Consider the following 112896-nt stretch of genomic DNA (forward strand, 5'->3'; position numbering starts at 1 on the left):
CACCTCTGGCCTGCCCGATCACTCCCGGCGCGCTGCCCTCCCAGGTCTCCGGGCCGGTCTTGGTCAGGGTCCAGACCCGGCGCTCGGTGCTGGCATCCGCGTAGACGAAATCTTCGGTCAGGGTCAGCACCTCGCCATCCCAGTCGCCCGCCACCTGCACCTCGAAGCGCCGCCGCACCGTGCCGAACCGGTCCTGAAACTGGCCATAGCCCACCACGTGGCCGTCGAAAAACTCTTCCAACTCAAAATCCCGCTGGCTCAGCTTTTCATCCGCCAGATCAGGCCGCCCGGCACAGGCGCTCAGTACCATCAGAGAAAGGGTCAAAAGAACGACGCGCATAAAAAGACCCCCGGGGCGATTGGCTACCCCGGGGGACCTATCGCGAAACCGCCGCCCGGCAAGGCTCAGGCGCGCCGCGCGCCGCTCAGCACGGCGGCGAACCCTACCACCAGAACCGCCACGCAGATCACCAGCAACTGCTCGTATTTGTGGCCCTCGGGCAGGAGCGCCACCGCCCAGTCCGCACTGCGCGCGAAATAGGTCACCGCCCCCGCCATCGCGGCCCCGAACGCCACCAGATAGGACCAGAGCGCGATCTGCCGCCCCATCACCAGCCCCACAACCAGAACCGGCGTCAGGAACATGCTCGCCGTGCCACTGACCGCCACGGCATCAAACAGCGTCTGGTTGCCCCAAAGCGTGAGCAGCGTGCCCAGCCCCATGAAGACCACCATCGCGCCCCGCCCCGCGATCAGCGACCGGGTGCCGATCTTCAACTCATCCACCACCAGCCGCGCCGTACTCGCCAGCGCGGAATCCAGCGTGCTCAGCGCGCTGATCAACAACGACACCAACAGCGCGATGAACAGCCACGCCGGGAACATCCCCGCCCAAGTGCCGATCAGCTCGCCCTCGTATTCCGCCCCGACCAGCCCCGCCTGAATGCCGAAAAACCCGAACCCGATGATGCACAGTGTCGAGATCCAGAACGCATGCAGAAACGATTTCCGCGTCGTCGCCGGATCGGCGAGAAAGCCGCGATCCATCATCACCGGATCATGCGCGGGATAAGAGAATACCTGCAACAGCGCCACCACCAGCAACACCTGCCCGTTCCATGCCCCCGCCGTGCCCGGCGCCGTCAGCACCGCGCCAATCTGAAATCCGGGGCTCAGCACCAGCGCGACAAAGGCGGCGGCAAAGACGCCTAGAAACACCACCATCTGCAACACATCCGTGCGCAGCGCCGCACTCAAGCCACCCCAGGCGCTATAGGCCAGCCCAAGGGCGGCCACGATCACGATTGCCGCCTCGCGCGCCACGCCGATCTCGGGCAGCACGGCGGCAAATATCAGCCCGACCACCAGCAGATTGGCGAACACCTCCGACAGCAGCCGCAGCCCGATCACCAGATTATAGCAAGCATTGCCCATGGCCCCGAACCGCACGCCCAGCCAGTCCTGCACCGATCCCGCACCGCCCGCGCGCAACCGGCCCACGATATAGCCCCCGGTCAGGAACGATCCGTAATAGGCGGCATAGGCCAGCGTGCCCCAGATACCGTAGAAATACCCCAGGATCGCCGAGTTCATCAGCGACCGCGCAAAAATCCACGTCGTGACCTGGCTCAGCACCAGCACCCACAGGCCCGGCGCGCGCCCGTCCACACCCGCGCCGCTGAAAAAGCCGCCAATCGTGGCGCGCCGTGGCGCAACCAGCAGGCTACCCAGAATGATCAGCCCGAAAAGGCCAATGATCGCCAATGCTTGCATCGTGAGAGTTCCCTGATGTGACCGTTCCACCCATCGCTACCAAGCCGCGCAGAACACCGCCACGCCCGGGCGCAGCTTGTGACGCAAACGTGATCGTCGCCCCTGATCCGGCCTTACAGCGTGGCATTCACCCCGCCGCCATCCAGCAGGATGTTCTGCCCCACGATGAATCCGGCATGCTGGCTGCACAGAAACGCACAGGCCGCGCCGAACTCCTCTGCGGTGCCATAGCGCCCCGCCGGAATCCCGGCACAGCGCCGCGCCTTGGCCTCCTCCATGCTGATCCCCTGCGCCTCGGACACCCCCTTATCGAGCGCATTGGCCCGGTCGGTCGCATGAATGCCCGGCAACAGGTTGTTGATGTTCACACCACTGCCCGCCACCTGCCGCGAGGTGCCCGCGACATAGCCGGTCAGCCCCGCGCGCGCCGAATTCGACAGGCCCAGCACCGGGATCGGTGCCTTCACCGATTGCGAGGTGATGTTCACCACCCGGCCCCAGCCGCGCTCCATCATCCCCGGCACCAGCGCCTTGATCAGCGCAATCGGCGTCAGCATGTTGGCGTCGAGCGCCGCGATGAAATCCTCGCGCTCCCAGTCGGTCCACATCCCCGGCGGCGGCCCGCCCGCGTTGTTGACGAGGATATCCACAGCGCCCGCCACATCCAGCACCGCCGCGCGGCCCACGTCATCCGTGATGTCGGCGGCCACGGTCACGACCTCGACGCCAAAGTCCTCGCGAATCGTCGCCGCCGACGCCTCCAGCGCCTCGGCCCCGCGCGCGTTCATCACCAGATCGACGCCAGCCCCGGCCAGCGCCCGCGCACAGCCCAGCCCCAGCCCTTTCGACGACGCACAAACCAGCGCCCGCTTGCCCTTGATGCCAAGATCCATGTCACCCTCCGCTTGTTTCGATATGTTCCGGAGAGTTAACACCCTCGCGCTCGAAATGACCATGCAGCACAGGCCCGCCTCCCGAACACCACCCGCAGCGCCCCCTGTCGTCAGAGACTGTCCTCAGGGCGCGGTGACCACACGCCATCGGCTTCGGCTCTGGCGATGGCGGCCTGCTTTAGCGCATCACAGGCGGCCTCCTGCGTCTCGTGCCGCTGGTAATCCGTTTTGCGGTAATAACGCCCGTCGCGCTTCGAGACATAGGTATAAGGAAAGCCGTCCATGACCTCAAAGCCGGGCGTATCGACACCAAGCCCGCCAAAGGTGAAATGCCTGCCATAGACCGCGCCTCTCTTCTCCAGCCAAAAGCGAAGTTCGAGCGGCATCATGCCGTATCCTTCCAAAGACCGTAATGCCTCGCGCAGGATTCGGCGCTTTCGACGATAAAGGCGACCGCCTCCTCCTCAGTCGGCCATTGGCGATAGCTGTTTTTCGAGCCGCGTTCACTGAAATAAGTGTACCACGCGCCATCAATATACTCGATTCCGTCTATCTCGCCACCTCCAAGCCCGCCAATGGTGTAACACGGTTCCGCACCGTGGGCATCCAGATACGCTTTCATCTCGTCCAGTGTCATGCGTCAGGTCCTCACTCGATTTGCCGCAATTTGCCGCTCCGGATCAGATCAGTCACCCGGTCACTGCTCTTATATTGCGTCGCACCACCATTCGCACGCAGCCCCGACAGAGTGGCCAGCACCCCAACACGCGGGACCCGGCCGGCATGCCAGCCGCCACGTGCATAAGGCACGGCTCTTGCAGGGGCGTATGCGTGGCTCTCGCCGCCAAATCTTGCTCCGATTGACCACATGCTGCCACAATCCTAAACTAGCCCTCTGGTATAGATAGTTATGCCAATCACCTTTTCAGAATGACCGCCCCCCGAATGACCCAAGACGCACCCCGACCAGCCCAATCCATCCCGGTCTTTCAGGCCATGGATTTCCGCGTCGTAAACGGGGCCAACCTCGGCGATGCGCTGTCCTTCGCCACCGAACTCGATCTTGACGACGTGTATGAACTGACCGCACAGGCGCGCCCGGCCCGGCTGTCGCTGGTCATGCATGGCACCGGCCCCTTTAGCATCGGGGCCGAGTCAGAAGTCGGCCTGCCCGGCGCGCATGTGCATCTCGATTGCGCGCTCACGCTGATGTCGGCGACCGGCGGAACCACCGATGTTCTCGTCTTCGTCGAGGTGGATGACGCAGGCCATGTCGCCGATATCTACGCCATGCCGCTGGCACAGATCGCGCCGCGCACCGGTTATGCGCTGGTCGGCGTCGACCGTGACGGTGCGCTGCGCAAATTCGCGCAGGCCGCCTGCGTCTCCTTCACCCGGGGCACCCATATCACCATGGCCCGGGGCGAGCAGACCCCGGTCGAGGATCTGCGCCCCGGCGACATGGTGCTCACCCGCGACGACGGCCCCCGCCCGGTGCGCTGGATCGGCCATTCGACGGCCCGCGCCGTGGGGGATTTCGCCCCCGTCCGGATCACCGCCGGGGCGCTGCACAATGAAAACGACCTGCTGGTCAGCCCCGATCACCGGCTCTTCATCTACCAGCGCTCCGATGCGCTCGGGGCCGGGCGGCACGAGGTGCTGGTCCGCGCCCGCCATCTGGTGAACGGCGACACCGTGCGCCGCGAAACCGGCGGCTTTGTCGATTACTACCAGATCCTGTTCGACGCCCATCAGATCATCTATGCCGAAGGCATCGCGGCCGAGACCCTGCTGGTCGACCCCCGCACCCGCGCGGCCCTGCCCGCCGAACTCGAGGAAAAGCTGCTGGCCGAGGCCGCCGCCCACGGCAACAGCACCCATCTGCAATTCGAGGTCGGCCGTGCGCTCCTCGACCACCCCAACGCCGCCGACCTGCTGAAGCGCGCCTCGACGCGGTAAGGCACGGCGCAGGCCCGCCAAAATCCGCGATCCTGCCCACCGACGCGATACCGACAGAATACCGACGCGATACAGACAGCCCTGATCCAGCCCTCGCTTGCGCCCCTCACGCCGCCCCTCTATATGGCGGGCCATGTTGGACACCCGCACAAATCGCCCCGACCTGCCCGCCGAGATTGCCCGGCGGCGCACCTTTGCCATCATCTCGCATCCCGATGCCGGCAAGACCACGCTGACGGAAAAATTCCTGCTCTACGGTGGTGCCATCCAGATGGCCGGACAGGTCCGCGCCAAGGGCGAGGCGCGGCGCACGCGATCCGATTTCATGCAGATGGAAAAGGACCGGGGAATTTCCGTCTCGGCCTCGGCGATGTCGTTTGATTTCAAGACCTTCCGCTTCAATCTTGTGGACACGCCCGGGCACTCGGATTTCTCCGAAGACACCTATCGCACGCTGACCGCGGTCGATGCCGCCGTGATGGTGATTGACGGCGCCAAGGGCGTCGAGAGCCAGACCCGCAAGCTCTTCGAGGTCTGCCGGTTGCGCGACCTGCCGATCCTGACCTTCTGCAACAAGATGGACCGTGAAAGCCGCGATACGTTTGATATCATTGATGAAATTCAGGAAAATCTGGCCATCGACGTGACCCCGGCCAGTTGGCCCATCGGCCAGGGCCGCGACTTCGTCGGCTGCTATGACATGCTCAACAACCGCCTCGAACTGATGGACCGCGCCGACCGCAACAAGGTCGCGGAATCCATCCAGATCAACGGCTTGGACGATCCGCAACTCGACGAACACGTGCCCGCCGATCTGGTGGCCAAGCTCCGCGAAGAGGTCGAGATGGCGCGCGAACTTCTGCCCGAGTTGAACCCGCAATCGGTGCTCGAAGGGCATATGACGCCCATTTGGTTCGGCTCCGCGATCAACTCCTTCGGGGTCAAGGAACTGATGGACGGCATCGGCACCTACGGCCCCGAACCCCAGGTCCAAAAGGCCACCCCTCGCGAAATCGCCCCCGAAGAGGACAAGGTGTCAGGCTTTGTGTTCAAGGTGCAGGCCAACATGGACCCCAAGCACCGCGACCGCGTGGCCTTCGTCCGCCTCGCCTCGGGCCATTTCAAACGCGGCATGAAGCTCACCCATGTGCGCTCGAAAAAACCGATGACGGTCTCCGCCCCCGTCCTCTTCCTCGCCTCCGACCGGGAATTGGCCGAAGAGGCCTGGGCCGGTGACATCATCGGCATCCCCAACCACGGGCAATTGCGCATCGGCGATACGCTGACCGAGGGCGAGACTCTGAAAGTGACCGGCATTCCCTCCTTCGCGCCGGAACTTCTGCAACAGGCCCGCGCGGGCGATCCGATGAAGGCCAAGCACCTCGAAAAGGCGCTGATGCAATTCGCCGAGGAAGGCGCCGCCAAGGTGTTCAAACCCGCTTTCGGCTCGGGCTTTATCGTGGGTGTGGTGGGCGCGCTGCAATTCGAGGTTCTGGGTAGCCGGATCGAGTTGGAATACGGCCTGCCCGTCCGCTTCGAGGGGTCACAGTTCACCTCTGCCCGTTGGGTGCAGGGCGACAAGCCCGCGGTCGAAAAGTTCACCGCCGCCAACAAGCAGCACATCGCGCATGACAATGACGGCGACGTGGTCTACCTCACACGGATGCAATGGGATATTGACCGGGTGGAACGGGATTACCCCGACATCACCCTGACGGCGACCAAGGAAATGATGGTCTGAAACCGGTCAGAGCGCAGCCGCCCCGGCGCGTCCGAAATAGCCCTCACCCAGCTTCACGCGCTCGACGATTCCCGGGCGCGGCGACCAGAGCGGTGGCGCAAGCGGCACGAGCGCCTTCATGTCTTTGAGTACGGCCATCAATCCACGCTGATCGGCATGGCCGAGCGCGCCGCCCCGGCTTCGGGCATAGCCAAGACCGCGCACCATTATCACGTCCAGATCAGAGGCCCGCTGCACCGCGCCCGCTGCCAGCAACCGCTCCGCCGCATTGACCAGCGCGGCGTGCAGCGCATGGCGGGGGGATACCCCGCCAGGCAAGGTCACCTCGCCCATCTCGGCGAATTCGCGCGGCGTGCGCGGCCCCTCGGGCGGATGATCGTAAAACCCGCGCCCAACGGCACGCCCCGATGCGCCCTTGGCGATCCGCCCGGCCAGCGGGGCGAGCGCGTCAGCGGGCAGGCCCAGCATATCCGCCACGCGACGCAACCGCGCCTCGGCGGGCACCAGCCCCTCGTGATCCATCATCAGAAACGGGCCCGTGCGCAGCCCGAGATGCCGCGCCGCCTGATCGACGCGCTGCGGGGCAAACCCGGCCTGCACCAGCGCCAGACCGGCCAGGCACAGCGCACCACCCAGGACATGACCCAGCCCCGGTCGGGCCTTGGGGCGCGCCGCGCGCACCACCGTCACCCGCAGCGCCGTCAGAAACCGCGCGAGGCTGGCAACCTCATCGGGCGCATGGCCCTCGGGCACGCCGATCTCGGCGCATCGGGCCGTCTCGACCGGCGCGAACAACCGCAGCGCCAGCCCCGGCCCGGCAAAACCAGCGCCCATATCAAGCCGCGCTGCAAGGCCCACGCCCGGCTCGACCGTATCCGTGCTCAGCCACAGGTCAGCCCGGCGGTCGCCGGCGTCACCGCTTAGCCGTGACAACCAGTCATCCTTGGTGCCCGCCTGCATCTGACCGCGCGCGACCCGCGAATCGAGGGTCCGGCGCAACGTGGCGGGCAGGTCCGGATCATCCGACCAGACAGCGCGCCCGGCTGCGAGGCAGAGCACCGCCACCTCCTCCAGCCCACGCCCCGACAGCCCGACGCGCCCGATCTCTCGCACCTGTCCCCGGCGCAATTCCGGCAAGACAGCCGCCCGGCGCTCGGCGGCATAGACATGACGTTGCGCGCGCGCCTCGGCGCTGTTGACGCGTTCCTCAAAGAGCACCTCCTCGAAATCGAGGCCCTGCGCGAAGGGCAACAACTGCGCCGCCTCGACGGCCCGCAGGATATCCGCCGCCGCGCCGCGCTGCGCACCCAGCTTGTCGCGCACCGACGCGATCGCGCGCTGATACCCGGCAGGGTCCGACAGACCCCGTGCCGTGTCGCCGCTCCGCGACCACTGGCCTGCGGCGGCCAGACGTGTGGCCAAGGTGCAGGCCTCGGCCTCGGGCAGTTCCTCGGTGATCTGGTCAAAAAGCCGCTTCAAACGGGCATCGTCGGCCCGCACGGCCTGTCCTGACAGCATCAGTTCCAATGCGGCCTGCGCCCCGACAAGGCGCGGCAGACGCTGCGTCACACCCGCACCCGGCATCATCCCAAGGCTGATTTCCGGCAGCGCGATCCGAGTGCCGACCTGCGCCACCCGACCATGCGCGGCAAGGGCCAGGCCCAGCCCCGCCCCAAGGGCCGAACCGTGCAGCGCCGCGACCACCGGTTTGGAAAACGCATCGATCCGCTTGCAGATATCGCCGACCCTGGGGGCTGTCAGCGGCCCATCATATTCCGTAAGGTCAACCCCCGAGGAAAATCCGGTGCCGGTCCCGGTCAGGACAACCGCGCGACACGCCACATTCGCCTCGGCCGCGTCGAGCGCCGCCATCAAAGCCGCGCGCAGGTCAGGCGCGAGCGCATTGGCCACCGGACGGTCGAGCCGCAGCACGGTGATCCCGTCCTTCTGGTCTGTCTGGATCGTCCCGCTCACACCCGCTCCACTCGCTCTGTATTTCCATTGGAGCAATTACTACGAAGAATCGCCCCATACGCAAGCACAGGCGGGAGTTGGGCTGTGTCTCAGACCGGCATATTGTCGAATTCAGCCTCGATCGCTTCGCTCAGCAAGGTCTCGTGCAATTGCTTGATCCGGGGCGGCACGGCCTGCCCTTCGGCACGCAGATGGGCGATCACCCGGCGCAGCCGGGGCTCATGGCGATATCGGGTATTCAACCCCTCCTGACCGACGAGGGTCTGGATCTGGTCAAGTTCGGCAGTGACGTTGATCATGACATTCCTCCCTGATGGAAGACAACCATAGCGGGTCTTTTCCACGCGACCTATAGGTAGATGCGATGCGCGACAAAATTGTGAATGCTGTCAGGACATTTGCGCGGCACATGCCCGGCAAACAGGCGTTTCCGGAAGAATATCAAGCCGATCAGCGGCAATCTGCTCACCACACGACGTGCAGAGTCCAAAACTGCCATCGCGCAGACGGCCAAGCGCCGCCCTGATCCGTGCGATCTCCAACTCGCCGCTGTGGCCCAGCTGTTCCAGCACCTCATCACCTTCACGCTCGACCGCCAACTCTTCCCAGTCGCGAGATTTTGGCGCGTCCAGCTCGGCCTCGATGGCGTGTAGCCGTGCATCCAGAAGCTTGAGACGCTGCAACAGCGCCTCGCGATATGTCGATTTGTCCAGCATGAAACATCCTCCGCAAGTTGGAATTAACTTAGCAGAACCGCAAGCGGCCGACCTTGACACACATCAACCCTGACCAGAGCGCAGACTCACGCGTCCTGCTTGGCGTGTAACGCGAGCGCCGTGCCGGAGGCTGCGTTGGCCGTGCTTTGCTCCGGTTCGACCTTCATATCGGGCAGAGGCGCGGCGGCAGAGGATACGAGCCGCAGGGCGCGCCAACCGTTAAGTTGCCCCAACCGCGCCTCGGCCACAAGATGCGCGCCCGCTCCGGTCATCTGGATCGCGCCCAGGCTTTCAGGGGTGAGCGGCAGAACCTGCCCTCGCGAAAGCGCGCAAGCGTCGCGCAACGTCAGGGTGATCCGCGCCATCACCGCATCCAGCACCACCGGCGCACCAAGCGCCACATCACTCATCAAGGCGCGCTCAGGTGCGCCCGCGTCGGTCCGGGTGCCGGTCTTGGCGGGGGACGGACGGCGCGCAGGCACCAGCAGATCAAGCCGCCCGGTCCGACCCCCCGGCCCCAGATCAGCGGTCACGCGAAAAAGATCGAAATCCGGCGCGTCGAGCACAAGCGCCAAAGCGCGCCGGTCCTCAACACGGTCGCCAAAGCGAAAGCCGCGCGGCACATATACCTCCACCTCGGACAGCATTTCGGCGTCGATCCCGTCGAGCAGGGCATCGACAAGCGGGGCGACCATCGCCGCATCGGTCCGCGTCGCCCGCCGCGTCGGGGCCGGACCGGGCCGCACCCTGCCAGTCGTCTGCACCTCGATCAGCGCTGCCATCATCTGTGCGTCGAGGGCCAAGGCCCCGCGGGCCCCGCCCGCACCATCCAGTAGCAGGATCAGCCCCTCGTCCAGAACCGTCTCCGTGACCTGCGCAAGACTGACGCGCCGCTGTTCGACCGTCGCCACGGTCAGCGCCAGATCAAGCAGTGTATCGGCGGCCCGCGCCAGCGACAGGCGCAGCGCCTTGGCCGGCGACATCGCCCGCGCGTCCGAGCCGTCCCGCGCCGCGCGGGCCTTGCGGTGGATGACCGAAGCTGTGTGTTGGGCTGTCATGGCGCGCGCTGTCCCTCCGTCGCGCCATCCTAGGTCAGGCGTGGTTACGATTCCCTTACCACCTACCTGCTCATTGCGCCGCCATGCGCCGCGCCTGCGGCAGGCTCACCCGGAACGCCGCGCCGGTTTGCCCCGGCAGATAGCTCACCGACCCATCAAGCCGCGCCATGATCTCGCGGCAGATCGCAAGACCCAGACCCGCGCCCCCGGCCTTGGTCTCGCCGATACGCGAGAATTTCTCGAAGATCACCGCCTGTTTCTCGGGCGGAATGCCCGAGCCGTTATCAGTGAAATCGACAACAACATGCCCGTCAACCACGCTCGCCCGGATGCTCAGCACCGGCGGCGTGCCGTCACAGTACTTGCGCGCGTTGGCGATCAGGTTGATGAAAACCTGCGCCAGCCGGTCCAGATCAGAGGTAAGCTCCACCGCCTCGGACGCCCGGTCGCGCGCGACCGTGAGACCACTATCATTCACCCCCGCCGCCCGCTCGGCGCGGTCGAGCAGGTCCGACAGCAGGCCGGTCTGCGTATTCAGAACCACCTGCCCGTTCTCCAGCACGCTCAGATCCAGCAGGTCGTCGAGCAGCCGCGTGAGCCGGACCGCCTCGTCATGGATGATCGAGGCGTATTTGCTCTGTTCCTCACCGGTCAGATCGCCGGTATCGCGCAGAATCTCCGAGAACGCCCGGATCGAGGTCATCGGGGTGCGCAGCTCGTGGCTGATCTGGCTGAGAAACCCGTCCTTCTGCACCGAAAGCTGGGTCAGTTTCTCGTTGGCCTGCCGCAACTGCCGCGCGGTGCGCGCCAGTTCCTGGCTCTTGGCCTCGAGCTGGCTGGAATATTCCATGATCTGCGCGGTCTCGTCGGCCACCGCCATCAGATCCTCGACCGACACGGCGGCCCCGCCGACAATCTGGCTGATCATCGCATGCGCCGTCGCCGCCCCCACCGAGCCCGAGAGCGCGCGCTCCAGCTCCTGCAGGAAATCGGGGCTGGGTTCGGGCAGATAGCCCGCCACGCCCTGCCGCTGTGCTGCGCGCGCAAAAAGCGCCTGCGCCTCGCGCGCCCCCATGATGCGCTGTGACATGATCAGCAGATCCTCGCTCTGCGCCATGCCCCCGGTCCAGCCACCGGGCGTGCCGGAATGATCGAAGACATTGACGAATTGCGCGCCCTGCAGCCGTTCCAGCGGTTGCGGAAAGCTGAGCAGCGAGCCCAGAACGAAGGCCAGCGCATTGAGCAGCATCGACCACATCAGCGCGTGCAGCACCGGGTCCATCCCCTCGGCCCCGAAGAGCGCGTAGGGCCGCAGCCAGGCCAATCCCCAGAGCCCGTTATCGAACACCCCCTGCGGCAGAAGGAGCGACGGACCAAAGCTGGGCAGGAAGAGACAATAGAGCCAAAGCGTGGCCCCTACGCTCAGCCCCAGCAGCGCACCCGTCCGCGTGGCCCCGCGCCAGAAGAGCCCGCCCATCAGTGCAGGCAGGAACTGCGCCACACCGACAAAGGCGATAAGCCCGATCGCCGCCAGCGCCGTGCCACCCCCCGACAGGCGAAAATAGAGATAGCCCAGAAAGACCACCCCCGCGATGCTCAGCCGCCGTGCCAGGAGTGCCACGTTGCGCACGTCGCCCGACACCATCGCCGCGCCGCCCGAGAAATGCAGCCATATCGGCATCACCACATGGTTCGACACCATGGTCGACAGCGCGATGGCCGCCACGATCACCATCGAGGTGGCGCTTGAGAACCCGCCCAGAAACGACAGGATCGCCAGCCCGTCACGCCCGTCCATCAGCGGCAGGGTCAGCACGAAGAGATCCGGATTGGCGCCCTCGGGCATCATGTCGAGCCCGACGGCGGCAATCGGCACCACGAAGAGGCTCCTCAGCATCAGATAGGCCGGAAAGGCCCAGGCGGCGGTGCGCAGGTGGTCCTCGTCCTCGTTCTCGACGACCATGACCTGAAACATCCGTGGCAGGCACAGGAAGGCCGCCGCCGACAGCGCGGTCAGCCCGACCCAGCGTCCGCCCGAGACCTCGAACCTCGAAATCGCCGACGCCTCTATTCGTGCGAGCGTGCCCTCGATGCCGCCCGCCAGCCCCCAGACCACGAAAATGCCCACTGCCAGCAGCGCACACAGCTTGACCACCGCCTCCATCGCGATGGCCATGACCACCCCGTGATGACGCTCGTTTGCATCGAGGTTGCGGGTGCCGAAGAGGATCGTGAACAGCGCCAGCCCCATCGCCACCCAGAGCGCGGTGGATTGCATGTCGGGCAAGGTGGTGGCGGCAAGATCGGTCTCGGCGAAGGCGGCAAACGAGAGCGTCACCGATTGCAGTTGCAGCGCGATATAGGGCGTGGTGCCCACCACCGCGAGCACCGTCACCAGCACCGCCAGCAGGTTCGACTTGCCATAGCGCGACGAGATCAGATCGGCGATCGAGGTGATGCGCTGACTGCGCCCGACCCGCACGAGACGCCGCAGCGTCCACCACCAGCCGATCATCACCAGCGTCGGGCCCAGGTAGATGGTCACGAATTCGAGCCCCGACCGCGCGGCAAACCCGACCGCGCCGTAAAACGTCCAGGCGGTGCAGTAGATCGACAGCGACAGCGTGTAGACGATGGGCGAGCGCAGCCAACTGCCGCGCCCCTGCGCCGCCGCCCGATCCGCGCCAAAGGCGACCACGAACAGCAGCACCACATAAAGCACGCAAACCAGAACCAGGACGTTGAGGATCGCCATCAGCCCTCCTCGCCCTCCGCGACACCTTCTTCTGCGTCACTGGCGCGCAGATGTCGCGAGATCACCCCCGAGATCACCACCAGAACGGCCCAGAGCCCGAAGATATAGAACATCGTCTCGGCCGTGCCCGGCGCGTGCGCGCCGCCCTTCCACAACAGCGGTACGCAAAACAGAACACCGCCCAGCACCGGCAGAAGCCGCGCCCCGTCGGCGAGGCGGCGACGGCGATAGGTGCGCCGCGCCAGAAAGACCGGGCCGCGCTCGGGGCTCATGCCCCCACCAGATCGCGCACCGCGGCCAGCACATCGGCATTGGAAAACGGCTTGGTCATGTATTGGCTGGCCCCCGCCTTCTCGGCCATCTCGCGATCCTTCATCTGGCCACGTGCCGTCAGCATCAGCACCGGCGTTGCCGCGAGTTCCGCATCGCCCCGAATCTCGGCCAATATATCAAACCCGCTCTTGCCCGGCAGCATCACGTCGAGAATGATCAGGTCCGGCGTGCGCAGGCGCACCGCCTCCATCGCGTCATGCCCGTTGGAATGGGTCTTCACCTCCCAGCCATCCCGCGACAGGATAAAGCTCACCGCCTCGATTATATTCGGCTCATCCTCGATCAGCAGAACCTTTTTCCCCATGCAACCGGCCTCCCCTCCGATGCGCGCGCGGTCAGACGCCCTGCGCAACTATTCCCAATCTCGCGCCGCAAGTCAAAAGCCCTCTGCGATGATCGACGGCTCGCGCCGCGCCACGCAGTCCTTTATCGGACAAATCCGGCAACTCACGCCCAATTCATGCACCCCCCCCGCAGCCTCTCCGGGATCGGGCAAGAGCAGCATATGCGCCTGCATCAATGCGGGCCGGTCAAAGCCCGCAGGTGCCGCCAGACCGGCCACGGCGAGCGCGCCCACGACCTCGCCGCCGCGCCCCACCTGTCGCACCCGGGCGCGCAGCGGCACCGGCGGCTGCGCCATCACCTGATAAAGCGGCCAGAGCGCACAGGCCCCGGCAAGGCGCGGCATATCGAACCCGTCAATCGGCTTGCGAAACACCAGCGTGCCTGAGGCGTCGCAGATCACCAGCCCGACCGGCCCCACCTCGGCCTCGGGCAGAGTGGCAAGCCTGCGAAAAACCTGCGCCATCTCTGCGCCGGTCGCCTCGGCCAGCCGGTCGGGCTGCAATCCCATGGTGCCGATTTGCGCCAGAAACGAGCGCAGCGGCAGGGCGCGCGCATCCTCTAGATAGCGCAGCAGCACCTCCCGCGTAAGGCTCTGCGCCGGGCTCGACATCGCCTGCCCGGCCTCACCCGCCAACAGCCGCGTCACATCGCGCGGCCCGGCGATATCGCGCTCCAGCTCCTCGAAGTGATAGCCGCGCGCGGCGAGATACGCGTGCATCTCGTCCTGCGGCGATTGCACCTCGGCATCGCGGTTGGGCGCGCCTTCCAGATACTTGACCAGCGCCTGCGCGCCCTCGGTCAGCCGCGCGCTGTCCTCGTTGATATTACGGTGAAACCGCGCCTGCCACTCGGGCTCCAGCGCCTCGGTCTCCACCAGGATCGACGAGGTCGAGCGAATGGCCGTGACAGACGAGATCACCTCATGCAGCGAATCCGCCAGAAAGGGATCATGCGCCAGCCGGTCGGTCAGCGTCTCGACCGTGCGCTCCAGACCTTGCGTGCGCCGGTACAGGTTCGTGAGCAACCCCGCCCAGCCCGGAAAGCGCCCGGCAAACTCCTCGATCCGGCTCAGTTCGGGGCCATCGGTGCCCGGCTCTCCGGCGGCCTCGCGCAGGGCGGAAATCAGCGTGGCCTCGGCCCCTTCTGACAAAACCTGCGGCTCCACCTCCAGCGCCTGCGCCAGTTTGAGCAAGGTCTTGCCGCCGATTCTGCGGCGGTTATGTTCGATCAGGTTGAGGTAGGACGGCGAAATCCCCGCCTGTTTCGCAAGCTCCGACTGCCGTATACCGCTGAGCACCCGCCGCTCGCGGATTCGTGTTCCGATCATAAGCCGTTCCGGCATCTGAATTTTCCCTGCCTTGAACTGGACTTGCCGCAACTGCGCGAGAATTTCTTTACAACATGATCGCAGGATCTGTCTATAAATTTACAAAAAAATTGTTTCACGAAAACCAGTTGTTGCGTAATTTTCTGCGCCTCCCGCATACTTGAGAAGCACACTTGTGCTTAGGGGAGGCGCAAGAGGAGGCCCTTCCCGCGATTTTCATAATGGGAGGAATCCATGTCCAAATCGAACCTGACGCGTCGGGGTCTGATCAAGACCAGCGCCATCGCCGGTGCCGGCGTCGCGCTGCCGACGATCTTCACCGCGTCGAGCGCCGCAGCCTTCACCAACGAACCCACCGGCGGCTCGGTGACGCTCGGCTTCAACGTGCCGCAGACCGGTCCCTATGCCGATGAGGGCGCGGACGAGCTGCGCGCCTACGAGCTTGCGGTCGAGCACCTGAACGGTGGCGGCGACGGTGGCATGATGAACACCTTCAGCTCCAAGGCGCTGCAAGGCAACGGCATCATGGGCAAGAAGGTCGAGTATGTGACCGGCGACACCCAGACCAAATCCGACGCCGCGCGCGCATCGGCCAAGTCGATGATCGAAAAAGACGGCGCGATCATGATCACTGGCGGCTCGTCTTCGGGCGTGGCCGTGGCCGTGCAGGGCCTCTGCCAAGAGGCGGGCGTGATCTTCATGGCGGGTCTGACGCACTCCAACGACACCACCGGCAAGGACAAGAAGGCCAACGGCTTCCGCCACTTCTTCAACGCCTACATGTCGGGTGCCGCTCTGGCACCGGTGCTCCAGAGCCTCTACGGCTCGGACCGCAAGGCCTATCACCTGACCGCCGACTACACCTGGGGCTGGACGCAGGAAGAGTCGATCGTCGCCTCGACCGAGTCGCTGGGCTGGGAGACCGTCAACACGGTCAAGACCCCGCTCGCCGCGACCGATTTCTCGTCCTACATCGCGCCGGTTCTGAACTCGGGTGCCGATGTTCTGGTCCTGAACCACTACGGCGGGAACATGGTCAACTCGCTGACCAACGCGGTCCAGTTCGGCCTGCGCGAAAAGCAGGTGAACGGCAAGAACTTCGAGATCGTCGTGCCGCTCTACTCGCGCCTGATGGCACGTGGTGCGGGCGAGAACGTGAAGGGCATTCACGGCTCGACAAACTGGCACTGGTCGCTGACCGATGATGCCTCCAAGGCATTCGTCAAATCCTTCGGTGAAAAGTACGGCTTCCCGCCCAGCCAGGCGGCGCATACCTGCTATTGCCAGACCCTGCTCTATGCAGATGCCGTCACCCGCGCCGGCAGCTTCAACCCCTGCGCCGTGGCCGAAGCCCTCGAAGGCTTCGAATTCGACGGTCTGGGCAACGGCAAGACGCTCTATCGTGCCGAAGACCACCAGTGCTTCAAGGACGTGCTCGTTGTGCGCGGGAAAGAAAACCCGACCAGCGAATTCGACCTTCTCGAAGTGGTCGAAGTCACACCTGCCGCACAGGTCACCTACGAACCCGATCACCCGATGTTCGCCGGTGGCGAGCTTGGGGCCTGCAACCCGGGCGCATGATCTGACGTGACTGACCGGTCGCGCGCACGCCGCGCGCGGCCGGCTCTCCTGGCGGTTCACTCTCTCGCAAAAGACCACCATCGCCTCTAACCCATGGGTGGGAACAATGGACGCAATCATTCTTCAAATTCTCAACGGGCTCGACAAGGGCTCGGCCTATGCGCTCATCGCGCTTGGCCTGACGCTGATTTTCGGCACGCTCGGGGTCGTCAATTTCGCCCATGGCGCACTGTTCATGATCGGCGCATTCTGCGCCGTCACGCTGTCACGTATCCTCAATCTCAGCTACGAGACCATCGACCCGAACAAGACCGACTTTCTCGGCAACCCTGCCAAGGTCAAGACCACCTATGTCGAGGACTGGCTTGGCCCCGAGATGGGAGGTGCCATCATCGACTGGGCTGTGCCGCTCGCGATCCTGTTCTCGATCCCGGTCATGGTCGCCATCGGTTTTGTCATGGAGCGCGGGCTGATCAAGCATTTCTACAAGCGTCCGCATGCCGATCAGATCCTCGTCACCTTCGGCCTTGCCATCGTGCTTCAGGAAATCATCAAGTATTTCTACGGGGCCAACCCGATCCCCACCGGCGCACCCGAAGTCTTCCGCGGCTCGTTCGATTTCGGGGTGATGCTGGGCTTTGATCCCAATGCGATCATCTACCCCTACTGGCGTCTGGTCTATTTCGCCTTTGCCGCACTGATCATCGGTGGCGTCTTCGCCTTCCTGCAATTCACCACCTTCGGGATGGTGGTCCGCGCCGGCATGGCCGACCGCGAGACGGTGCAGCTTCTGGGCATCAATATCGACAAGCGCTTCACCATCATGTTCGGCATCGCCGCCGCCGTGGCCGGGCTCGCCGGGGTGATGTACGCGCCGATCAACTCTCCGAATTATCACATGGGCATGGATTTCCTGGTGCTGAGCTTTGTGGTCGTCGTCGTCGGCGGCATGGGCTCGCTGCCGGGTGCGGTGCTGGCGGGCTTCCTGCTGGGCGTGCTCGAAAGCTTTGCCTCGATGAACGAAGTCAAGTCGATCCTGCCCGGTATCGACCAGATCATCATCTACCTCGTGGCCATCATCATTCTACTGACCCGTCCGCGGGGCCTGATGGGCCGCAAAGGCGTGATGGAGGAATAAGACAATGCTCGGACTGAACAAGAAAGACTTCTCGCTGCTGCTCATCGTTGCCGTTCTGGCATTGGGCGCGCCCTTCATCCTCAACCCGTTCCCCGCCGACAGCGCCATGGCGCAGTTCAACGCGGGTTACCCGGACCTGATGCAGCGCTTCGCGATCTACGGGATCTTCGCGATCGGCTTCAACATCCTCTTTGGCCTGACCGGTTATCTCAGCTTCGGTCACGCGGCCTTTCTCGGGGTGGGCAGCTATTCGGCGGTGTGGATGTTCAAACTGCTCAGCATGAACGTCATCCCCGCGATCCTGCTCAGCGTGATCGTCGCCGGGCTGTTCGCGCTGCTCATCGGCTTTATTTCGCTGCGCCGCTCGGGCATCTATTTTGCGATCCTCACGCTCGCTTTCGCTCAGATGAGCTTCAACCTCGCCTATTCGGTCCTGACCCCGATCACCAATGGCGAGACCGGCCTGCAACTGACCCTTGACGATCCGCGCATCCTGGGTGTCAGCCGCACCGAGGACGGCTCCATCCCGGTCACCAATCTCTTCGGTATGGAGATGCGCGAGTTCTCGACGCTGAACGTGGGCCATTGGTCGTTCGATTTCTCGGTCGGCTACTATGTCTGCGCGATCCTGATGCTGCTCAGCTTCTATATCGCGATCCGCATCTTCCGCTCGCCGTTCGGCATGATGCTGCGGGCGATCAAGTCGAACAACACGCGGATGACCTATACCGGCCTGAACGCGCGGCCCTATGCGCTCGCGGCCTTCGTGATCTCGGGCATGTATGCCGGGCTTGCAGGCGGGCTTCTGGCCTCGATGGACCCGCTGGCAGGCGCCGAGCGGATGCAGTGGACAGCGTCAGGCGAGGTCGTGCTGATGACCATCCTCGGCGGTGCTGGTACGCTGATCGGCCCGGTTCTGGGCGCGGGGTTCATCAAGTATTTCGAGAACATCTTCTCGAAGATCAACGACGGTGTCCTGCATAGCTGGTTCAGCTTCATGCCCGACGGGATCGAGAACCTGATGGTCACGCTCGTGCATCCCTTCGTCGGCAAGGGCTGGCACCTCACGCTCGGGCTGCTGTTCATGCTCGTAGTGATCTTCCTGCCCGGTGGCCTTGTCGAGGGTGGTCAGCGCATCGCGCGGCTCTTCCGCCGCAAAAAGCCCGATGACGCCAAGAAATCCACTCAATCCACCCCCGCAGAATAAGGAGCGCAGGACATGGGCATTCTCGAAGTCAAGAACGTCAACAAGCGCTTCGGCGGGTTGCAGGCCCTGGGGGACGTGAACCTCAGCGTTGCGGAAAATACCGTGCATGCGATCATCGGGCCGAACGGGGCGGGCAAATCCACCCTGCTCAACTGCCTGATCGGCAAGCTGATCCCAGACACCGGCTCGGTCATGTTCCAGGGCCAGTCGGTGCTGGGGCGCAAGCCCTACGAGATCAACCAGATGGGCATCTCCCGCGTGTTCCAGACGCCGGAAATCTTCGGTGACCTCACGGTGCTGGAAAACATGATGATTCCGATCTTCGCCAAGCGCGACGGCGTGTTCCGGATGCATGCGCTCGAAAGCTCGCACAATGAGAACGAGATCATTGATCAGGCCGAGGCGATGCTTGAAGACCTCAACCTTCAGGATCAGCGGCACATGCATTCCGCCTCGATGTCGCGCGGCAACAAGCGGCGTCTGGAAATCGGCATGTGCCTCGCGCAGACCCCGAAGCTACTGCTTCTGGACGAGCCGACGGCAGGCATGGCGCGCGCCGATACCAACAATACCATCGACCTCTTGAAACAGATCAAGGACGAGCGCGACCTCACCATCGCGATCATCGAGCACGACATGCATGTCGTGTTCTCCCTCGCCGAACGGATCACCGTGCTGGCGCAGGGCAGCCCGCTGGTCGAGGACACCCCCGAAAACATCAAGGGCCATCCCAAGGTGCGCGAAGCGTATCTTGGCGAGACGGCGGCCTGACAGGAGCGCGGATAATGAACGTCAAACCCGACTTTTCCAAAGGCAGGAACTACGCCGAAACCGCCCCCGCCTTCCTCTCGGTGTGGAACATGGAGAGCTATTACGGCGAGAGCTACATCGTCCAGAACATCTCGTTCAACGTCCACGAGGGCGAAATTCTCGCGCTTCTTGGCCGCAACGGTGCTGGCAAGACCACGACCCTGCGCTCGATTGCCCGGATGGACAGCCCGCAGGTCACGCATGGCGAGATCTGGCTCGACCACCAGCCGCTGCACAACATGAAAAGCCACGAGGCGGCGGCGGCGGGCATAGGCCTTGTCCCCGAGGATCGCTGTATCATCTCCGGTCTCACGGTCGAGGAAAACCTGCAACTGGCGCAGATCGCCCCGCCAATCGGCTGGTCCATCGACCGCCTCTACGAACTCTTCCCTCGCCTCGCCGAGCGCCGCAAGCAAGAGGGCACGACGCTTTCGGGCGGCGAACAGCAGATGCTCGCAGTGGCCCGCGCCCTGGCGCGCGACATTAAGGTCTTGTTGCTGGACGAGCCCTATGAAGGCCTCGCCCCGGTGATCGTCGACGAGATCGAGAAAACCCTGCGCATCATCAAGGAGCAGGGCATCACCACCATCCTCGTCGAACAGAACGCCGTGCGCGCACTGGAGCTTGCCGACCGTGCCGTGATCCTTGACACCGGCGGGATCGTGTTTGACGGTACGGCAGCGGAAGTGCTCGATAACGAGGAACTCCGCTCCGAATATCTGGCCATCTGAGGCCGGATCGCCCGCCCTTGGCTGTTTCTCCCTGTAACGAACGGGGCGGGCGCGAATTTCTATCGATCGCAGACAGCAAGGGTTTGTTCAAATGTCCGACACCACCTATCCCCCCTCCGCAGAGTTCGCGGCGAACGCCCATGTGGACGCCGCGAAATACAAGGAAATGTATGCCGCCTCGATCAAGGACCCGGTGGCATTCTGGGGCGAGCATGGCAAGCGGATCGACTGGATCAAGCCCTACACCCGCGTCAAGGACGTGAATTACGACTTCGGCAATGTCTCGATCAAGTGGTTCGAGGACGGCACGCTCAATGTCGCCGCCAACTGCATCGACCGCCATCTTGAGGCGCGCGGCGACAGCACCGCCATCATCTGGGAGCCGGACAACCCCGAGGATGCGGCGCAGCACATCAGCTACCGCGAGCTGTACGAGAACACCTGCCGCATGGCCAATGTCCTCAAGGACATGGGCGTGGGACGCGGCGACCGCGTCGTGCTCTACCTGCCGATGATCCCCGAGGCGGCCTATGCGATGCTCGCCTGCGCCCGGATCGGCGCGATCCATTCCATCGTCTTCGCGGGCTTCTCGCCCGACGCGCTCTCGGCGCGGATCAACGGCTGTCAGGCCAAGGTCGTCATCACCGCCGACGAGGCCCCGCGCGGCGGGCGCAAGACGGCGCTCAAATCCAACACCGACGCGGCCCTCCTGCATTGCTCGGACAAGGTGAAATGCCTTGTCGTCAAGCATACCGGCGGCCAGACCACGTGGATCGAGGGGCGCCACCACGACTAAACCGCGCTGGCCAGCGCCGCCGCCACCGATTGCCCGCCCGAGGAAATGAACGCCGAAGACCCGCTTTTCATCCTTTACACCTCCGGCTCGACCGGCCAGCCCAAGGGCGTGGTGCACACCTCCGGCGGCTATCTCGTCTATGCCGCGATGACGCAGGAACTGGTGTTCGACTACCACGAGGGCGACGTGTTCTGGTGCACCGCAGATGTCGGCTGGGTCACCGGCCACAGCTATATCGTCTACGGGCCCTTGGCCAACGGCGCGACCACCCTGATGTTCGAGGGCGTGCCCACCTACCCCGACGCAAGCCGCTTCTGGCAGGTCTGCGAGAAACACAAGGTCAACCAGTTCTACACCGCCCCCACCGCGATCCGCGCGCTGATGGGCCAAGGCACCGAATATGTCAGCCGCTGTGACCTCTCGTCGCTCAAGGTGCTGGGCACCGTGGGCGAACCGATCAATCCCGAGGCGTGGAACTGGTACAACGACAACGTCGGCCAGGGCCGCTGCCCCATCGTCGACACCTGGTGGCAGACCGAAACCGGCGGTCACCTGCTGACCCCCCTGCCCGGCGCCATCCCGACAAAACCCGGCAGCGCCACGCTGCCCTTCTTCGGGATCGAGCCGGTGGTGCTGGAGCCCGAATCCGGCAAGGAAATCACCGACACCGAAGCCTCAGGCGTGCTGGCCCTCAAGGATAGCTGGCCCGGTCAGATGCGCACCGTTTGGGGCGATCATGAACGGTTCGAGGCGACCTATTTCCAGCAATACAAGGGCTATTACTTCTCCGGCGACGGCTGCAAGCGTGACGCCGATGGCTATTACTGGATCACCGGCCGTGTCGATGACGTGATCAACGTGTCGGGCCACCGGATGGGCACGGCAGAGGTCGAGAGCGCCCTCGTCGCGCATGCCAAGGTCGCCGAGGCGGCGGTGGTGGGCTATCCGCACAACATCAAGGGTCAGGGCATCTACGCCTATGTCACCCTGATGAATGACGTGGAACCGACCGAAGAGTTGCGCAAGGAACTGGAGACCTGGGTCCGCACCGAGATCGGCCCAATCGCCAAGCCCGACCTCATCCAATGGGCCCCCGGCCTGCCGAAAACCCGCTCCGGCAAGATCATGCGCCGCATCCTGCGCAAGATCGCCGAGGATGATTACGGCGCGCTCGGCGACACCTCGACCCTGGCCGACCCCGGCGTCGTGGACGAGTTGATCGAGAACCGGATGAATCGCGGCTGAGCCACATTTCCACGTCATCCTCGGACTTGATCCGAGGATCTCTCACAACATCAGATCGCCCGGTCAAGCCGGGCGATGACGTGTATATGGCCCCCGCCTGCGGGGTTTTTCGTCCTTTTGTCGCTATCGGACATGAAAGTCGCAATCGGCTCCTGTAGCCGGAACACAGTGGCCACCGCGCCCACCCCCGACAGACCTGTGAAAGACCGCTTATGGCGATGTTGTCCGCGCATCCCGCCCCGGTGCCGTCCCGTGCGCTTCAGGGCATTCTCTGTGTCGAGATCGGCATGCTTCTCTTTGTCGGGCAGGATGCGATGATGAAATCGCTGCTTGCCATCTACCCGGTCTGGATGCTGATCTTCGTGCGTTCCGTGGTGACGGTGCTGGTGCTGACGCCGCTGATCCTCTGGCTCGGCGGGCCGCACCGGCTACTGACCCCGCTCTGGCCACTGCACATGGCGCGCGCCTTCCTCTTTGCCTCGGGCTTCTCGATGTTCTATGCGGCCTTTCCGTTCATGGGGCTGGCCGAGGTCTCGACCATCTTCTTCTCGGCCCCGCTGATCACCGCGCTATTCGCGGCGCTCTTTCTGGGGGAAACCATCGGCCTGCACCGGACGGCGGCGCTGGTGGTAGGCTTTGTCGGCGTGCTCATCGCAATGAACCCTGCGGGCGAAAACTTCTCATGGGTCGCGATCCTGCCGTTTTTCTGCGCGGTCACCTACGCGCTGTCGCAGATCATCGCGCGCCGCATCGGCGAGCGGGAAAGCACGCTCACGGTCGGGCTCTACACGCTCAGCTTTGCCGGGCTGATGATCCTGCCGATGGGCTGGGCCGTGTCGCATCTGATCCCCCTCGGCCCCGAGACGCATCACCTGCGGTGGGACATGTCGGTGGCCAGCGCGGACGCGCTGCCGCAACTGGCGCTGTTGGGGCTGGTTGGCATGGCGGGCTACATGCTGTTGTCGCGCGCCTATCAGATCGCCAATGCCTCGCTGATCGCCCCTTTCGACTATACCTACCTGCCCTTCGCCGCCGTGCTGGCCTATCTGCTCTGGGATGAACGCCCGGCGCTCAGCACGCTGGCGGGCATGACGCTGATTATCGGGTCAGGGCTCTATCTCGGCTGGCGCGAGTTGCGCGCGGCGCGCCGCAGCGACGACACGCCCTACACCGCCGAGGCAATCTTTGTCCCCGGCAGCCCGCTGCCCGCGCAGGTCCCCGAGGATGAGGCCCTCAAGTGACCCTCGCCGTCTCCCTGCCCGAGCGCGACCTGCGCGGCTATGCGCTGGTATTCTTCGCAGGCGTGCTGTGGTCCACCGTGGGCCTCGGCATCCGCCTGATCGACGAGGCGCAAGTCTGGCAGATCCTCTTCTACCGCTCGATCTCGATGAGCCTGCTGCTCTTCATCGTGATCCGCCTGCGCACCGGCAGGAACCCGATCACCCTTGCTCTGAGCATGGGCTGGCCGGGCGTGATCGGCGGGCTGTCGCTGGTCGCGGCCTATACAGGCGGCATCTATTCGGTCCAGACCACCTCCGTGGCCAACGCGATGATGCTCTTTGCCTCGGCCCCGCTGATGGCCGCCATCCTCGGCCGCCTGATCCTGCGCGAAAGCGTCCGGCCCGCCACATGGGTCGCCATCGCCGTGGCCAGCATCGGCATCGCGATCATGGTCTGGGACAAATCCTCGGGCGCGGCGCTCAAGGGCAATCTCGCCGCCATCGGCTCGGCCCTTGGCTTTGCCAGCTTCACCATCACGCTACGCTGGGGCAAGGCCACCGAGATGATGCCGGCGGTGTTTCTCTCGGGTCTTTTCGCGATTGTCATCATGGGATCGATTTGCGCGGCACTCGGGCTCGGCTTCGCGCTCTCGCCCAATGATACCGGGATTTCCCTGGGCATGGGGGTGTTTCAGGTCGGCGCGGGCCTCATCCTCTACACCATCGGCTCGAAAACCGTGCCCGCCGCCGAATTGACGCTGCTGTCATTGGCCGAGGTGGTGCTCGGCCCGGTCTGGGTCTGGCTGGTACTGGGCGAAACCGCGACGCCGAACACGCTGATCGGCGGCGCGGTGTTGCTGACGGCCATCGCGGGCAACGCACTCTCAGGCGCACGGCGCAGACCGCCGCCGCCGATGGTCTGACCGCTCGCACTCGGCAATCCCCTGCCGAGGCGCATTTTTCCTCGGGAATAAATCGTCCTATCCTGCGTCATCATACATGACGCGCAACCACGGAAAGGAGCCCATCATGAAACGCAGCCTGATCTTCGCCAGCATCGCCAGCCTGACCCTTGCTGGCTGTATTGACACCACGGACAATCGCGAAGTCACCGGTGCCGCACTTGGTGCAGGCGCGGGGCTGATCGGGGCGGCGGTGTTCGACGCCAATGCCGGCTGGACCGTGCTCTCGACCCTCGCAGGGGCTGCCGCCGGCACGCTGATCGCGCGCAACACCCGCACCAACCAATGCGCCTATTCCAACGGCGACGGCACCTATCGGACGGTGCCTTGCTGATCGGGTCCGGTTCGGGGTGGCGCATGCGCGCGATGCCCGGCTTACGTCAACATTCGCGTCCCGCGCCCATCCACACTGCCCCGGTATAGCGGGGCAATGCAGCACTGGACCTTTGCCGCCAAATCCGCCATATCGGGTGAGGATAACGCCGGAGGGTCTGATGGGTATTCTCAACACGCTTTTGCGCGCCGTGACATGGTGGCACGGGCAGACGCTCAACACGCAGTTCTATACCTGGCGCAAGGGCGTGAAGGTGGGTGAGGACGCGCAGGGCAACACCTTTTATCGCACCCATGACGGCAAGCGTCGCTGGGTGATCTTCAACGGCGAGGCCGAGGCGAGCCGCGTTGATCCCGACTGGCACGGCTGGCTGCACCACACCTACAAGGAACCCCCGACCGAGCGCCCGCTCAAACACAAGTCGTGGGAAAAACCGCATAGCGAGAACCTGACCGGCACACCGCTGGCCTATGCGCCCGCGGGCTCAATCCGCCGTCCCGAACCGGTCGAACGGCGCGATTACGAAGCCTGGACCCCGGAATAAAGGCGGCTCTCATGTCCGAAAGCAAAACCGAAGTTCTGGTTGGCGGGATCGTCCTGGCCGTGGCCATCGGATTTCTCGTCTATGCAGGCAAGACCACCGGCATGACACGGGCGGGTGACGAATACACGCTCAATGCCAGTTTCCGCAGTGCCGACGGTGTCAGCATCGGCACCGATGTGCGCCTCGCAGGCGTCAAAGTGGGGCGCGTGTCGAACATCACGCTCGACCCCGGAACCTATCGCGCCAAGGCCATCTTTACCGTGCAGGAAGGCATCGAGGTGCCCGATGACAGCGCGGTTGCGATTTCCTCCGAGGGGCTCTTGGGCGGCAACTACGTCGAGATCATGCCCGGCGGCTCGCCGTTCTTTTTCGAACCCGGCGACGAGATCGAATTCACCCAAGGGTCGGTCAGTCTGGTATCGCTCCTGATGAAATTCGTCTCGGGCAGCAGCGAGGATGGGGCAACGCAATGATCCGTGCCCTGGCCGTCGCGATCACGCTTGCCTCTGCCAGCTCTGCACAAGAGGCGGCGGTGCAGGGTCAGGGGGCGATCCTGCGCGGTCTCGACAAGGTCAACGGACAGGCCAGCGACCTCGACCTGAACAACGACTCAGCGACCGAATTCGGCAGTCTCACCGTGGAGTTGGCTGAATGCCGCTACCCGGTGGAAAATCCCGACGGCGATGCCTATGCGTTTCTCACGATTCGCGAGACCGAACGCAATCGCGAGATCTTCTCAGGCTGGATGCTGGCCTCCTCGCCTGCGCTCAACCCGCTGGAACACGCCCGCTACGACATCTGGGTCCTGCGCTGCAAGATCTGAGCCGGGTCACTTGAAAACGGTTCTGCATGGATATGCACGTCCAGTCCAAGCGCCTGCCGCAATAACCCGCGATACTCCGCACGCGGAATTTCGACCGCACCGAGCCGTACCAGATGCGGCGTGATGAACTGCGTATCGAACAGGATGAACCCGCAGCGCCACAGGTGGTCCGTCAGATGCGCCAGTGCCAGTTTCGAGGCATCCGTGCAGCGCGAGAACATGCTCTCACCAAAAAACGCGCCACCAAGCGCCACGCCATAGACCCCACCCATCAGCACGCCCTCCTGCCAGACTTCCAGCGAATGCGCCTGCCCCGACCGGTGCAGCGCCATATAGGCCGCATGAATAGGCGCGCTGATCCAAGTATCATCGCGATCGGCACAGCCGCGCAGCACCCCCTCGAAATCCGCGTCGAGCGTCGCCTCATAGCCGCCCCGCCGCATCCGCCGCGCCAGACTGCGCGAAATGTGAAACCCGTCGAGCGGCAGTATCCCGCGCATATGCGGATCGACCCAGAACACCTCGGGGTCGTCGCGATGCTCGGCCATCGGAAAGACCCCCGCCGCATAGGCCTGAAGCAACAGCGCGGGGGTCAGGACCTGTGACATGGTCAGGCTTGCAGGTTGGTTTCCAGCCAGTGTTCCAGCCAGTGGATGTTGTAATTGCCGGTCTGGATGTCCTCTTCCTGCAACAGCGCATGAAAGAGCGGCACGGTGGTATCGACCCCATCTACGATGAGCTCCCCAAGCGCCCGCGCCAGACGGTTCAGCGCGCTTGGCCGGTCCTTGCCGTGGACGATCAGCTTGGCGATCAGGCTGTCGTAATAGGGCGGGATCTTGTAGCCGTCATAAAGCGCGCTGTCCATCCGCACGCCCAGACCGCCCGGCGCGTGAAACTGCGTGATCGTGCCGGGGCGCGGCGCGAAATCGGGCAGTTTCTCGGCGGTGATGCGCACCTCGATGGCATGACCGTTGATCAGCAGATCCTCTTGGGTGAAGGACATCGGAAGCCCCTCGGCCACGCGGATCTGCTCCTGCACCAGATCGACGCCGAAAATCGCCTCGGTGACGGGATGCTCCACCTGCAAACGGGTGTTCATCTCGATAAAGAAGAACTCGCCGTTCTCGTAGAGAAACTCGATGGTGCCTGCGCCGCGATAATTGATATTGGCACAGGCATCAGCACAGATCTTGCCGATCCGCGCACGTTCTTCCTCGGTGATGCAGGGGCCGGGCGCCTCTTCCAGCACCTTCTGGTGACGACGCTGGAGCGAGCAGTCGCGCTCGCCCAGATGCACCGCGCGGCCCTTGCCGTCGCCAAAGACCTGGATCTCGATATGGCGCGGCGTGGTCAGGTACTTCTCGATATAGACCTCGTCATTGCCAAAGGCCGCCTTGGCCTCGGACCGCGCGGTCAGGAACGCGCGCTCAAGCTCATCGGCGTTGCGCGCCACCTTCATGCCGCGCCCGCCGCCGCCCGCCGTGGCCTTGACGATCACCGGAAAGCCGATCTCGGCGCAAAGCGCCTTGGCGGCGGCCACATCGGCGATGCCGCCCTCCGATCCGGGCACACAAGGCACGCCAAGCGCCTTCATCGTGTCCTTGGCGGTGATCTTGTCGCCCATGATGCGGATATGCTCGGCCGAGGGGCCGATAAATGTCAGGTCATGATCCTCGACGATCTGCACGAAATTGGCGTTCTCGCTTAGAAAGCCATAGCCGGGATGAATCGCCTGCGCGCCGGTCACCTCGCAAGCGGCGATGATCGCCGGGATCGACAGGTAGCTCTCGGACGACGAGGGCGGGCCGATACAGACCGACTCATCAGCCATGCGCACATGCATTGCATCCGCGTCGGCGGTGGAATGCACCGCCACCGTCGCGATCCCCATCTCGCGCGCGGCGCGGATGACGCGAAGGGCGATCTCGCCCCGGTTGGCGATCAGGATTTTGTCGAACATGCGCCCGCGCCCTTATTCGATGATCATCAGCGGCGCGCCATATTCCACCGCCGCGCCGTCCTCGATCAGGATGCGCATGACGGTCCCGGCGCGCGGCGCGGGAATGTGGTTCATCGTCTTCATCGCCTCGATGATCAGCAGCGTATCGCCCTCGGCCACCTGCTGGCCGACGCTGACAAAGGACGGCGCGCCCGGCTCGGCCTGCATGTAGACGGTGCCCACCATCGGTGAGGTCACGGCACCGGGGTGGCTGGCGGGGTCCTCGGCGGGCTCGGAGGGCGCGGCGGCAGCAGGGGCGGCTGCGGGCGCGGCATAGGCGGGGGCCGGGGCTGCGCTCATCTGCGTGGTCACGGTCTCACCGCGTCGGCTCACCCGCACGTTGAGGGTGTCGTCTTCGCCGTATTCGCGCTTGACCGACAGCTCCGTCAGATCGTTCTCGTTCAAGAGTTCCGCAAGTGCCTTGATGAAGGCCACGTCCGATTCATGAGATTTGTTCGACATTGGATTCCTCGACCACAGCGATGATGCCCGCGCACGGGCCCATGGCGTTTGTTTTCGCCGCTTATAGGGCAAGCCAAAGCCTGAGAAAAGCGGCCATTGCCCTGCAACTTGGGGTTTGGCGGGCAAATTTGCGAGGGTGGCGCGGCTCAGAGCGGCATGCCCGACAGTTTCGCCACCAGTTCCGCGAGCTTGCGGGCGTGGAATTTCTCCAGCAGGCGCGCGCGATAGACCTCGACGGTGCGGTAGCTCAGCCCCAGTTCCAGCCCGATTTCCTTGGAGGTCAGCCCCCGGCAGGTCAGGATCGCCACCTCGCGCTCACGCTGTGTCAATGCCACCAGCGGGCGCTCCTCCGAGAGATCGGAAAACGACCAGATGCCGCGCTGAAACGGGGCCTCGGGGGTCAGCGACTGCCCGCGCACCCGGCACCAGAACAGCGTGCCGTCCCGTCGCTTCATCACCCGCTCGTCCGAATACCGCCCGGTCTTGCGCATCACCGCCAGCGCGTCGGCCCCGATGCGGCGATAATCCTCGATCGAAGGGTAATAGCGCGCCAGCGGAATATCGGTGTAATCGGCGGGGGTGTCGCCGAAGATGGCGGCGAAGTGCAGATTGCAGGCCCGGATGATGCGATGCTCCAGCAGCGCCAGCCCCACGGGCGCATGATCAAAGGCGAGGTGTGCGATCTCCATGCCCGACCTTATGCCGCGCCGCCCGCGCCGCGCCAAGCGCTTTGCGTAGATATACGGAATTGTGCGCCGGGCCCACAGGTGCTTTTCTGCGCGTCGGGAGGACCGCCAATGAATATCGGTATCTGGCTCGAACGCACCGCACAGGCCATGCCCGACCGCGCGGCGCTCTTTCTGGGCCGCGATCAGGTGATGGATTACGCAGGTTTCGATCACTCCGCGCGCGAGGTCGCGGGCGCACTCGTGGAACAAGGCGTCAAGCCGGGCGACCGGGTCGCGCTCTTCATGGGCAACGCGCCCGACTATCTGCTGGCGCTCTATGGCATCTGGTATGCCGGGGCCGCCGCCGTGCCGATCAACGCCAAGCTGCACGGCGCAGAGGCCGCCTGGATCATCGACAATGCCGTTGCGCGCCTGACCCTCGCCGACAGCACCGGGCAGGCGGCCCTTGCCGCGCAGGGCGTCGCGGCGCAGCCCGTGTCGCGCGGCCCCGCCGTGGCACGCCTCACCGACCGCGCGCCCGACGATCTGGCGTGGCTCTTCTACACCTCCGGCACCACCGGGCGCCCCAAGGGCGTGCGCATCACCCACCGCATGCTGATCGCCATGTCGCTCAGCTATCTGGCCGATGTGGACGAGGTCAGCGCCGAGAACGCCACGCTCTACGCCGCCCCGATGAGCCACGGTGCGGGGCTTTACGCGATGGTCCATGTGCTGCGCGGCGCGCGCCATGTCTGCCCGGCCTCGGGCGGGTTCGAGCCGGGCGAAATCCTCGATCTGGCGCAGCATCACGACCGGCTGCACATGTTCGCCGCGCCCACCATGGTCAAGCGCCTGACCGCCCATGCCCGCGCCACCGGCGCGCCCGGCACCGGGCTGCGCAGCGTGGTCTATGCGGGCGGGCCGATGTACCTGGCGGATATCATCGCGGCGGTCGAGACCTTCGGCCCGGTCTTTCTGCAGATCTACGGGCAGGGCGAATGCCCGATGGCGATCACGGCCCTGCCGCGCGCCGATGTGGCCGACCGCAGCCACCCGGACTGGCGCGCGCGCCTCGCGTCCGTGGGCCGCGCGCAGTCCGTGGTCGAGGTACAAATCGCCGATGAGACCGGCGCGGTACTGCCCCCGGGAACGATCGGCGAAGTACTCGTGCGCGGCGATGCGGTGATGCCGGGCTATTGGCAGAACGACGCCGCCAGCGAGGCCGCGCTGCGCGGCGGCTGGCTCTGGACCGGCGATCTGGGCCGGATGGACGCGCAGGGCTATGTCACGCTGCAGGACCGCTCCAAGGATATGATCATCTCGGGCGGCTCCAACATCTATCCGCGTGAGGTCGAGGAAGTGCTGCTCACCCACCCCTCGGTCATCGAAGTGGCCGTGGTCGGCGCGCCTGACCCGGAGTGGGGCGAGGTGGTGGTGGCCTTCGTGGTCTGCGACGGCCCGCTCGACGAGGCCGCCCTCGACGCCCATTGCCGCGCTCATATCGCCCGGTTCAAACGCCCGAAACGCTATATAGCCGCCGACAGCCTGCCCAAGAACAATTACGGCAAGGTGCTCAAGACCGATCTGCGCGCCCACCTCGACGCCTGACCGCAATCGTTTTGCAAAACGATTGCAAGGCGTTTCCAAACGCCTTGCCACGCGCCTTGCAAGGGCCTTGCCCACCGATCCGCACTTGTTCTCGCCGCCCAAAGGCGTTAGATGCCCGGCGTCAAGCGGTCGCAGCCTACCCGCTTTAAAAAACAAGGATGACAGCATGAAGACGATCGTTATCTGCTCGGGCGGGCTCGATTCCGTGTCGCTCGCCCACAAGACCGCCGCCGAGCATGAGCTCGCGGGGCTGGTGAGCTTCGATTACGGACAGCGCCACGTCAAGGAGGTGGAATTCGCCGCCGCCTGTGCGCGCCGCTTGTCCGTGCCGCACCGGGTGGTGGATATCCGCCAGATCGGGGCCGCGCTCTCGGGCTCGGCGCTGACGGATGACGTGGACGTGCCCGACGGCCATTACGCCGAGGACACGATGAAGATCACCATCGTGCCAAACCGCAACGCCATCATGCTGACCATCGCCTTCGGCATGGCCGCGGCGGAAAAGGCCGACGCGGTCGCCACCGCCGTGCATGGCGGCGATCACTTCATATACCCTGACTGCCGCCCCGGCTTCATCGACGCGTTCCAGACGATGCAGGATGCCGCACTCGAAGGCTATGCCGACATCACCCTCTACACCCCCTACCTGCACGGCTCCAAGGCCGATATCGTTGCCGACGGCGCACGCCACGGCACGCCCTTTGCCGAGACGTGGTCTTGCTACAAGGGCGGTGACCGGCAATGCGGGCGCTGCGGCACCTGCGTGGAGCGGCGCGAGGCGTTTCATCTGGCGGGGATTGATGATCCAACCGACTACGCCGATCCCGACTACTGGCGGGCCGCCATCGCCAAAGGAGGCGCATGATGTACCGGATCACCAAGGAATTCCATTTCTCCGCCTCGCATCAATTGCATGGCCTGCCGCCGGAGCATCAATGCGCCCGGCTGCACGGGCATAATTACATCGTCGTGGTCGAACTCACCGCCGCCGATCTCAACCCGCATGGCTTCGTGCGCGACTATCTCGATCTGGCCGAGTTGAAGCGCTATATCGACGATGAAGTGGACCACCGGCATCTGAATGACGTGCTGGGCGACGACTGCGTGACTGCCGAGCGCATGGCAAAACATTTCTTCGACTGGTGCCACGCCCGCTGGCCCGAAGTGACGGCGGTCAAGGTCAGCGAGACGCCCAAGACATGGGCGGAATACCGACCGTGAGCGAGGCGATCCGCATCTCCGAGATCTTCGGCCCCACCATTCAGGGCGAGGGCGCGCTGATCGGCGAGCCGACGGTCTTCGTGCGCACCGGCGGTTGCGATTACCGCTGCTCGTGGTGCGACAGCCTGCATGCGGTCGATGCGGAGTATCGCGCCACATGGGCACCGATGCCACCCGGCGAGGTGATGGCAGACGTGGCGCGCCTCTCGGGCGACCGGCCCCTGATGGTCACGCTCTCGGGTGGCAATCCGGCGATACAGCCGCTTGGGCCAGTCATCGAGATGGGCAAGGCAAAGGGCTATCGCTTCGCGATGGAAACACAGGGCTCTGTCGCGCGGGACTGGTTCGCGGCGCTCGACATGCTGGTGCTCAGCCCCAAGCCGCCGTCGTCGGGCATGACCGTCGATTGGGCCGTGTTCGAGGACTGTCTGACCGCCGCGCAAAACGCGCCGACCGTGCTCAAGATCGTGATTTTCGACGAGACTGATTACCTCTGGGCCCGTGACGTGGCAGCACGCTACCCGGCGCTGCAGCTCTATCTGCAACCGGGCAACCACACCCCGCCGCCACCCGAGGATGACAGCGCGGTCGTGGATCAAGACGGCATAGATGCCCGCATGCGCTGGCTGGTGGATCGCGTGGTGGCTGACGGATGGTTCGCGGCGAAGGTGCTGCCGCAATTGCATGTCATGCTCTGGGGCAACAAGCGCGGGGTTTGAAGGAGACAGGACGATGAGCGACGATATCTACAAAGACCTCAAGCAGCTGGGCGGCAGCACACAGGTGCCGCAACACCCCGAAGAGGCCGAGCTTGAGCGGGTTCCCAATCCGCAGGCCGATGTCACCTATAACGTGCGCTTCACCGCGCCGGAATTCACCTCGCTCTGCCCGATGACCGGCCAGCCCGATTTCGCCCATCTGGTGATCGACTATGTGCCAGGCGACTGGCTGGTGGAGAGCAAATCGCTCAAGCTCTACCTCACCTCGTTCCGCAATCACGGCGCCTTCCACGAGGATTGCACGCTCACCATTGCCCGGCGTCTGGCCGAGTTCCTCGAGCCCCGATGGTTGCGCATCGGTGGCTACTGGTATCCGCGCGGTGGCATCCCGATCGACGTGTTCTGGCAGACCGGGGCGATGCCCGAGGGCGTCTGGATCCCCGATCAAGGCGTGCCGCCCTATCGCGGGCGGGGATAAGGGCGGACTTCCGGCCTGGGGCGGAGATGGATTGACACACTTGCGCGATACGCGGCTCAGGCCAACTGTCGCAACAGGTCAAACCCAAGGCAACTGCCCACAAAAAAGGCCCGCGCATGACACGCGGGCCTCATTCAGACTGGGCGGTGCCACGCTTTACCCCGCGCTCGCGCCCTCTTTCTTCTTGCCCTTGGTGTCCGCGTAGATGATCAGCGGTGCCGCGTCCGAGTTCACCGCCTCCTCGTTGACGACCACCTCTTCAACATTCTCTAGACTCGGCAGATCGAACATCGTGTCGAGCAGGATATCCTCGAGGATCGAGCGCAGGCCCCGCGCACCGGTCTTGCGCGCAATCGCTCGTTTCGCGATCGCGGTCAGCGCATCATCGGTAAAGCTGAGCTGAGCCCCCTCAAGTTCGAACAAACGCTGATACTGCTTCACCAGCGCGTTCTTCGGCTGCGTCAGGATCGTCACCAGCGCATCCTCGTCGAGATCCTCCAGCGTCGCCAGAACCGGCAGACGCCCGACAAACTCCGGAATCAGACCGAACTTGAGCAGGTCTTCCGGCTCCAGATCAGTAAAGATTTCACCGACACCACGCTCGTCATTCCCGCGCACGTCGGCACCAAAGCCCATGGCGCTACCCTTGCCACGCTGCGCAATGATCTTGTCGAGCCCGGCGAAGGCCCCGCCGCAGATGAACAGGATATTGGTGGTGTCCACCTGCAGGAATTCCTGCTGCGGATGCTTGCGGCCGCCCTGCGGTGGCACCGCGGCGACGGTGCCCTCCATAAGCTTGAGCAGAGCCTGCTGCACCCCCTCGCCCGACACGTCGCGGGTGATCGACGGATTCTCACTCTTGCGGGTGATCTTGTCGACCTCGTCGATATAAACGATGCCGCGCTGCGCGCGCTCGACATTGTACTCGGAGGACTGCAACAGCTTGAGAATGATGTTCTCCACATCCTCGCCCACATAGCCCGCCTCGGTCAGGGTGGTCGCATCTGCCATGGTGAAGGGCACGTCGAGGATGCGCGCCAGCGTCTGCGCCAGCAGCGTCTTGCCACAGCCGGTAGGACCGATCAGCAGGATATTCGACTTCGACAGCTCGATATCGCTCTTGCCGGAATTGTTGAGACGCTTGTAGTGGTTATGCACCGCGACCGACAGCACCCGCTTGGCCATCGCCTGCCCGATCACATAGTCATCAAGCACCTGACAGATGTCATGCGGTGTCGGTACGCCCTCGCTCGATTTCAGCCCCGCGCTCTTGGTTTCCTCGCGGATGATGTCCATGCAAAGCTCAACGCATTCATCGCAGATGAATACAGTCGGCCCGGCGATGAGCTTGCGCACCTCGTGCTGGCTCTTGCCGCAAAAGCTGCAATAAAGCGTGTTTTTGCTGTCGCCGCCGGAATTCGTTGCCATCACGTACCTTTCAGACCCTGCGCCGCTATGCGTCATGCGGCCCGGTCAGGGCCTTTGCTCTGTCTTTCATGTCTCCCACCAGCTTAAGACAGGCGGAAAAGCACCACAATCCGAAAATCACGGCACCCCGGTCCGGATGCCGTGATCGCCTTATTTTTCCTCGTCGTCGCCCGTGGCGCGGCTCTCGACGATTTCGTCAATCAGGCCCCAGTCCTTGGCCTCCTCCGGCGACATGAAATTGTCACGCTCCAGCGCATCCACCACCTTCTTCATGGTCTGGCCGGTATGCTTGACGTAGATCTCGTTCAGCCGGTCCTTGAGCTTCTGGGTCTCCTTGGCGTGGATCATGATATCCGTCGCCTGCCCCTGATAGCCGCCCGAAGGCTGATGCACCATCACCCGGCTGTTCGGCAGCGAGAACCGCATGCCCGGCGCGCCCGCAGTCAGCAAGAGCGAGCCCATGCTCGCCGCCTGCCCCACGACGAGCGTGCTGACCTTGGGCTTGATGTATTGCATCGTATCGTAGATCGACAGACCGCTCGTCACCACACCGCCGGGGCTGTTGATATACATGCTGATCTCCTTCGACGGGTTCTCCGCCTCCAGATGCAACAACTGCGCCACGATCAGGCTCGACATGCCGTCATGCACCGGGCCGCTCAGAAAGATGATCCGCTCCTTGAGAAGGCGCGAGAAAATGTCATAGGCGCGTTCCCCCCGGCTGGTCTGCTCGACGACCATCGGCACGAGGGTGTTCATGTAGGTTTCCATAGGGTCGTTCATCGGGGCCCGCCTGCTGTTTTGCCCGGGCCTGCCTGCCCGGGTAGATGGGATTTGCCGACCGTAGCCGGTCAGTTGCTAAAGGAGTCTTAGTGTCGCGCCCAAGGGGCTGCAAGGGCGTCGCTTTAATTTGTGGCACGCCACAGCCCATCGGTCGCTTTCCCCGCCACAGCCGCTCACTTTTTCGCGCAGAGGTCCGCACATGTTTTGCAGAATGCGGAAAAACGCCCTAAATACCACTCCAACGCCCTCAATGGATGCACACGTCATGCCCCTGCCCGTTCTCGATGACCAGATCTCCCCGGAAGAAATGGACCGCATGGTCGAAAATGCGACCACAGCGGCCAATTTCCTCAAGGCGATCAGCCATGAGGGGCGGCTGATGATTCTGTGTCATCTGGTCTCCGGTGAAAAATCTGTGACCGAATTGGAGGAATTGCTGTCGGCCCGGCAGGCGGCCGTTTCGCAACAGCTGTCCCGCCTGCGCCTGGAAGGGCTGGTGAGCACCCGGCGCGAGGGCAAGGCCATCTATTACAGCCTTGCCGACGAACGCCCGCGCCGCGTGCTCGAAGTCGTCTATGACCTGTTTTGCGCCCCCGACGCGCAGGGGCGCGACGCCTGATCAGGCGGCTTTCACGGTCTTGTCCACCGCATAGGGGGCAAACGCGTCATCCACATCCGTGTGGTTCACATGGTTGGAATAGTTGCTGATCGTCTTGACGGCCATCGCCAGGATGACCTCCAGCACGTGAATATCCGAATACCCCGCAGCCTTGAACGCCTCGGCCTCGGCCTTGGTCGGCAGGCCGCGCGTCTCCCACATGTGGTGTGTAAAGCGGCGCAACGCCTCCAGCTTGTCATCGTTCAGCGATTTACCGTCGCGCAGCGCCTGCGTATACGCTTCCGACAGCTTCGAGACATTGATCGCCAGCATCGAATGCGCGGCGGTGCAATAGTCGCAGCCATTCGCCAGCGAGATGGTCAGGAACACGACCTCCTGCTCCGGCGGGGTGAAATTGGCCTGTTCGCGGAAATGCGAATAACCGTGCAGATAGGTGCTTAGCAGGCCCGGATTGACGGCCATGCCGCGATACATGTTCGGCACGAAACCCAGCTTTTCGCGGGCCCCGTCCAACAACTCCTTGGCCAGACCATCAGCCGTCTCATCACTCACGGGGGTGGCGTCCACCTTGAATTCAGCAGTCATTTGACCCTCCTTTGTTTGCGGTCACGATCAAGGTAATCTGCGCCCGTGTTGGATGAAACCGCCGCGCCGTTCACCTAAGCGTGAGGCCGGTGCGCGGGCGCAGACCGGCCTGTGCGGCGCAACACCACTGCCGCACAGGCCACGCCATGCGTCGCATTCCCCCATTTCCCGCGCGGCCCCCACATGCTACCCAAGCGCCGATATCGGAAAGGACCCCGTGATGAGCCACGAAATCCGCCTCGCCTTCGAGCATCCCGCCGCGCGCGCCTCGGCGACGGCCCCCGACGGGCCGCTCGATCGCATTTCTGTGCGTGATCACACCGTCGAAGTTGAGATCGGGGCATTCCAGGCGGAACGCGGCACCACACAGCGCATCTGCTTCAACGTGGTGGTCGAGGTGCGCCCGATGACCGACGCGCTTGATGACGATGTCGACCGCATCCTGTCCTATGACAAGGTGACCGAGGCGATCACCGCCGAGTTGGCCGAAGAACGGCTCAACCTCCTGGAAACGCTGGCTGAACGCATCGCCGAACGCATCCTGTGGGAGCCGCAGGCGGTCCGCACCTTCGTGCGCATCGAAAAGCTTGACCGCGGCCCCGGCGCGCTTGGCGTGGAAATCGTCCGCTCGGTCGATGATCTGGCCACCAAACCGGCCAGCCCGCATCACGACACAGCACCGCATCCGCATGTGGTGTTCCTCACCAACACGGCAGTGCGCTCGCCCAACCTGCCGCGCTGGCTCGACCAACTCGAGGCGCGGGCAGAGCCGGTGATCCTCTGCGTCGGCCGCCCCGACGTGGACAGCCCAAAGACCGGCCACCGCATGACACAGCGCCGGGTCGATCTTCTGGCGATGGAACAGAACGCTTGGGTTCTGGCCGGGCGCGATGACCGCTGCGTCGTGGTCGCCACCCGCACCGAACTCGACTGGGCGATGAAGAACGGTCAGATCAGCGTCTGGGCCCCCTCCAAGATCGTGCTTGACGCGGTGGACGGGCCCACCGTCGGCCCCGACAAGCCGGTTGATCTTGCCGCCTGGTTCGCAGCCCATATTGAGGCGTCCGACCTGCTGCTCATCGGCGAGGCCCCGCCATCCTCCTGCGACGTGCCGGTGCTCATTCAGGACATCGCCCGCTCCGGCCTGTGATGCGCTATTACCGCCCCATCCCCCGCACCGACCCCGCCCGCCCCGAAGGTGCCCTCACGCTTGCAGGCGGCTGGTGCTGGTTCGATACGGTCGAGGTGCTGGCGCGCGACGCCGCCCCGCAGCTGATGCCCGCCCGCGACCTGCCCGACGACGCGATGACCCGTCTTACGGCACCCCGCGCGCCTATAGCCTCGCTCGACATGACCGCGCCGCAGATCATGGGCATCCTCAACGTCACCCCCGACAGCTTTTCCGACGGCGGCCAGCATTTCGATCCCACCCAGGCGCTCGCCCATGCCCATGCCATGACGCACGCCGGGGCTGCGATCCTTGATGTGGGTGGCGAATCCACCCGTCCTGGGGCCGCCCCGGTCCAGATCGACGACGAAATTCGTCGCACCGCGCCGGTGATCGCCGCCATCCGCGCCGAGATCGCGACGCCCATCTCCATCGACACCCGCAAGACCCCCGTGGCGCAAGAGGCCGCGCGCGTCGGTGCTAACCTCATCAATGACGTGGCGGGCTTCACCTACGATCCCGGCCTCGCCCCCTTTGCCTCCGAACACGCCCTGCCCGTCTGCGTCATGCACGCGCAAGGCAGCCCCGAGACCATGCAGCGTGATCCGCGCTATGCCGACGTGGCGCTCGATGTCTATGACTGGCTCGGGCAGCGGGTCGAGGCGCTCATCGCCCTCGGGGTCCCGCGCGGGCGCATCGTCGTCGATCCCGGCATCGGCTTCGGCAAGACGCAGGCGCACAACCTGCGCCTGCTGCAAAACCTCTCGCTCTTTCACGGGTTCGGCTGCCCGGTCCTTCTTGGGGCCTCGCGCAAACGCTTCATTGGCGACATCAGCCACACGCCGCAAGCCTCCGACCGGATTCCAGGCTCGCTCGCCGTGGCACTTGGCGGCGTTGCGCAAGGCGTGCAGATTCTGCGTGTCCATGACGTCCCTGAAACCCGCGCGGCCCTCGACCTATGGCAGGCGGTCACCTTTGCACCCCGCTGATCACCTGTTTCGATCTCGATCTGAACACAGAAATTATCCACAGGTATTGCCGGGTTGCTTTAGAAAACCCGACAGCAACGGGGCGCTATCCCCACGCATGTGACATTCATGCTTTGCCCGGCTCATCCCCGCGCAAACACCCGCCGCAAGGCGCGCCATTGGCTGATCGCAACGCCCGCCAGAATGAGGCTCATCGCCACCAGCAGGCTCGGCGGCAACGGCTCGAACAACACTGCCGCCCCAAGGATCACCGACCAGACCGGCACCATGTAATTGACCAGTCCGAAAAAGCTTGGCCCCGCCTCGCGATTGACTTGCACAAGCAGCAATTGCGCCACGCCGGTGGGCAAAATTCCAAGGTAGAGCAAAGCCAGAAAACTCTTCATACTCAATGTAGTTGGCAGCCCTTCTTGAAGCAGTGCATAGGGCAGGATAATCACCGCCCCGATCAGCAGCACAGTGGCTGCCAGGGCCAACCGGTCCACCTCGGGGCAGAGCCGCGTGGCGATAGTGCCCGTGGCATAACAACCCGCCGCCCCAAGGCAGGCCAGTCTTGCCAATGATTCCATATCTTTGCCCGTCGAAACGAATGCATCGGGGCCAATCAGGACCACCACCCCGACCGTCCCCAGGACGAAGCCCACAAGCTTGCGCAGGCTCATCCGTTCACCCGGCACCAGAAAATGCGCCAGAGGCAGGATCAACAGCGGCACCGCCGCCATGCAGACCCCGGCAAAGCCAGACGCCACCGATAGCTGCGCCCAGGCCAGAAGTGAAAACGGGATAGCGTTCGAAAACAACGCCATGAAGAACGCAAATGCCCAGATCATGCGGCCTTTGGGCTGGCGCGGATCAGGCAGCGACCGCCCCTTCAACCGCACCAGCACCAGCAGGAATACCGCGCCCAACGTGATCCGCACCGCCGCGATCATGAGCGGGCCCGTGTCACGCAGCGCCACCGAGATGAACATGAAGGAAGCCCCCCAAATCAGCCCGAGCGCCCCGATCCGGAGGAAGTTTATGGGAGCGATTTCAATAATTTGACCAATCCTCGACTGATGGCAGACAGCCCTGTGACCGGATGCCTCGGTTGACGGGGCGGTAGGGCGATGCAGGTGGGGCGGTCGTGTAACGAAAGGAGGACCATCATGGATATCTATCTGCTACCCGGGTTGGCCCTGATCACACTGGTACTGGTGCTGATACTGGCCCTGCGCAGCAAGCGCAAAACGGAAGAGAGGCTGCAGTCTCGGGAGGCCCCCAAGAGCGCATTGGCGGAGGACGGCGACGCCCACAAGGAGGACGAGTAAACAAACAGAAATCCGGCCCCGTACAGGGGCCGGATCCGGAAACGACGGTCAAGCCTCAGTTCTTCTCGCGATCGACCATCTTGCCCGCGCTGATCCACGGCATCATGCCGCGCAGCTTCTCGCCGACTTCCTCGATCTGATGCGCGTCGTTCATCCGGCGCGTGCCCTTGAAGAACGGCTGCCCAACGGCGTTTTCGGTCATGAAATCACGCACGAACTTGCCGGACTGGATGTCGTGCAAGATCGCCTTCATCTCTTTCTTGGTCTGCTCATAGGGCAGCACGCGCGGCCCGCTGACATATTCGCCATACTCGGCCGTGTTCGAGATCGAGTAGTTCATGTTGGCAATGCCGCCCTCATAGATCAGGTCGACGATCAGCTTCACCTCATGCAGGCACTCGAAATATGCCATTTCCGGCGCATAGCCTGCCTCGACCAGCGTCTCGAAGCCCATGCGGATGAGTTCCACCAGACCACCGCAGAGCACCGCCTGCTCGCCGAAGAGGTCGGTTTCGCATTCCTCGCGGAAGTTGGTCTCGATGATCCCCGAGCGCCCGCCGCCGATGGCCGAACAGTAGGAAAGGCCGATTTCCAATGCCTTGCCAGACGCATCGTTGTTCACCGCCACAAGGCAGGGCACGCCGCCGCCCTTGACGTACTCGCCGCGCACCGTGTGACCGGGGCCCTTGGGCGCCATCATGATCACGTCAACGCCCTCTTTCGGCTCGATCAGGCCGAAATGGATGTTGAGGCCGTGGGCAAAGGCAATCGCCGCGCCGGGCTTGATGTTGTCATGCACATATTTGCGATAGGTCTCGCCCTGCAGCTCGTCGGGCATAGTGAACATCATCAGGTCGCACCAGGCCGCCGCCTCGGCGATGCCCATGACCTGCAGGCCCTCGCCTTCGGCCTTCTTCGCCGATGCCGAGCCTTCGCGCAGCGCCACGACAAGGTTTTTCGCGCCCGAATCCCGCAGGTTCAGAGCATGGGCATGGCCCTGGCTGCCATAGCCCAGAATGGCGACCTTCTTGTCCTTGATCAGGTTGATGTCACAGTCACGATCATAATAGACGCGCATAGCGTTCTCCTCTTTGCTTGACTGGCGTCAGGATAGGCCAGTGCGGCAGATTAGGGGATCAAATGCGATTTATTTTCCTTCATTCTCGTGATAATCATTCATCATAATCTGAATTGGATAAAATTTCATGCTTGACGACACTGATCGGCGTATCCTGCGCCACTATCAGCACGCCCCCCATCTTGGCCCGGCGGAACTGGCAGACCTTGCGGGCGTGACTCCCGCAACCTGCGCGCGTCGGCTGGACCGGATGCAGGCTGCGGGCGTGATCCGCGCCAATCGTGCGGTGATCGACTGGCGCGCGCTCGGCTACGAGGTGGAGGTTTCCTTGCGCATCACCCTCGACAAGACGCAGGTCCGCGCCTTTGACGAGTTTCTGGAGGCTGCGAGGAACGTGCCGGAAGTCATTGAAATACAGACATTCCTTGGTCGCGTCGATCTGCGCCTCTCGGTCATCGCCCGCGACATGGCACATTATCAGGATCTCTACCGCCGCGCCATCCTGACCCTGCCGCATATCGCCGATATCGAGGCGCTGATGCATGTGGCACGGATCAAATCCGACGAGGTGTTGCCGGTATGATCGAGCTCGACACCACCGACCGGCTGATCCTGCGCGCGCTCACCGAAGACGCCACCCAATCGGCAAGCGCCATCGGCCGCCGCCTCGGCCTGTCGCAGCCCGCCGCCTGGCGGCGTATCCGCAAGCTGCACGACAGCGGCGTCATCAAGGCTCAACGGCTTGATCTCGATCACGAAAAGCTGGGCTTTGGCGTGACCGTCTTTCTCGGCGTCAAGCTTGCCACCAAGGGCCGAGTCAGCCTTGACGATTTCGAACGCGCGGTCTCGGCCATCCCCGAGGTGCAGACGGTCGAGCATATCCTCGGGCTTTACGATTATCGCCTGCGCGTCGTGGCGCGCGATATTTCCGATTTCGAGCGGGTGCTGCGCCGCCGGATCATGACCCTGCCGGGTGTTGGCAATGTCGAGGCGAATGTGCTCTTGTCCGAGGAGCGCCGCCCCGGCCCGATCGGCTAGGTGCAAGGCTGGACATCCCCGGGCCTGCGCTGCATCCTGCGCGCAACCCAACAGGAGACGCCCCATGACTGCCCTTCTCGACACGGTCGATCCAGACGGCCTCTTGGAATATTCGGTCGTGTTCACCGACCGCTCGCTCAACCATATGAGCCAGTCTTTCCAAACGGTTATGCGCGACATTTCATCCATGCTGAAAGAGGTCTATGCCGCCGATGCGGTGGCGCTCGTGCCCGGTGGCGGCTCTTACGCGATGGAATCCGTGGCGCGGCAATTCGGGCGCGGCGCGCATGCCCTGATCGTGCGCAACGGTTGGTTCTCCTTCCGCTGGAGCCAGATTTTTGACGCAGGGCAATTCAGCTCTGACACCACCGTCTGCATGGCGCGCCAGACCGGCAATGGTGCTGCCACGCCCTTTGCTCCGGCCCCCATCGAGGAGGTCACCGCCAAGATCCGCGAGACGAAACCGGACGTGGTCTTTGCCCCGCATGTGGAAACCTCCGCCGGGCTGATCCTGCCCGACGACTACGTGACCGCGCTGGCCGAGGCCGCGCATGAGGTGGGCGCGCTGATGGTGCTCGACTGTATCGCAAGCGGCTGCGCCTGGGTGGACATGAAGGCGACCGGTGTCGATGTGCTGATCTCGGCCCCGCAAAAGGGCTGGTCGGCATCGCCCTCGGCCGGTCTGGTGATGCTCTCGGCGCGTGCCTTGGCGCGGCTGGAAGAAACCACCTCGGACAGCTTCGCGCTCGATCTCAAGAAATGGCGCGCGATCATGCAGACCTATGAGGACGGTGGCCACGCCTATCACGCCACCATGCCCACCGATGCGCTACGCGCTTTCCGCGACACGATGATCGAGACGCGCGATTACGGTTTCGAGAAGCTACGCGACGCGCAGTGGGAACTGGGCGACGGCGTGCGCAAGATGCTGACCGCGCGCGGCGTGACCTCGGTCGCCGCCGACGGCTTTGGCGCGCCCGGTGTGGTCGTCAGCTATACCGACGACCCCGACATCCAGAACGGCAAGAAATTCGCCGCCGAAGGCATGCAGATCGCTGCCGGTGTACCCTTGCAGGTCGGCGAGCCCGAGGGCTTCCGCACCTTCCGGCTGGGCCTCTTCGGACTGGACAAGCTGTACGATGTGCCCGCCGCGTTGAACCGGTTGGAGACGGTGCTCGACCGGGTGCTCTAGGGCTCAGCCCCGCGCGCCGAGCCCCATCTGCATCAGCGTCTTGCGCACAGGGGCCAATGAATAGATCGCATCAAGCGCCTGCGCACGCGCGTCGCGCAGGGGCTGCGCGCGCATCATCGAGGCGCGGTTGAGCAGGTCGATGCCAGAGACCCGTGCGCGCACCTCGAGATGCCGACGCCGATGATAGGTCTCGAGCATCGCGCGGTCGCCCAACCGCTCCGGTGCCGCCTCTGCCAGCTCCAGCAGCACGCGCATATCACCAAGCGACATGTTCAGCCCCTGCGCCCCGATGGGCGGCACCACATGCGCGGCCTCGGCGACCAGCGCCACGCGCTCGGCAGACATGCGCTCTGCGACCTGGCTGATGATCGGCCAGACCGTGCGGCGCGAGGCCAGCGTCAGCGGCCCGAAGAGGTGACAGGAGCGAATGTTCATCTCCGCCTCGAATTCCTCCACCGGCAGGGCGGCAAGCCGCGCCACCTCCGGCCCCTCCTCCATCCACACGATGGCCGAGGACGGCACGCCGCCGTAATCTGGCAAAGGGATGAGCGTGAACGGCCCGCCCGAGCGGTGGATTTCGGTCGAGACATTCTCATGCGGGATCGGGTGGGTCACCGCAAAGGCCAGCGCCTTCTGCCCGTAGCGCGTGGTCTTGACCTCGACCCCCGCCGCCTCGCGGATGGGCGAATTGCGCCCGTCGGCGGCGATCACCAGCCGACACCGCACCCGGCTACCATCGCTCAGGCCGACGCGCGCCTCGCTTTCCCGCGTGAAGAGCGTGGTCGTGCCGGTGCCCGGGCGGAAGGTGACCGAGGGCAGGCTTTCCAGATTCGCCACCATCTCGCGCCGCAACAGCCAGTTGGGCAGGTTCCAGCCGAACGGCCTGTCGGAAATGTCCGAGGCGTCGAATTCGCGCGTGACGCGCGGCTCCGGCACCTCGCCGCCCGCATCGACGATGCGCATCACCTGCAGGTCAGCGGCATGGGGCGCGAGCCGCGCCCAGAGCCCGGCCCGGTCCAAGAGCGCCTGTGCCGGTTGCAGAAATGCCGTGGTGCGCAGGTCCGACCCTTCGGCATCGCGCACGATGATCGGCGGCGCGGGATCGACGCAGAGCACGGAAAACCCCGCGCTGCCAAAGACGCAAGCCGCGGCAAGACCTGCCACGCCCCCGCCCGAGAAAACGATGTCATACTCCGCCTGCGGCATCTCGGCCTCCCTCGGCGCGCGACCGGCCTCAGCCGCGCGAAATGATCAGCAGCACCACCCACATCACCGGGACCAGCGCCAGCGCGGGGATATAAAGCCCCGGAATGCCCCAGAGCGCAATACTTGTGGCCCAGCCGGCGATGAAAACCGCGAGGCTCAGCAGGATCGGGCCGACGGCAGCCGCGTCCGCGTCGTCATGGCCGTGATGCGCCTCGTGCGCGGTGGTGGTATCGGTCAGGGTCATATGAGCAGCCTCGTCTGTAAAAAGTTAGTGCATTTCTACCCTAATTATGGCCGCGGCCCCGCACCGCAAAGGGGCGTTTCGCCGCAGCGCCGCATCACTCAGACAAGCCGCGCGAGAAACCCGCCGAGATCATCTGTGTGGTGATGGATATGCGCGGCCTCGATGCGCTCGGCGGCCACATGCACCGTGCGCATCCCCATGGCATGCGGGGCCGAGAGATTGCGCGGATCATCCTCGAACATCGCCGCCCGTGCCGCCGCACTGCCGTCGCGACTCAGCACGGTCTCGAACGCCTGCGCCTCGGGCTTGGGGCGATATTCCGCATGTTCGACGCCATAGACCGCATCGAACGCGCCCGACAGCCCGCGCCGCGCGATCACCCGCTCGGCATAGGGCGCGGAGCCGTTGGTATAGACAATCCGCCGCCCCGGCAGCGCGCGAATGGCCGCGCCCAGATCGGCATCCGGCTCCAGATGATCGAGCGAGATGTCGTGCACCGCATGCAGATAGGGGCCGGGATCGAGATCATGCAGCCGCATCAACCCGGCCAGCGTGGTGCCGTGATCGCGCCAATAGGCATGGCGCAGCCGGTCTGCCTCAGCGTGGCTCACGCGTAGCGTCTCCATCACGAACTGCGTCATCCGCGCCTCGATCTGATCAAACAGCCTGGCGGAGGGCGGGTAGAGCGTATTATCGAGGTCGAAAACCCATGTCTCGACATGGGTGAAATCCTGTTTCGGCATGGCGCGATCATAGGCGGGCGCGACACCACGCGCAATCGGCCAAGGCTTGATCCCGCGCACAATCCGCGTAAGGTCTTGCCTCAACGCAGGAAACGAAACGGAACCGCCCATGAAACCGCCCAGCACCGATGCCTATTCCCTGATCCTCGAGGCAATCGACATCGGCGTGTTCAAGCCAGGAGACCGACTGGTCGAAAGCGATCTGGCCGAGCGCTTCGGCGTATCACGCACCCCGATCCGCGAGGCGCTGCAACGTCTCGAGACACAATCCATGCTGACACGCGACGGGCGCAGCCTGATCGTCGCCTCGCTCGATTACAATCAGTTGGCAGAGCTTTACGTGGTGCGCGCCGAACTCGAAGGGCTGGCCGCGGCGCTCGCCGCACGCCACGCCACGCCCGAGGAGGTGCGCGTGCTGCGCGACATGGTCGAGGATGATCGCGCACTTCTGGGCAAACCCTCTGATATGGCGCGGGCCAACCGTCGCTTTCACAAGCAGATACACCTGTCCTCGCACAACCGCTTTCTGGTGCAGCAGCTCGATCTCGTGCATCGTTCCATGGCGCTTCTGGCGACCACGTCGCTCGCCGCCGTGGGTCGTGACGAGGATGCGCTCCGGGAACATGACGCCATTGTCACCGCGATCGAGGCGCATGACGGCGAGGCGGCGGCACAGGCGCTGCGCGATCACATCTCAAAGGCCTTCGTGACCCGGCTCAAGCTTGATTCCGGCGAGGTCCAGTCGGCCGTCTGAGCCACGCAGCCCGCGTGCCGCCACCGACAGACCATGCGTCGTCTTGTCCCAAAAGAACGGCTTGCACACCAATTCATAGAGCGCCTTGTAGGCCGCGACCGCGCCAAGCGGGGCATAGAAATGCATCGTCGGCACCCAGGCAATCAGATGCCGATGCTTTGGCCGTGCGACAGACACCGCGTGAATACAGGCATTCAACACCTCAACTGTCAGGAAAAGACTGCCAAGGGCGGTGAGCACCAAACGCGGCAGGACTGGGTCAAGCGGGTGCGGCAGACCGAACAGCACCAGCCAGAACGACCACAGCACCGGCGCAAGCAGGACCTGCGACACGGCGCTCACGAAATGCGCCTGAAAGCCCCAGAACTTCCACGGCCCCAGTTGCGCATGCAGTCGCCGAGGCGCGCGCATATGCACCAGGTAGGTTGTCATGTAGCCCTTGAGCCAGCGCGAGCGGTGCTTGATCCAGGGCCAGGCGCGGCAATTGGCCTCTTCCTCGGTCACTGTCTCGATCATCTCGGTGCGGTAGCCGTGGCGCGCCAGCCGAAAGCCCAGATCAGCATCCTCGGTCACGTTATGCGCGTCCCACCCGCCCAGCTCCTCCAGCACATCGCGCCGGAAGTAGAGCGAGGTGCCGCCGAGCGGGATCGCGAATCCGAGCCGCGCCATGCCCGGCAGCATGGTCCGGAACCAGGTCGCGTATTCGATTGTGAAACAGCGCGCGAGCCAGTTTTGCGTCGGGTTGTAGTAGTCGAGAATACCCTGCAGACAGGCCACCTCGCGCGGGACTTGCTGAAAACGGCGGGCGACCTGGGTGATCTGATCGGGGTCAGGCGCGTCCTCTGCGTCGAAAATCCCGATAATATCCCCCTGGCAGAAATCGAGCGCGTAATTCATTGCGCGCGGCTTGGTGCGCGGCTGCCCGTCCGGCACGACCACGGGCCGCACCCAGGGCGGCAGGTCGATGCCCGCAAGCGTCTGCTGGGTCAGTTGATCCTCTTCCTCCAGCACAAGAATCACGTCGAGCAGGCATTTGGGATAGGTGAGCCGGCTTAGACGCGCGATCAGCGCATGGGCGATCTCAGTCTCACGAAAGAGCGGCACGAGGATCGACACGCGCGGCAGGGCCAGATTCGGGCGCGGTACGGGCGCCAATCGCGCGCCCGTCAGATGCGCCGTGAACGCGGCCGTCTTGAGCCCCGCCGCGACCACCAAAGTCAGCACCGCCCAGCCTGCCAACAGCCCGAACAATGTGACCGGAAAGGTCAGGCAAAGCACCACGAGACACAAAAGCGCGGCGAGGGTCAGGTGCAGGCGTCGCGCAGCCGTGCCGCCCCATGTGCGGCAGCTTTCACTTTCGGGCACGCGCGCGGTGGCCAATGCGCGCAAATCCTCGCTATACTCCCGCGCGAGCCGCGCCTGCACATCCGCACGCGGGGCCAAGAGCGCACGCGCATGCGCCAGTTCCGACGGCAGAGCATGGCGCAGGGCGACAAGGCTGTCTCCGCCATCCGCCACAATGCGCGGCGCGCCCTGCCCATCCCGGATCGTCAATGCCCCATGCTTCAAGAGCACGCGAGGATCGAGACCGCTGTCAATGGCAGGGGCCGTGTCGAGAGCCTCGGGTGTGATCCGTCGGGTGGCAAGATGGCGGGCATGCGCGGCCAGCAGATCATCGTCGCTGACCAGCCCCTCGGCGCGCAGGATACGGTCGAGCGAGGTGTCGCAATGCCGCCGCATCAACTCTGCAAGCGCCATATCCGACGTGCTGACCGTGCCTGCCCGGACCAGTTCGCGCCCCAGTGCGCCTGTCCGGTGTGGCGACGCGGTTCCGGCACCGATACCCGGCCCCAGCTGGCGCAACTCAGAAATCCCCATGCGGCAACCTTCCCTCTCTGCCTTGAGGAAACGCTAGCGCGCGGATGGTTAACGATCTTTTAACGAGTGGTTAACACGAGGCGATATACGCAGGATTTATCGCACCATTGAGGCCGCGAACCGCTCGAACAGATAAAAACTGTCCTGCGGCCCGGGGCTTGCCTCGGGGTGATGCTGCACCGAAAACACCGGGCGATCTTTGATCCGGATGCCGCAATTGGAGCCATCGAACAACGAAACATGGGTCTCGGCCACGCCCTCGGGCAGGCTCTGGCCATCGACCGCAAAGCCGTGGTTCATCGAGGTGATCTCGACCTTGCCGGTCTCCAGATCCTTGACCGGATGGTTGGCGCCGTGATGGCCGTGGTTCATTTTCACGGTCTTGCCGCCCAATGCCAACGCCAGCATCTGATGCCCCAGACAGATGCCGAAGAGCGGCAGGCCACGATCCAGCACACCACGGATCATCGGCACCGCGTATTCCCCGGTCGCCGCCGGATCGCCCGGGCCGTTCGACAGGAACACACCGTCGGGCGAATGCGCCAGCACATCCTCGGCGGTGGCCGTCGCGGGCAGCACCGTCACCTCGCAGCCCGCACTTGCCAGGCAGCGCAGGATATTGCGCTTGGCCCCGTAATCGACCGCCACGACCTTGTGCCGCGCATCCGTCTGCCGGGTATAGCCGTCGGGCCAGGCCCACCGCATCTCGTCCCAGCGATAGGATTGCGTGCAGGTCACGTCGCGCGCCAGATCCATGCCCTCCAGCCCGGCAAAGCCGCGCGCCTTGGCAACGAGCGCCTCGGCGTTGAAATTCCCCTCCGGATCATGCGCCAGAGCGACATGCGGCGCACCCTGCTGCCGGATCGCACGGGTCAGTCGGCGGGTATCGACCCCACCTATGGCAATCCGCCCGCGCCGCGCGAGCCAGGTGGCCAGATGCTCCTGCGCGCGCCAGTTCGACGGATCGGTCGGGTCCCATTTGACGACCATGCCCGCGGCCACCGGATCGACGGTCTCGTCATCCTCCGTGTTCACGCCGGTATTGCCGATATGCGGAAAGGTGAAGGTCACGATCTGCCCGGCATAGCTCGGGTCGGTCATGATCTCCTGATAGCCGGTCATCGCGGTGTTGAAGCACAGTTCCGCCACCGTCTCGCCCACCGCGCCAAAACCCTGACCGTAGAACAGCGAGCCATCTGCAAGCGCCAGGCAGGCAGTCGGGCGGGGGCGTGTCGCATGGGCCATCGGGGCAGATCTCCGGTCTGAGCAAATTGGCGCATACCTACGGCTGTGCCCGGGTAGCGTCAAGGGCCGGATCACCCATCCGCGCAGTCCTCTGACGGTTGCCATGGCCGTGGCTTTTCAGTAGCCTTGGCTTCTTGTGTAGAGACCATGGGGATGGAACGAATGGAATTGCGCGACCGGGTCAATCAGGCCCTGAAACAGGCGATGCGGGACAAGGATGCCAGCCGTCTGGCCACCCTGCGCCTGATCAACGCCGCGATCAAGGATCAGGAAATCGCCGGGCGCAGCGCCGATGGCGCGACCACGGTGGGCGATCCCGAGATCATGGCCATCCTCGGCAAGATGACCAAGCAGCGCAACGAGAGCGTGCGCGCCTATGAGGAAGGTGGGCGTCTCGACCTGGCCGAGCGTGAGCGCGCGGAGATCGAGGTGATCGAGGAATTCCTGCCACGGCAGCTCAACGAGGACGAGGTCACCGCCGCCATCGACAAGGCGATCACCGATGTCGGCGCGAACTCGATTCGCGACATGGGCAAGATCATGGGCAAGCTGAAAGAGCGCCATGCCGGGCAGATGGATTTCGGCGCGGTCGGCCCGCAGGTCAAGGCCCGGCTGGCCTGAAGGCGCCTTAGCCGATCCGCTCACCAAGCGCAGCGAGGGCCTCGGACAGAATGACCTCGGGATCATGTCGGCTGACCGGCACCCCCTGCGCCTCCAGCGCTGCGGCATGGCCCGAACCGCACCCGCCGCCGTCGATCAGGGCCACGCTCTGGCCCAGCCAATAGGGCCGCGCCGCAGCCAGTTCCGCACCGATCAGAAAGCCCGAAATCGCATCTGCCCGGCCCGTCACCTCGGCGCTGCGCAGATGCGTGGCGAGGCGTTCAGGGCGGCTCAGGCTGTCGCCAAGCGCACCCGTGTCGGCAGGCAGCGTGCCGCCCAAGGCCGCGATCAGGCGCGGGGTCAGGAAACTCTGGCAACTGACCGCCTCGCGCGCGCTCAGGTGCACCCAATGGCTGAGTTGCTCCGTGAGCACGAGCGCCACACCGTCCCAGTCGGGCCGCGCCTCGGCAAAACCCAGGAGCAGCAGGCGCACCCAGCCATCCAGCACATCGGCAGGGCTGTCCTGCGTGAGACCGGGCAAGCCACGGGCTGGATTGCCGGGCAGGACAGCGGCCGGCAGGCTATCGGGCGCGCCCTCGCCGATGTGAAAAACCCGGTCAGGCCTGGCGCTCAACGCGGCAAGTGCCGCCTCACGGTCCGGACCATCGGCGCTGTCGACCACCCTGCCACCGCGCAGCAAAAAGGCTCGCGCGCGGTGTCCGTCATGGCCGACAATCGCCCAATCGGTCATGCCCGGCGGTCAAGCTGCGCCACGAGGCCCGACATGTCATAGCCCGCATGGGAGGTGGCGCGCAACACCTCGTCGGCCCCCAGATCGTCGTATTTCACAAGGCTCCAGATCATGGTGCAGCGGGTGCCGGTGCGGCAATAGGCCAGCACCGGGCGGGGCATCTCGGCCAGAGCAGCCTGAAACTCCTCCACCACGCCTTGCGTCAATTGACCCGAGGAAAACGGCACACAGCGCACCTCGAGCCCCGACGCACGGGCCGCATCGGCCACTGCATCATAGGGCGTCTGGCCGAATTCCTCGCCATCGGGCCGGTTGCACAGGATCGTGCGAAACCCGGCCTCGGCGATAGCTGGCACATCCTCGGGCGTGATCTGGGGCGAGACGGAGAAATCTTCGGTGATCTTGCGCAGGTCCATGTGGCCCTCCCTGAAAGCGTTGCCAACATATGCGCGAGAATCGCCCGCAAGATCAATGCCGCGCGCGTCTTGCCGCGCCTGCGCCTGCGCGCTATGCATCCCGAAACGCCAGACAAGGGAGCGGTCAGCGATGAGCGAATTGCCGGGTATCGTGATCACCGGGGCCTCGGGGCGGATGGGGCAGATGCTGATCCGCACAGTCAGCGACAGCCCGCGCGCGCGTCTGATCGGGGCCGTCGAGCGGCCCGGTCATGGCTGGATAGGGCAGGATGTGGGCGCGGCCATGGGCGGCGCCGAGCTAGGTGTCACGGTCAGCGACGACCCGTTGGAACTGGTGGCGGGTGCGCATGCGGTGATCGACTTTACCGCACCCGACGCGACGGTCGAGATGGCGACCCTGACCGCGCAGGCCCGGGTGGTGCATGTCATCGGCACCACAGGGTTCGACGACAGCCACCTGAAAAAGCTCGAGGCCGCCGCGCGTCATGCGGTGATCGTGCGGGCGGGCAACATGTCGCTCGGCGTAAATCTGCTGACGCAACTGACGAAAAAGGTGGCACAGGCGCTGGATGAGGATTTCGACATCGAGATCGTCGAGGCGCATCACAATCAGAAGGTCGATGCGCCCTCGGGCACCGCTCTCATGCTGGGCGAGGCGGCGGCCGACGGGCGCGGCGTGCTGCTCGATCATGTCACCGACCGCGCCCGCGACGGCATCACCGGCAAGCGCGAGCGCGGCCATATCGGGTTTTCCGCCATTCGTGGCGGCGATATCGTGGGCGAGCATGACGTGATCTTTGCCGCCGCCGGAGAGCGCATCGTGCTGCGCCATATCGCCACCGACCGCGCGGTCTTCGCACGCGGCGCGCTCAAGGCTGCGCTCTGGGGCCAGGGGCGCAAGCCGGGGCAATACGACATGATCGACGTGCTCGGCCTGAACGACAACTGATCCAGATCCGGTTCTCAAACGTAATTCGCTACAAATTACCTAGTGTGAGGGTTTGTGATATGCGTGCCGTACTAATTTCCATTTTGTGTCTAGGCCTTGCCGGCCCGACGGTCGCAGAGGGCTTTAACAACATCACAGACCGCGCGCGGTTTGTATCGCTGATCAAGGATCGCGACCTGACGCGCTTTGGCATTTCGCTCAACGTCACTCCCGAGGGCGAGATCAAGGGGCGCGCCTTTGGCCGCGACGTGACCGGGGCATGGAAATGGAACGGCGATTATTTCTGCCGCGATCTCTACTGGGGCAGCACCAATCTCGGCCCAAACTGCCAAGCCGTGCGCCTGCAAGGCAACAAGCTGCGTTTCATCTCCGATCAAGGCAGCGGCCGATACGCCGATCTCTATCTGGAGTGACGCGGTCTCAGACCAGACCGCGCCCCTGAGAACATGTGCCGAGCTGTGCGCGGTAACGCGTCGCGCGCTCACCAACCTCGCCCGAGACCCGCAACAGCCACGGCTTGCCATTATAGCTACCGCGCGAAAAGCCGGTGCGCCCTTCGTGATAAGCTAGATACTGATTGCGCGCATCCAGCGGCGAAATCCCCAGACTTTCTGTGGATTTTGCCATGTACCAGCCGATGAAATCCGCCGCGTCATGAATATCGCTGCGCCGTGCGGCAAAGCGGTTGGTCTCGCGCTTATACTCGTCCCAAGTGCCGTCGAGTGCCTGACTATAGCCATAGGCCGAACTGACCCGCCCGGTCGGGATCACGCCGAGCGACCAGCGAAACGGCGTGCGCGCGTCGCTGATGAATTTGCTTTCCTGGTAGATCGTTGCCATCTGCACATGCGCGGGCACGCCCCATCGACGCGCCGACGCGTTGAACGCGCGCACGTATTCGGGCCGCTCCGCGAGGATCGCACAGGCGTTATCGAGATTGCGCGGGGCCGTACCGTAACCCGTTCCACCGCCACAGGAGGACAGCAGCAAGAATACGACCAAAGCGCGAAGACTTCTGCTCATTTGCCTCTCGCTTTCTTCTTTTTTGCCAAGTTTAGCGGAAACGCGGGCCGGGGGGAATCACGAATTCACGCATCGCGCCGCGGCGGTCTGTCCCGGTGCGGTTCACAGACTGTTTCCCCCATGTTTCAGCCGATGATTGGACAAACCGGCCTTGCACCGTCTAGTATGTGTGATAGGGGCACACTCGTTATGATTAAAACACGCGCGAAATATCACTTGGGCCAGGTGGTCCGTCACAAGAAACACCCGTTTCGCGGTGTGATCTTTGACGTTGACCCCCAGTTCTCGAATACCGAGGAGTGGTATGCCTCGATACCCGAGGACAGCCGCCCCTCGAAGGAACAGCCGTTCTATCACCTGCTGGCCGAGAACGAGCAAAGCTATTACGTCGCCTATGTGAGCGAACAAAACCTCGTGGCCGACTATTCGGGCGAGCCTGTGGATCACCCGGACATCCCCGATCTGTTCGGACCGTTCGAGGACGGGCATTACCCGCTGCATTTCCAGTTGAACTAAAGCCGGGGTGGTGGGTTTGCGCCCACCAGACACCGACCCTGCACCCTCAATACCCCAGAGCGCAGCCATCCTTGCGCGGGTCGCTGCCACCCTCCAGCACGCCATTGTCGTGAATATAGATCGCCTGCGCGCCACCGATCGCCTCGGGCGGATCATAAACCTTGTGGCCCAGATCGGTCAGCGCCTGCGCCACCTCCGGCGCGAAACCGCGCTCGACCTTCAGCCCGGTGTGATCAGCAAAGGCGCGCGGTGCGTCGATGGCCGTCTGCACATCCATCCCGAAATCGCGCAGGTTCGACACCATGCGCGCATGTCCCGTCGACTGATAAGAGCCGCCCATCACGCCGAAGGGCATGGTCACGCGTCCACCTTCGGTCAACATCCCCGGAATGATCGTGTGCATCGGGCGCTTGCCAGCTCCCAATTCATTGGGGTGGCCCTCCTCCAGCGTAAAACCCGCACCCCGGTTTTGCAGCAGGACGCCAAATTTTTCCGATGCGATGCCCGAGCCGAAGCCGTGGAAGATCGAGTAGATCAGTGAAACGGCCATGCGGTCCTTGTCCACCACGGTGATGTAGACGGTATCGCGATGCACCTGCTCGCTCAGCGGGGCCGCGGCCTCCATCGCGCGCTTTGGGTCGATCAGCGCGGCCAGCTGCTTTGCGGTCTCCGCTGACAGCATGTGATCCAGCCGCGCGGTATGGTCCGGATCAGCGATAAACCGGTTGCGCGCGTCATAGGCCAGCTTGGTCGCCTCGGCCTCGATATGCAAGCGCTCGGCGCCCATCGGGTCCATCCCAGCGATGTCGAAATGCTTGAGGATATTGAGCAGCAGGATCGCCGTGGCCCCCTGCCCGTTGGGCGGATGTTCGACCAGATTGGCACCCTTGTAATCGCCGCTCACCGGCGTGGTATAGTCGCAACGCTGCGCGGCGAAATCCTGCGCCTGATGCACACCGCCAAGCGCGTTGAGCGCAGCCAGAATATCCTCGGCCACCTCGCCGTCGTAGAACGCGGCGCGGCCATCGCGGGCCACGCGGCGCAGCACCTCGGCCTGACCGGGCGCGCGGAACATGTCGCCCACCCGTGGCGCGCTGCCCGTCGGCATGAAATGCGCGCGCCCATGCGCCTGAAGCGCCTGACCTGCCGTCGGCCAGTCGAACGCCACGCGCGGGGCCACCGGCACGCCCTCTTCGGCATAGCGGATCGCAGGGTCAAGCAGCGCATCCAGCCCCAGCGTGCCGTGATCGGCGCTCAACTGGCAAAAGGCATCGATGGCCCCGGGAACGGTGACAGCATGCGTGCTGCGGAGCGGGATGACATTATGGCCTTCGGCGCGCAGGGCCGCAGCCGAGGCACCGGCAGGCGCGCGGCCCGAGCCGTTGAGCGCATTCACAGCCTGGTCACCGGGGGTGTTGAACAACACAAAACAATCGCCGCCGATGCCGGTCATCTGCGGCTCGCAAATGCCCAGCAGAACCGCACCGGCAATCGCGGCGTCCATGGCGTTGCCACCACGTTCGAGGATGTCGATGGCGGTCTTGGCCGCGAGCGGATGAGACGTGGCGCACATCCCGTTCGTGGCATAGGTGGCCGAGCGGCCCGGCAGGTGAAAGTCGCGCATGTCGTTGCCTCATCTTTTGAATGGGGCAGACATTAGGACCTATCGCGCGCTTTGCCAATCGTCCGAACTGAAGAAGGGGGAAAGACCTCGACGCCGCGCACTGGGTGGGGGCAATTACGCACGACGTCGAGGGAAGCCATATGCAGCTACAAGGCTTGTTATGGCGGGGCCGTGCGGCACCAGTTTGCCCGGATTGAGGTGATAATGCGGCATGCGCCCCTATAGATTGAATCAGGCCGGGTTAAGGTTGAATTCCAGCGTCAGACGGTTCTCGCCGTTGCGGCGCTCATAGCTCAGACGGCTGGTCAGGGTGCGAATCAGTGACCAGCCAAATCCCCCTTCCGGCAGGCTTTCGCGCGGGCCGTCGATAGGCGGCAGGCCGCTATCGGGCGGAACAAGGCCCGGCAACGCCGCCCCCTGATCGCGCAACTCACAGCGCAGGCAGGCGTCAGTCAGCGCAAGATCGAGCGCGATATCGCCCGGCATATCCGCCGGGTAGGCATGTTCCACGACATTGTTCAGCGCCTCGGCAAGGGCGATCTCGACCGTGCCGCAGTTTTCCTCCGACAGGTTCGCGGCCCGCAGCCACGTCCGAAGGCCGACCAGCAGATCGCGCACGGCGCTCTGGGTGGCGATACACTCGACGCGGATGGTCTCTGCCATGATCTGGGTACGTCTCCGGGTCCTGTAGTGGTCGATATGGCCACGCGTCATCACCCGGTCGCGCGGGGGATCAGCCGGTCGAGATCGGGATGAATGGTAAAGATGGTGTCCATCCGGGTCAGCCGGAACACCTTGGCCACGTCCGGGGTCAGCCCTGCAAGGTCTAGCCTGCGCCCCGCCTCAAGATGCTTCATCGCCGCGACAATCGCCCCGAGCCCGCTCGAGTCCACAAAGGTGACATGCGACAGGTCAAGCACGACACGCGCAGGCCCATCCGCCACGGCAGCCCGCATCGCGTCCTTGAAAGCGATGGCGGCGGCGGCATCTATACGCCCGGCGTTGACCGTGATGATCGTCATGTCAGGATAAGGGGTGGTCGCGAGATCCATACTGCCTCCGGGATGATACGTAGTAATACAGGGCACGCTAGACCTGATTCGTTACCATCCGGTATTCAGGCACAGGAATTCAGTGGGAGGATGCGAAATGAAAGAGGTTGTGATCGCCGGGGCGGCGCGCACCCCGATGGGCGGATTTCAGGGCGATTTCGATGGCGTCGCGGCCCCGGTTCTGGGCGGTGCTGCGATTGCGGCGGCGCTCAATGATGCGCGCGCGGCAACGGTCGACGAGGTGCTGATGGGCTGCGTGTTGCCCGCAGGACAGGGCCAGGCCCCGGCACGACAGGCCGGGTTTCTGGGCGGCCTCGGCGAAGAGGTGCCCGCCACCACGCTCAACAAGATGTGCGGGTCGGGCATGAAGGCCGCGATGATGGGCTTTGACCAGATCGCGCTTGGCCATGCCGAGACGATGATCACAGGCGGCATGGAATCGATGTCCTGCGCGCCTTACTTGCTGCCCGCGATGCGCGGCGGCGCACGGCTGGGGCATGGCCGCACGGTCGATCACATGTTCCTCGACGGGCTCGAGGATGCCTATGACAAGGGCCGCCTGATGGGCACCTTCGCCGAAGATTGCGCCGAGAAGTATCAGTTCACCCGCGAGGCGCAGGACGACTACGCCATCGGCTCGCTGCAGGGCGCGCTCGACGCGCAGACATCCGGGGCGTTCGAGGGCGAGATCGCGCCGGTCACGCTGAAAACCCGCAAGGGCGAGGTGGTGATCTCCGCCGATGAGCAGCCCGCCAAGGCACGGCCCGAAAAGATCCCGCAGCTCAAGCCCGCCTTTCGCGAGGGCGGTACCGTGACGGCGGCCAATTCAAGCTCGATCAGCGACGGGGCGGCCGCATTGGTGCTGGCCTCGCGCGAGGCGGCGCAGGCGCAAGGGCTCAACATCCGCGCCCGCATTCTGGGTCATGCCAGCCACGCGCAAGCGCCCGGCTGGTTCACCACCGCGCCCGTGCCTGCTGCGCAAAAGCTGCTCAAGCGGCTGGGCTGGGGGATCGAGGATGTCGATCTGTGGGAGGTCAACGAGGCCTTCGCCGTGGTGCCCATGGCCTTCATGCACGAGATGGGTCTGCCGCGCGAGCGCGTGAACGTGAACGGCGGGGCCTGCGCGCTCGGGCATCCGATCGGGGCGTCCGGCGCGCGGATCATGGTGACGCTGCTCAATGCGCTGGAAAGGCGCGATCTCACGCGCGGCATCGCCGCCATCTGCATCGGCGGCGGCGAGGGCACGGCCATCGCCATCGAGCGGGTCTGAGAGCGTCTAGCCGTCCAGATCGCGCCGCATCGTGGCCATGCCGCCACGGCGCGAGAGTTCCTCGTACCCCGCCTTGCGGTAGAGGTTGAGGGCAGGCTCGTTGTCGAGTTCGACCTTGAGCGTGATCGAGAGCGCGCCGAGATCGCGGGCGGCAGTCTCGGCCAGCCGCGCCAGTTCCTCGCCTGTGCCGCCGCGCATGCGTTCCTCGACGAAGACATAGGTGAGGTGGCGCACCTCCGGCCCGATGCCGACGCGCAGCGCGAAAAAGCCCACCTCGCGGCCCTCGTGGTCGAGCAGGTAGAAGGTCTCGTCGTCACGCTCGCCCACCCATTTCATCGCCCATTCACCGGGGTCGAAGGGCTGCGCGGCATGCGGATTGACGAGCGCCAGATCGTCAGGGTCAGCCAGCAGGCGGGCCAGTGGGGACAGATCGCGCGTGTGATTGCGGTGCAGGGTGAGCCGGGACATTGGGTCTCTCCTTGGAGCGGGATTCGGTGTCGGGACAGGGGACTGCCACGAGAGGCGAGAGAGATGCAAGCGGGGCGCACCCTTGCGAAGCTTTGGAGGTCATGGCCTTGAGCAGCCGTTGACGCATCCCGCGCGAAACGCACCGAAGGTGCCGCGCGATCGCCGGGCCGTCCCGCGGCCTGGCGATTTGAGGGCTTGCGCAACGTGTTGGGGCTGTACGGATTTTGCCGGGATAAAGTGCCCGCCACGACCGTTGCATCGCCAGTCCCCGGCCCTGCGATCGCGCGGCACCTTCTGACGGGGTACTAAGTCCGCTCCAGGCCAACACTTCCAATCCTCTCCTGGCACGCGACGCCCTCCACTCCCACCGCAACCCACCGGGACGCACCGGGCACACCGCAAGGGGTCTGGCCTCCGCCTGCGCACCGTGGCATATCGCGGCCATGACGATTGATTACGACAGCATCACCAGGACCATCGCCGCCCTGACCGAGGGCGAGACCGACACCGTCGCGCTGATGGCGACCGTGGTCTGCGAATTGCACCACGCCGATGACCGCTTCGACTGGACCGGATTCTACCGCGTCACCGCGCCCGGGATGCTTAAGATCGGGCCCTATCAGGGCGGCCATGGCTGCCTGACGATCCCGTTCGCGCGCGGCGTTTGCGGGGCAGCGGCGCGCACCGGCGAGGTGCAGATCGTCGATGACGTCGACGCCTTTCCCGGCCATATCGCCTGCGCCTCCTCGACCCGGTCAGAGATCGTGCTGCCGGTGCGCGACGGCGCGGGCGCGCTGATCGCGGTGCTCGATATCGACAGTGATCAGCCCGGCGCCTTCACGCAACAGGATGCGGACCATTTGGCCCGCATCCTGTCACAGGTCTTTTGCAGCGTGTGAGAGGCCCCTGACCGGCCCCGCCGGATCGCCTCAGCCGTTGGCGGCGACGTTCCGGTTGGCAGGCTTCGGCGCGGATTTGCGCGTGCCTTTCTTGCGCCCGGCATTCGCGTCGATGAAATCGAGCACCAGCGGGCGGATGTTGTTGCGCCAGGACCGACCGGCAAAAATACCGTAATGGCCCGCCTCAGGCTCCAGGTAGCTGGCCTTCATGCTGTCGGGCAGCCCGGTGCAGAGATCCAGCGCGGCGACGCATTGCCCGGGCGCGGAAATATCATCCTTGCCGCCTTCGACGGTCTTGACCGCGACATCGGTGATCTTGCCCAGATCGACCGGATGACCATCGACGACAAAGCGGTTCTGCGCGATCTCAAGCCCCTTGAAGATCCGCTCCACGGTCGAGAGATAGAACTCGGCCGGCATGTCCATGACCGCGAGATATTCGTCGTAGAACCGGTTATGCGCGTCATGATCGCTGGCATCGCCCTGGCTTACGCGAAGGATCTGGTCGGTAAAGGCCTTGGCGTGCCGTTCTGCGTTCATCGACATGAAAGAGGCCAGTTGCAGCAGGCCGGGATAGACCTGACGGCCCACCCCCTTGTACTTGAAGCCGACGCGCTGGATCATCGTCTCTTCCAGCTGGCCCATGGTCACACGGCGCCCGAAATCGGTCACATCGGTGGGCGTCGCATCAGGGTCGATGGGGCCGCCGATCAGCGTCAGCGTGCGCGGCTGCGCCTCGGGGTCGAGTTCGGCGAGATAGGCGGTCGCGGCCAGCGTCAGCGGCGCGGGCTGACAGACGGCGATGACGTTGATATCGGGGCCCAGTTCCTTCATGAAATCGACAAGATAGAGGGTGTAATCCTCGATATCGAACTTGCCCTCAGACACGGGAATGTCGCGCGCATTATGCCAATCGGTGACGTAGACCTCGCAATTGACCATCAGCGACTTCACGGTCGAGCGCAGCAGCGTCGCATAATGGCCCGACATCGGTGCCACGAGCAGCACCTTGCGCGCCTGTTCCTCGCGCCCCGACACGTTGAAATGGATCAGATCACCAAACGGCCGCGAGACCACGGTTTCGATCGTCACAAGGTGATCGCGCCCGTCCTCGTGGGTAAAGGTTCGAATACCCCAGTCGGGCTTGGCAGTCATCCGTTGAAAGCTGCGTTCCGTCACCTCGCCCCAGGCCGCCATCCATTGCAACGCAGGGTTTGGCACCATGCTGAACATCGGATAGGATGCCATGGAGAGGGCGGAGGCTCCCAGCCATTGGTTGGCATTGCGGAGGGATTCCATCAGATCGTAGGTGGCCATGTAGCGCATATTCGTCTCCTGTTTCGGGTGGGCACCCGGTTCCATTCGCCGCACTGCCCCTCCGGCCTTGGCGACGATATGCTGCATAGCAGAAAATGTTAAGGGGAAATGATTGAAATGACAACGCATGACGATGTCGCAGGCGAGAACGTTGAAAAGCTGAATGAAAATCTCGCCAAGGTCGAGCAGTTGTCACAGCGACTCGTACAGGCACTCGCGGCGCGCAAGCCCGCCAATCCGACATTGAACGCCCCCTCGCAAGAGCTGTTTTCCAAGGCGGCCTCGTCCTATTGGACCGAAATGTTCGAAAACCCCGGCAAGATCTACGAGCAGCAACTTGAGTACTGGGGGAAATCCGTGCGCCACTTCATGGAGGCGCAACAGATGCTGGTGCGCGGCGAGGTGGCCGAGACGGATGACGAGCCCGATCCGCTGGCGGGCGACAAGCGCTTCGCCAACCCGTTATGGACCTCGCACCCCTATTTCAAATACATCAAGCGTCAATACGCCCTGAACGCACAGGCGATCGAGCAAGCGCTGGAAGATATCGACGAGGACCTCCCCGCCAAGGACCGCCGCAGGCTGGACTACTTCGCGCATCAGATCATCGACATGATGTCACCCACCAATTTCCTCGGCACCAACCCCGATGCGCTGGAACGCGCGATCGAGACCGAGGGCGAAAGCCTCGTGAAGGGGATGGAGAACCTGATTGCCGATCTGGAGGCCAATAATGGCGAGCTGGTCGTGCGTCTGGCCGATGACAAGGCATTCGAGCTGGGCACCAACATCGCCACCACCCCCGGCGAGGTGGTCTACCGCAATCGCATGATGGAGCTTATTCAATACAGCCCCACCACCGAACAGGTACACGCCATCCCGCTGGTGATCTTTCCGCCCTGGATCAACAAGTTCGACATTCTCGACCTCAAGGCGCAGAACAGCATGATCAAATGGATCACCGATCAGGGCTATACCCTGTTCGTGGTCAGCTGGGTCAATGCCGATGCCAGCCATGCCGATGTCGGCATGGAGGACTATATCGACGAGGGCTTTCTGACCGCGATCCGCGAGGCCAAGGCGATCACCGGCCAAAAGCAGGTCAACGCCGTGGGCTATTGCATCGCGGGCACCACGCTGCACCTGACGCTGTCGCTGATGGCCAAACGCGGCGACAAGTCGGTCAAATCGGCCACCTTCTTTACCGCCCTTACCGATTTTGCCGAACAGGGCGAATTCACCCCCTTCCTGCAGGACGATTTCATCGACGGGATCGAGGAGGAAGTGGCCGCACAAGGCATGCTGCGCTCCTTCATCATGGGGCGCACCATGTCGTTCCTGCGCTCGCGCGATCTGATCTATCAGCCCGCCGTGCGCAGCTACATGATGGGCGAGGCACCACCCGCCTTCGACCTGCTCTACTGGAACGGCGACGGCGCCAACCTTCCCGGACGGATGACCGTGCAATACCTGCGCGGGCTGTGTCAGAGCAACGATTTCGTGACCGGCGGCTTTGATCTCTGCGGTGAGCGGTTGCATATCAGCGACGTCAAGATCCCGCTGATGTCGGTGACCTGCGAAAGCGACCATATCGCCGCCTGGAAGGACTGCTATCGCGGTTTTCAGCAGACCGGCTCCAAGGATCGGACCTTCATCGTGTCCGAATCCGGCCATATCGCCGGTATTGTCAATCCGCCCTCGAAAAAGAAATACGGCCATTACACCAATGACGATCTGAGCGGCACTGCGGATGAATGGATGGCGAACGCCACCTATAACGAAGGCTCGTGGTGGCCGCGTTGGGAGGCATGGCTCGCCAAGCGCTCCGGCAAGATGGTCGCGGCCCGTGAACCCGGCGATTCGGAGCATCCCGCCCTTGCCCCGGCCCCCGGCACCTATGTGCAAAAAAAGGCAACCACCTGATTTTCATGGGTTCCTGACCTTGGGTCACTCAAAAATGCTGCAATGCAGAAAAACATCTTGAAATGCTGCACTGCAGCACGTATATTCCTCTCAGTTGCAGAGAACAGCGGATCACCCCGCTAAACCCGAGAGGACTTTACCAATGGCCAAGACCCAAGATTTCACCGCGATGTTCAAAGACGTCATGGGCGCATTCCCCGTCGACACCAAGGCGATGGAAGACGCGTTCAAGAACCAGGCAACCCTCAACGAGAAGCTGTCCGGCGTCGCCCTGACCGCGGCCGAGCAGTCGGCTGAAATCTCGAACAAATGGGCCAAGGAAACTCTGGCCAAGATGTCCGAGATGGCGAAAGCCAAGGCAGAGCCCGCCGACTACGCCAAGTCGATGACCGATTTCGCATCGGCCAACGCCGAAGTGGCTGCCGAGAACATGGCCGCCTTCGCCGAAATCGCGAAGAAGGTTCAGATGGAAACCGTCGAACTGATGATGGCTGCAGGCAAGACCATGCAGGAAGACGCCACCAAGGTTGTCAAGAAAGCATCCGACGACGTGACCGCAGCGACGCAGAAAGCGACCGCCGCAGCCAAGTGATAGCAGCATACATGCCCCGTCCCCTCCCTAGGGGCATGGACTGCCAAGGGCGAGCCGAAAGGCTCGCCCTTTCTTTTTTCTGCACATGCGTCTACTCTGTGCTGCAGCCGCATTCCTCGGGAGGGACATCCTTTGGCCGACACCCAGAAACCGTTGCTTATCAAACGCTACGCCAGTCGCAGGCTCTATAACACCGAGACCTCCGATTACGTCACGCTGGAGGATATCGCCGAATTCATCCGCGACGGCCGCGAGGTTCAGATCATCGACCTGAAATCCGGCGATGACCTGACCCGGCAATACCTGCTCCAGATCATCGCCGAGCATGAAAGTCGCGGCGAAAGCGTATTGCCGATCAACGTGCTCAACGACCTCGTGCGCAGCTACACCACGCAGGCCACCAGCGTGGTGCCGGAATTCCTCGCCGCCAGTTTTGAGATGCTGCGCGACGGGCAATCCAAGATGCTGGAGAACATGACCAAGGCCAATCCGCTCGCCGCAATGCCCGGCATGGAGGCGATGCGCGCCCAGCAAGAGGCGTTCATGAAGGCGATGACCGGCGGAATGCCCCGCATGGGCAGCACGACGCCCCAGTCCGACGGCGATGCGCAGCAGGACGACGAAGACCTCGACGAAATCAAGAAACAGCTTGCGGAGTTGCAGAGCAAGCTGTCGAAGATGGGCAAGTAACGTCCATGGTCGAAAGCCCGGGCCGGATCACCCTCTGGGGCATAGAGGTGTTCATGGCCGCCGCCGACGAACGCTCGATTTCCGCCGCCGCCCGGCGTCTCGGGGCCAGCCCCTCGGCGGTCAGCCAGCAACTCACCAACCTCGAAGGCGCGGTCGGGGCCACCCTGCTGCAACGCAACGCGCGGCCCATCCGCCTGACCCCTGCCGGCGAGATCATGCACCGCCGGGCGCAGGTCATTCTCAACGAGGCCGCACAGGCGCGCGCCGAACTCGCGATGTCGCATCTCTCGACGCTGACCCGCTTTCGCCTCGGCATGATCGAGGATCTCGAGGCGGATGTGACGCCGCAACTCCTCACCCACATGGCCGGAGAATTGAAGGGCTGCCAGTTCCTGCTGGAAACCGGGGCGAGCCATCATCTCTACGATCAGCTTGACGCCCGCTCGCTCGATATCATCGTCGCCGCCGAACTGGGCGACGCTGCCGACTGGACCGAGGTGCACCCGGTGCTGCGCGAAGGCTTCGCCGTGGTCGCCCCGCGCGGCGTGATCAAGCCCGACCGCGACGTGCTGCGGCAACTCAAACGCCTGCCGCTCATCCAATACACGCAGCGCCATTACATGGGGCGGCTGATCTCGTCGCATCTCGCGCGGGAAAATCTCAGCCTGCCACACCGGTTCGAGCTGGACAGCTATCATTCCATCCTCGCCCTCGTCGGACAGGGCACCGGCTGGTCGATCCTGACGCCCCTGGCCCTGATGCGCGCGCGCCGCTTCGCCGATCAGATCGACGTGCTGGAACTGCCCATGGCCCCGCTCACCCGCACCATCAGCGTGATCGCGCGCAAGGGCATATTGCAGGACATGCCCGAAACGCTGGCCGCAAAACTCAAGCCGATCCTGCAGGAGACGATCGTCGATCCGGCGATCCGGCAGCACCCGTTTCTGGCCAAGGGCATCACCCTATTCTGACCCGCGCCGCGCGGCAAAGAACGCCCTGAGCAGCGCCTCGGCCTCGCGCCCGCCGATACCGTCATAGACCTCCGGCACATGGTGGCATTGCGGATGCGCAAAGACCCGCGCGCCCTGCGCCACGCCACCCGATTTCGGATCATCCGCACCATAATAGAGCCGCTTGATCCGCGCCGCGGCGATGGCGCTCGCGCACATCGCGCAAGGCTCCAGCGTAACGTAGAGATCGTGCCCCACCAGCCGCTCCGAGCCGAGCGCGGCACAGGCGGCGCGGATCGCGAGGATCTCCGCATGCGCCGTGGGATCGCTGAGCTCGCGCGTGCGATTGCCCGCCCGGGACACGATTGCACCCGACGGGTCCACCACCACCGCGCCCACCGGCACCTCGCCCCGCGCGGCGGCGGCGCGGGCCTCGGTCAGGGCGGTGTCCATGTGGCTGCGGAATGTCATGACCTGTCTCTGCCCCGCGATCCGCGCTTTCGCAAGCCCCCGCTTTGCGCTATGCGCGTGATCCATGAGCACCAACACCCCTCCCGGCGACCGCATCGCCAAGGTCATCGCCCGCGCAGGCCGCGCCAGCCGCCGCGAGGCCGAGCGCCTGATCGAGGCCGGCCGCGTCACCGTGAACGGGCAAAAGATCACCTCGCCCGCGCTCAACGTCACGCCAACGGACAAGATCGTGGTCGATGGCCGCGCCCTTGCGGCCCCTGAACCTGCGCGCCTCTGGCTCTATCACAAGCCTGTGGGCCGCGTGACCACCACCCGCGACGAGCAGGGCCGCCCCACGATCTACGACGATCTGCCCGAGGACATGCCGCGGGTGATGAGCATCGGGCGGCTCGATCTCAATTCCGAGGGTCTGTTGTTGCTGACCAATGACGGCGAGTTGAAGCGCAAGCTGGAATTGCCCTCGACCGGCTGGCTGCGCCGCTACCGCACCCGCGTCAACGGGCGGCCCACCGATGCCACCTTCGATCCGCTGCGCAAGGGGCTGGTGATCGAGGGCGAGAAATTCCAGCCGATGACGGTAACGCTCGACCGCCAGCAGGGGGCCAATGCCTGGGTCTCCGTATCGATCCGCGAGGGCAAGAACCGCGAGGTGCGCCGCGCGATGGAGGCGGTGGGCCTCGTCGTCAACCGCCTGATCCGCCTGTCCTACGGGCCGTTCCAGCTGGGTCAGCTGAAACCCGGCGCGGTCGAGGAAATCCGCCCCCGCGTGCTGCGCGACCAGTTGGGAATGAAGGATGAGGACGCGCCGCAGGAGGCCAAGCCAAAGCCCAAACCGCAGCGTCGCCGCCGCTGACGGCTTCATCTTGCCGAAAGTATTCCGGGGGCGTGGGGGCAGCGCCCCCATTCCGCACTCAGATACTGATCGCCGTCATCACTTCGGGCTCGATCACATCGACACCGGGCAATGCCTTGACCAGCTCCTCCGCCGATTGCTCCAAGATCGGGAAAGTCTTGTAGTGACACGGGATCACGGTCTTGAAGTCGAAGAATTTCTTCGCCGCATAGCCCGCTCGGCGCATATCCATGGTGAAATGCCCGCCCGCGCATAAGATCCCAATATCGGGCTGATGCAGGTCGTGGAACACGCCCATATCGGCCATCACGTCGGTATCGCCCGAGACATAGATCACATGCCCTTCGCCCGCGATCATGAAGCCACATTCGCTGCCCGGCACATGCGGCCCCGCATCGGTCCCAAAGCTGGTCGAGTGGGTGGCATGCACCATTGTCACCTTGACGCCCTCCAGATCGACCGTGCCGCCCTTGTTGAAGCCGACCGTCTCGATCTGCTCGGCCTGCTCCCAATGCGCCATCAGGTCGAACTGGCCGACCACCGGCACGCCCAGCTTTTTCGCCAGCGGCAAAACGTCGGTCACGTGATCGAAATGGGCATGCGTCAACAGGATATGCGTGGCCCCCCTGGTTGCGTCCTCGTGGCTGTCCTCGGGCAGCATCGGGTTGCCGTTCAGCCACGGGTCAAGCAGCAGCACCTGACCGCCGATCTCGATCCGGAAAGAGCTGTGTCCGAGCCAGATGATATTCATGCGTCGTCTCCCCTCTTGCGATTTGACGCGACTGTAGCAAGCCTGCGTCCAGAATAAAGGGGGTGCGGGCCACGCCTCCGTCTTGCACCCATATCGCGCGGGCGCTAAACGCGGGGGCAACCGGACAAGAGGAGTGGCTCATGTCGATCGATCTGGAAACCGCGGCCAAGGTGGCCAAGCTGGCGCGCATCCGCGTGGACGAGGACGCGCTGCCTGCGCTGGCAGAGGAATTCAACACCATCCTCGGCTTTATCGAGCAATTGGGCGAGGTGGATGTGACGGGTGTCGAGCCGATGACCTCCGTCACTCCGCAGCGCCTGAAGCGCCGCGAGGACGTGGTGACCGAGGGCGATCAGCAGGACAAGATCCTGTCGAACGCGCCCGATGCGCGCGAGGGCTTCTTTGCCGTGCCGAAGGTGGTTGAATAATGACCGATCTCAACAAACTGACCATTTCTGATGCCCGCGATGCGCTGCGCAAGGGCGATGTGACCAGCGTGGAATTGACCGAAGCGTGCTTGACGGCGGTGCAGGGGGCTGGCGCGCTCAACGCCTTTGTCCATGACACACCGGACCTGGCGCGCGCACAGGCGCAGGCGGCGGATGCGCGGATCGCGCAGGGCGATGCCCCCGCGATGTGCGGCATTCCTCTGGGCATCAAGGATCTCTTCTGCACGCGCGGCGTGCCCTCACAGGCCGCGAGCCGCATTCTGGACGGCTTCAAGCCGGAATACGAATCGACCGTCACGCAGAACCTCTTTGACGCCGGTGCGGTCATGCTGGGCAAGCTCAACATGGACGAATTCGCCATGGGCTCGTCCAACGAGACCTCCTGCTACGGCAACGTCGTCAACCCGTGGCGGCGCGGCAATGACGAGGCACAGCTGACCCCCGGCGGCTCCTCCGGTGGCTCGGCCAGCGCCGTGGCGGCAGACCTCTGCCTTGCCGCGACCGGCACCGATACCGGCGGCTCAATCCGCCAGCCTGCGGCCTTCACCGGCATCACCGGCATCAAACCCACCTACGGGCGCTGCTCGCGCTGGGGGATCGTGGCCTTTGCCTCGTCGCTCGATCAGGCCGGGCCGATGACCAAGACGGTGCGCGACAGCGCCATCATGCTGGGCGCGATGTGCGGCCATGACCCCAAAGACAGCACCTCGGCCGATATCCCCGTGCCTGATTTCGAGTCGATGCTGACCGGCGACATCAAGGGCAAGGTGATCGGTATCCCCAAGGAATACCGCATGGACGGTATGCCCGACGAGATCGAGAAACTCTGGGCCGAGGGCACCGCGATGCTCAAGGACGCAGGGGCCGAGATCCGCGACATTTCCCTGCCGCATACCAAATACGCCCTGCCTGCCTATTACGTGATCGCCCCCGCCGAGGCATCCTCGAACCTCGCGCGCTATGACGGGGTGCGCTATGGCCACCGGGCAAAATTGGCGCAGGGCGATGGCATCACCGAGATGTACGAAAAAACCCGCGCCGAGGGCTTCGGCCACGAGGTGCAGCGCCGGGTCATGGTCGGTACCTACGTGCTGTCGGCCGGGTTCTACGACGCCTATTACAACCGCGCCCGCAAGGTCCGCACCCTGATCAAGCGCGACTTTGAAGAGGTCTTCGCCGCAGGCATCGACGCCATCCTGACACCGGCCACGCCAAGCGCGGCCTTCGGTCTGGGCGAGATGACCGATGCCGACCCGGTGCAGATGTATCTCAACGACGTCTTTACAGTGACCGTCAACCTTGCCGGTCTGCCGGGCATCGCGGTGCCTGCGGGCACCGACAAGCAGGGCCTGCCGCTCGGGCTGCAACTGATCGGGCGGCCCTGGGAAGAGGGCGATCTGCTCAACACCGCCTATGCGCTGGAACAGTCGGCGGGCTTTGTGGCCAAGCCCGCGAAATGGTGGTAAACGCCCCGACAAAAGGGCACATGGCAGGATAACAATGATGCGGATCGCATTTGCAGTGGTGACGATGGCGATGCTTGGGGCCTGTGCCCCGGCGGTCCCTGACAGCGGCGCGGGCGTCGGCTTCAAGGATTACAACGACTATCAGCGCGAGAAAGAGGCGCGCGAGGCGGCGCTCGCGGGCAATGCCCTGCCCGCGCCCGATGCGGTCTCGTCCGAGCCGCTCGACGCCACCGGGCAGGCGACCGGGGACAGCGAGGCAGAGCGTCTCGCGGCGGAAACCGAAGCCGCACTTGCCGCGTCCAATTCCGGCGAGGCGCCGCTTCAGGCCAGCCCGTCGAACCCGCCACCGGTGCTCAATTCGGCCGGTATCTCGCAGGAAAACGATTTCGACGCCGTCGGCTCGGAGCGGTCGATCGAGGAAGATGCGGCCCGTATCGCACGCAACCGCGAGCAATATCAGGTCATTCAGCCCGAAGCGATCGGCACTCGCCCCGGCGATGTCGGCCCCAATATCGTGGCCTACGCACTGGCCAACAGCCACCCCGTGGGCACGCAGATCTACAGTCGGGGTGGCTTCAACGCCGAAAGCAAGTTCCGCCGCAACTGCGCCCAGTACCCGTCCTCGGATCAGGCACAGATCGACTTTCTGCGCCGGGGCGGGCCAGAGCGTGACCGCCTCGGCCTTGACCCCGATGGCGACGGCTATGCCTGCGACTGGGACCCGAGCCCGTTCCAGACCGCGGTCGGCGGCTGAGACGCAGCTTGCGGTGATCCCCCACCCCTCACCCAATGTCGGGCCGCGCCGGAATGGCGCAACGGCTGACATGATCGTTCTGCATTACACCGCGATGGCGACGCCAGAGGCGGCGCTGCAACGGCTATGTGACGCGCAGACAGAGGTCTCCGCGCACTATCTGATCTGCGAGCGGGGCCGCATCTGGCACATGGTCGATGAAGAAATGCGCGCCTGGCACGCGGGGGTCGGTCAATGGGGCGATGTCAGCGACGTCAATTCCCGCTCCATCGGGATCGAGCTGGCCAATACCGGCGCGCACCCGTTCCCTGCCCCGCAGATGGCGGCGCTGGAACGGCTCATGACGGACATCATGCAGCGCTGGCAGATCGTGCCCGCGCGGGTGATCGCCCATTCCGACATGGCCCCGGCCCGCAAGTCCGATCCGGGGCCGCGTTTTGACTGGCGCGGGCTGGCGCGGTCGGGGCTCTCGGTCTGGCCCGGGACGTCTGCACCGGGCGGCGTCTCGGAGGCGGATTTCCTGCGCGACGCCGAACGCTTCGGCTACGCCTTGCGCGACGACGTAACGGCCGACGACATCCTGCGCGCCTTCCGCCTGCGCTTTCGCCCCCACGCCACCGGGCCGCTTGGCGCCGAGGATTGCGCGATGATCGCCGATCTCGCCCGTCGCTTCCCCGTTGACCGGAACCCCGCGACCGCCTAAGTCGAACCTCGCGCGGAGGGCCGGATGGCCGCGGTGCCCCGCAAGGGGTGTCGAGGAAAGTCCGGACTCCACAAGACAACGGTGCCGGGTAACGCCCGGCCGGGGAAACCCGAGGGAAAGCGCCACAGAAAACAGACTGCCCCGGAGCGATCCGTGGTCAAGGTGAAACGGTGGGGTAAGAGCCCACCGCGGGACGGGCAACCGGACCGGCACGGCAAGCCCCACCGGGAGCAATGCCAAATAGGGACCGCACGCGGGGACCGGTCGGGCAACCGAAACCGCCCGCAGGCACGTCTTGGCCCGGCGGTCCGGGTTGGCAGCTTGAGGCGCGCGGGTAATCGCGCGTCCAGATGAATGGTCATCCAAGGGGGCAACCCCTGGACAGAATCCGGCTTACAGGCCCTCCGCGCACCCTTTTCATTTTCCGCCCAAGGGCTACAAACGAGGCATGCCTTATGAATGGAGCACCCCGCCACGCGGGGCAGACCCAGATATCAGCCTTTCGCTCTGGCCGCACCGGTCCCTGCCGCGCCGGGGCTTTGCCGCGTTCGTGCTGGGCACCTTCACACTGATCACCATCCCGCTTTATCCGCTTCTGGGAACGGTGGTGCTCTGGGGGCTGTTGCCCTTCATGCTGGCGGCTGTGGGCGGCATCTGGTGGGCGCTGGAGCACAGCTATCGCAGCGCGCGGGTGACCGAGGAATTGGTCATCTCCCCGGACGAGGTGCACCTCACCCGCACCAATCCGCGCGGCGACGTGCAGGAATGGGACTGCAACCGCTACTGGGCACGGGTGCAGATGCACCCCAAGGGCGGCCCGGTCGAGCATTACATCACCCTCAAGGGCAGCGACCGCGAGGTCGAGATCGGCGCGTTCCTGTCCGAGGACGAGCGCAAGGCGCTTTACGGCGAGTTGAGCGACGCGCTACGCCCACCATCGCCGATGGCGGGATAGACGCGCCACGCCTTGTCGCTCAGAACGCAGGGCGCAGCACGTGCCCGGCATAGATCTGCGCCAGCTTCTCCACCGCCTGTTCAGGCGGCAATTCCTCGCTTTCACCGGTGCGACGGCTGGTCAGTTCTACCACCCCGTTCTTGAGGCCGCGCGGCCCCACCGTGATCCGCCACGGCAGCCCGATCAGGTCCATCGTCGCGAACTTGCCGCCTGCCCGCTCGTCGCGGTCGTCGTAAAGCGGCTCCAGCCCCAGCGCCGTGAGCGATGCGTAAAGCGCTTCACAGGCGGCATCCGCCTCGGCGTCGCCCTGCTTGAGATTGACGATCCCGGCATGGAACGGCGTCACGCCCTCGGGCCAAATGATGCCGCGCTCGTCATGGCTCGCCTCGATGATCGCACCCACGAGGCGGCTCACCCCGATACCGTGGCTGCCCATATGCACCGGCACGGACTTGCCGTCCGGGCCCTGCACCGTGGCGCCCATCGGCTCGGAATACTTGGTGCCGAAGTAAAAGATCTGCCCCACCTCGATGCCCCGGCTCGACCGGCGACGCGCCTCGGGGATGGCGTTGAATTTCGCCTCGTCATGGGTCTCGTCGGTGCGGGCATAGGGCGTCGTCCATTCGGTGACGATGGCCTCGCATTCGGCGCGGCTGTCGTAATCGACCACGCGCTCGCCCAGCTTCAGATCGGTGATCGCACTGTCATAGAACACCTCCGACTCGCCGGTTTCGGCCAGCACCAGAAATTCATGCGTGTCGTCGCCGCCAATGGGGCCGCTATCGGCGCGCATCGGGATCGCCTGCAGCCCCATCCGCTCATAGGTGCGCAGGTAGCTGACCATGTGGCGGTTATAGGCGTGCAGCGCGTCCTCTTTCGTCAGGTCGAAATTATATCCGTCCTTCATGAAGAACTCGCGCCCGCGCATCACGCCAAAGCGTGGCCGCACCTCGTCGCGGAATTTCCACTGGATATGGTAGAGCGTCAGCGGCAGGTCCTTGTAGCTGCCCACATGGGCGCGGAAAATATCGGTGATCAGCTCTTCGTTGGTGGGGCCATAGAGCATGTCGCGCCCGTGCCGGTCGGTGATGCGCAGCATCTCGGCCCCGTAATCGTCATAGCGCCCGCTCTCGCGCCACAGGTCGGCCGATTGCAGGGTCGGCATCAGCATCGGCACATGACCCGCGCGCACCTGCTCTTCGTGGACGATGTTTTCCAGCTTGCGCAACACCTTGAAGCCCAAGGGCAGCCAGGAATAAATCCCGGCGGTCGCCTGCTTGATCATCCCGGCGCGCAACATCAGCCGGTGGCTGGCGATCTGCGCCTCCGAAGGCGTTTCCTTGAGGACGGGCAGAAAATATCGGCTGAGACGCATGTTTGGAGTTCCTCGGTCAAACGGTGTCAAGGCGCGGTCTAAGGCATTAATCCGGAACGGGCAACCGACCGGTTTGTGGCGCGAATTCGGCGGCCATCGGCGCGCTATGAGTGACGAAAAGGATACCCGGCCCCGCCTCAGTCAAGAGTATTGCTTCAATACGGGCGTGGGTCATGTTCGGCTCAGTCTCCCTGCGATGCCTCGGAGAGTTTCCGCAACCCTCTTTTCCCTACGGTGGCCTCGAGCCCATCGGGCCCTGCTTTAACAGATGCAGACATGCCGAGAAGGGCAGCAAGCGCTTGAGATGCTTCATCAACCCCATGTCGTCCTCGGTCGCCTTGAAACATGCCTTCGGTTACATTTCGCATCCAGCTTTCAGGAACATTTTCGACACCGTGTTCCTTGGTCATTTCTAAGTAGGCCTCCATAATCCAAGAAGCCCGGGTCATGTCGTGCCCGAAGCGTTGTATCTCGATGGCATCCCTCAAGTCCTGAGTGTAGAAATGACGCAGCCACTGCACGGCAGCCGCAAATGAACCCAGTGCCAGAATCGAGAGGCCAATAGGCTTCAAGATAACTGTCCATATCTGGAACGACGTCGCGCCCTCTGGCAATGTATCAGGCGTCATGGACTCAAGTGCGAACGCTGCTGCGACAATGCCGCCCATGCCGAGGGTCAAGAAAATCATCCACCGCATGGCAATAATAGACATTGATGCCGAAGGAGCCTTGGTTCGATCTTTAAGGTCCTCCAGCAGCTTATTGAATATTTGCCGACGCGCGTCCTTGTAGCTCTTAATTAAGAGCTCTGCCTCCCGGTCAGCCAGTTCCTTTTCGCGCTCATCAAGCATTGTGGACTTGTCCTCAATTTCGCCCTGTGCAGCTTCAAGAAGACGCTTTCTTTCTCCCTCGTTTTCTTTGCGAAGTCGCTCTCGTTCTTTATCGTTGTGCTCCTGCTCCTTTGCACGTTGGTCCGCCAAGGTTTGAAAAGCCGTCTCAAGTCCTTGAGTGAAGCTGCGGAACGACGTATCGATGTTTGCCACGAAGTTAGTCAGTTGACCTACCTCTGCTCCCGGATCATTGGCTGCTGGTGCAAGAGCATCCGTCAAAACCCCATGTGCGCCTAAAAGAGCAGCACGCCCTCTTCCGTCCCGCCATGATGCTTCGGCAGCGCCAGTTGACTCCTGAGGAATCTCAAAGATGTCCAACTCACCTTCATCACCCCGACGGATTAAAAACGGCTTTCTTGATTCCTGTCTTTTCTCATCGTGTGTTTGTAGCGTAAGCGTTGCCCTTACTATGGTATACTTGCCGGATTCCGGCTCACCTTCCTCAAAGGACAAGGCTCCTACCAATGGAGGCCCGGCAAAGGAAAGCGTGGCGGAGACTTCATTTCCTTTCAGACCGTCTGCCCGAGCCGCTTGCTCTGCGCGCTCCTTTCCCCGAATTAGGAGATCATAAAGCGCACGATCATCTAATCTGCGTATTCTGTATGTGTTCGCCGCCATAGAAATTCCTCGCAAGCTCGTCGGGATCTATCCAATCCCAATTGGATTGTTCCCCGCAAACAGGTTTGCGCGCTTCTTGCTGTAACTCAAGCGCTTTACAGAACGAGCAGCGAGCATGCACTTTCCTTTATCCCCGTTGGAGCCCTCTGGGACCACTCAGCCAAGGGCGCAGGTGGCAAGCCGATCCCGAGGGGTATGTGCCGCCGCCCGCGCCGGTGGACTGACCGCCCCCTATGCACATCATCCCCGCCAAGGCGGGTTTCTCCTTGATCCAAGGGATCCTCGGGTCGGGGCCCGAAGATGACGGACGCCAAGTGTTACACGCACCAGCGTGTGGCGAGATTGGAGAGCACTTGAAACCCACCGGACAAACGGCGATGTAAGTGCTGGAATATGCGAGAGGCGCATCATGGCATTGCCAGTCAGGGAACAGGCGAAATACTGGGGCATCGCCACGGCGGTGTTCATCCTGCTGCTGTGGTTTCTGGGCAATGTGATCCTGCCCTTCGTGATCGGCGGGGCGCTGGCCTATTTCCTCGATCCCGTCGCCGACCGGCTGGAGCGGATGGGGCTGAGCCGTATGGCGGCGGTCGTGGTGATCACGCTGGTGGCCATTCTGCTCTTTACCCTCGCCCTGCTGCTGGTGATCCCGACGCTGGTCAACCAGGCCATTGCCCTCTTCGAGACCGCGCCGCAACTGGCCCGCGACCTTCGGGATTTCCTGAGCACGCATGTCCCGTCGCTGTTCGATCCCGGCTCGGCCGCGCATCAGACGCTCACGTCCTTTGGCGAGACGATCCGCGACCGGGGCGGAGAGGTGTTGCAAACCGCACTTAGCTCCGCCGCCTCGCTGCTCAATATCGTGGTGCTGCTGGTGGTGGCCCCGGTGGTCGCGGTCTATCTGCTCTATGACTGGGACCGCATGATCGCGAAAATCGACGACCTGCTGCCGCGCGATCATGCCCCGGTGATCCGCCGCCTTGCCGGTCAGATCGACGACACGCTGGCCAGCTTCATCCGCGGCATGGGCACGGTCTGCCTGATCCTCGGCACCTATTACGCGGTGGCGCTGATGCTGGTGGGGCTGCAATTCGGCCTCGTGGTGGGGGCGCTGGCAGGGCTGGTGACGTTCATTCCTTACGTCGGGGCGATCCTCGGCGGCGCGCTGGCGCTCGGCCTCGCGCTCTTCCAGTTCTGGGGCGACTGGGTCAGCATCGGGCTGGTCGCCGCGATCTTCGTCTCCGGTCAGGTGATCGAGGGCAATTTCCTCACGCCCAAGCTGGTCGGCTCCTCGGTCGGGCTGCACCCGGTCTGGCTGATCTTTGCACTGTCGGCCTTCGGCACGCTCTTCGGCTTTGTCGGCATGCTGGTGGCGGTGCCGGTGGCGGCGGCACTCGGGGTGATCACCCGCTTCGTGCTTGACCAGTACAAGGTGAGCCGCCTCTATCGCGGCCTCGACAGCCAAGGCGACGAGTGATGGCCCAACAGTTGAGCTTTGATCTGCCCGTGCGCCCGGCACTGGGGCGCGAGGATTTCTTCGTCTCGCCCGCCAATGCCGAGGCCGTCGCGATGATTGAGGGCTGGCAGGGCTGGCCCTCGCGCAAGCTGATCCTCGCCGGGCCTACAGGCGCGGGCAAGACCCACCTCACCCATGTCTGGGCGGCGCTCTCGGGCGGGCGCATCATCGGCGCGCATGACCTGCCCGCGGCCGATATCCCCACCCTCGCCCAAGGCCCCGTCGCGGTCGAGGACGCCCATCTGATCGCCGGTGACCGCGCCGCCGAAGACGCGCTCTTTCACCTGCACAACCTGACCCTCGCCGAAGGGCATGCGCTGCTTGTCACGGCGCGCACCGCGCCGCATCTGTGGGGCCTCACCCTGCCCGACCTTGCCAGCCGCATGCAGGGCACGCTCCTGACCGAGTTGCGCGCACCCGACGATGCGCTGCTCTCGGCGGTGCTGATGAAGCTCTTTGCCGACCGTCAGCTCAGCCCCAGCCCCGACACCATCCCCTATCTCGCCCGCCGCATCGAGCGATCCTTCGAGGCAGCCCGCGACATCGTCGAGGCGCTGGACGCGCAGGCACTTGCCGACGCCCGGCCCATCACCCGCAGTCTTGCCGCACGGGTGCTGGACAATCCCGGTGAATAGCGCCACCTTGCGTCACCCAACCGTTACATGCCAACGCCATAAGGCCGCCATGACAAACGCAGATTTTCTCAAATCCCCCGCTCCCGAGCCGGTCGACCTGCCCGATCTCGACGTCACCGGCCCCGGTCGGTTCTTCAACCGCGAACTCAGCTGGCTGGGCTTCAACTGGCGCGTTCTGGAAGAGGCGCAGAACCCCCGTGTGCCGCTGCTGGAGCGCCTGCGCTTCCTGTCGATTTCCGCGACCAACCTTGACGAATTCTACAATGTGCGCGTCGCCGGTCTGCGCGAACTGGCCAAGGCGGGCAACACGACGCCCGCCGCCGACGGGCTGACCCCCGCAGAGCAACTCGTGCTGATCAACGACAACGCACGCGGCCTGCTGGAGGCGCAGCAAGACACCTACGAGGCGCTGCGCGTCGAGATGGAGGCCGAGAACATCGCGATTCTCGATCACACCTCGCTCAGCGACGCCGACAAGGACGTGCTGGCCGACGTGTTCCTGCACAAGGTCTTTCCGGTGCTCTCGCCGCTTGCCATCGACCCGGCCCATCCGTTCCCGTTCATCCCCAATCTGGGCTATAGCCTGGCATTGCAACTTGAACGCAAATCCGACAAGCGCCCGTTGCAGGCGCTGCTGCCGATCCCGCAGCAGATTGACCGATTCGTCGCCCTGCCCGCCCCCGAGGGAGAATTCCGCGTCCTGCCGCTCGAGGAATTGCTGCTCCTGCATCTCTCCAGCCTCTTTCCGGGCTACAAGTACAAGGGGCACTGCGCCTTCCGCGTATTGCGCGACAGCGATCTCGAAGTCGAGGACGAAGCCGAAGACCTGGTGCGCGAATTCGAGGTGGCGCTGAAGCGCCGCCGCCGGGGCGAGGTTGTTCGCATGAAGATCTCCGCCGGGGCACCCGAAGCCCTGCGCGCGGTCATCATGGAGGAATTGCACGTCATCCCCGACGAGGTGGTCGAGGTCGAGGGCATGATCGGTCTCGCCGATCTCAAGGAACTGGTGCTCGACGCCCGCCCCGACCTGCTGTGGCCCTCGTTCACGCCGCGCGTGCCCGAACGGGTGCAGGACCATGACGGCGACATGTTCGCCGCGATCCGGCAAAAGGACATGCTGCTGCATCACCCCTACGAAACCTTCGACATGGTGGTGCGCTTCCTGCAACAGGCGGCGCGCGACCCGGACGTGGTGGCGATCAAGCAGACGCTCTACCGCACCTCGCGCAACTCGCCCATCGTCGAGGCGCTGTGCGAGGCCGCCGAGGACGGCAAATCCGTCACCGCGCTGGTGGAACTCAAGGCCCGCTTCGACGAGGCCGCGAATATCCGGCAATCCCGGCGGCTGGAACGGGCGGGTGCGCATGTGGTCTACGGCTTTCTCGACCTCAAGACTCATGCCAAGATTTCAACCGTGGTCCGCCGCGAGGGCGACAACCTCGTCACCTACACGCATTACGGCACCGGCAACTATCACCCGATCACCGCGCGCATCTATACCGATCTGAGCTTTTTCACCTGCGACGCCACCCTCGGACGGGATGCCACCAAGGTGTTCAACTACCTTTCGGGCTACGCGCAGCCCGACAGCCTCGAAAATCTGGCGATCTCGCCCACCACGCTCAAACCCCGCCTGATCGACCTGATCGGCAAGGAAGCCGAGCACGCCCGCGCCGGGCGTCCGGCAGCGATCTGGGCCAAGATGAATTCGCTGATCGAACCGGATGTGATCGACGCGCTCTATGCCGCCTCCGAGGCGGGGGTCAAGATCGACCTCGTGGTGCGCGGCATCTGCGGGCTGCGCCCCGGCATCAAGGGCCTGTCCTCGAACATCCGCGTCAAATCCATTGTCGGGCGTTTTCTGGAGCATTCGCGCATCGTTTGCTATGGCAACGGCGCAGGGCTGCCCTCCAAGAAAGCGCGGGTCTTCATCTCGTCCGCCGACTGGATGGGGCGCAACCTCAACCGCCGCGTGGAAACGCTGGTCGAAATCGAAAACCCCACCGTCAAGGCACAGATCGTCAGTCAGGTGATGGCCGCCAACATGGCCGATGTCGCCCAAAGCTGGGTGATGGCACCAGACGGCACGTTTTCACGCATGGTCAAGCCCGAAGGCGAATTCGCCTTCAACTGCCACCGCTTCTTCATGGAGAACCCGTCCCTGTCGGGCCGTGGCTCGGCGGGCGCGTCGGATGTGCCGAAACTCACCCATACCGGTGATTGACCCGCGCGCGCCCCTGTCGCATAGAGGGGGCGCACGAGACTGGGATTGAAATGGACGGCACCAACGATCCTGCGGAACCCGATGGCGGGCCCTTTGGCCGCCCGCTCTTCGACAGCGACACAGCCCGCGCGCTCAGCCGGGTGGGCGTGGTCGATGTAGGCTCCAACTCCGTCCGCCTCGTGGTGTTTGACGGCGCGGCGCGCAGCCCGGCCTATTTCTACAACGAAAAGATCATGTGCGCCCTCGGCTCCGGCATGTCCGAAACCGGGCGGCTCAACCCCGAGGGGCGCAAGCGCGCACTCGAGGCGCTGCGCCGGTTCCAGATGCTGGGCGAGGGGATGGATACCGGCCCGCTCGTCGCCGTCGCCACGGCGGCGGTGCGCGACGCCGAGGACGGGGCGGAGTTCTGCGCCGAGGTCGAACGCGAAACCGGCCTGAAACTCTGGGTCATCGACGGGCGCGAAGAGGCCCGGCTTTCGGCGCAGGGCGTGCTTCTGGGCTGGCCCGGCTCTTACGGTCTGGTGTGCGATATCGGCGGCTCGTCGATGGAACTTGCGGCGATCGACGGCGGCACGGTCGGCGCGCGCATCTCCTCGCCGCTTGGGCCGTTCAAGCTGGCCGATCTCAAAGGCGGCAAGAAGGCCCGCAAGACACACATCCAGAAGACGCTCGCCGCCATGCAGAAGGAACTGGGCGAACAGCGCAACCGCCTGTTTCTGGTCGGCGGCTCCTGGCGCGCGATTGCCAAGATCGACATGGCCCGGCGCGGCTATCCGCTCCACGTGCTGCACGAATACCGCATGCGCCCCGCCGATCTGCGCGCCACAATCAAGCATATCGAGAAAACCGATCTCGACATGCTGCGCAATGCGTCCGGCGTCTCATCAAGCCGTATCGCGCTGGTGCCGCTGGCCGCAGAGGTGCTGCGCGAGGTGCTCAAGACCTTCAAGCCGCGCGACATCGCCGTCTCCAGCTACGGCATCCGCGAGGGCCTGCTCTACGAGCAGATGCCGCAACTCCTGCGCGACCGCGACCCGCTGATCGAGGCCTGCCGCTTCGCCGAGCACAAGGACGCCCGCCTGCCGGGCTTCGGCAAGGTGATCTATCACTTCCTGCTGCCGCTCTTCAAATCCGCCAGCCCCGAACGCCGCCGCCTGATCCGCGCCGCCTGCCTCTTGCACGATGTCAGCTGGCGCGCCCATCCCGATTACCGCGGCGAGGTCTGTTTCGACAACGCCACCCGCGCCAACCTCGGCGGGCTCAAGCATTCCGAGCGCGTGTTCCTCGGCCTTGCCCTGCTGCACCGCTATTCCAACAAGCGCGAGAACAGCCGCTTTTCCGATCTCGACAGCCTGATTTCCGAGAAGGACAAGAATGACGCCGAAATCGTCGGCAAGGCGATGCGCTTCGCCGCGATGCTCTGGCTGAAAAAGAACGCGCGCTTGGGCGAGTTGCGCTGGTTCCCCAAGAAGAAGATGCTCGAACTGCACCTCTCCGACGAGGCCGCGCCGCTTTATGGCGAGGTGGCACGGTCGCGCTTCGCCGCACTTGCCTCGGCCCTCGGGGCCGAGGCCGTGGTGCGTTGACCGCGCACGCCCCTGCGTCACCTGCCCTCTTGCGCCGCCTCGCGCCGCCGCGTAAACCCCGCCCGGTAAAAACGGCTCAGGACAGTGCGCATGCCCGTTCTCGTGATGAAATTCGGCGGCACGTCCGTCGCCAATATCGACCGCATCCGCCGCGCCGCCAAACGCGTCGGCGTCGAGGTCGCCAAGGGCTATGACGTCATTGTCATCGTCTCGGCCATGTCCGGCAAGACCAACGAACTGGTCAACTGGGTGGGCGAGATTTCACCGCTCTACGATGCGCGCGAATACGACGCCGTGGTCAGCTCCGGCGAGAACGTGACCGCCGGGCTGATGGCGCTGACCTTGCAGGAAATGGACGTGCCCGCGCGCAGCTGGCAGGGCTGGCAGGTGCCGCTGAAAACCAACTCGTCGCATTCTTCCGCCCGGATCGAGGATATCCCGCCCGAGAACATCACCGCCAAGTTCAATGAGGGCATGCGCGTGGCCGTGGTTGCGGGCTTTCAGGGGATCAGCCCCGAGGGCCGCATCACCACGCTGGGGCGCGGCGGCTCCGACACCACCGCCGTGGCCTTTGCCGCGGCCTTCAACGCCGAACGCTGCGACATCTACACGGATGTCGACGGGGTCTACACCACCGACCCGCGCATCGCCTCCAAGGCCCGCAAACTCGACCGGATCGCCTTCGAGGAAATGCTGGAACTGGCCTCGCTCGGGGCCAAGGTGCTGCAAACCCGCTCGGTCGAACTGGCGATGCGCTATAACGTGAAACTGCGCGTGCTCAGCAGTTTCGAGGAACAAACGGATGAGGCCGGCACGCTTGTCTGCGCCGAGGAGGAAATCATGGAATCGAACGTCGTAAGCGGCATCGCCTATTCCCGGGACGAGGCAAAAATGACCCTCATCTCCGTGGCCGACCGGCCCGGCATCGCGGCGGCCATCTTCGGCCCGCTATCCGAGGCGGGGATCAACGTGGACATGATCGTGCAGAACATCTCGGAGGAGGGGCGCACCGACATGACCTTCTCCTGCCCCACCGATCAGGTCAAACGCGCCGAAAAGGCGCTGCACGCGGCCAAGGAGGCGGGCCAGATCAACTATCACGACCTGATCGCCGACACCGATGTCGCCAAGGTCTCGGCGGTGGGCATCGGCATGCGCAGCCAGTCGGGCGTCGCGGCGCGGATGTTCAAGACGCTGAGTGACGAAGGTGTGAACATCAAGGTCATTGCAACCTCCGAGATCAAGATTTCCGTTCTGATCGACCGGAAATACATGGAACTCGCGGTTCAGGCACTGCATGATGCCTTCGAGTTGGACAAATCGGCCTGAGTCTGCGCGCGGGTGATCGGCGCACCGGGCGGGCCAGCCCTGAAACGACCCCGGGGGACCGCCACCCATGAGCGACAGCTTCAAGACCGACAGCCGCCAGATGCTGGGCCGCCTGCGCGCGGTCATGGCCGAGGATGCGGGCGGGCAGACGCGGCTCGACCAGATCACCCGGCTGATCGCCGAGGAGATGCACACCGAGGTGTGCTCGATCTACCTTTTTCGCGACGAGGACACGCTTGAACTCTGCGCCACCGAAGGGCTCAAGGCCGAGGCGGTGCACCAGACCCGAATGAAGCTGGGCGAAGGTCTGGTCGGGCGCGTTGCGCGCGCGGGCGAGGTGATCAACACCGACAACGCCCCCGCCGCCAAGGGCTTTCGCTACATGCCCGAAACCGGGGAAGAGGCCTATTCCTCGTTCGCCGGGGTGCCGGTGCAACGGCTCGGCGAGAAACTGGGCGTTCTGGTGGTGCAGTCGAAACAGGCGCGGCTGTTCTCCGATGAAGAGATCTACGCGCTCGAAGTGGTGGCCATGGTGCTGGCGGAAATGGCCGAACTCGGGGCCTTCGTCGGCGAAGGTGCGGCAATGTCGGCACGCCACCAGCAGGCGGTGCTTTTTCGCGGCAGCTGCGGACAGGAAGGCGCGGCGCAGGGTCATGTCTGGCTGCATGAGCCGCGCGTCGTCGTGACCAACCCGATCGCCGAAGACCCCGCCCGCGAGCTCGAACGCCTGCACGAGGCGGTGGAGGCACTGCGCGTCGGCGTCGACCGGATGCTCAGTTCCGCCAGGGGCGGCGAGAAAGAACATCTCGACGTGCTCGAAGCCTATCGCATGTTTGCCAATTCCAAGGGCTGGATGCGCCGGATGGAGGGCAATATCGACAGTGGCCTGTCGGCCGAGGCAGCCGTGGAGAAGGAACAATCCGCCGCCCGTGCCCGGATGAGCCAGGTCAGCGACGCCTATCTGCGCGAGCGCCTCCACGATCTCGATGATCTCAGCAATCGCCTGCTGCGCATCCTCACCGGACAGGGCCACGAGACCGGCGCGGAAATGCCCGCCGATCCGATCCTCGTGGCACGCAATATCGGCCCCGCCGAACTTCTGGATTACGGGCGCGCGCTCAAGGGGATCGTGCTGGAGGACGGCGCGGTCGGCAGCCATGCCGCCATCGTCGCCCGCGCCCTTGCCATTCCGCTGATCATTCATGCCGCCCGCGTCACCACCGAGGCGCTCAACGGCGATCTGATCCTGGTCGACGGCGATCAGGGCATCGCCCATCTGCGCCCCGACGATTCGGTCGTCTCGGCGTTTCGCGACAAGATGGCGATGCAGGCACAGGCGCAGGAGCGCTACGCCTCGATCCGCGACAAGCCCGCCGAGACGCTCTGCGGCGCGCGTGTCAAGCTCAAGATGAATGCCGGTCTGATGGCCGATCTGCCCAGCCTCGAAAGCTCGGGGGCCGAGGGGGTGGGCCTCTTTCGGACCGAATTGCAATTCCTCATTCGCAACCATATGCCCAAGCGCGCCGAACTGTCGGAGCTGTACGCCCGCGTGATGGACGCGGCCAAGGACCAGCGCGTGGTGTTTCGCACGCTCGATATCGGCTCCGACAAGGTGCTGCCCTACATGAAGGCCACCGACGAGCCGAACCCCGCGATGGGCTGGCGCGCGATCCGGGTGGGTCTGGACAAACCCGGCGTCATGCGCATGCAGCTTCAGGCGCTCATCCGCGCCGCGCGGGGACGGCCGCTGACGATCATGTTCCCCTTCGTGGCGCAGCGCGACGAATTCACCGCCGCCCGCGCCGAGATGGAAAAGGCGCTGGAGCGCGAGCGCATTCTCGGCCATCCGATCCCCGAACTGATCGAAGTGGGCGCGATGCTGGAGACGCCTTCGCTCGCCTTTGCGCCCGACAGCTTTTACTCCGAGGTTGATTTCCTCTCGGTGGGCGGCAACGACCTCAAGCAGTTCTTCTTCGCCGCCGATCGCGAGAACGAGCGCGTGCGCCGCCGCTATGACACGCTCAACGTCAGCTTTCTCAACTTCCTCGAAGGCATCGTCTATCGCTGCGCCACGCTCGACACTCCGCTCAGTTTCTGCGGCGAGGACGCAGGCCGCCCGGTCGAGGCCGCCTGCCTCGCTGCCATAGGCTTTCGCACGCTTTCCATGCGTCCGGCCTCCATCGGCCCGGTCAAGAGCGTGCTGCGCCGCATCGACCTTGGCGAATTGCGCGACGTGATCCACGCCGAACGCAGCGCCGGCGCGCAAAGCGTGCGCCCCGCCGTAATGGAGTATCTGCGCGGGAAGTTGTGATGGGGGGTTGGTGCCTGCTGGATCGTGATGTGCGGTGGGAGTGGCCTGAAGCTGCCGTTGCCATCTAGTACCAATGCGCGGAATCAAGGTGCCGCAGGCACCGCCGCGCAGCGCCCGACCGCCCCCTCGGGCGGGCGCTTTTGCAACGTCTCAAGCTATTGAAAACGCGGACGTGTTTGGCTGGCATAAAGTGCGGTCCACCGAGGTTGCTGCGCCCACCCGGCGGTCGGGCACCGCGCGGCTCATCTCGTTAACACCAAAGGTCCCCTCAAGGCGCACCCCCGACCAAATCCCCCCTGTGCACCCCTGCACGCCCCCTGCGCGGTGCTATGGCTTATCCCTGCCGTCCTAGCACCCTACCTTCCGACCAAAGAAGGAGACCATCATCATGGGCCAACTGGTCAACGGCATCTGGCACGACACCTGGTACGACACCAAATCGACTGGCGGCAAATTCGTCCGCTCGACCGCAAAGTTCCGCAACTGGATCACCCCGGATGGCAGCCCCGGCCCCTCGGGCGAGGGCGGCTTCAAGGCGCAAAGCGGGCGCTACCACCTCTACGTCGCCTATGCCTGCCCCTGGGCCCATCGCACCCTGATCTTTCGCAGCCTCAACGGTCTGGAGGATCACATAGGCGTGTCGGTCGTGCATCCCGACATGCTGTCCGAAGGCTGGGAATTCCGCACCGACTTTGCCGGCGCCACCGGCGACCGGCTCTACGGGTTGCCCTATGCCCGCGACATCTATCTCAAGGCCGATCCCGAGATTTCCGGCCGCGTGACGGTGCCGATCCTCTGGGATACCGAGCGCGAGACCATCGTCTCGAATGAGTCGTCCGAGATCATCCGCATGTTCAACTCGGCCTTTGACGGGATCACCGGCAATACCGATGACTATTGGCCCAAGGACCTGCGCGACGCCATCGAGCCGGTCAACGAGCGCATCTACGACACCGTCAACAACGGCGTTTACAAATCCGGCTTCGCCACCTCACAAGAGGCCTACGAGGCCGCCGTCTATCCGCTCTTCGACAGCCTCGACTGGCTGGAAGAGCACCTGTCGCAGAACCGCTACCTGATGGGCGAGAGGCTGACCGAGGCGGACTGGCGGCTCTTTACGACCCTCATCCGGTTCGATCCCGTCTATCATCTGCATTTCAAGTGCAACCGCCACCGGATCGTCGATTACCCCAATCTCTGGGGCTATGTCCGCGAACTTTACCAATGGCCCGGCGTGCGCGAGACGGTGGATTTCGACCACATCGTGCGGCACTACCATTACAGCCATGACACCATCAATCCGAACCGGATCATCCCGATCAACCCGCGCCCCGATTACGACGCACCGCACGGGCGCGGCTGATCGCGGGCTCGCGTGCCGCGTTTGCAAAACCGGGAAAACTTGCTAAGGCACCTGCAACGCAATTTGGTCCAAGGATTCCCGCCCATGAGCAGTATCATCGACATCCATGCCCGCGAAATTCTCGACAGCCGGGGCAACCCCACGGTCGAGGTGGACGTCACGCTCGAAGATGGCACCATGGGCCGTGCGGCGGTGCCCTCGGGGGCCTCGACCGGCGCGCATGAGGCGGTGGAGCGGCGCGACGGCGACGCCGCCCGCTACCTCGGCAAGGGCGTGCTGGAGGCTTGCGCCTCGGTCAATGGCGAGATTGCCGAGGAACTTCTCGGCATGGACGCCACCGAGCAGGTCGCCGTCGACATGACGATGATCGAACTCGACGGCACCCCCAACAAGGGCCGTCTGGGCGCCAACGCGATCCTCGGCGTCAGCCTCGCGGTCGCCAAGGCGGCGGCGGATTATTCCGGCCAACCGCTCTATCGCTATGTCGGCGGCACCTCGGCGCGCACCCTGCCGGTGCCGATGATGAACATCATCAATGGCGGCGAACATGCCGACAACCCGATCGACATTCAGGAATTCATGATCATGCCGGTCAGCGCCTCCGACATCCGCGACGCGGTGCGCATGGGCGCCGAGGTGTTCCACACCCTGAAAAAGGAACTGTCGGCGGCGGGCCTCGCCACCGGCGTGGGCGACGAGGGCGGCTTTGCCCCGGCCTTGTCCTCGACCCGCGACGCGCTCGACTTCATCCTGAAATCCATCGAAAAGGCGGGCTACACACCGGGCGACGACATCTGCCTCGCCCTCGATTGCGCCGCGACCGAGTATTACAAGGGCGGCAAATACGAGTTTTCCGGCGAGGGGCTGAGCCTCTCGAGCGACGAGAATGTCGCCTACCTGCAAAGCCTGGTGAACGACTACCCGATCATCTCGATCGAGGACGGCTGTTCCGAGGATGACTGGGACGGCTGGGTGGCCCTCACGCAGGCCATCGGCGACCGGGTGCAACTGGTCGGCGACGATCTTTTCGTCACCAACCCCACGCGCCTCGCCATGGGCATCGAGAGGGGCGCGGCCAACTCTATGCTGGTCAAGGTCAATCAGATCGGCTCGCTCACCGAAACGCTTCAGGCGGTCGAGATGGCGCATCGCGCGCGCATGACCAACGTCATGTCGCACCGCTCGGGCGAGACCGAAGATGCCACCATCGCCGATCTGGCCGTCGCCACCAATTGCGGGCAGATCAAGACCGGCTCGCTCGCCCGCTCGGACCGGCTGGCGAAATACAATCAACTGATCCGGATCGAGGAAATGCTCGGTGAGACCGCAATATACGCGGGCCGCTCGATCCTGCGTTAACCAACGTCGCTGCTAGCCAAACGGGCCGGGCTCTCTCAAAGCCCGGCCCGTTTTCTTCGTCAATCCAGATATCAGCGGCAGGGCGCCGTGTAATAGGTGCCATCACCGCGCGCATAGGCGCAATTGCCGTTCTGCCTGTTTTGCGCCACGACCGTCCCGGCAGCCGCCCCACCAAGCGCGGAGATCACTCGCCAATCGTCATCGGCGTCAAGCACCTCGGCGGCGATCAGGCCAGCAGCGGCCCCGCCTGCGGCCCCGGCAACGGTGCGCCCCTCGGTTGACATGTTCGCGCAGGCCCCGAGTGCGAGCGTGGTCAGACCTGCGGCGAGAAGCATCCAAAGTTTCATTCCGATCTCCTTTCTCTGGTACACGGCAGGCCCTTGCGGCACCCGCCGGGGCGGCACATTGGGCCACCTCACGACGCTGCAACGCGCAACCCCGCGCACATGTTCCATCGCCGCCCAAAAGGCTTCGGCAATAATCGGCTGGTCATGCAGCACGGTGCCAAGCGAGCGGGAGAAGGGCGTGGCCTGAAGCTTCGATTTGACTTTGCCCCCGCGCGGAACCAAGGCGTGCTTGCACGCCGCCGCTTATGGCCACCCTCACCCCACACTCCATCATGGGGCCTTCACGCATAACGGCCCAAAAAATCTCCGCTGTCCTGAAACTCTCCCCCGCGCCAGACGTGACTCCTGATGTGCGCCGCCGAATGGGCTGCGGTGCCGGCCTCGCGCGGCATCCCGAATGACGCGCTTGAACGGGGCCAAGACCTGTGCGGTGCGCGCATGTGTGACCCAGTGGCGTGTACGTTTCCGAGTTCCGATGGTTCAGATACACGCCAATCCCCCGGAGGGTATCAATGCCCCCACTCCCGGGGGGAGGCGGCTCAGCCCGTGTATGATTTGCAGAAGTGGACCAGTTGACGGGTTGAGCCGTCCTTGCGGGTGGTGTCGCTCCCCTCCAGCAGCGGCACCATCTCGCCCGCCAGAACCTTGCCCAGTTCCACCCCCCATTGATCGAAGGAATTGATCCCCAGGATCACCCCCTCGACAAAGACGCGATGTTCATAAAGCGCGATGATCTGCCCCAGCCGCCGGGGCGTCAGCCGGTCATAGATCAGCGTGACCGAGGGCCGATTGCCCGGAAACACCCGGTGTGCGGCCTGCCGTTCCAATTCGGCCCCGGAAAACCCGGCCTCGCGCATCAGGGCGCGGGCCTCGTCGATCCCGCGCCCGCGCATCAGCGCCTCGGATTGCGCCAGGCAATTGGCCACCAGCAGCCGGTGATGCTGCGCCAGTTCAGGCTCATGCCCCTCGACCGCAACGAGGAATTCGCAGGGCACCACGGCCGTGCCCTGATGGATCAGCTGATAGAAGGCGTGCTGCCCATTGGTGCCCGGCTCGCCCCAGACCACGGGGCCCGCGGGGCGCGTGAGCGGCGCGCCGTCCATGCGCATCCGCTTGCCATTACTCTCCATCTCCAGCTGTTGCAGATAGGCGGGCAGCCGCGCCAGACGCTGATCATAGGGCAACACCGCGCGGGTGGCGTATCCCATGCCCTGATGATGCCACAGCCCGACCAGCGCCAGCATCACTGCCATGTTCTCCAGCGGCGCGGCATCGCGGAAATGCCGATCCATTGCCTCGGCCCCGGTCAGGAATTCCTCGAACCGCTCCGCCCCGATGGCGATCATAAGCGGCAGGCCAATCGGCCCCCAGACCGAATAGCGCCCGCCCACGTAATCGCCAAAGCCAAAGACACGAGCCGGGTCGATACCCCAGTCGGCGGTCTTGTCCAGCGCCGAGGAGACGGCGGCGAATTGCCGCCCCGGATCGACGCCCGCGCGCTCCATCCACGCCCGCGCGGTGGCGGCATTGGTCATGGTCTCGATGGTGGTAAAGGTCTTGGAGGCGACGATCACCAAGGTGGTCGCCGGATCGAGCGCGCGCAGCGCGTCGGCGATATCCGCCCCGTCCACGTTCGAGACGAAATGACAGCGCGGCCCGTCGTGATAAGGCTTGAGCGCGCGCACCGCCATCTCGGGGCCGAGATGGGAGCCGCCGATGCCGATATTGATCACATCGGTGATCGGCCCCTGCCGGATCTCCTCGGCAAACGCGGCCATCCGGGCGCGGGTGGCGTGGATGCCGGGCATGATGTCTTCACCGTCCACGGTAACAGCCCCGCCCGAAAGATTGCGCAGCGCGGTATGCAGCACGGCGCGCCCCTCGGTCTCGTTGATCGGCTGCCCGTCGAACATCGCCGCGCGGCGCTCCGCAACGCCCGCCGCCCCGGCCAGACGCAACAGCGCATCGCGCGCCGCCTCATCGAGTGCGGTCTTGGAATAATCCAGCAGCATCCCGTCAAAGCGCACGGAAAACGCCTCGGCGCGACCTGCCGTCTCGAACAAATCGGCAATACTGCTCCCTGCCGCAGCCTCAGCCGCACGCTCCACCTCTGCCCACATGCCAGCCGCCTCCGTCACGGTGCCCAATGCACGGTCATGTCGTCCAGCACGGCGGCGACCGGGGCCTCCACGGGCCGCGTATGCTGCGCGCGTTCCACCGCGCGGCGCTTCTTGTCGCCAGTGATCACCAGATGCTTGGCCACCGCCCCGTTCAGCACCCGTGCCGACAGCGTCACGCGCGGCTCCTCTTCCCCGTCGACGCGCATCGGCACAAGGATCGGCGCGCGCCGCTCAAGCGCCGCCTCCAGATTGTCGGCCCCGGGAAAGAGCGACGCGGTATGCATGTCCTCGCCCATCCCCAACAGGCAGACATCAATCGGCAACGCGGGCGAGATATTGGCCTCCAGTTCCGCCAGCACCTCTTCGGGGTCTTGCGCCTTGGCATAAAGCGGCAGGTAACGCGCCGCCGCCGCACGCCCGGTCAGCAGCCGCTCGCGGATCAGCCGTGTGTTGGAGCGCACATGCACCTCGGGCCGCCAGCGCTCGTCGCTCAAGAGCACATCCACCCGGTCCCAATCGAGCCCGGTCTCACACAGCGCATCGAAGACCGGGCCCGGCGTCGTGCCGCCGGGCACCACGAAAAGCACGCGCTCCTCATTGGCAAGCGCGGTGCGCAGGGCGCTTGCCAGTTCATCGGCAAGGCCAATGGCCAGCATTTCGGCATCCGGATAATCGATGATGTTCATGGTCGTATCTCCCGCCAGCGCCGCCCGTCGCGATGCATCAGCATGAGCGCGTCATCCGGCCCCGAAGAGCCGCTCGCATAGGGCAATGGCGCATCTGATTGCTCGTCCCACTCGGCGATGACCGGATCGGTCCAGGCCCAGGCCGCCTCGACCTCGTCACCGCGCATGAAGAGCGTCTGATTGCCCCGGATCACATCCATGATCAGCCGCTCATAGGCATCCGGGAAATCCGCCTCCTCGGGTCCCAATGCTTCTGCAAAGGTCATATCGAGCGGCACGTCGATCAAACGCATGCCGCCCGGCCCCGGTTCCTTGATCGTGACACCCAGTTCGATCCCCTCATTGGGCTGCAACCGGATCGTCAGGATGTTGTGATGCCGCCCAGCATCGGCGCCGAAGATCGAATGCGGCGCGTCCTTGAACATCACCGCGATCTCGCTCGCGCGCTCCTTGAGGCGCTTTCCGGTGCGCAGGTAAAACGGCGTGCCCGCCCAGCGCCAGTTGCTGATATGCACCTTCAGCGCCACGAAACTCTCGGTCAGGCTGTCGGCATTGCCGATCTGCGCGCGGTAACCCGGTTGCGCGTCATCGCCCTCATATTGGCCCCGCACGACGCTCTCCGGCTCCACCGGGTCGAGCGCGCGAATGACCTTGAGCTTTTCGTCGCGCACGGCATCGGGCTCAAACTTGGCGGGCGGCTCCATCGCGATGAGACACAACAGCTGCATCATGTGATTTTGCACCATGTCGCGCATCGCGCCCGAACTGTCATAGTAATCGCCGCGCCCGCCGACGCCCACGCTCTCGGCCACGGTGATCTGGATATGATCCACATACTGACTGTTCCACAGCGGCTCAAAGAGGACATTGCCAAACCGGATCGCCATCAGGTTCTGCACGGTTTCCTTGCCGAGATAATGGTCGATCCGGTAAATCTGCCCCTCATGAAAATGCCGCGCCAGCGTCCGGTTGAGGGCGCGGGCGGTCTCCAGGTCGCGGCCAAAGGGTTTTTCCACCACGATGCGGCTCTCGTCATCGGCCATGCCGTGCTTGTGCAACCGCTTGGCCAGATCGCCGAAGAGCGACGGGCCGACCGAGAAATAGAACGCGCGGATGCGATCGGCGCGCATCTTGGCCGCCAGATCGGCCCAGCCCTGCGTGCCCTTGGCATCAAGGGTCACGTAATCCAGCATCTTGAGAAACCCCGCGAGATCGGTCTTGCGGCCCGCCTCCTCGCCACCGAATTCAAGGATCGCCTCGCGCACCATCTCGCGATACGCCTTTGCATCCATCTCGCTGCGCGCGGCCCCGATCAGGCGCACATCGCCCTCGATCTGACCGGCGACATAGCGGCGAAAGAGCGCCGGCAATATCTTGCGCCGCGCCAGATCGCCCGTACCGCCGAACACCACCAGATCGAACGGATCGACCGGGATCACCCGAGACGCCATGCCTGTCTCCTCAGATTGCCGCGCGCCCATCTCTTGGGCGGTGCGCGTATCGGCACGACTGTAACATGTCGCTGCGGCTTCACAATGGCGTCAGCGCCCTTCCCTTGCCAGATCGTGAGAGATAGCTCACACATATCCGGAAAGGAGCGATCCAACGCATGAAAGACAGCCTCAATATCCCCGCCAATCAAGGCAAGTTTCAGGATGCCGCACGCACCGCTGATGGTCAGCCGCGCGCTACTGTGCCGCTCAGCCATCCTGAAACGCTGTGGTTCAACACCGGGACCTTGTGCAACATCGAATGCCGGAATTGCTATATCCTGTCCTCACCGACGAATGACGCGCTCGTCTACATCACCGAATCGGAGGTGCGCGATTATCTCGACCAGATCCGCGCGCGCGACTGGCCGGTGACAGAGGTCGGCTTCACCGGCGGCGAGCCGTTCATGAACCCGCAGATGATCGGCATGGCACGGGCGGCTCTGGAAGCGGGCTATGAGGTGCTGATCCTCACCAACGCGATGCGCCCGATGATGCGCAAGACGATGCGCGCGGGCCTGCTCGATCTGGCGCAGACATGGCGCGACAGGCTGACCCTGCGCATCTCGGTCGATCACTGGTCCGAGGCCTGCCATGACGAGGAACGCGGGCCGGGCACCTTTGCCCGGACCATCGACGGGATGTGCTGGCTGCGCGACAACGGCATCCGCATGACCGTGGCCGGCCGCACCGTCTGGGGCGAGACCGAGACAGAATCGCGTGCGGGCTATGCCCGGCTCTATGCCGAACACGGGTTCGAGATCGACGCCCATGATCCCGCCGCGACCGTGCTCTTTCCCGAGATGGACGAGAGCGCCGAGGTCCCCGAGATCACCACCGCCTGCTGGGATATCCTGGGCAAGTCACCGCGCGACGTGATGTGCGCCTCCTCGCGCATGGTCGTGAAACGTAAGGGGGCCGAGAAACCGGCGGTGCTGGCCTGCACGCTGCTGCCCTATGCGCCGGAATTCGAGATGGGCGAGAGCCTCGAAGAGGCCGAGCGCGATGTCGCCCTCAACCACCCGCATTGCGCCAAGTTCTGCGTCCTCGGCGGGGCCAGCTGCTCGGGCTAACCCGGCCCAACCAACGCACAAGGCGTTTGCAAACACCTTGCCACGCGCTTTGCAAAGCGCGTGTCGCACCACACCCCCACGGCTCGCACCACAAGGCGTTTCCAAACGCCTTGGACGCGCTTTGCAAAGCGCGTCCCGCCCGGCTCAGGTCTCGCCCAGAAAGCGCAGCACTTCCGCCCCGGTCTGCCGGGGATGGGTCATCGGCCCCATATGCCCGGCCCCGGCGATCACCGCGCGCCCGGCCTGCGGCAGGCGCGCCGCCAGCCCTTCGTTGATCGCCGTGATGATCGCAGGCGACGCGCTGCCCTCCAACAGTAGCACCGGTGCTGCGACCCGGGCCAGCGCCCCGCTGGCCAGCATACCGCCCGCATCCTCGTAGAGCGCCGGGCCCGCCGCCTCGATCAGCGGCATCTGCGCCGCCAGCCCCGCGCGCACCGCGCCAGGCAGATCGTCCCAGGCGCGCCCGTCGCCCCAGACCCGCAGAAAGGCTTGCGCCGCCGCCGCCATGTCCCCCGCGGCGATCCCCTTGTCATAGCCCGACATCTCGAGCGCGTGGCGCGCCCGCATCTGCGGATGATCGGCCAGCGCCACGGCAAAGAACACCGGCTCGTAGAGGATCAGGGACCGCACCAGCCCGGGATGCTCGACCGCCAGCCGCAGCGCCACCGTCGCGCCAAAGGAATGACCGATGATATCGGTGGGCCCGGTCAGGAACTCCGCCGCGATCGCGGTGCTCAGCGCCTGTATCTCCTGCGCGCCATCCCACGGCGCGCTCTGCCCGTGTCCCGGCAGATCGGGCGCGGTCAGATGCAGCACCCCGCCGAGGCCGCGCATGATCCCGCTCCAGCTGCCCGAATGCGACAGCGAGCAATGCAGCCCCAGCGCCGCGCGCCGTCCGCGTCCGAATTCGGTCCAGTAGGTCGGATGGCCCGCGCGGCTCGCCTTCGGCATGACCTCAGAGCTTGCCCGCCAGATGCAGGTCGAGATCCTCCAGCCGGTCCTGCCCCCAGAACGACTGACCGCTATCGACCACGTAGAACGGCGCGCCGAACACGCCCGCATTCACCGCCTCTTCGAGATTGGTGGCATAGGTCTCGGCCCCGCTCAGCAGGCCCGTATCCGCGAGCGCCGGATCGAACCCCGCCTGTTGCAGGCACTCGCGCACCACCGCATCCTCTGCGATATCTCGCTCCTCGGCCCAGCAGGCGCGCAGCACCGATTGCACCAGCGCGCCGACATCGCCGCCGCCCGCGTTCTGCGCGGCGATGATCGCATAGGATGACGGTGCCGGGTTGGTTGGCCAATGTGCCGGTTTGAGATTGAGCGGCAGGCCGCGTTTTCTGGCCTGTCGCGGCAACTCCTGCGCGCGATAGGCATTGCGCGACGGGTGGCGCTCGGCGGGGGCCGTGCCGCCGGTACGCGCAAACAGCGCCATGATGTCGAGCGGCTTGTAGGTCACGCTGGCACCGTGCCGGGCCGCGATTTCTTCCAGCCCCGCGCCCGCCAGATAGGCAAAGGGCGACAAGGTCGAGAAATAATAATCTATATGGGCCATTTCACCGTGCTCCCCGTTCGCATCGCTTTGCGTGACGTTAGGCGCATGCTAAGCGGTGTGCAACATCACGAATCTGTCACATGGATCATTCCGGGGACCACATCATGCCTTCCACACCGCAACCCAAGCTGATTTCCGGCAATGCCAACATGCCACTCGCCAAGGCCATCGCGCGGCGCATGTCGATGCATCGGGGGGTCGATGTCGGGCTCTGCGATGCGCGGATCGAACGGTTCAACGATCAGGAAATCTTTGTCGAGGTCTACGAGAACGTGCGCGGCGAGGACATGTTCATCATCCAGCCGACCTCGAACCCGGCCAATGACAACCTGATGGAACTGCTGATCATGGCCGACGCGCTGCGCCGCTCCTCGGCCAAGCGCATCACCGCCGTGATCCCCTATTTCGGCTATGCCCGGCAGGATCGCCGCTCCAAGGCGCGCACCCCGATTTCAGCCAAGCTTGTCGCCAACATGATCGTAGAGGCGGGGATCGAGCGGGTGCTGACCATGGACCTGCACGCCGCCCAAATCCAGGGCTTCTTCGATATCCCGGTGGACAACCTCTATGCCTCGCCGATCTTCGCGCTCGACATCATGACCCAGTTCAAGGGCACGATGGATGATGTGATGATCGTCTCGCCCGATGTGGGTGGCGTGGCGCGGGCGCGCGAGTTGGCCAAGCGGATCGAGGCACCGCTCTCGATCGTCGACAAGCGTCGCGAAAAGGCCGGTGAAGTGGCGGACATGACGGTGATCGGCGACGTGACCGACAAGATCTGCATCATCGTCGACGACATGTGCGACACCGCCGGCACCATGTGCAAGGCGGCGCAACTCTTGATCGACAGCGGCGCACGCGAGGTGCATGCCTATACCACACATGGCGTCATGTCCGGCCCGGCGGTGGAGCGGATCACCAATTCGGTGATGAAATCCATGGTCATCACTGACACGATCCAGCCCACCGAGGCGGTCAAGGCCACGCCCAATATCCGCATCATCCCGACCGCCCCGGTCTTTGCGCAGGCGATCCTCAATATCTGGAACGGCACCTCGGTCTCGTCACTGTTCGAGACCCCGACGCTGGAGCCCGTCTATGAGGGCCAATTCGCGGGCTGAAGACGGGGGCTTGGGCCGTCGCGCATCGCCGTAGAGGGCTAAGGCTCGCGCAGCGCTTCCTGGCTTTTGTAAAGCGGCTTGAGCAGGTATTGCAGCACCGTCTTCTCGCCGGTGTGCAACTCCACATCCGCCTGCATGCCGGGGCGGATCTCGATTCCCGCCTGCCGCGCGGTCAGCGCCCCCATGTCCACCATCAGCGTCACCTTGTAATGCGGGTTGCCGTCGGGGTCGCGGGCGCGCTCGTCCTTGAACGTATCGGCGGAAATGAAATCCACCCGGCCCTTGAGGGTGCCGTAGATCGTGTAGTCATAGGCCGTCAGCTTGATCGTCGCCTCCTGCCCGCGCCGGATATTGGCGATGTCGCGCGGCTCGACCCGCGCCTCGACATGCAGCGCCTCATCCAGCGGGATGATCTCGAGGATCTCCTCGCCGGGGCGCACCACGCCGCCAATGGTGGTCACGCTGAGATTGTTGACCACCCCGCGCATCGGGCTGCGCAGCACGGTGCGGTTCAGCTGATCCTGCCTGGCCTTGAGGGTCTGGCGCAGCGTCGCCAGTTCCTTAAGCACCTCGGAATAGGCCTCGGCGCGTTCCAGTTCGGCCTGCGTGACGATCTCGTCATAGCGCTTTTCGGCATCGGCATGGGCCTTGCGCGCGCGCGTGACCTCGATCAGCGCGACGATCTTCTGCGCCAGCAGGTTCTCCAGCAGGCGCTTTTCCTCAGCGGCCTGCGCCATCACCCGCGCCGCCCCCTCGCTGCGCTTGACGTAATCCTCCTGCCGCGCCCGCAGCAGCGCCCGCTCCGACGCGACCATCTCGGGCGCGCGCCCGGCCAGCGCCTCGGGCACCTCGAAATCGAATTGCCCGGCCAGTTCCGCCTCCAGCCGCAATTGCCGCACCTCCAGCGCCGCGATCTGGTCGCGCATATCGGCGACCTCGCTCTGGAACCGGGTGTCGTGCAACCGCGCCAGCACATCGCCGCGCTCGACCACGTCACCCTCCTGCACCTGCAACTCCGCAAGGATACCGCCTTCGAGGTTCTGGATGATCTGCGGGCGCGAATTGGAAATGAACTCTCCCGGCGCGCGCACGATCTCGTCGATCCAGGCCAGCGACGCCCACAGGACAAAGGCCCAGACCGTCAGCGCACAAAGCCAGATCATCAGGCTCGGCCCGCCCATCCGCGCATTGAGATCGGCGATCACATGGGCCGCGCTGCGATCGGTGGTGTCGCTCATCTCATGCCCCTCCCGTCGTGGCACCGACCTGCGCCAGATGCGCCAGCACCTGATCGCGCGGGCCATCGACGGCCATCCGCCCGGCCTGCAGGATCAGTGTGCGGTCGGTCAGGCTCAGGATCGGCATGCGGTGCGTGGCGATCACCGCCGTGCGCCCCGATAGCCATGTCTCCAACCGGCTGACCAGCGTGCGTTCCAGCGTCTGATCCAGCGCCGCCGTCGGCTCGTCCAGCAGGCAGATGGCCGGGTCCTGCAACCACAGCCGCGCCCAGCCGATGCTCTGCCGCTGGCCCTGGCTCAACCCCTGCCCGCCATCCAGAATTTCAAGGTCGAGGCCCTTGGGATGGCCCTTCACGAACGGCCCCAACCCGGCGAAATCCAGCGCCTGCATCAGCCGCGCGTCGTCACGCTCCAGCAGCGTCAGGTTCAGGTTCTCGCGCAGGCTGCCGGTGAACAGCCGCACATCCTGCCCCAGATAGCCGACCAGCCGCCGCAGGTCGCGCGGCGCGATCTGCCCCATATCGGTGCCGTCCAGCATCACCCGGCCAGAGGACGGCGCATAAAGCCCGGCCAACAGCTTGAGAAAGGTCGACTTGCCCGACCCGTTGGTGCCCAGCACCGCGATCCTCTGCCCCGGCTGAATGGCCAGCGCGGGGATATCCAGCACCGGCGCGGCCTCGGCGTCATAAGTGAATTTCACCTCGCGCAGCTCATAGCCCCCGCTCAGCCGCTCGCGCCGCAGATAGCTGCGTCCGGGTGCTGCGTCCTGCTCGGCATGGGCGATCGAATCGAGCCCCTCCAGCGCCGATTTGACGTTGCTCCAGCGCGACAGCGTGCCCGAAAGTTGTGTCAGCGGGGCCAGCGTGCGGCTGGTGAGAATACCCACCGCGATGATCGACCCGACCGTGAACTCCCCGGCAAAGACCAGATAGGTGCCCATGATCACCGCCGCGATATAGGTCGCCTGCTGCACGCCCTGCGCCCAGAAGGTCAGCACCGATCCCAGCCGCCGCTGCTCGCTCGATTTCAGCGCCTGCAGCGCGGTCAGATCGCCCCAGATACGGCGAAACCGGTCCTCGGCGCGCTGCGTCTTGAGCGTATCAAGCTCGAAGATCGCCTCGTGCAAGAGCCGCGCGCCGCGCGCGCCCGCGCCCTGCATCTCTTGCGTCAGCCGCATCATCCGGCGCTGCACCAGCAATCCGGGGATCACCATCACGATCCCCCCGGCGATCAGCACCCAGACCACATTGCCCGCAATCGAGGCGACCAGCGCCAGAAACACCACGACAAAGGGCAGGTCGGTCAGCGTGCCGATGGTCGACGCGGTGAAGAACTCGCGCACCGACCCAAATTCCCGCATTGCCGAGAAAATCTGCGACGGGCTGCGCCCCGCCAGTTCCGAGCGCATGCCCAGCACCCGGTCCATCAGCAGGCGCTGCACATTGAGCTCGATCTGCCGCCCCGCGCCATCCATCAACTGCGCCCGCGCGATCTTGAGCCCCGCCTCCAGCAACAGCGCCAGCCCCGCCCCCGCCGCCAGCACCCACAGCGTCGCCTCCGACTGATGCGGAATCACCCGGTCATAGACCTGCAACGCAAAGAGCGCGACCGCCACCGCCAGCAGGTTCGCCACGAACGACCCAACGGCGACCTCGGCGATATGCCGTTGGAAATTCCTGAACTGTCCCCAGAACCAATGCGCCTCGGTTGCCGGAAGGTCATGCGCCCGGCTGAGGCTTTGGGCGGGCATCTCGGCGCGTATCAGCGTGCCGCTGAAATAGGGCGTGAACTCGGCCAGCGGCACCTCGGCGCGCTGATCGGCACAGCTTGTGTCATGCAGAATGAGGGTCCCGCCCTCCTGCGTCAGAACCAGCACCAGCTTGCCCCGCGCCATCTGCGCGATGGCGGGCCAGCATGCCGGGTCGGGTGCGCGCACCTCCTCGACCCGCGCGCTCAGCCCGGCGGCGCGCAACCCCTGCGCCAGCGCAGCAGGGCGCGGCGGCTCACCCTCGGCGCGGTCGGCGTCACCCGCTACCATCGCCTCGAGGATGTCGCGCTCGACCGCGTCAAACCCCAGCGCCGCGGCATAGGCCGCGCCCAGCCGCGCGCGCGCCTCGGCGCGCGGTCCGAACCGCGCGGAGGGGGCCTGCGGCGCGGCTTGGGCGGTCTTGACGGTCAGGGCAACGGGGGCTTGGTTCAAATCCGGCTCCCCTCGGCCAGCACGCCCAGATGATCGGCCAGTTCCAGCCGCGTGCGCGCCAGATCGTATTTCAGCGCCAGCGCCCGCACCTGCCGTACGGCAAAGGTCTCGTAGACGCCGACCACATCCATAACCTGCCGCTGCCCGGCATCGTATTGCCGCTGAAACAGGTCGAGATTGGCTTGGGCCGCGTCGCGCAGCGTGCTTGCCTCGCCGACCTGCCGCGCCAGCGCATCCAGCCGCGCCTCCAGCCGCTGCACCACCCGGTCGCTGTCCTCGCGCGCCTGGCTCAGCCGTCGCGCGGCGGCTTCTTTCTCGGCCTCCACGGCCTTGAGTTCGGCACCGGTGCCCAGCCCCAGCAACTGGTCTGAGCGGATGTTGACCCCCAGATCACCACCATCGCCCAGCGTTCCGCCCGCCGTGACATTGGGCAGCAGCCCGCCGCGCGCCACCATCGCGCCCGCGATGTCGCGCATGCTCTCGGCCTCGGCCCGCAGCACGTCGAGCGCGGGCACAACCCCCGCGCTCACCGGCACTTCGCTCAGCCCCGCAACCCCGCTCAGCGGGCGCGCGGCCATGGCGTTCAATTCTGCCAGCGCCGTGCGCTCGGCCTCGGATTGCTGCGCGATCACCTCACGGATTTCCGCCAACCGGCTGCGCAGCACGTTGAGGTCCGACATATCTGAAACACCGCCCTTGACGCGCTCCGACATGATCCACTCGAAATGTTCCAAATCGCTCAGCGTGCCCGCCTCCAGGCTGCGCCGCTCGCGCGCCTGTGCGGCATCGAGATAGAGCGTAAGCCCGGTCAGAACCCGGTCATTCACATCCTCGGCCAGCGTCACGGCGGCGACCTCGACATCGGCGGCGGCCATCGCGCGCTCGGCCTTCTTGCGGCCATTGTCGAACAGCACCTGCTCGACGATCAGTTGCGAGACGATGTCGCTCAGACTGCTCAGGCTGATATTTGGGCCGATCTTCGGCAGCCAGTTCTTCGACGCCGCCTCGGCCCGCAGCCGCGCCGCCAGAAGGTCCGACTCGGCGCTGCGGCTATAGGCGGCCAGCACTGCCTGCGCCACCTGATCGAAACTGCCCCCCTCGGGCAGCACCGACCGGCGCGCCTGCAACTCTCCGATGATCTTCGAATGCGCCTCGGCCTTGCTGCGCGCCACAGTGTCGGGCCGCGCGGTGTCGGGGCCCGCACCAAGGCGTGACACCTCGCCGCCCCCGGCACCGCCCAGACAGCCCGCCAGCATCAGGCTCATGCCGCCCGCCAGAAACGCCCTTGCCGCGTGTCCCATTATCCTGCCCCTCGACCTTTTTGCGGTCTTGTGATTGGGGGCGCGCGCCATCTCGTACCCGCGCCCCGGTCTTTCCGGCTCAGGTGATGGTGTTGATGTCTTCGTCCACCACGACCGTCGCGTCGTTCCCCAGCGTGTAGACGTCAAAGGTCTGACCGTCGATCTGGGTCTGCCCCGCCGCCTGCGCGCCGGTGATCGTCACCTGATCGTCGGCCCCGCCCTGCACGACCACCTGATCGCTGTTGCCCGACAGGCCGCGCAGCTGCGCCTCGGTCAGGGTCAGGTCCGCCTGATCGCCGAACCGCAGGTCGATGGTCTCGATGTTGAAGCCCGCAAGGTTGGGGTTGGTCACATCGACCACCTGCGTGTTGGTCTCATCAAGAACCACATAGGTGCTCGACGCGTTGCCACCGGGATCGGTCCCACTGACCACCAGTTGCGAGCCGTCGGGCACCGAGGCAGGCCGCCCCGCCCCATCAAGAAAGAAGTAATCCGTCTCGCCGGTAAAGCTGTTCTCCTGCACACCGAGGTCCAGTTCGCGCACATTGCCACCGGCATCGACCTGATGAATGGCGATCTCGTCCTCGCTGGTCTCCACCGTTGCGTTTCGATAACCGTCGCCCTGCCGGAAATAGCCGACGATCCCGGGGGTATCGGGGGCGACGGTGTCGATGGCAAAGCTCTCGGTGATCCGGTCGGTATTGCCAGCCCAGTCGGTGGCGATGACGACCATGTCGACCGTGCCTTCCTGCGCGGGCACATCGCGCCCCGGCACCTCGACCGACCACACGCCGTTCGGGGCCACCACGGCATCATAACTGCGGCCAAAGACCTCGACCTGCACCGACGATCCCGCCTCGACCTGACCGGTCAGGGTAACGCCCGCACCGGCCTCGGCGATGTTGACCACGTTATCGGCGGTCACCGGTCCGGCATGATCCAGTGCGTTGACAAAGGTATCGACCCGCACGGTGTCCTCGATAAAGGCGGTATTGCCCGCCGGATCGGTCACATCCACGCGAATATCGGCATCCCGCTCGCCGGGCGCGATCTCGTTCGGGCCAAAGCTTGCGGTCCAGTTGCCATTGCCATCGACATCCGCCTCGTGGCGCACCCCGTCGATGGTGACAAAGACCTGACTGCCAGCCTCGATCGTGCCTGTCACCACGAACCCGCCGGTGGCCACGTCATTGTTGATGACGTCGCGCCCATCGGCCCCGATGGCAAGGTTGAGATCCTCCAGCGACAGATTGTCCACCTGCGTGTCGACCTGCACGGTGCCCGCAACCTGCGTCTCGTTGCCAGCGGCATCGACGGTGCGCGCGGTCACATCGGCCTCATGCACCCCGCGCGTGATCTCGCCGGAATTATAGCGGCTGCGCCACTGCCCGGTCTGATCGGCGCGCACGCTATGCTCCACCCCGTCAAGGCTGACGATCACCGTCGCCCCGGGATCGGCCTGCCCGGTGACCAGAACACCGGCATCCGCCTCGGCGGCGTTGATCACCCCGTCACCGCCAATCGCGGCGGCGTTCAGCGTCAGATGCCCGGCCTCGGTATCCACCGCCACGGCCTGCCGCAATTCAGAGATGTTGCCCGCCGCATCGGTCGCTGTCGCCACCACATCGGCACTGTAGGTGCCGCCCGGCACCTGCGCGCCGCTGAAGGTCGCGGTCCAGCTGCCATCCGCCGCCACCACGGCATTGACCGTGCTGCCCGCGAACTCCACCACGACGGAGGAGCCCGGCTCGACCTGCCCGGTCATGCCAAAGCCACCGCCCTGCTCGGCGGCGTTGATCACGCCATCCGCGCCACCGGGATTGCCCTGCATGTCGAAGTCACTCACCTCGGTGTCGATCCGCACGGTTGCACTGGTCTGGCTGGCATTGCCCGCGGCATCCACCGTGCTGGCACTCACCGTGGCGTCATATTCACCGCCCGGCAGGCTGCCCGCCTCATAGACCGCGCGCCAGGTGCCATCGGCCCCGGTCACGACCTCGCGGCTGACGCCATCGACGGTCACGATCACCGTCGCCCCGGCTGTCGAGGTGCCGGTGATTTCCACACCGCCCGCCGCCTCGTCGAAATTGACCACACCGTCGCCACCCACGGCCCCGGCATTGATCGAAATCGGATGCGGCACGGTGTCGATCTCCACAACATCCGTCACCACGGTGGTGTTGCCGAACCCGTCGGTCGCGGTGATCGTCACCTGCGCTTCGCGCTCGCCGCCGGGCAGATCGGCGGGATCGAACAGCACCTGCCACGCCCCGGCATCATCGACCACGGTCTGCGCCTCGACACCATCGACCACCACCAAGATCCCGGCCCCGGGCTCGCCCGTGCCGCTGATCTCGACGCCATCCTCGTGATCGACAAGGTTCACCACATGGCCCACCGCCTGCGTGCCCTCTTCGACCGCGATATCGGGCGGCGTCAGATCGATCACCACATCCGGCCCGGCCAGCGTGGTCTCGGTCCCGTCAGGCTCGGTCACCACGACAACGACCGGATGTGTGCCATCACCGGGGAACGTGTCATCCTCGAACGTCACCTCCCAGTCGCCCTGATCGTCGGCCTCGGTGGCGATCTCCTCGTCCCCGATGGTGACCACGACCTCAGACCCCGGCTCGGCCCGTCCGGTGATCGAGATCGACGGATCGTCGACATCATCCCCGGCCACCGTGACCACACCGTCCTCGTTGACCACCGGCTCGATCCGCGCGCGACCACCACTGCCGCCGCTGTCGCCACCACCAACGGCCGCTGCCGCGGCCAGACCCGCCGCACCGGCACCGCCGACCCCCAAAAGCCCGCCACCGGCCAGCAGACCGGCACCCAGCATCGACACTTCCTCGTCGGCGGCGGCCGCAACCACCTCGTTGCCACCAAGGAAGATGAGATCGTCATCCGGGCTCCACTTGCCCCACTGCTCGGTCGGGCCGTATTGCGCATAGACCGCGCCATCCGCCCCGTCGATCAGCGTCACCTCGTTGAGATACCCGTCCGCCGAGATGAACAGACGGCTCTGCGCGCCGCCCTCCTCCGCGAAATACCCGTCGAGCACCACCACCCGGCCATCCGCCAGGTTGATGATCAGGTTCGACCCGTCGCGCGCATAGCCCGCGATTTCCGTCTGCCTTAAATTTAGAGAAATTTCCTGTCCGTGCGTTGCCGGTATGACTGTGACACCATCCCCAACTGACACCGAACCACGCTGTGAAATACCCGCATCTGTGCGGGTGACAAAATCAATCACCTTCATGACACCACCACTCTGACCTCAGACTACAGACGCTTGTTTTTTATGCGCCCTTTTTATGTGGCCACAATTTAGCCTTTTTTCGGTGCCATCGCTAGATGTTTTTCAAATGCAACCCACAAATTATGCGTTTTTCCAATATATCTTGATGTTCAGGCCTATATTCGGCCTACCCCGCCACACGCCTGAGTCGATTATGCAACAGGCAGCACAATTATCACCCGCCTCGCCGGGCAAATTTCCCCGGACAAGGACTTGACGGGGCCGCACAGGATCAACAAGGTCATACAGTTTTCAAACCGCACCACTGACCAAGGACATCGATGTGAGCACGCAACTCTCCGATACCGTAGCACTCCTGCGCGATCTCATCGCCTTTCCGACGATCTCCGAGGTCAGCAACCTCGACATGATCGCCTATCTCGCCCACCGGCTTGAATCGCACGGCGCGCGCGTCGACATCTTCCATGACGAGATCGGCCACAAGGCCAATCTCTTCGCCACCATCGGCCCCGATGACGTGGATGGCGGCATCGTGCTCTCAGGCCATTCCGACGTGGTGCCGGTGGCCGAACAGGACTGGGCCAGCGACCCGTTCGAGCTGATCGAACATGACGGCCATCTCTACGGGCGCGGCACCTGCGACATGAAGGGCTTTATCGCCGCCGCCTGCGCAATGGCCCCGATCTTTGCCGAAAAGGTCCGCGACCGCCCCGTTCATTTCGCCTTCACCTATGACGAAGAGGTCGGCTGCTTTGGCGCACAGGCGCTGGTCGACAGCCTGAAAAAGCGCGGTATCCGACCCGGCGTCGCGATCATCGGCGAACCCACCTCGATGCGCATCATCGAGGGCCACAAGGGCTGCTACGAATACACCACCCATTTCTGCGGCCTCGCCGGTCACGGCTCGCATCCCGCGCGCGGCGTCAACGCGGTCGAATACGCGGTGCGCTACGTCAACCGACTGCTGGAACTCAAGGAATCACTGCGCTTCCGCGCGCCCGCCGACAGCCGCTTCGAGCCGCCCTGGACCACGATCAACACCGGCTCGATCAGGGGCGGCGTGGCGCATAACGTGATCGCCTCGAACGCCACCATCGAATGGGAAATGCGCCCCGTCACCCTTGCCGATGCGGAATTCGTCAAGGAGGACATGCGCCGCTATTGCGAAGAGGTGCTGCTGCCGCGCATGTGCGGCGTCCACCCCGAGGCCAGCATCACCACCGAGGTGATCGGCGAGGTCGACGGGCTGGAACCCGCAGAGATCAACGAGGCCAAGGACATCATGATGGAACTCACCGGCCGCAACGGCGCGGAACTCGTGCCGTTCGGCACCGAGGCGGGGATATTCCAGCAATACGGCATGTCGGCGGTGGTCTGCGGCCCCGGCTCCATCGACCAGGCGCACAAGCCCGACGAATACGTCGCTCTCGACCAGTTGCAGCAATGCCTCGACATGCTCGGACGCCTCGGCGACAAGCTCGCGGCCTGACGCGATTCCGTTAGGGAATTCGGTCGATCCAAGTCATACTTCACCCCATCCGCTCAGCCACCGCAGCGTGGCGGGCGTCGCATATGGGGGGACGGTATGACACTCAAGGTTATCGGCTCGGGTTTCGGGCGCACCGGCACCATGTCCACCAAACTGGCTCTGGAAGAGTTAGGCTTCGGCCCCTGTCATCACATGCTGGAGGTCATGCAACGCCCCGACCAGCCGGCGCATTGGGCCGCTATCGCCGCCGGTCGCCCGATTGACTGGCGCAACGTCTTCGATGGCTTCAACGCTCAGGTCGACTGGCCCGGCGCTGCCGTCTGGCAGCAGACGATGCACGCCTTCCCGGAGGCCAAGGTGATCCATACTGAACGCCCCGAAGAGGATTGGTGGCGCAGCTTCAGCACCACCATCAGCAAGTTTTTCACCAATGCCCCCGGCATGGACCTGCCGCCGCATATTCAGGACATCTTCCGCACCATGTCGGGATGGTTCCTGAAGGACACCTTCGAAGACCATACCGACCGCGACTGCGCCATCGCCGCCTATCGCAGGAACAACGCCGCCGTTCGCGAACAGGTTCCCGCTGACCGCCTGCTAGTCTTTCGGGTGACTGACGGATGGGAGCCGCTTTGCGATTTTCTCGACGTGCCGGTGCCAGACACGCCGTTTCCGCGCAGCAATCCGCGTGACGAGTTCTGGGCGCATTTCGGCGGCGAGCCTGCCTGAACGCCTGACGCCTCAGACCCGCCGGAAGGTCAGGTAATGCGGCACCCGGCCCTCGCGCAGGGCCTTTTGCTCGTATCGCGTCGATATCCAGTCATCCCACGGCTCCCGCCAGTCGGCAGGCCGCTCCGCCAGCCACTCGAACTCGTGGCGCGGCACCTCTTCCAATGTCTGGCGCACGTAATCCGGAATGTCCGTCGCGACCCGGAAAACGGCACCGGGCTTCAGGCATCTGGCAAGCGGAGTTAAATGCTGCTCGGTCACGAAGCGCCGCTTGTGATGGCGTTTCTTCGGCCATGGATCAGGATACAGCAGAAACGCCCGCGAGATGGACTGCTCCGGCAGCACGTCAAACATGTTGCGGACATCGCCGGGATAAACCGCGACATTCTGCGCGTCGGCATCGCGGATCTTGCCCAAGAGCATCGCCACGCCGTTGATATAGGGCTCACAGCCGATGATCCCCACGCCCGGATTCTCGACGGCCTGATGCACCATATGCTCGCCCCCGCCGAACCCGATTTCCAGCCAGACCTCCCGATCCCCGAAAAGCGCTTTCAGATCAATCGGTTTCCGCTCGGGGTTCACGTCCCAATCCACCGGTCCGGGCGACAGCTTGCCCAGGTCCTCGGCCAGATATTCCTCTTGCTTGGGGCGCAGGGCCTTGCCCTTGAACCGGCCGTGAAAATTGCGCCACGGCGCGCCGGTCGGGTGCTTGTCCTGGCTCATGCGGCTTCAACCGGCGCGTGACGATCACGCACCGGCCCCTTGATCAAACGGATTTTTTCAGCGCCTCGACCAGATCGGTGCGCTCCCAGCTGAACCCGCCATCATCGTCGGGCGCGCGCCCGAAATGACCATAGGCCGCCGTGCGCGCATAGATCGGACGGGTCAGCGACAGATGCTCGCGAATACCGCGCGGCGTCAGATCCATGTTCTGCGCAACCGCTTTCTCGATCTCCGCCTCATGCACCTGACCGGTGCCATGCGTATCGACATAGATCGACAGCGGCCGCGCCACGCCGATCGCATAGCTCAGTTGCAGCGTGCATTTCTGCGCCAGACCTGCCGCCACAATGTTCTTGGCCAGATACCGCGCCGCATAGGCCGCCGACCGGTCCACCTTGGTCGGGTCCTTGCCCGAGAACGCGCCGCCGCCATGCGGGGCCGCCCCGCCATAGGTATCCACGATGATCTTGCGCCCGGTCAGGCCCGCATCGCCGTCAGGCCCCCCGATCACGAAGGTGCCCGTGGGGTTCACATGCCATTCGGTATTGCCGGTGATCCACTCTTTCGGAAGCACGTCCGTGATATAGGGCTCGACGATCGCACGAATATCATCGCTGGTCTGCGCCTCGTCGGTATGCTGCGTCGACAGCACAAGCTGCGTCACCTCGACCGGCTTGCCATCCTCGTAACGCAGGGTCAGCTGCGACTTGGCATCAGGCCCGAGCGTCGGCTCGGTGCCGGATTTGCGGACCTCTGCCAGGCGCTTCAGGATCGCATGCGAGAACAGGATCGGCGCCGGCATGAGGGCATCGGTCTCATCGACGGCAAAACCGAACATGATGCCCTGATCGCCCGCACCATCGCGGTCCACGCCTTGCGCGATATGCGCCGACTGCGGATGCAGCATGTTGTGCAACTGCAAGGTATTCCAGTGAAATTCGTCCTGCTCGTACCCAATATCACGCACGCAGTCGCGCACGATCCCGTCGATCCGGCCCATGAAATCCGCAAGCCGGGACTTGTCCGACAGCCCCACCTCACCGCCGACGACCACGCAATTGGTGGTGGCAAAGGTCTCGCAGGCGACACGCGCGTTTTCTTCCTCGGCGAGAAACGCATCGAGGATCGCGTCGGAAATCCGGTCACAGACCTTATCCGGGTGCCCCTCCGAAACGGATTCGGAGGTGAAAAGGTAATTCTGTCTTGCCATGAAAGTGCTCCATTGTGTTTCACCGCCACGCCAGGAAGCCGTTGTGACGGTTGTGGCGTGTCGTTACGCCCCCCACCCCGTGGCGTCAATGCAGAACTGCACCGGTTGCCCGTGCCCTGTGTCGCAGCCGCGACAACCCCAGCAGAACCAGAAACACAAGGATCATCGGCGCATCGCCCAGCCGCGCGTATAGCGTCGGCGGCAAGGGCGGCGGCAGGGCCGCGTCGCGCCAGCCCGCCTCGCCCATCGGGATACGCGCCGTGACGCGCCCGGTGGCGTCGATCATCGCCGACACGCCGGTATTGGCGACCCGGATCATCGGCAGCCCCATCTCGGCGCTGCGCAGCCGCGCCTGCGCCAGATGCTGATAGGGGCCGGAAATCTTGCCGAACCACGCATCATTGGTAATGAGCAGCAGGAAATCCGCGCGCTCGGGGGCCGCCCGCAGATCGCGCGAAAATACACCCTCGTAACAGATCAGCGGCAGCGCCCGCCCCAATCCCCCGAGGTCGAGCACCTGCGCGCCCGGCCCGGCGGAATAGCCCTGCCCGGCATTCGAGGCGAGGCCGTGAATCCCCCACTGCGCCAGCAGATCGCCGAACGGCATGTATTCCCCGAAGGGCACAAGGTGATGCTTGTCATAGACCGCCGCGACCGTGCCGCCCGCCTCCACATAGGCCAGTGAATTATAGAGGCGCGGGCCGTCAAAGCGCTGAATACCAAGCACCACCGGCACGTCCCCCGCCGCGCCGGAAATGCTTTCCAATGTGCGCCCCGCGTGGTTCAGCAGCACCGGCGCCGCCGTCTCGGGCCATACGATCAGATCAGGCCGCGCCCCCTCGCCCGCCGCCGAGAACTGCAACTGCCGGTCATAAAATCCCTGAATCTTGTCGGGGTCCCATTTCTCGTGCTGTGGCGCATTGGGTTGCACAAGGCGCACCGTGGCGGCCTCGGGCCCGGCACCCGCATCGGGCGTGCGCCACGCCCCCAGCGGCCAAAGCGCCACCAGCGCAAGCAGCCCCAGCATCGACGGCACATGCCGCGCCGTCCCCGCCTGCCAGATCAGCGCCGAGGCAAGCAGCACCAGCGTCAGCAACCCCGGCGCACCCAGCCATGCCGCCCAGTGCAAAAACCCTGTGTCGATCAGCACATGCCCCGGCTGCGCCCACGGAAACCCGGTGAAAAGAAACCCCCGCGCCAGTTCGGCAAGGCCCATGCCGCCAATGAACCCGGGCAAACCACCGCCCATGGCCCGCCCTAAACCCAGGCCCAGCGCCCAGAACAGCGCCAGCCCCGCGCCCAGCGCCATCAGCGCAAAGGGCGCCATCCAGCCATGCCGCGCCACGTCCACCAGGAACGGCTCGACAATCCAGTTCAGCGCCATCAGGAAATAGCCGGTGCCGATCAGCCAGCCCAGCCAGGCCGCCTGCCGCCATCCCTCAGTCATCCGAAACAGACCGAACACCACGGCCAGCGCCAGCAGCGTCACCGGCCACGCCCCGACCGGGGCCTGCCCGAGCGCCGCCAGCGCCCCGATCAGCAACAACAGCGCAACGCGCCGCCCGCGCGGCATCAAGGGGATCTGCGCGGCCATTCCGGCCACGCGCCCCTGCTCAGCCATGCGCCGCCTCGACCAGCCGCACCCGCACCCGCTTGATCCGGCGCGGATCGGCCTCCATCACCTCGATCACCGGGCCCGCGGGATGCTCGATCACCTCACCGCGCACCGGCACCCGGCCCAGCAGCATGAAGACCAGCCCGCCGATGGTGTCGATCTCTTCCTCGTCCACCTCGTCCACATCGGTCAGCGATTGGCCAATCTCGGCCTCGAACTCCTCCAGCGGGGTCTTGGCGAGGGCGATGTAACAGCCGGGCTTTTCCTCGGTCCAGTATTGGCCCTCGTCGATATCATGCTCGTCCTCGATCTCGCCCACCACCTGCTCGATCAGGTCTTCGATGGTGACAAGCCCGTCCACCCCGCCATATTCGTCGATCACCAGCGCCATGTGCCGCCGCTCGGCCTGCATCTTCTGCAAAAGCACCCCGATCGGCATCGACGGCGGCACAAAAAGCAGCGGCCGCAGCATCTTCTTGAGCGAAAACGCGGTGCCACTGCCATTGAACCCGTGCTTGAGGGCGAAATCCTTGAGATGCACCATGCCGATGGGGGTATCGAGCGTGCCCTCATAGACCGGCAGCCGCGTCATGCCGCTGTCGCGGAACACATGCACCAGATCATCCTTGGTAATGTCAGACGGCACCGAGACGATCTCTGCCTTGGGGATGGCGACATCCTCGACCGCCATGTGACGCAGGTTGCCGATACCCGGCGCACCATTCACGTGCTCGGCGGCGTCCTGCGCCGTCTCGTCGATATCTTCGCCCGGGTTGAATATCCCGATCACGCGACGGAAAAACCCGCCCGTCTCCTCACTCTCGCTATGGCCATCCGGCTGCGCGCCCTGCGCTGCGCTAGAAGACCCGTCCGTACTCTCGCCCATCCGTCTCTTTTCCAAATCACAGGGGTCTTGGCCCCTCAATGTCTAATATGGGTCACCAACCCCCAGTTTGCCAAGTATGGCAACCTCTGTCGCCTCCATCAAAGTGGCATCTTGGTCACGGATGTGATCGTAACCCAACAAATGCAACACCGCATGCACGATCAGGTGTGTCACATGATCACCCAGCGGTTTGTCGCCTGCCTCGGCCTCGCACGCGCAGGTCTCATAGGCAATCGCGATATCACCCAGTTCCGGATCAGGCCCCGCCTCGGGCAGGTCCGGGCGCGCGCCGGGGCGGTCAGCGCCGCGCTCCTCGCTCGGCCAGCTCAACACATTTGTCGGCTGCGGCTTGTCGCGGAAATCACCGTTCAGGACGGCAATGCGCGCATCATCACAGCCCAGAACGCTGATCTCCCAGTCATCGGGCGCCAGCCCCAGATGCACCAACGTGGCCTGCGCCGCGCGCTCGGCCAGCCCCGCCAGCCCCACCGCCTGCCAGCGGTCGTCCTCGATCATCACCTCGGTCAGCATGTGTGCCTAACCTTCAGCCTCATAGGCTTCGATGATCGCCGCCACCAGCGGGTGCCGCACCACGTCCTTGGCGGTGAAATAGTTGAAGCTGATCTGCGGAATGGTCGTCAGCAGCCGCTCCGCATCCGCCAGCCCCGACGGCACACCGCGCGGCAGGTCGATCTGCGTGCGGTCGCCGGTGATGACCATGCGGCTGCCCTCGCCCAGACGGGTCAGGAACATCTTCATCTGCATCGAGGTGGCGTTCTGCGCCTCATCGAGCACAACAAACGCATTGGCCAGCGTCCGCCCCCGCATGAACGCCAAGGGCGCGATCTCGATGCGCTTTTCCTCGATCAGCTTGGCCAGTTGCTTGGCAGGCAGAAAATCATTCAGCGCGTCATAGAGCGGCTGCATATAGGGATCGACCTTGTCCTTCATGTCGCCGGGCAGATAGCCCAGCTTCTCGCCCGCCTCGACCGCCGGACGGCTCAGGATGATCCGGTCCACATGCCCCTCGATGAACATGTTTACCCCGACCGCCACCGCGAGATAGGTCTTGCCGGTGCCCGCAGGCCCGATGCCAAACGCCAGCTCATGCGCAAAAAGCGATCGCACATAGGCTTTCTGCGCGTCGGTGCGCGGCTCCACCAGCTTCTTGCGGGTCTTGATCTCGACGGTGCCGCCCTTGAACATCTCAAGCTGATCGCCGTCCAGACCGCCCGAATCGCCCTCGTCGTCGCCCATGCGCAATTCGCGGTCCACGTCGCCGCGCTCCACGCTCTTGCCGCTCTCAAGCCGTTCGTATAGCGCGGCCAGCACCTCTGCCGCCGCCTCGCGCGCATCCGTCTCGCCCACCACGACAAGCTGATTGCCCCGGCGCAGGATCTGGATTCCAAGGGATTTTTCTATATCTGCGAGGTTGCGGTCATATTCGCCGCAAAGCTCGATCAACAGACGGTTATCGGGAAATTCGACAAGGGTTTCGTGGCCTGCGGCCATGTCCGGGGCGGGGGGCGGTGCGCTATGGACCAAACATGTCTCCCACTACAAAAGGTCTGCGGGCAGAGTGCCAACATGCGACGCGGGGTGCAAGCGCCGACATGCGCCGCACCCCTGCACACAACAAAAAAATGCGGGCCGTCCCCGGCCCGCATCGAATATTGCCCTGATCGACGTCAGATCAGATCGGATCGCCGAACGTCCCGGTCGAACCCTGCTTGAAATCTCCGGTCGCCACCGTCGGCGGGGCCGACCCGGAACAGACCGGCTTGCCGAACTTGTCAAGCCGCTGCGACAGATACCCCTCGACGCCGTCGTCGATGATCCAGTGATCGCAGCCGTTGGGATCGACCCAGATACCGGCCCGCATCGTGCTCAGGTGATCATTGTCGAAAAAGTTGCGGTCTTCGGTCTTGTCCGGGCCCGCATCACAGGCCGCCAGAAGGCCGACCACCGGAAGGGCGAGTGCAATTTTAAGCGTGTTCATCATCAGTCCCCTCAGCGCCAGCACAGGATTTCGACACGGCGGTTCTGCGCCATGCCCTCGGCGGTATTGTTCGACGCTTTCGGCATCCGCTCGCCATAGCCGCGCACATCCGCGATCTGCGCCCCGGTGCTTGCCGCGACGGCGGCGACGGAATTGGCGCGACGCAGCGACAGGTCCATGTTGTATTCATCCGACGCGCGGCTGTCGGTATGGCCCACGATGGTGTAGGACACCGCTTGCGTATCGCGGAAGAACTGTGCCAACCGGTCCCGCGCCGAGGCGTGGATGCGCGCGCTGTCGGTGGCGAAATGCTGATCGGTGTTGACCACGCCGCACAGGTTTGCCTCGCGGCAGACCGGGATGCCCTGACGGCTGACATGCGGGCTCATATAGCCCTCGACACCGTCATCCATCACCCAATGCTCACAGCCATCGGGATCGACCCAGATGGTGGGAATGTATCGCTCGCCACTCACGATGCGATCACCGCTCTGGGCAAATGCTGCCCCTGCCGCCAGGCCCAGAGAAAGCACCGCGACCGCAGACCCCTTCACCAGACCGTGCAGCGTTTCCGAAGTCAATTTCGCCACGACCACTGTCCTTATATTACCCCTGTTGGTTCACCCGGTGCGCCAGGATAGCCAACTCAAATGCAATGAAAGTTTAGCAAGAAAGCTGTCAAAGTGAAGCGAATTCCACCAGATATTGTGGATTAAGCAGAAACAATCCCAAGTCAGCGCCGCATTTCCGCCGCATTTCATGCGGCTATGCGCGTATCAGATCGAGACGAGTCGCCCTGAAAGAGAGTTCGGCCCGCTCTCGATGATTTCCACCTGCGCCAGATCGCCCGGCTGAACGCGGTCATCCGTCACGTGCACCGCGTGCAGGTAATCCGACTTGCCGACCATCTGCCCGGCCATGCGCCCGGGCTTCTCGAAGAGCACGCCGACAGTGCGCCCGACCATCGCATCCTGTGCCGCGCGCTGTTGCCGGGTGATCAGCCCCTGAAGCCGTTGCAGCCGCTCGGATTTCACGTCCTCGGCCACCTGTGCGCGTTCCGCCGCCGGTGTGCCGGGGCGGGTGGAATACTTGAACGAGAACGCGTAGCCGTAACTCACCGCCTCGATCAGGTCCATCGTGGCCTGAAAATCCTCTTCGGTCTCTTCGGGGAAACCCACGATGAAATCGCCCGACATCAGAATATCGGGCCGCGCCGCGCGAATACGCTCAATCAGCCGCAGATAGCTTTCGGCGGTGTGGCTGCGGTTCATCCGCTTGAGGATCTTGTCACTGCCCGATTGCACCGGCAGATGCAGATAGGGCATCAGCTTTGCGCAGTCCCCATGCGCCGCGATCAGATCGTCATCCATGTCGTTGGGATGGCTGGTGGTAAAGCGGATACGCTCCAGCCCGTCGATGTCATTGAGCGCCCAGATCAGCCGCGCGAGGCTCCAGTCGCCGCCCTCTCCCGCGCCATGATAGGCATTGACGTTCTGCCCCAGCAGGGTGATCTCGCGC

At 64.4% G+C, this 112896-nt stretch carries 112 protein-coding genes, 1 other RNA gene, 1 pseudogene and 1 riboswitch (1 of these 115 only partly in view); of the genes and pseudogenes, 56 read left to right on the forward strand and 58 right to left on the reverse strand.

What is annotated here, in order from left to right; genetic code table 11:
- From RID11_RS09230 to RID11_RS09250, 5 genes are all read right to left on the reverse strand, one after another.
- Window positions 1-310, reverse strand: a 310-nt coding sequence (locus tag RID11_RS09230) for a DUF3833 family protein (RefSeq protein ID WP_350138019.1), incomplete at its 3' end; no start/stop codon positions are given.
- A gap of 95 nt (window positions 311-405) precedes the next feature.
- Window positions 406-1773 carry a sodium:proline symporter gene (locus tag RID11_RS09235; RefSeq protein ID WP_350138022.1) on the reverse strand — a complete coding sequence of 456 codons (1368 nt, stop codon included), beginning with the start codon at window positions 1771-1773 and terminating at the stop codon, window positions 406-408.
- Window positions 1774-1886: 113 nt separating this feature from the next.
- A complete protein-coding gene (locus RID11_RS09240) occupies window positions 1887-2666 on the reverse strand; it encodes an SDR family oxidoreductase (RefSeq protein ID WP_350138024.1) in 780 nt (259 codons plus the stop codon).
- A 110-nt stretch (window positions 2667-2776) separates the two neighbouring features.
- Window positions 2777-3052 carry a hypothetical protein gene (locus RID11_RS09245; RefSeq protein WP_350138027.1) on the reverse strand — a complete coding sequence of 92 codons (276 nt, stop codon included), beginning with the start codon at window positions 3050-3052 and terminating at the stop codon, window positions 2777-2779.
- A complete protein-coding gene (locus RID11_RS09250; protein WP_350138029.1) occupies window positions 3052-3303 on the reverse strand; it encodes a hypothetical protein in 252 nt (83 codons plus the stop codon). Before RID11_RS09250 ends, RID11_RS09245 begins: the two co-directional genes overlap by 1 nt.
- A gap of 308 nt (window positions 3304-3611) precedes the next feature.
- Between RID11_RS09250 and RID11_RS09255 the strand changes: the two genes are divergently transcribed.
- Together RID11_RS09255 and RID11_RS09260 are read left to right on the forward strand one after the other, a co-directional pair.
- A complete protein-coding gene (locus tag RID11_RS09255) occupies window positions 3612-4625 on the forward strand; it encodes a Hint domain-containing protein (RefSeq protein WP_350138031.1) in 1014 nt (337 codons plus the stop codon).
- A gap of 133 nt (window positions 4626-4758) precedes the next feature.
- Window positions 4759-6366 (forward strand): peptide chain release factor 3, encoded by a 1608-nt coding sequence (locus RID11_RS09260; protein WP_350138033.1) that lies wholly within the window; start codon window positions 4759-4761, stop codon window positions 6364-6366.
- A 6-nt stretch (window positions 6367-6372) separates the two neighbouring features.
- On the opposite strand, the gene RID11_RS09265 is transcribed toward RID11_RS09260, so the two are convergent.
- From RID11_RS09265 to RID11_RS09300, 8 genes are all read right to left on the reverse strand, one after another.
- Window positions 6373-8340, reverse strand: a complete 1968-nt coding sequence (locus tag RID11_RS09265; protein ID WP_350138035.1) for an enoyl-CoA hydratase/isomerase family protein — start codon at window positions 8338-8340, stop codon at window positions 6373-6375.
- A gap of 89 nt (window positions 8341-8429) precedes the next feature.
- A complete protein-coding gene (locus tag RID11_RS09270) occupies window positions 8430-8639 on the reverse strand; it encodes a hypothetical protein (RefSeq protein ID WP_350138037.1) in 210 nt (69 codons plus the stop codon).
- Between the two features lie 90 nt (window positions 8640-8729).
- Window positions 8730-9056 carry a TraR/DksA family transcriptional regulator gene (locus tag RID11_RS09275; RefSeq protein WP_350138040.1) on the reverse strand — a complete coding sequence of 109 codons (327 nt, stop codon included), beginning with the start codon at window positions 9054-9056 and terminating at the stop codon, window positions 8730-8732.
- 86 nt (window positions 9057-9142) lie between these two features.
- Window positions 9143-10114, reverse strand: coding sequence for a FliM/FliN family flagellar motor switch protein (locus RID11_RS09280; protein WP_350138043.1), 972 nt, complete (start codon window positions 10112-10114; stop codon window positions 9143-9145).
- A 70-nt stretch (window positions 10115-10184) separates the two neighbouring features.
- On the reverse strand, window positions 10185-12869 hold the full coding sequence (locus tag RID11_RS09285) for an ATP-binding protein (RefSeq protein ID WP_350138045.1): 2685 nt from the start codon (window positions 12867-12869) through the stop codon (window positions 10185-10187).
- Window positions 12869-13141, reverse strand: a complete 273-nt coding sequence (locus RID11_RS09290; protein ID WP_350138048.1) for a hypothetical protein — start codon at window positions 13139-13141, stop codon at window positions 12869-12871. The genes RID11_RS09285 and RID11_RS09290 overlap by 1 nt, the downstream gene beginning before the upstream one ends.
- The gene (locus RID11_RS09295) at window positions 13138-13506 is read right to left on the reverse strand and encodes a response regulator transcription factor (protein ID WP_350138051.1); all 369 of its coding nucleotides are present in this window, start codon (window positions 13504-13506) and stop codon (window positions 13138-13140) included. Before RID11_RS09295 ends, RID11_RS09290 begins: the two co-directional genes overlap by 4 nt.
- A 72-nt stretch (window positions 13507-13578) precedes the next feature.
- Window positions 13579-14889 carry a helix-turn-helix domain-containing protein gene (locus tag RID11_RS09300; protein ID WP_350138054.1) on the reverse strand — a complete coding sequence of 437 codons (1311 nt, stop codon included), beginning with the start codon at window positions 14887-14889 and terminating at the stop codon, window positions 13579-13581.
- A gap of 219 nt (window positions 14890-15108) precedes the next feature.
- On the opposite strand from RID11_RS09300, the gene RID11_RS09305 reads away from it, so the two are divergent.
- The 12 genes and pseudogenes from RID11_RS09305 (at window position 15109) to RID11_RS09360 (ending at window position 26265) form a co-directional block, all read left to right on the forward strand.
- Entirely contained in the window at window positions 15109-16455 is a 1347-nt protein-coding gene (locus tag RID11_RS09305) for a substrate-binding protein (protein WP_350138057.1), read from the forward strand.
- 106 nt (window positions 16456-16561) lie between these two features.
- On the forward strand, window positions 16562-17593 hold the full coding sequence (locus RID11_RS09310; RefSeq protein WP_350138059.1) for a branched-chain amino acid ABC transporter permease: 1032 nt from the start codon (window positions 16562-16564) through the stop codon (window positions 17591-17593).
- A gap of 4 nt (window positions 17594-17597) precedes the next feature.
- Window positions 17598-18800 (forward strand): branched-chain amino acid ABC transporter permease, encoded by a 1203-nt coding sequence (locus tag RID11_RS09315; RefSeq protein ID WP_350138062.1) that lies wholly within the window; start codon window positions 17598-17600, stop codon window positions 18798-18800.
- A 12-nt stretch (window positions 18801-18812) separates the two neighbouring features.
- Window positions 18813-19571 (forward strand): ABC transporter ATP-binding protein, encoded by a 759-nt coding sequence (locus RID11_RS09320; RefSeq protein WP_350138065.1) that lies wholly within the window; start codon window positions 18813-18815, stop codon window positions 19569-19571.
- A 14-nt stretch (window positions 19572-19585) separates the two neighbouring features.
- On the forward strand, window positions 19586-20341 hold the full coding sequence (locus tag RID11_RS09325) for an ABC transporter ATP-binding protein (protein ID WP_297769789.1): 756 nt from the start codon (window positions 19586-19588) through the stop codon (window positions 20339-20341).
- A gap of 91 nt (window positions 20342-20432) precedes the next feature.
- Window positions 20433-22382: pseudogene (gene acs, locus RID11_RS09330) on the forward strand (acetate--CoA ligase).
- A 212-nt stretch (window positions 22383-22594) separates the two neighbouring features.
- Window positions 22595-23623, forward strand: coding sequence for a DMT family transporter (locus RID11_RS09335; protein WP_350138069.1), 1029 nt, complete (start codon window positions 22595-22597; stop codon window positions 23621-23623).
- The gene (locus RID11_RS09340) at window positions 23620-24525 is read left to right on the forward strand and encodes a DMT family transporter (protein ID WP_350138072.1); all 906 of its coding nucleotides are present in this window, start codon (window positions 23620-23622) and stop codon (window positions 24523-24525) included. Before RID11_RS09335 ends, RID11_RS09340 begins: the two co-directional genes overlap by 4 nt.
- A gap of 106 nt (window positions 24526-24631) precedes the next feature.
- Window positions 24632-24898, forward strand: a complete 267-nt coding sequence (locus RID11_RS09345) for a YMGG-like glycine zipper-containing protein (RefSeq protein WP_350138074.1) — start codon at window positions 24632-24634, stop codon at window positions 24896-24898.
- Window positions 24899-25058: 160 nt separating this feature from the next.
- Window positions 25059-25442, forward strand: coding sequence for an NADH:ubiquinone oxidoreductase subunit NDUFA12 (locus RID11_RS09350; RefSeq protein ID WP_050662847.1), 384 nt, complete (start codon window positions 25059-25061; stop codon window positions 25440-25442).
- An 11-nt stretch (window positions 25443-25453) separates the two neighbouring features.
- On the forward strand, window positions 25454-25915 hold the full coding sequence (mlaD, locus tag RID11_RS09355) for an outer membrane lipid asymmetry maintenance protein MlaD (protein WP_350138077.1): 462 nt from the start codon (window positions 25454-25456) through the stop codon (window positions 25913-25915).
- The gene (locus RID11_RS09360; RefSeq protein ID WP_350138080.1) at window positions 25912-26265 is read left to right on the forward strand and encodes a DUF2155 domain-containing protein; all 354 of its coding nucleotides are present in this window, start codon (window positions 25912-25914) and stop codon (window positions 26263-26265) included. The genes mlaD and RID11_RS09360 overlap by 4 nt, the downstream gene beginning before the upstream one ends.
- On the opposite strand, the gene aat is transcribed toward RID11_RS09360, so the two are convergent.
- The 4 genes from aat to RID11_RS09380 form a co-directional block, all read right to left on the reverse strand.
- Complete coding sequence (aat, locus tag RID11_RS09365) at window positions 26232-26873, reverse strand: leucyl/phenylalanyl-tRNA--protein transferase (RefSeq protein ID WP_350138082.1); 642 nt, start codon at window positions 26871-26873, stop codon at window positions 26232-26234. The two genes, RID11_RS09360 and aat, sit on opposite strands and share 34 nt — an antisense overlap.
- Before the next feature lie 2 nt (window positions 26874-26875).
- Window positions 26876-28225, reverse strand: coding sequence for an acetyl-CoA carboxylase biotin carboxylase subunit (gene accC, locus RID11_RS09370; protein WP_350138085.1), 1350 nt, complete (start codon window positions 28223-28225; stop codon window positions 26876-26878).
- A gap of 12 nt (window positions 28226-28237) precedes the next feature.
- Window positions 28238-28726, reverse strand: a complete 489-nt coding sequence (gene accB, locus RID11_RS09375; RefSeq protein WP_350138088.1) for an acetyl-CoA carboxylase biotin carboxyl carrier protein — start codon at window positions 28724-28726, stop codon at window positions 28238-28240.
- 146 nt (window positions 28727-28872) lie between these two features.
- On the reverse strand, window positions 28873-29415 hold the full coding sequence (locus tag RID11_RS09380) for a LuxR C-terminal-related transcriptional regulator (RefSeq protein ID WP_502949348.1): 543 nt from the start codon (window positions 29413-29415) through the stop codon (window positions 28873-28875).
- A 108-nt stretch (window positions 29416-29523) separates the two neighbouring features.
- On the opposite strand from RID11_RS09380, the gene RID11_RS09385 reads away from it, so the two are divergent.
- The 5 genes from RID11_RS09385 to queF all read left to right on the forward strand — a co-directional run bounded on the left by RID11_RS09385 (window position 29524) and on the right by queF (window position 33420).
- Window positions 29524-31002 (forward strand): AMP-binding protein, encoded by a 1479-nt coding sequence (locus tag RID11_RS09385; RefSeq protein WP_350138092.1) that lies wholly within the window; start codon window positions 29524-29526, stop codon window positions 31000-31002.
- Between the two features lie 166 nt (window positions 31003-31168).
- The gene (gene queC / locus RID11_RS09390) at window positions 31169-31867 is read left to right on the forward strand and encodes a 7-cyano-7-deazaguanine synthase QueC (protein ID WP_350138095.1); all 699 of its coding nucleotides are present in this window, start codon (window positions 31169-31171) and stop codon (window positions 31865-31867) included.
- Entirely contained in the window at window positions 31867-32223 is a 357-nt protein-coding gene (locus RID11_RS09395) for a 6-pyruvoyl trahydropterin synthase family protein (RefSeq protein ID WP_350138097.1), read from the forward strand. Before queC ends, RID11_RS09395 begins: the two co-directional genes overlap by 1 nt.
- On the forward strand, window positions 32202-32942 hold the full coding sequence (queE, locus tag RID11_RS09400) for a 7-carboxy-7-deazaguanine synthase QueE (protein WP_350138100.1): 741 nt from the start codon (window positions 32202-32204) through the stop codon (window positions 32940-32942). The genes RID11_RS09395 and queE overlap by 22 nt, the downstream gene beginning before the upstream one ends.
- A 13-nt stretch (window positions 32943-32955) precedes the next feature.
- Window positions 32956-33420 (forward strand): preQ(1) synthase, encoded by a 465-nt coding sequence (gene queF, locus RID11_RS09405; protein WP_350138102.1) that lies wholly within the window; start codon window positions 32956-32958, stop codon window positions 33418-33420.
- A gap of 156 nt (window positions 33421-33576) precedes the next feature.
- On the opposite strand, the gene clpX is transcribed toward queF, so the two are convergent.
- Both clpX and RID11_RS09415 read right to left on the reverse strand, forming a co-directional pair.
- Window positions 33577-34848 carry an ATP-dependent Clp protease ATP-binding subunit ClpX gene (gene clpX, locus RID11_RS09410; RefSeq protein ID WP_350138105.1) on the reverse strand — a complete coding sequence of 424 codons (1272 nt, stop codon included), beginning with the start codon at window positions 34846-34848 and terminating at the stop codon, window positions 33577-33579.
- Between the two features lie 150 nt (window positions 34849-34998).
- Window positions 34999-35631, reverse strand: coding sequence for an ATP-dependent Clp protease proteolytic subunit (locus RID11_RS09415; RefSeq protein WP_350138107.1), 633 nt, complete (start codon window positions 35629-35631; stop codon window positions 34999-35001).
- 265 nt (window positions 35632-35896) lie between these two features.
- Here RID11_RS09415 and RID11_RS09420 point away from each other — a divergent pair, with 265 nt between their 5' ends.
- Window positions 35897-36250: an ArsR/SmtB family transcription factor gene (locus RID11_RS09420; RefSeq protein ID WP_350138110.1), complete on the forward strand. Its 354-nt coding sequence runs from the start codon at window positions 35897-35899 to the stop codon at window positions 36248-36250.
- On the opposite strand, the gene RID11_RS09425 is transcribed toward RID11_RS09420, so the two are convergent.
- On the reverse strand, window positions 36251-36835 hold the full coding sequence (locus RID11_RS09425; RefSeq protein WP_350138112.1) for a carboxymuconolactone decarboxylase family protein: 585 nt from the start codon (window positions 36833-36835) through the stop codon (window positions 36251-36253).
- 220 nt (window positions 36836-37055) lie between these two features.
- Here RID11_RS09425 and RID11_RS09430 point away from each other — a divergent pair, with 220 nt between their 5' ends.
- Both RID11_RS09430 and folP read left to right on the forward strand, forming a co-directional pair.
- Entirely contained in the window at window positions 37056-37985 is a 930-nt protein-coding gene (locus tag RID11_RS09430; protein ID WP_350138115.1) for a dihydroneopterin aldolase, read from the forward strand.
- Entirely contained in the window at window positions 37985-38992 is a 1008-nt protein-coding gene (folP, locus tag RID11_RS09435; RefSeq protein WP_350138117.1) for a dihydropteroate synthase, read from the forward strand. The genes RID11_RS09430 and folP overlap by 1 nt, the downstream gene beginning before the upstream one ends.
- A 122-nt stretch (window positions 38993-39114) precedes the next feature.
- Here the strand turns inward: folP and RID11_RS09440 are convergent, their stop codons facing one another.
- Window positions 39115-40029 carry a DMT family transporter gene (locus RID11_RS09440; RefSeq protein ID WP_502949349.1) on the reverse strand — a complete coding sequence of 305 codons (915 nt, stop codon included), beginning with the start codon at window positions 40027-40029 and terminating at the stop codon, window positions 39115-39117.
- Between the two features lie 111 nt (window positions 40030-40140).
- Between RID11_RS09440 and RID11_RS09445 the strand changes: the two genes are divergently transcribed.
- A complete protein-coding gene (locus tag RID11_RS09445; protein WP_350138119.1) occupies window positions 40141-40302 on the forward strand; it encodes a hypothetical protein in 162 nt (53 codons plus the stop codon).
- A gap of 55 nt (window positions 40303-40357) precedes the next feature.
- Here RID11_RS09445 and ilvC read toward each other — a convergent pair whose 3' ends face one another.
- Complete coding sequence (gene ilvC / locus RID11_RS09450) at window positions 40358-41380, reverse strand: ketol-acid reductoisomerase (RefSeq protein WP_350138121.1); 1023 nt, start codon at window positions 41378-41380, stop codon at window positions 40358-40360.
- Between the two features lie 127 nt (window positions 41381-41507).
- Here ilvC and RID11_RS09455 point away from each other — a divergent pair, with 127 nt between their 5' ends.
- The 3 genes from RID11_RS09455 to RID11_RS09465 all read left to right on the forward strand — a co-directional run bounded on the left by RID11_RS09455 (window position 41508) and on the right by RID11_RS09465 (window position 43610).
- Window positions 41508-41963, forward strand: coding sequence for an Lrp/AsnC family transcriptional regulator (locus tag RID11_RS09455; protein ID WP_350138124.1), 456 nt, complete (start codon window positions 41508-41510; stop codon window positions 41961-41963).
- Window positions 41960-42418, forward strand: coding sequence for an Lrp/AsnC family transcriptional regulator (locus tag RID11_RS09460; RefSeq protein WP_350138128.1), 459 nt, complete (start codon window positions 41960-41962; stop codon window positions 42416-42418). Before RID11_RS09455 ends, RID11_RS09460 begins: the two co-directional genes overlap by 4 nt.
- Window positions 42419-42482: 64 nt before the next feature.
- Entirely contained in the window at window positions 42483-43610 is a 1128-nt protein-coding gene (locus RID11_RS09465; protein ID WP_350138131.1) for an aminotransferase class V-fold PLP-dependent enzyme, read from the forward strand.
- 3 nt (window positions 43611-43613) lie between these two features.
- Here the strand turns inward: RID11_RS09465 and RID11_RS09470 are convergent, their stop codons facing one another.
- From RID11_RS09470 to RID11_RS09480, 3 genes are all read right to left on the reverse strand, one after another.
- Window positions 43614-44816: a UbiH/UbiF family hydroxylase gene (locus RID11_RS09470; protein ID WP_350138133.1), complete on the reverse strand. Its 1203-nt coding sequence runs from the start codon at window positions 44814-44816 to the stop codon at window positions 43614-43616.
- Between the two features lie 28 nt (window positions 44817-44844).
- On the reverse strand, window positions 44845-45060 hold the full coding sequence (locus tag RID11_RS09475) for a hypothetical protein (protein ID WP_350138135.1): 216 nt from the start codon (window positions 45058-45060) through the stop codon (window positions 44845-44847).
- A gap of 98 nt (window positions 45061-45158) precedes the next feature.
- Window positions 45159-45803, reverse strand: a complete 645-nt coding sequence (locus RID11_RS09480) for a pyrimidine 5'-nucleotidase (protein ID WP_350138137.1) — start codon at window positions 45801-45803, stop codon at window positions 45159-45161.
- 109 nt (window positions 45804-45912) lie between these two features.
- Here RID11_RS09480 and RID11_RS09485 point away from each other — a divergent pair, with 109 nt between their 5' ends.
- Window positions 45913-46557, forward strand: a complete 645-nt coding sequence (locus RID11_RS09485) for a GntR family transcriptional regulator (RefSeq protein WP_350138139.1) — start codon at window positions 45913-45915, stop codon at window positions 46555-46557.
- Here the strand turns inward: RID11_RS09485 and RID11_RS09490 are convergent.
- On the reverse strand, window positions 46498-48435 hold the full coding sequence (locus RID11_RS09490) for a glycosyltransferase (protein WP_350138142.1): 1938 nt from the start codon (window positions 48433-48435) through the stop codon (window positions 46498-46500). The two genes, RID11_RS09485 and RID11_RS09490, sit on opposite strands and share 60 nt — an antisense overlap.
- A 96-nt stretch (window positions 48436-48531) precedes the next feature.
- A complete protein-coding gene (gene carA / locus RID11_RS09495; RefSeq protein ID WP_350138145.1) occupies window positions 48532-49680 on the reverse strand; it encodes a glutamine-hydrolyzing carbamoyl-phosphate synthase small subunit in 1149 nt (382 codons plus the stop codon).
- A gap of 162 nt (window positions 49681-49842) precedes the next feature.
- On the opposite strand from carA, the gene RID11_RS09500 reads away from it, so the two are divergent.
- Entirely contained in the window at window positions 49843-50301 is a 459-nt protein-coding gene (locus RID11_RS09500; RefSeq protein WP_350138337.1) for a GatB/YqeY domain-containing protein, read from the forward strand.
- A gap of 7 nt (window positions 50302-50308) precedes the next feature.
- Here RID11_RS09500 and RID11_RS09505 read toward each other — a convergent pair whose 3' ends face one another.
- Together RID11_RS09505 and RID11_RS09510 are read right to left on the reverse strand one after the other, a co-directional pair.
- A complete protein-coding gene (locus tag RID11_RS09505) occupies window positions 50309-51031 on the reverse strand; it encodes a 2-dehydro-3-deoxygalactonokinase (RefSeq protein WP_350138147.1) in 723 nt (240 codons plus the stop codon).
- Window positions 51028-51447, reverse strand: a complete 420-nt coding sequence (locus RID11_RS09510) for a protein tyrosine phosphatase family protein (RefSeq protein WP_350138149.1) — start codon at window positions 51445-51447, stop codon at window positions 51028-51030. The genes RID11_RS09505 and RID11_RS09510 overlap by 4 nt, the downstream gene beginning before the upstream one ends.
- Before the next feature lie 130 nt (window positions 51448-51577).
- On the opposite strand from RID11_RS09510, the gene dapB reads away from it, so the two are divergent.
- Together dapB and RID11_RS09520 are read left to right on the forward strand one after the other, a co-directional pair.
- The gene (gene dapB, locus RID11_RS09515) at window positions 51578-52396 is read left to right on the forward strand and encodes a 4-hydroxy-tetrahydrodipicolinate reductase (RefSeq protein WP_350138152.1); all 819 of its coding nucleotides are present in this window, start codon (window positions 51578-51580) and stop codon (window positions 52394-52396) included.
- A gap of 59 nt (window positions 52397-52455) precedes the next feature.
- On the forward strand, window positions 52456-52809 hold the full coding sequence (locus tag RID11_RS09520; protein ID WP_350138154.1) for a dihydrodipicolinate reductase: 354 nt from the start codon (window positions 52456-52458) through the stop codon (window positions 52807-52809).
- Window positions 52810-52816: 7 nt separating this feature from the next.
- Here RID11_RS09520 and RID11_RS09525 read toward each other — a convergent pair whose 3' ends face one another.
- Window positions 52817-53419 (reverse strand): transglycosylase SLT domain-containing protein, encoded by a 603-nt coding sequence (locus tag RID11_RS09525; protein ID WP_350138157.1) that lies wholly within the window; start codon window positions 53417-53419, stop codon window positions 52817-52819.
- Between the two features lie 189 nt (window positions 53420-53608).
- On the opposite strand from RID11_RS09525, the gene hspQ reads away from it, so the two are divergent.
- Window positions 53609-53935 carry a heat shock protein HspQ gene (gene hspQ, locus RID11_RS09530; RefSeq protein WP_050662899.1) on the forward strand — a complete coding sequence of 109 codons (327 nt, stop codon included), beginning with the start codon at window positions 53609-53611 and terminating at the stop codon, window positions 53933-53935.
- A 46-nt stretch (window positions 53936-53981) separates the two neighbouring features.
- Here hspQ and ggt read toward each other — a convergent pair whose 3' ends face one another.
- The 3 genes from ggt to RID11_RS09545 all read right to left on the reverse strand — a co-directional run bounded on the left by ggt (window position 53982) and on the right by RID11_RS09545 (window position 56611).
- Window positions 53982-55559, reverse strand: a complete 1578-nt coding sequence (gene ggt / locus RID11_RS09535; RefSeq protein WP_350138160.1) for a gamma-glutamyltransferase — start codon at window positions 55557-55559, stop codon at window positions 53982-53984.
- Between the two features lie 231 nt (window positions 55560-55790).
- A complete protein-coding gene (locus RID11_RS09540) occupies window positions 55791-56222 on the reverse strand; it encodes an ATP-binding protein (protein ID WP_350138163.1) in 432 nt (143 codons plus the stop codon).
- A gap of 50 nt (window positions 56223-56272) precedes the next feature.
- Window positions 56273-56611: an STAS domain-containing protein gene (locus RID11_RS09545; RefSeq protein ID WP_350138167.1), complete on the reverse strand. Its 339-nt coding sequence runs from the start codon at window positions 56609-56611 to the stop codon at window positions 56273-56275.
- A gap of 97 nt (window positions 56612-56708) precedes the next feature.
- Here RID11_RS09545 and RID11_RS09550 point away from each other — a divergent pair, with 97 nt between their 5' ends.
- Window positions 56709-57881: a thiolase family protein gene (locus tag RID11_RS09550; protein WP_350138169.1), complete on the forward strand. Its 1173-nt coding sequence runs from the start codon at window positions 56709-56711 to the stop codon at window positions 57879-57881.
- Window positions 57882-57887: 6 nt separating this feature from the next.
- Here RID11_RS09550 and RID11_RS09555 read toward each other — a convergent pair whose 3' ends face one another.
- Entirely contained in the window at window positions 57888-58349 is a 462-nt protein-coding gene (locus RID11_RS09555) for a GNAT family N-acetyltransferase (RefSeq protein WP_350138172.1), read from the reverse strand.
- A gap of 443 nt (window positions 58350-58792) precedes the next feature.
- Here RID11_RS09555 and msrC point away from each other — a divergent pair, with 443 nt between their 5' ends.
- Entirely contained in the window at window positions 58793-59248 is a 456-nt protein-coding gene (gene msrC / locus RID11_RS09560; protein ID WP_350138175.1) for a free L-methionine (R)-S-oxide reductase MsrC, read from the forward strand.
- 30 nt (window positions 59249-59278) lie between these two features.
- On the opposite strand, the gene phaZ is transcribed toward msrC, so the two are convergent.
- Window positions 59279-60574: a polyhydroxyalkanoate depolymerase gene (phaZ, locus tag RID11_RS09565; RefSeq protein ID WP_350138340.1), complete on the reverse strand. Its 1296-nt coding sequence runs from the start codon at window positions 60572-60574 to the stop codon at window positions 59279-59281.
- A 108-nt stretch (window positions 60575-60682) separates the two neighbouring features.
- On the opposite strand from phaZ, the gene RID11_RS09570 reads away from it, so the two are divergent.
- The 4 genes from RID11_RS09570 (at window position 60683) to RID11_RS09585 (ending at window position 64741) form a co-directional block, all read left to right on the forward strand.
- The gene (locus RID11_RS09570; protein ID WP_350138178.1) at window positions 60683-62488 is read left to right on the forward strand and encodes a PHA/PHB synthase family protein; all 1806 of its coding nucleotides are present in this window, start codon (window positions 60683-60685) and stop codon (window positions 62486-62488) included.
- A gap of 142 nt (window positions 62489-62630) precedes the next feature.
- Entirely contained in the window at window positions 62631-63080 is a 450-nt protein-coding gene (locus tag RID11_RS09575; protein WP_350138181.1) for a phasin, PhaP, read from the forward strand.
- Between the two features lie 132 nt (window positions 63081-63212).
- Window positions 63213-63770: a polyhydroxyalkanoate synthesis repressor PhaR gene (gene phaR, locus RID11_RS09580; protein ID WP_350138185.1), complete on the forward strand. Its 558-nt coding sequence runs from the start codon at window positions 63213-63215 to the stop codon at window positions 63768-63770.
- A 5-nt stretch (window positions 63771-63775) separates the two neighbouring features.
- Window positions 63776-64741 (forward strand): LysR family transcriptional regulator, encoded by a 966-nt coding sequence (locus tag RID11_RS09585; protein WP_350138189.1) that lies wholly within the window; start codon window positions 63776-63778, stop codon window positions 64739-64741.
- Here RID11_RS09585 and RID11_RS09590 read toward each other — a convergent pair.
- Window positions 64733-65191, reverse strand: a complete 459-nt coding sequence (locus RID11_RS09590) for a nucleoside deaminase (protein WP_350138191.1) — start codon at window positions 65189-65191, stop codon at window positions 64733-64735. The two genes, RID11_RS09585 and RID11_RS09590, sit on opposite strands and share 9 nt — an antisense overlap.
- A gap of 64 nt (window positions 65192-65255) precedes the next feature.
- Here RID11_RS09590 and RID11_RS09595 point away from each other — a divergent pair, with 64 nt between their 5' ends.
- The gene (locus tag RID11_RS09595; protein WP_350138194.1) at window positions 65256-66044 is read left to right on the forward strand and encodes a pseudouridine synthase; all 789 of its coding nucleotides are present in this window, start codon (window positions 65256-65258) and stop codon (window positions 66042-66044) included.
- A gap of 58 nt (window positions 66045-66102) precedes the next feature.
- Here RID11_RS09595 and RID11_RS09600 read toward each other — a convergent pair whose 3' ends face one another.
- Window positions 66103-66795 carry a metal-dependent hydrolase gene (locus tag RID11_RS09600; protein WP_350138197.1) on the reverse strand — a complete coding sequence of 231 codons (693 nt, stop codon included), beginning with the start codon at window positions 66793-66795 and terminating at the stop codon, window positions 66103-66105.
- A 140-nt stretch (window positions 66796-66935) separates the two neighbouring features.
- Here RID11_RS09600 and gatC point away from each other — a divergent pair, with 140 nt between their 5' ends.
- The 6 genes from gatC to RID11_RS09630 all read left to right on the forward strand — a co-directional run bounded on the left by gatC (window position 66936) and on the right by RID11_RS09630 (window position 71122).
- On the forward strand, window positions 66936-67223 hold the full coding sequence (gatC, locus tag RID11_RS09605) for an Asp-tRNA(Asn)/Glu-tRNA(Gln) amidotransferase subunit GatC (RefSeq protein ID WP_350138199.1): 288 nt from the start codon (window positions 66936-66938) through the stop codon (window positions 67221-67223).
- The gene (gatA, locus tag RID11_RS09610) at window positions 67223-68710 is read left to right on the forward strand and encodes an Asp-tRNA(Asn)/Glu-tRNA(Gln) amidotransferase subunit GatA (RefSeq protein WP_350138202.1); all 1488 of its coding nucleotides are present in this window, start codon (window positions 67223-67225) and stop codon (window positions 68708-68710) included. Before gatC ends, gatA begins: the two co-directional genes overlap by 1 nt.
- Window positions 68711-68747: 37 nt before the next feature.
- Entirely contained in the window at window positions 68748-69464 is a 717-nt protein-coding gene (locus RID11_RS09615; RefSeq protein ID WP_350138205.1) for a hypothetical protein, read from the forward strand.
- 70 nt (window positions 69465-69534) lie between these two features.
- Complete coding sequence (locus tag RID11_RS09620) at window positions 69535-70167, forward strand: N-acetylmuramoyl-L-alanine amidase (RefSeq protein ID WP_350138207.1); 633 nt, start codon at window positions 69535-69537, stop codon at window positions 70165-70167.
- Window positions 70168-70179: 12 nt separating this feature from the next.
- An RNA gene (rnpB, locus tag RID11_RS09625) (RNase P RNA component class A) lies at window positions 70180-70579 on the forward strand.
- 36 nt (window positions 70580-70615) lie between these two features.
- Complete coding sequence (locus RID11_RS09630) at window positions 70616-71122, forward strand: DUF2244 domain-containing protein (protein ID WP_350138209.1); 507 nt, start codon at window positions 70616-70618, stop codon at window positions 71120-71122.
- A gap of 19 nt (window positions 71123-71141) precedes the next feature.
- Here RID11_RS09630 and proS read toward each other — a convergent pair whose 3' ends face one another.
- Complete coding sequence (gene proS, locus RID11_RS09635) at window positions 71142-72497, reverse strand: proline--tRNA ligase (RefSeq protein WP_350138212.1); 1356 nt, start codon at window positions 72495-72497, stop codon at window positions 71142-71144.
- Window positions 72498-72679: 182 nt separating this feature from the next.
- Window positions 72680-74005, reverse strand: a complete 1326-nt coding sequence (locus RID11_RS09640) for a hypothetical protein (RefSeq protein ID WP_350138215.1) — start codon at window positions 74003-74005, stop codon at window positions 72680-72682.
- A 409-nt stretch (window positions 74006-74414) separates the two neighbouring features.
- On the opposite strand from RID11_RS09640, the gene RID11_RS09645 reads away from it, so the two are divergent.
- The 8 genes from RID11_RS09645 to eno all read left to right on the forward strand — a co-directional run bounded on the left by RID11_RS09645 (window position 74415) and on the right by eno (window position 86328).
- A complete protein-coding gene (locus tag RID11_RS09645; protein WP_350138217.1) occupies window positions 74415-75482 on the forward strand; it encodes an AI-2E family transporter in 1068 nt (355 codons plus the stop codon).
- Complete coding sequence (locus tag RID11_RS09650; protein WP_350138220.1) at window positions 75482-76156, forward strand: P-loop NTPase family protein; 675 nt, start codon at window positions 75482-75484, stop codon at window positions 76154-76156. The genes RID11_RS09645 and RID11_RS09650 overlap by 1 nt, the downstream gene beginning before the upstream one ends.
- A 49-nt stretch (window positions 76157-76205) precedes the next feature.
- Window positions 76206-78380 carry an RNA degradosome polyphosphate kinase gene (locus tag RID11_RS09655; RefSeq protein WP_350138222.1) on the forward strand — a complete coding sequence of 725 codons (2175 nt, stop codon included), beginning with the start codon at window positions 76206-76208 and terminating at the stop codon, window positions 78378-78380.
- Window positions 78381-78430: 50 nt separating this feature from the next.
- Entirely contained in the window at window positions 78431-79966 is a 1536-nt protein-coding gene (locus tag RID11_RS09660; RefSeq protein WP_350138225.1) for a Ppx/GppA family phosphatase, read from the forward strand.
- 90 nt (window positions 79967-80056) lie between these two features.
- Complete coding sequence (locus RID11_RS09665) at window positions 80057-81295, forward strand: aspartate kinase (RefSeq protein WP_350138228.1); 1239 nt, start codon at window positions 80057-80059, stop codon at window positions 81293-81295.
- Window positions 81296-81362: 67 nt separating this feature from the next.
- The gene (ptsP, locus tag RID11_RS09670) at window positions 81363-83606 is read left to right on the forward strand and encodes a phosphoenolpyruvate--protein phosphotransferase (RefSeq protein WP_350138229.1); all 2244 of its coding nucleotides are present in this window, start codon (window positions 81363-81365) and stop codon (window positions 83604-83606) included.
- A 388-nt stretch (window positions 83607-83994) separates the two neighbouring features.
- Window positions 83995-84969, forward strand: coding sequence for a glutathione S-transferase family protein (locus RID11_RS09675; protein WP_350138232.1), 975 nt, complete (start codon window positions 83995-83997; stop codon window positions 84967-84969).
- A gap of 84 nt (window positions 84970-85053) precedes the next feature.
- Window positions 85054-86328: a phosphopyruvate hydratase gene (eno, locus tag RID11_RS09680; RefSeq protein WP_350138235.1), complete on the forward strand. Its 1275-nt coding sequence runs from the start codon at window positions 85054-85056 to the stop codon at window positions 86326-86328.
- 71 nt (window positions 86329-86399) lie between these two features.
- On the opposite strand, the gene RID11_RS09685 is transcribed toward eno, so the two are convergent.
- From RID11_RS09685 to zwf, 4 genes are all read right to left on the reverse strand, one after another.
- On the reverse strand, window positions 86400-86675 hold the full coding sequence (locus RID11_RS09685; protein WP_350138237.1) for a glycine zipper 2TM domain-containing protein: 276 nt from the start codon (window positions 86673-86675) through the stop codon (window positions 86400-86402).
- A 539-nt stretch (window positions 86676-87214) separates the two neighbouring features.
- On the reverse strand, window positions 87215-88795 hold the full coding sequence (gene pgi / locus RID11_RS09690; protein ID WP_350138239.1) for a glucose-6-phosphate isomerase: 1581 nt from the start codon (window positions 88793-88795) through the stop codon (window positions 87215-87217).
- 14 nt (window positions 88796-88809) lie between these two features.
- Entirely contained in the window at window positions 88810-89481 is a 672-nt protein-coding gene (gene pgl / locus RID11_RS09695; protein WP_350138241.1) for a 6-phosphogluconolactonase, read from the reverse strand.
- Window positions 89478-90932: a glucose-6-phosphate dehydrogenase gene (gene zwf, locus RID11_RS09700; RefSeq protein WP_350138245.1), complete on the reverse strand. Its 1455-nt coding sequence runs from the start codon at window positions 90930-90932 to the stop codon at window positions 89478-89480. The genes pgl and zwf overlap by 4 nt, the downstream gene beginning before the upstream one ends.
- A gap of 158 nt (window positions 90933-91090) precedes the next feature.
- Between zwf and RID11_RS09705 the strand changes: the two genes are divergently transcribed.
- Entirely contained in the window at window positions 91091-92044 is a 954-nt protein-coding gene (locus tag RID11_RS09705; protein WP_350138248.1) for a radical SAM protein, read from the forward strand.
- Window positions 92045-92188: 144 nt separating this feature from the next.
- On the opposite strand, the gene RID11_RS09710 is transcribed toward RID11_RS09705, so the two are convergent.
- Both RID11_RS09710 and RID11_RS09715 read right to left on the reverse strand, forming a co-directional pair.
- The gene (locus RID11_RS09710) at window positions 92189-92995 is read right to left on the reverse strand and encodes an alpha/beta fold hydrolase (protein ID WP_350138251.1); all 807 of its coding nucleotides are present in this window, start codon (window positions 92993-92995) and stop codon (window positions 92189-92191) included.
- Window positions 92996-92999: 4 nt separating this feature from the next.
- Window positions 93000-93599, reverse strand: coding sequence for a 2-hydroxychromene-2-carboxylate isomerase (locus RID11_RS09715; RefSeq protein WP_350138253.1), 600 nt, complete (start codon window positions 93597-93599; stop codon window positions 93000-93002).
- Window positions 93600-93703: 104 nt separating this feature from the next.
- Here RID11_RS09715 and RID11_RS09720 point away from each other — a divergent pair, with 104 nt between their 5' ends.
- Window positions 93704-94720 (forward strand): ribose-phosphate pyrophosphokinase, encoded by a 1017-nt coding sequence (locus RID11_RS09720; protein WP_350138255.1) that lies wholly within the window; start codon window positions 93704-93706, stop codon window positions 94718-94720.
- Window positions 94721-94758: 38 nt separating this feature from the next.
- Here the strand turns inward: RID11_RS09720 and RID11_RS09725 are convergent, their stop codons facing one another.
- The 4 genes from RID11_RS09725 to RID11_RS09740 form a co-directional block, all read right to left on the reverse strand.
- Window positions 94759-95958 carry an HlyD family type I secretion periplasmic adaptor subunit gene (locus RID11_RS09725; RefSeq protein ID WP_350138258.1) on the reverse strand — a complete coding sequence of 400 codons (1200 nt, stop codon included), beginning with the start codon at window positions 95956-95958 and terminating at the stop codon, window positions 94759-94761.
- Window position 95959: 1 nt separating this feature from the next.
- Complete coding sequence (locus RID11_RS09730) at window positions 95960-98158, reverse strand: ATP-binding cassette domain-containing protein (RefSeq protein WP_350138260.1); 2199 nt, start codon at window positions 98156-98158, stop codon at window positions 95960-95962.
- A complete protein-coding gene (locus RID11_RS09735) occupies window positions 98155-99459 on the reverse strand; it encodes a TolC family protein (protein WP_350138262.1) in 1305 nt (434 codons plus the stop codon). The genes RID11_RS09730 and RID11_RS09735 overlap by 4 nt, the downstream gene beginning before the upstream one ends.
- 79 nt (window positions 99460-99538) lie before the next feature.
- Window positions 99539-102724: an Ig-like domain-containing protein gene (locus RID11_RS09740; protein WP_350138266.1), complete on the reverse strand. Its 3186-nt coding sequence runs from the start codon at window positions 102722-102724 to the stop codon at window positions 99539-99541.
- A 322-nt stretch (window positions 102725-103046) separates the two neighbouring features.
- Here RID11_RS09740 and argE point away from each other — a divergent pair, with 322 nt between their 5' ends.
- Entirely contained in the window at window positions 103047-104213 is a 1167-nt protein-coding gene (gene argE / locus RID11_RS09745) for an acetylornithine deacetylase (protein WP_350138268.1), read from the forward strand.
- 96 nt (window positions 104214-104309) lie between these two features.
- On the forward strand, window positions 104310-104942 hold the full coding sequence (locus RID11_RS09750) for a sulfotransferase family protein (protein WP_350138271.1): 633 nt from the start codon (window positions 104310-104312) through the stop codon (window positions 104940-104942).
- A 12-nt stretch (window positions 104943-104954) separates the two neighbouring features.
- On the opposite strand, the gene trmB is transcribed toward RID11_RS09750, so the two are convergent.
- The 9 genes from trmB to miaB form a co-directional block, all read right to left on the reverse strand.
- Window positions 104955-105668 (reverse strand): tRNA (guanine(46)-N(7))-methyltransferase TrmB, encoded by a 714-nt coding sequence (gene trmB, locus RID11_RS09755; RefSeq protein ID WP_350138273.1) that lies wholly within the window; start codon window positions 105666-105668, stop codon window positions 104955-104957.
- A 43-nt stretch (window positions 105669-105711) separates the two neighbouring features.
- Window positions 105712-106878, reverse strand: coding sequence for a methionine adenosyltransferase (gene metK, locus RID11_RS09760; RefSeq protein ID WP_350138275.1), 1167 nt, complete (start codon window positions 106876-106878; stop codon window positions 105712-105714).
- 5 nt (window positions 106879-106883) lie between these two features.
- Window positions 106884-106931, reverse strand: a riboswitch (SAM-SAH riboswitch).
- 32 nt (window positions 106932-106963) lie between these two features.
- Window positions 106964-108499 (reverse strand): apolipoprotein N-acyltransferase, encoded by a 1536-nt coding sequence (gene lnt / locus RID11_RS09765; protein ID WP_350138277.1) that lies wholly within the window; start codon window positions 108497-108499, stop codon window positions 106964-106966.
- Entirely contained in the window at window positions 108492-109379 is an 888-nt protein-coding gene (locus RID11_RS09770) for a hemolysin family protein (RefSeq protein ID WP_350138280.1), read from the reverse strand. Before RID11_RS09770 ends, lnt begins: the two co-directional genes overlap by 8 nt.
- A 42-nt stretch (window positions 109380-109421) precedes the next feature.
- Window positions 109422-109910: an rRNA maturation RNase YbeY gene (gene ybeY / locus RID11_RS09775; protein WP_350138283.1), complete on the reverse strand. Its 489-nt coding sequence runs from the start codon at window positions 109908-109910 to the stop codon at window positions 109422-109424.
- A 6-nt stretch (window positions 109911-109916) separates the two neighbouring features.
- Complete coding sequence (locus RID11_RS09780) at window positions 109917-110891, reverse strand: PhoH family protein (protein WP_050662665.1); 975 nt, start codon at window positions 110889-110891, stop codon at window positions 109917-109919.
- A 181-nt stretch (window positions 110892-111072) separates the two neighbouring features.
- A complete protein-coding gene (locus RID11_RS09785; RefSeq protein ID WP_350138286.1) occupies window positions 111073-111378 on the reverse strand; it encodes a hypothetical protein in 306 nt (101 codons plus the stop codon).
- An 11-nt stretch (window positions 111379-111389) separates the two neighbouring features.
- The gene (locus tag RID11_RS09790; RefSeq protein ID WP_502949350.1) at window positions 111390-111896 is read right to left on the reverse strand and encodes an OmpA family protein; all 507 of its coding nucleotides are present in this window, start codon (window positions 111894-111896) and stop codon (window positions 111390-111392) included.
- Between the two features lie 258 nt (window positions 111897-112154).
- On the reverse strand, window positions 112155-112896 hold the 3' portion of the coding sequence (gene miaB, locus RID11_RS09795) for a tRNA (N6-isopentenyl adenosine(37)-C2)-methylthiotransferase MiaB (RefSeq protein ID WP_350138292.1). 584 nt of this gene lie beyond the right edge of the window; only the last 742 of its 1326 coding nucleotides appear in the window; its start codon lies beyond the right edge, outside the window; the stop codon is at window positions 112155-112157.

Origin of the sequence: Roseovarius sp., assembly GCF_040219995.1 — a bacterium.
GTDB lineage: Bacteria > Pseudomonadota > Alphaproteobacteria > Rhodobacterales > Rhodobacteraceae > Roseovarius.

Coding starts and splice junctions, on each gene's coding strand:
- carA (WP_350138145.1), bottom strand. CDS start 49,680: ATGGCCCATGCGACACGCCCCCGCCCGACTGCCTGCCTGGCGCTTGCA.
- ptsP (WP_350138229.1), top strand. CDS start 81,363: ATGAGCGACAGCTTCAAGACCGACAGCCGCCAGATGCTGGGCCGCCTG.
- RID11_RS09315 (WP_350138062.1), top strand. CDS start 17,598: ATGCTCGGACTGAACAAGAAAGACTTCTCGCTGCTGCTCATCGTTGCC.
- RID11_RS09505 (WP_350138147.1), bottom strand. CDS start 51,031: ATGACCGATTGGGCGATTGTCGGCCATGACGGACACCGCGCGCGAGCC.
- hspQ (WP_050662899.1), top strand. CDS start 53,609: ATGATTAAAACACGCGCGAAATATCACTTGGGCCAGGTGGTCCGTCAC.
- RID11_RS09525 (WP_350138157.1), bottom strand. CDS start 53,419: ATGAGCAGAAGTCTTCGCGCTTTGGTCGTATTCTTGCTGCTGTCCTCC.
- RID11_RS09270 (WP_350138037.1), bottom strand. CDS start 8,639: ATGATCAACGTCACTGCCGAACTTGACCAGATCCAGACCCTCGTCGGT.
- queF (WP_350138102.1), top strand. CDS start 32,956: ATGAGCGACGATATCTACAAAGACCTCAAGCAGCTGGGCGGCAGCACA.
- RID11_RS09595 (WP_350138194.1), top strand. CDS start 65,256: ATGAGCACCAACACCCCTCCCGGCGACCGCATCGCCAAGGTCATCGCC.
- RID11_RS09470 (WP_350138133.1), bottom strand. CDS start 44,816: ATGCCGCAGGCGGAGTATGACATCGTTTTCTCGGGCGGGGGCGTGGCA.
- RID11_RS09715 (WP_350138253.1), bottom strand. CDS start 93,599: ATGGCCCATATAGATTATTATTTCTCGACCTTGTCGCCCTTTGCCTAT.
- RID11_RS09305 (WP_350138057.1), top strand. CDS start 15,109: ATGTCCAAATCGAACCTGACGCGTCGGGGTCTGATCAAGACCAGCGCC.
- mlaD (WP_350138077.1), top strand. CDS start 25,454: ATGTCCGAAAGCAAAACCGAAGTTCTGGTTGGCGGGATCGTCCTGGCC.
- RID11_RS09335 (WP_350138069.1), top strand. CDS start 22,595: ATGGCGATGTTGTCCGCGCATCCCGCCCCGGTGCCGTCCCGTGCGCTT.
- folP (WP_350138117.1), top strand. CDS start 37,985: ATGCGCTATTACCGCCCCATCCCCCGCACCGACCCCGCCCGCCCCGAA.
- RID11_RS09520 (WP_350138154.1), top strand. CDS start 52,456: ATGCGTGCCGTACTAATTTCCATTTTGTGTCTAGGCCTTGCCGGCCCG.
- ilvC (WP_350138121.1), bottom strand. CDS start 41,380: ATGCGCGTCTATTATGATCGTGACTGTGACATCAACCTGATCAAGGAC.
- eno (WP_350138235.1), top strand. CDS start 85,054: ATGAGCAGTATCATCGACATCCATGCCCGCGAAATTCTCGACAGCCGG.
- RID11_RS09555 (WP_350138172.1), bottom strand. CDS start 58,349: ATGTCCCGGCTCACCCTGCACCGCAATCACACGCGCGATCTGTCCCCA.
- RID11_RS09590 (WP_350138191.1), bottom strand. CDS start 65,191: ATGACATTCCGCAGCCACATGGACACCGCCCTGACCGAGGCCCGCGCC.
- RID11_RS09500 (WP_350138337.1), top strand. CDS start 49,843: ATGGAATTGCGCGACCGGGTCAATCAGGCCCTGAAACAGGCGATGCGG.
- RID11_RS09485 (WP_350138139.1), top strand. CDS start 45,913: ATGAAACCGCCCAGCACCGATGCCTATTCCCTGATCCTCGAGGCAATC.
- RID11_RS09345 (WP_350138074.1), top strand. CDS start 24,632: ATGAAACGCAGCCTGATCTTCGCCAGCATCGCCAGCCTGACCCTTGCT.
- RID11_RS09550 (WP_350138169.1), top strand. CDS start 56,709: ATGAAAGAGGTTGTGATCGCCGGGGCGGCGCGCACCCCGATGGGCGGA.
- RID11_RS09585 (WP_350138189.1), top strand. CDS start 63,776: ATGGTCGAAAGCCCGGGCCGGATCACCCTCTGGGGCATAGAGGTGTTC.
- RID11_RS09325 (WP_297769789.1), top strand. CDS start 19,586: ATGAACGTCAAACCCGACTTTTCCAAAGGCAGGAACTACGCCGAAACC.
- RID11_RS09380 (WP_502949348.1), bottom strand. CDS start 29,415: ATGGAGATCGCACACCTCGCCTTTGATCATGCGCCCGTGGGGCTGGCG.
- RID11_RS09275 (WP_350138040.1), bottom strand. CDS start 9,056: ATGCTGGACAAATCGACATATCGCGAGGCGCTGTTGCAGCGTCTCAAG.
- ybeY (WP_350138283.1), bottom strand. CDS start 109,910: ATGCTGACCGAGGTGATGATCGAGGACGACCGCTGGCAGGCGGTGGGG.
- RID11_RS09725 (WP_350138258.1), bottom strand. CDS start 95,958: ATGAGCGACACCACCGATCGCAGCGCGGCCCATGTGATCGCCGATCTC.
- RID11_RS09645 (WP_350138217.1), top strand. CDS start 74,415: ATGGCATTGCCAGTCAGGGAACAGGCGAAATACTGGGGCATCGCCACG.
- RID11_RS09285 (WP_350138045.1), bottom strand. CDS start 12,869: ATGGCGATCCTCAACGTCCTGGTTCTGGTTTGCGTGCTTTATGTGGTG.
- RID11_RS09705 (WP_350138248.1), top strand. CDS start 91,091: ATGAAAGACAGCCTCAATATCCCCGCCAATCAAGGCAAGTTTCAGGAT.
- RID11_RS09425 (WP_350138112.1), bottom strand. CDS start 36,835: ATGACTGCTGAATTCAAGGTGGACGCCACCCCCGTGAGTGATGAGACG.
- RID11_RS09460 (WP_350138128.1), top strand. CDS start 41,960: ATGATCGAGCTCGACACCACCGACCGGCTGATCCTGCGCGCGCTCACC.
- gatA (WP_350138202.1), top strand. CDS start 67,223: ATGACCGATCTCAACAAACTGACCATTTCTGATGCCCGCGATGCGCTG.
- metK (WP_350138275.1), bottom strand. CDS start 106,878: ATGGCAAGACAGAATTACCTTTTCACCTCCGAATCCGTTTCGGAGGGG.
- RID11_RS09540 (WP_350138163.1), bottom strand. CDS start 56,222: ATGGCAGAGACCATCCGCGTCGAGTGTATCGCCACCCAGAGCGCCGTG.
- RID11_RS09710 (WP_350138251.1), bottom strand. CDS start 92,995: ATGCCGAAGGCGAGCCGCGCGGGCCATCCGACCTACTGGACCGAATTC.
- clpX (WP_350138105.1), bottom strand. CDS start 34,848: ATGGCAACGAATTCCGGCGGCGACAGCAAAAACACGCTTTATTGCAGC.
- RID11_RS09310 (WP_350138059.1), top strand. CDS start 16,562: ATGGACGCAATCATTCTTCAAATTCTCAACGGGCTCGACAAGGGCTCG.
- accC (WP_350138085.1), bottom strand. CDS start 28,225: ATGTTCGACAAAATCCTGATCGCCAACCGGGGCGAGATCGCCCTTCGC.
- phaZ (WP_350138340.1), bottom strand. CDS start 60,574: ATGCGCTACATGGCCACCTACGATCTGATGGAATCCCTCCGCAATGCC.
- RID11_RS09445 (WP_350138119.1), top strand. CDS start 40,141: ATGGATATCTATCTGCTACCCGGGTTGGCCCTGATCACACTGGTACTG.
- RID11_RS09320 (WP_350138065.1), top strand. CDS start 18,813: ATGGGCATTCTCGAAGTCAAGAACGTCAACAAGCGCTTCGGCGGGTTG.
- queE (WP_350138100.1), top strand. CDS start 32,202: ATGGGCGGAATACCGACCGTGAGCGAGGCGATCCGCATCTCCGAGATC.
- RID11_RS09360 (WP_350138080.1), top strand. CDS start 25,912: ATGATCCGTGCCCTGGCCGTCGCGATCACGCTTGCCTCTGCCAGCTCT.
- RID11_RS09785 (WP_350138286.1), bottom strand. CDS start 111,378: ATGAACACGCTTAAAATTGCACTCGCCCTTCCGGTGGTCGGCCTTCTG.
- RID11_RS09240 (WP_350138024.1), bottom strand. CDS start 2,666: ATGGATCTTGGCATCAAGGGCAAGCGGGCGCTGGTTTGTGCGTCGTCG.
- RID11_RS09620 (WP_350138207.1), top strand. CDS start 69,535: ATGATCGTTCTGCATTACACCGCGATGGCGACGCCAGAGGCGGCGCTG.
- RID11_RS09780 (WP_050662665.1), bottom strand. CDS start 110,891: ATGGCCGCAGGCCACGAAACCCTTGTCGAATTTCCCGATAACCGTCTG.
- zwf (WP_350138245.1), bottom strand. CDS start 90,932: ATGGCGTCTCGGGTGATCCCGGTCGATCCGTTCGATCTGGTGGTGTTC.
- RID11_RS09430 (WP_350138115.1), top strand. CDS start 37,056: ATGAGCCACGAAATCCGCCTCGCCTTCGAGCATCCCGCCGCGCGCGCC.
- RID11_RS09750 (WP_350138271.1), top strand. CDS start 104,310: ATGACACTCAAGGTTATCGGCTCGGGTTTCGGGCGCACCGGCACCATG.
- RID11_RS09420 (WP_350138110.1), top strand. CDS start 35,897: ATGCCCCTGCCCGTTCTCGATGACCAGATCTCCCCGGAAGAAATGGAC.
- RID11_RS09395 (WP_350138097.1), top strand. CDS start 31,867: ATGTACCGGATCACCAAGGAATTCCATTTCTCCGCCTCGCATCAATTG.
- dapB (WP_350138152.1), top strand. CDS start 51,578: ATGAGCGAATTGCCGGGTATCGTGATCACCGGGGCCTCGGGGCGGATG.
- RID11_RS09260 (WP_350138033.1), top strand. CDS start 4,759: ATGTTGGACACCCGCACAAATCGCCCCGACCTGCCCGCCGAGATTGCC.
- RID11_RS09575 (WP_350138181.1), top strand. CDS start 62,631: ATGGCCAAGACCCAAGATTTCACCGCGATGTTCAAAGACGTCATGGGC.
- RID11_RS09350 (WP_050662847.1), top strand. CDS start 25,059: ATGGGTATTCTCAACACGCTTTTGCGCGCCGTGACATGGTGGCACGGG.
- RID11_RS09770 (WP_350138280.1), bottom strand. CDS start 109,379: ATGGGCGAGAGTACGGACGGGTCTTCTAGCGCAGCGCAGGGCGCGCAG.
- queC (WP_350138095.1), top strand. CDS start 31,169: ATGAAGACGATCGTTATCTGCTCGGGCGGGCTCGATTCCGTGTCGCTC.
- RID11_RS09235 (WP_350138022.1), bottom strand. CDS start 1,773: ATGCAAGCATTGGCGATCATTGGCCTTTTCGGGCTGATCATTCTGGGT.
- RID11_RS09640 (WP_350138215.1), bottom strand. CDS start 74,005: ATGGCGGCGAACACATACAGAATACGCAGATTAGATGATCGTGCGCTT.
- RID11_RS09630 (WP_350138209.1), top strand. CDS start 70,616: ATGCCTTATGAATGGAGCACCCCGCCACGCGGGGCAGACCCAGATATC.
- RID11_RS09415 (WP_350138107.1), bottom strand. CDS start 35,631: ATGAACGACCCTATGGAAACCTACATGAACACCCTCGTGCCGATGGTC.
- RID11_RS09660 (WP_350138225.1), top strand. CDS start 78,431: ATGGACGGCACCAACGATCCTGCGGAACCCGATGGCGGGCCCTTTGGC.
- RID11_RS09655 (WP_350138222.1), top strand. CDS start 76,206: ATGACAAACGCAGATTTTCTCAAATCCCCCGCTCCCGAGCCGGTCGAC.
- RID11_RS09295 (WP_350138051.1), bottom strand. CDS start 13,506: ATGGGGAAAAAGGTTCTGCTGATCGAGGATGAGCCGAATATAATCGAG.
- RID11_RS09475 (WP_350138135.1), bottom strand. CDS start 45,060: ATGACCCTGACCGATACCACCACCGCGCACGAGGCGCATCACGGCCAT.
- pgl (WP_350138241.1), bottom strand. CDS start 89,481: ATGAACATCATCGATTATCCGGATGCCGAAATGCTGGCCATTGGCCTT.
- RID11_RS09245 (WP_350138027.1), bottom strand. CDS start 3,052: ATGCCGCTCGAACTTCGCTTTTGGCTGGAGAAGAGAGGCGCGGTCTAT.
- RID11_RS09650 (WP_350138220.1), top strand. CDS start 75,482: ATGGCCCAACAGTTGAGCTTTGATCTGCCCGTGCGCCCGGCACTGGGG.
- RID11_RS09490 (WP_350138142.1), bottom strand. CDS start 48,435: ATGGGGATTTCTGAGTTGCGCCAGCTGGGGCCGGGTATCGGTGCCGGA.
- accB (WP_350138088.1), bottom strand. CDS start 28,726: ATGTCGAACAAATCTCATGAATCGGACGTGGCCTTCATCAAGGCACTT.
- RID11_RS09570 (WP_350138178.1), top strand. CDS start 60,683: ATGACAACGCATGACGATGTCGCAGGCGAGAACGTTGAAAAGCTGAAT.
- RID11_RS09465 (WP_350138131.1), top strand. CDS start 42,483: ATGACTGCCCTTCTCGACACGGTCGATCCAGACGGCCTCTTGGAATAT.
- RID11_RS09455 (WP_350138124.1), top strand. CDS start 41,508: ATGCTTGACGACACTGATCGGCGTATCCTGCGCCACTATCAGCACGCC.
- ggt (WP_350138160.1), bottom strand. CDS start 55,559: ATGCGCGACTTTCACCTGCCGGGCCGCTCGGCCACCTATGCCACGAAC.
- RID11_RS09735 (WP_350138262.1), bottom strand. CDS start 99,459: ATGGGACACGCGGCAAGGGCGTTTCTGGCGGGCGGCATGAGCCTGATG.
- trmB (WP_350138273.1), bottom strand. CDS start 105,668: ATGAGCCAGGACAAGCACCCGACCGGCGCGCCGTGGCGCAATTTTCAC.
- RID11_RS09280 (WP_350138043.1), bottom strand. CDS start 10,114: ATGACAGCCCAACACACAGCTTCGGTCATCCACCGCAAGGCCCGCGCG.
- pgi (WP_350138239.1), bottom strand. CDS start 88,795: ATGTGGGCAGAGGTGGAGCGTGCGGCTGAGGCTGCGGCAGGGAGCAGT.
- aat (WP_350138082.1), bottom strand. CDS start 26,873: ATGTCACAGGTCCTGACCCCCGCGCTGTTGCTTCAGGCCTATGCGGCG.
- lnt (WP_350138277.1), bottom strand. CDS start 108,499: ATGGCTGAGCAGGGGCGCGTGGCCGGAATGGCCGCGCAGATCCCCTTG.
- RID11_RS09740 (WP_350138266.1), bottom strand. CDS start 102,724: ATGAAGGTGATTGATTTTGTCACCCGCACAGATGCGGGTATTTCACAG.
- msrC (WP_350138175.1), top strand. CDS start 58,793: ATGACGATTGATTACGACAGCATCACCAGGACCATCGCCGCCCTGACC.
- RID11_RS09720 (WP_350138255.1), top strand. CDS start 93,704: ATGCCTTCCACACCGCAACCCAAGCTGATTTCCGGCAATGCCAACATG.
- RID11_RS09545 (WP_350138167.1), bottom strand. CDS start 56,611: ATGGATCTCGCGACCACCCCTTATCCTGACATGACGATCATCACGGTC.
- RID11_RS09480 (WP_350138137.1), bottom strand. CDS start 45,803: ATGCCGAAACAGGATTTCACCCATGTCGAGACATGGGTTTTCGACCTC.
- RID11_RS09250 (WP_350138029.1), bottom strand. CDS start 3,303: ATGACACTGGACGAGATGAAAGCGTATCTGGATGCCCACGGTGCGGAA.
- gatC (WP_350138199.1), top strand. CDS start 66,936: ATGTCGATCGATCTGGAAACCGCGGCCAAGGTGGCCAAGCTGGCGCGC.
- RID11_RS09255 (WP_350138031.1), top strand. CDS start 3,612: ATGACCCAAGACGCACCCCGACCAGCCCAATCCATCCCGGTCTTTCAG.
- RID11_RS09665 (WP_350138228.1), top strand. CDS start 80,057: ATGCCCGTTCTCGTGATGAAATTCGGCGGCACGTCCGTCGCCAATATC.
- RID11_RS09290 (WP_350138048.1), bottom strand. CDS start 13,141: ATGAGCCCCGAGCGCGGCCCGGTCTTTCTGGCGCGGCGCACCTATCGC.
- RID11_RS09615 (WP_350138205.1), top strand. CDS start 68,748: ATGCGGATCGCATTTGCAGTGGTGACGATGGCGATGCTTGGGGCCTGT.
- RID11_RS09685 (WP_350138237.1), bottom strand. CDS start 86,675: ATGAAACTTTGGATGCTTCTCGCCGCAGGTCTGACCACGCTCGCACTC.
- RID11_RS09675 (WP_350138232.1), top strand. CDS start 83,995: ATGGGCCAACTGGTCAACGGCATCTGGCACGACACCTGGTACGACACC.
- proS (WP_350138212.1), bottom strand. CDS start 72,497: ATGCGTCTCAGCCGATATTTTCTGCCCGTCCTCAAGGAAACGCCTTCG.
- RID11_RS09300 (WP_350138054.1), bottom strand. CDS start 14,889: ATGCCGGAACGGCTTATGATCGGAACACGAATCCGCGAGCGGCGGGTG.
- RID11_RS09600 (WP_350138197.1), bottom strand. CDS start 66,795: ATGAATATCATCTGGCTCGGACACAGCTCTTTCCGGATCGAGATCGGC.
- RID11_RS09510 (WP_350138149.1), bottom strand. CDS start 51,447: ATGGACCTGCGCAAGATCACCGAAGATTTCTCCGTCTCGCCCCAGATC.
- RID11_RS09385 (WP_350138092.1), top strand. CDS start 29,524: ATGAATATCGGTATCTGGCTCGAACGCACCGCACAGGCCATGCCCGAC.